The 113,711-nt window shown below is 63.7% G+C and carries 108 protein-coding genes, 1 tRNA gene and 2 pseudogenes (2 of these 111 running past the window's edge); 43 read left to right on the top strand and 68 right to left on the bottom strand.

The features are described 5' to 3' along the window. The 5 genes from M0R89_RS06305 to M0R89_RS06285 all read right to left on the bottom strand — a co-directional run. Positions 1-612 carry the beginning of a heterodisulfide reductase-related iron-sulfur binding cluster gene (locus tag M0R89_RS06305; protein WP_248651710.1) on the bottom strand. Its footprint begins 1,575 nt before the window's first position, so the window shows 612 of its 2,187 coding nt (coding positions 1-612); it begins with the start codon at positions 610-612; its stop codon lies off the left edge, out of view. 87 nt (positions 613-699) lie between these two features. Continuing rightward, positions 700-1,164, bottom strand: coding sequence for a hypothetical protein (locus M0R89_RS06300; protein WP_248651709.1), 465 nt, complete (start codon positions 1,162-1,164; stop codon positions 700-702). A 150-nt stretch (positions 1,165-1,314) separates the two neighbouring features. Then, complete coding sequence (locus M0R89_RS06295) at positions 1,315-2,022, bottom strand: energy-coupling factor transporter transmembrane component T family protein (protein ID WP_248651708.1); 708 nt, start codon at positions 2,020-2,022, stop codon at positions 1,315-1,317. Then, positions 2,019-2,837, bottom strand: a complete 819-nt coding sequence (locus M0R89_RS06290; RefSeq protein ID WP_368408857.1) for an energy-coupling factor ABC transporter ATP-binding protein — start codon at positions 2,835-2,837, stop codon at positions 2,019-2,021. Before M0R89_RS06290 ends, M0R89_RS06295 begins: the two co-directional genes overlap by 4 nt. Positions 2,838-2,865: 28 nt before the next feature. Beyond that, positions 2,866-3,450 (bottom strand): biotin transporter BioY, encoded by a 585-nt coding sequence (locus tag M0R89_RS06285; protein WP_248651707.1) that lies wholly within the window; start codon positions 3,448-3,450, stop codon positions 2,866-2,868. Between the two features lie 115 nt (positions 3,451-3,565). Between M0R89_RS06285 and M0R89_RS06280 the strand changes: the two genes are divergently transcribed. Both M0R89_RS06280 and M0R89_RS06275 read left to right on the top strand, forming a co-directional pair. Continuing rightward, positions 3,566-4,168 (top strand): conditioned medium-induced protein 4, encoded by a 603-nt coding sequence (locus M0R89_RS06280; protein ID WP_248651706.1) that lies wholly within the window; start codon positions 3,566-3,568, stop codon positions 4,166-4,168. A 369-nt stretch (positions 4,169-4,537) separates the two neighbouring features. Then, the gene (locus tag M0R89_RS06275) at positions 4,538-5,206 is read left to right on the top strand and encodes a CRISPR-associated protein Cas4 (protein ID WP_248651705.1); all 669 of its coding nucleotides are present in this window, start codon (positions 4,538-4,540) and stop codon (positions 5,204-5,206) included. On the opposite strand, the gene M0R89_RS06270 is transcribed toward M0R89_RS06275, so the two are convergent. The 3 genes from M0R89_RS06270 to M0R89_RS06260 all read right to left on the bottom strand — a co-directional run bounded on the left by M0R89_RS06270 (position 5,201) and on the right by M0R89_RS06260 (position 6,805). Continuing rightward, positions 5,201-5,797 carry an L-threonylcarbamoyladenylate synthase gene (locus M0R89_RS06270; protein ID WP_248651704.1) on the bottom strand — a complete coding sequence of 199 codons (597 nt, stop codon included), beginning with the start codon at positions 5,795-5,797 and terminating at the stop codon, positions 5,201-5,203. The two genes, M0R89_RS06275 and M0R89_RS06270, sit on opposite strands and share 6 nt — an antisense overlap. A 124-nt stretch (positions 5,798-5,921) precedes the next feature. Then, complete coding sequence (locus M0R89_RS06265) at positions 5,922-6,485, bottom strand: redoxin domain-containing protein (protein WP_368408856.1); 564 nt, start codon at positions 6,483-6,485, stop codon at positions 5,922-5,924. Further along, on the bottom strand, positions 6,485-6,805 hold the full coding sequence (locus M0R89_RS06260) for a glutathione S-transferase N-terminal domain-containing protein (RefSeq protein ID WP_248651703.1): 321 nt from the start codon (positions 6,803-6,805) through the stop codon (positions 6,485-6,487). Before M0R89_RS06260 ends, M0R89_RS06265 begins: the two co-directional genes overlap by 1 nt. A 161-nt stretch (positions 6,806-6,966) precedes the next feature. Here M0R89_RS06260 and M0R89_RS06255 point away from each other — a divergent pair, with 161 nt between their 5' ends. Then, complete coding sequence (locus tag M0R89_RS06255; protein WP_248651702.1) at positions 6,967-8,325, top strand: hemolysin family protein; 1,359 nt, start codon at positions 6,967-6,969, stop codon at positions 8,323-8,325. Positions 8,326-8,361: 36 nt separating this feature from the next. Here the strand turns inward: M0R89_RS06255 and M0R89_RS06250 are convergent, their stop codons facing one another. From M0R89_RS06250 to M0R89_RS06240, 3 genes are all read right to left on the bottom strand, one after another. After that, positions 8,362-9,552, bottom strand: a complete 1,191-nt coding sequence (locus tag M0R89_RS06250) for an inorganic phosphate transporter (RefSeq protein ID WP_248651701.1) — start codon at positions 9,550-9,552, stop codon at positions 8,362-8,364. Positions 9,553-9,687: 135 nt separating this feature from the next. Then, a complete protein-coding gene (locus M0R89_RS06245) occupies positions 9,688-10,374 on the bottom strand; it encodes a DUF5828 family protein (RefSeq protein WP_248651700.1) in 687 nt (228 codons plus the stop codon). Positions 10,375-10,455: 81 nt separating this feature from the next. After that, positions 10,456-10,698, bottom strand: coding sequence for a DUF8007 family protein (locus tag M0R89_RS06240; protein ID WP_248651699.1), 243 nt, complete (start codon positions 10,696-10,698; stop codon positions 10,456-10,458). Between the two features lie 106 nt (positions 10,699-10,804). Between M0R89_RS06240 and M0R89_RS06235 the strand changes: the two genes are divergently transcribed. Both M0R89_RS06235 and M0R89_RS06230 read left to right on the top strand, forming a co-directional pair. Beyond that, on the top strand, positions 10,805-11,179 hold the full coding sequence (locus tag M0R89_RS06235; protein WP_248651698.1) for a cupin domain-containing protein: 375 nt from the start codon (positions 10,805-10,807) through the stop codon (positions 11,177-11,179). Next, positions 11,176-11,838, top strand: a complete 663-nt coding sequence (locus M0R89_RS06230; RefSeq protein WP_248651697.1) for a DUF8052 family protein — start codon at positions 11,176-11,178, stop codon at positions 11,836-11,838. The genes M0R89_RS06235 and M0R89_RS06230 overlap by 4 nt, the downstream gene beginning before the upstream one ends. 76 nt (positions 11,839-11,914) lie before the next feature. Here the strand turns inward: M0R89_RS06230 and M0R89_RS06225 are convergent, their stop codons facing one another. The 5 genes from M0R89_RS06225 to M0R89_RS06205 all read right to left on the bottom strand — a co-directional run bounded on the left by M0R89_RS06225 (position 11,915) and on the right by M0R89_RS06205 (position 16,117). Further along, positions 11,915-13,738 (bottom strand): carbon starvation CstA family protein, encoded by a 1,824-nt coding sequence (locus M0R89_RS06225; protein ID WP_248651696.1) that lies wholly within the window; start codon positions 13,736-13,738, stop codon positions 11,915-11,917. 178 nt (positions 13,739-13,916) lie between these two features. Further along, a complete protein-coding gene (locus tag M0R89_RS06220) occupies positions 13,917-14,885 on the bottom strand; it encodes an ArsA family ATPase (protein WP_248651695.1) in 969 nt (322 codons plus the stop codon). A gap of 23 nt (positions 14,886-14,908) precedes the next feature. After that, the gene (locus M0R89_RS06215; protein WP_248651694.1) at positions 14,909-15,205 is read right to left on the bottom strand and encodes a DUF7990 family protein; all 297 of its coding nucleotides are present in this window, start codon (positions 15,203-15,205) and stop codon (positions 14,909-14,911) included. Between the two features lie 134 nt (positions 15,206-15,339). Further along, positions 15,340-15,747, bottom strand: a complete 408-nt coding sequence (locus M0R89_RS06210) for an SRPBCC family protein (RefSeq protein ID WP_248651693.1) — start codon at positions 15,745-15,747, stop codon at positions 15,340-15,342. A 55-nt stretch (positions 15,748-15,802) separates the two neighbouring features. Beyond that, complete coding sequence (locus M0R89_RS06205; protein ID WP_248651692.1) at positions 15,803-16,117, bottom strand: hypothetical protein; 315 nt, start codon at positions 16,115-16,117, stop codon at positions 15,803-15,805. 131 nt (positions 16,118-16,248) lie between these two features. On the opposite strand from M0R89_RS06205, the gene M0R89_RS06200 reads away from it, so the two are divergent. The 3 genes from M0R89_RS06200 (at position 16,249) to upp (ending at position 17,745) form a co-directional block, all read left to right on the top strand. Beyond that, entirely contained in the window at positions 16,249-16,428 is a 180-nt protein-coding gene (locus M0R89_RS06200) for a DUF8107 family protein (protein WP_248651691.1), read from the top strand. Positions 16,429-16,494: 66 nt separating this feature from the next. Beyond that, complete coding sequence (locus M0R89_RS06195; protein WP_248651690.1) at positions 16,495-17,037, top strand: hypothetical protein; 543 nt, start codon at positions 16,495-16,497, stop codon at positions 17,035-17,037. Between the two features lie 30 nt (positions 17,038-17,067). After that, the gene (gene upp, locus M0R89_RS06190) at positions 17,068-17,745 is read left to right on the top strand and encodes a uracil phosphoribosyltransferase (protein ID WP_248651689.1); all 678 of its coding nucleotides are present in this window, start codon (positions 17,068-17,070) and stop codon (positions 17,743-17,745) included. A 50-nt stretch (positions 17,746-17,795) separates the two neighbouring features. Here the strand turns inward: upp and M0R89_RS06185 are convergent, their stop codons facing one another. Beyond that, entirely contained in the window at positions 17,796-18,647 is an 852-nt protein-coding gene (locus tag M0R89_RS06185; RefSeq protein WP_248651688.1) for a universal stress protein, read from the bottom strand. A gap of 93 nt (positions 18,648-18,740) precedes the next feature. Between M0R89_RS06185 and M0R89_RS06180 the strand changes: the two genes are divergently transcribed. Both M0R89_RS06180 and M0R89_RS06175 read left to right on the top strand, forming a co-directional pair. Then, positions 18,741-18,959, top strand: a complete 219-nt coding sequence (locus M0R89_RS06180) for a DUF7569 family protein (RefSeq protein WP_248651687.1) — start codon at positions 18,741-18,743, stop codon at positions 18,957-18,959. Between the two features lie 367 nt (positions 18,960-19,326). Continuing rightward, positions 19,327-20,121: a hypothetical protein gene (locus tag M0R89_RS06175; RefSeq protein WP_248651686.1), complete on the top strand. Its 795-nt coding sequence runs from the start codon at positions 19,327-19,329 to the stop codon at positions 20,119-20,121. Between the two features lie 19 nt (positions 20,122-20,140). Here M0R89_RS06175 and M0R89_RS06170 read toward each other — a convergent pair whose 3' ends face one another. Continuing rightward, on the bottom strand, positions 20,141-22,273 hold the full coding sequence (locus M0R89_RS06170) for a S9 family peptidase (protein WP_248651685.1): 2,133 nt from the start codon (positions 22,271-22,273) through the stop codon (positions 20,141-20,143). A 180-nt stretch (positions 22,274-22,453) separates the two neighbouring features. On the opposite strand from M0R89_RS06170, the gene M0R89_RS06165 reads away from it, so the two are divergent. The 5 genes from M0R89_RS06165 (at position 22,454) to M0R89_RS06145 (ending at position 28,837) form a co-directional block, all read left to right on the top strand. Beyond that, positions 22,454-22,729 (top strand): DUF8103 family protein, encoded by a 276-nt coding sequence (locus M0R89_RS06165; protein WP_248651684.1) that lies wholly within the window; start codon positions 22,454-22,456, stop codon positions 22,727-22,729. 174 nt (positions 22,730-22,903) lie between these two features. Further along, positions 22,904-23,206 carry a helix-turn-helix domain-containing protein gene (locus M0R89_RS06160; protein WP_248651683.1) on the top strand — a complete coding sequence of 101 codons (303 nt, stop codon included), beginning with the start codon at positions 22,904-22,906 and terminating at the stop codon, positions 23,204-23,206. A 131-nt stretch (positions 23,207-23,337) separates the two neighbouring features. After that, positions 23,338-23,628, top strand: coding sequence for a winged helix-turn-helix transcriptional regulator (locus M0R89_RS06155; RefSeq protein WP_248651682.1), 291 nt, complete (start codon positions 23,338-23,340; stop codon positions 23,626-23,628). Positions 23,629-24,065: 437 nt separating this feature from the next. Next, positions 24,066-27,932 (top strand): surface glycoprotein, encoded by a 3,867-nt coding sequence (locus M0R89_RS06150; protein WP_248651681.1) that lies wholly within the window; start codon positions 24,066-24,068, stop codon positions 27,930-27,932. 44 nt (positions 27,933-27,976) lie between these two features. Beyond that, complete coding sequence (locus tag M0R89_RS06145) at positions 27,977-28,837, top strand: carboxypeptidase-like regulatory domain-containing protein (protein ID WP_248651680.1); 861 nt, start codon at positions 27,977-27,979, stop codon at positions 28,835-28,837. A 114-nt stretch (positions 28,838-28,951) separates the two neighbouring features. Here M0R89_RS06145 and M0R89_RS06140 read toward each other — a convergent pair whose 3' ends face one another. Next, positions 28,952-30,049 carry an ABC transporter ATP-binding protein gene (locus M0R89_RS06140; RefSeq protein ID WP_248651679.1) on the bottom strand — a complete coding sequence of 366 codons (1,098 nt, stop codon included), beginning with the start codon at positions 30,047-30,049 and terminating at the stop codon, positions 28,952-28,954. 198 nt (positions 30,050-30,247) lie between these two features. Between M0R89_RS06140 and M0R89_RS06135 the strand changes: the two genes are divergently transcribed. Genes M0R89_RS06135 through M0R89_RS06125 form a run of 3 tightly spaced genes read left to right on the top strand, consistent with a single transcriptional unit; the run spans position 30,248 to position 33,252 of the window. Continuing rightward, positions 30,248-31,396 (top strand): ABC transporter substrate-binding protein, encoded by a 1,149-nt coding sequence (locus M0R89_RS06135; RefSeq protein WP_248651678.1) that lies wholly within the window; start codon positions 30,248-30,250, stop codon positions 31,394-31,396. Position 31,397: 1 nt separating this feature from the next. Continuing rightward, positions 31,398-32,333 carry an ABC transporter permease gene (locus M0R89_RS06130; RefSeq protein ID WP_248651677.1) on the top strand — a complete coding sequence of 312 codons (936 nt, stop codon included), beginning with the start codon at positions 31,398-31,400 and terminating at the stop codon, positions 32,331-32,333. Between the two features lies 1 nt (position 32,334). Continuing rightward, on the top strand, positions 32,335-33,252 hold the full coding sequence (locus M0R89_RS06125) for an ABC transporter permease (RefSeq protein WP_248651676.1): 918 nt from the start codon (positions 32,335-32,337) through the stop codon (positions 33,250-33,252). Between the two features lie 20 nt (positions 33,253-33,272). Here the strand turns inward: M0R89_RS06125 and M0R89_RS06120 are convergent, their stop codons facing one another. Then, on the bottom strand, positions 33,273-34,274 hold the full coding sequence (locus M0R89_RS06120; RefSeq protein ID WP_248652327.1) for an A24 family peptidase: 1,002 nt from the start codon (positions 34,272-34,274) through the stop codon (positions 33,273-33,275). A 105-nt stretch (positions 34,275-34,379) separates the two neighbouring features. Continuing rightward, complete coding sequence (locus tag M0R89_RS06115; protein ID WP_248651675.1) at positions 34,380-34,607, bottom strand: hypothetical protein; 228 nt, start codon at positions 34,605-34,607, stop codon at positions 34,380-34,382. Between the two features lie 264 nt (positions 34,608-34,871). Here M0R89_RS06115 and M0R89_RS06110 point away from each other — a divergent pair, with 264 nt between their 5' ends. The 3 genes from M0R89_RS06110 (at position 34,872) to M0R89_RS06100 (ending at position 38,271) form a co-directional block, all read left to right on the top strand. After that, entirely contained in the window at positions 34,872-36,323 is a 1,452-nt protein-coding gene (locus M0R89_RS06110; protein WP_248651674.1) for a PAS domain S-box protein, read from the top strand. A gap of 192 nt (positions 36,324-36,515) precedes the next feature. Beyond that, the gene (locus M0R89_RS06105) at positions 36,516-37,223 is read left to right on the top strand and encodes a hypothetical protein (protein ID WP_248651673.1); all 708 of its coding nucleotides are present in this window, start codon (positions 36,516-36,518) and stop codon (positions 37,221-37,223) included. Next, entirely contained in the window at positions 37,141-38,271 is a 1,131-nt protein-coding gene (locus M0R89_RS06100) for a tyrosine-type recombinase/integrase (RefSeq protein WP_248651672.1), read from the top strand. Before M0R89_RS06105 ends, M0R89_RS06100 begins: the two co-directional genes overlap by 83 nt. 215 nt (positions 38,272-38,486) lie before the next feature. Here the strand turns inward: M0R89_RS06100 and M0R89_RS06095 are convergent, their stop codons facing one another. After that, positions 38,487-40,076, bottom strand: a complete 1,590-nt coding sequence (locus tag M0R89_RS06095) for a hypothetical protein (RefSeq protein WP_248651671.1) — start codon at positions 40,074-40,076, stop codon at positions 38,487-38,489. A gap of 169 nt (positions 40,077-40,245) precedes the next feature. Continuing rightward, complete coding sequence (locus M0R89_RS06090; RefSeq protein ID WP_248651670.1) at positions 40,246-40,416, bottom strand: hypothetical protein; 171 nt, start codon at positions 40,414-40,416, stop codon at positions 40,246-40,248. Positions 40,417-40,812: 396 nt separating this feature from the next. On the opposite strand from M0R89_RS06090, the gene M0R89_RS06085 reads away from it, so the two are divergent. The 8 genes from M0R89_RS06085 (at position 40,813) to M0R89_RS06050 (ending at position 50,792) form a co-directional block, all read left to right on the top strand. Then, the gene (locus M0R89_RS06085) at positions 40,813-41,943 is read left to right on the top strand and encodes a DUF4238 domain-containing protein (protein WP_248651669.1); all 1,131 of its coding nucleotides are present in this window, start codon (positions 40,813-40,815) and stop codon (positions 41,941-41,943) included. Positions 41,944-42,347: 404 nt separating this feature from the next. Further along, entirely contained in the window at positions 42,348-43,046 is a 699-nt protein-coding gene (locus M0R89_RS06080) for a tyrosine-type recombinase/integrase (RefSeq protein ID WP_248651668.1), read from the top strand. Next, positions 43,024-43,794 (top strand): site-specific integrase, encoded by a 771-nt coding sequence (locus M0R89_RS06075; RefSeq protein ID WP_248651667.1) that lies wholly within the window; start codon positions 43,024-43,026, stop codon positions 43,792-43,794. The genes M0R89_RS06080 and M0R89_RS06075 overlap by 23 nt, the downstream gene beginning before the upstream one ends. Positions 43,795-44,066: 272 nt before the next feature. Next, complete coding sequence (locus M0R89_RS06070; RefSeq protein WP_248651666.1) at positions 44,067-44,327, top strand: DUF8139 family protein; 261 nt, start codon at positions 44,067-44,069, stop codon at positions 44,325-44,327. A gap of 221 nt (positions 44,328-44,548) precedes the next feature. After that, entirely contained in the window at positions 44,549-45,199 is a 651-nt protein-coding gene (locus M0R89_RS06065) for a hypothetical protein (RefSeq protein ID WP_248651665.1), read from the top strand. A 326-nt stretch (positions 45,200-45,525) separates the two neighbouring features. Further along, the gene (locus M0R89_RS06060) at positions 45,526-45,855 is read left to right on the top strand and encodes a hypothetical protein (protein ID WP_248651664.1); all 330 of its coding nucleotides are present in this window, start codon (positions 45,526-45,528) and stop codon (positions 45,853-45,855) included. 169 nt (positions 45,856-46,024) lie between these two features. Continuing rightward, complete coding sequence (locus M0R89_RS06055; protein WP_248651663.1) at positions 46,025-47,650, top strand: LA2681 family HEPN domain-containing protein; 1,626 nt, start codon at positions 46,025-46,027, stop codon at positions 47,648-47,650. A gap of 1,024 nt (positions 47,651-48,674) precedes the next feature. Continuing rightward, complete coding sequence (locus M0R89_RS06050; protein WP_248651662.1) at positions 48,675-50,792, top strand: Eco57I restriction-modification methylase domain-containing protein; 2,118 nt, start codon at positions 48,675-48,677, stop codon at positions 50,790-50,792. Here M0R89_RS06050 and M0R89_RS06045 read toward each other — a convergent pair. The 8 genes from M0R89_RS06045 to M0R89_RS06010 form a co-directional block, all read right to left on the bottom strand. Then, positions 50,746-51,915: a 5-methylcytosine restriction system specificity protein McrC gene (locus tag M0R89_RS06045; RefSeq protein WP_248651661.1), complete on the bottom strand. Its 1,170-nt coding sequence runs from the start codon at positions 51,913-51,915 to the stop codon at positions 50,746-50,748. The two genes, M0R89_RS06050 and M0R89_RS06045, sit on opposite strands and share 47 nt — an antisense overlap. Positions 51,916-52,025: 110 nt before the next feature. Continuing rightward, the gene (locus tag M0R89_RS06040; protein ID WP_256468593.1) at positions 52,026-53,198 is read right to left on the bottom strand and encodes an AAA family ATPase; all 1,173 of its coding nucleotides are present in this window, start codon (positions 53,196-53,198) and stop codon (positions 52,026-52,028) included. Next, a complete protein-coding gene (locus tag M0R89_RS06035; protein ID WP_248651659.1) occupies positions 53,191-53,769 on the bottom strand; it encodes a hypothetical protein in 579 nt (192 codons plus the stop codon). Before M0R89_RS06035 ends, M0R89_RS06040 begins: the two co-directional genes overlap by 8 nt. A gap of 61 nt (positions 53,770-53,830) precedes the next feature. Beyond that, positions 53,831-54,901, bottom strand: coding sequence for a DNA adenine methylase (locus M0R89_RS06030; protein WP_248651658.1), 1,071 nt, complete (start codon positions 54,899-54,901; stop codon positions 53,831-53,833). Between the two features lie 388 nt (positions 54,902-55,289). Continuing rightward, positions 55,290-55,679, bottom strand: coding sequence for a ferredoxin Fer (gene fer, locus M0R89_RS06025; protein ID WP_248651657.1), 390 nt, complete (start codon positions 55,677-55,679; stop codon positions 55,290-55,292). Between the two features lie 63 nt (positions 55,680-55,742). Next, positions 55,743-56,948, bottom strand: a complete 1,206-nt coding sequence (locus M0R89_RS06020) for an inorganic phosphate transporter (RefSeq protein WP_248651656.1) — start codon at positions 56,946-56,948, stop codon at positions 55,743-55,745. 77 nt (positions 56,949-57,025) lie between these two features. Next, positions 57,026-58,273, bottom strand: a complete 1,248-nt coding sequence (locus tag M0R89_RS06015; RefSeq protein ID WP_248651655.1) for an inorganic phosphate transporter — start codon at positions 58,271-58,273, stop codon at positions 57,026-57,028. A 58-nt stretch (positions 58,274-58,331) separates the two neighbouring features. Continuing rightward, positions 58,332-59,549: an inorganic phosphate transporter gene (locus tag M0R89_RS06010; RefSeq protein ID WP_248651654.1), complete on the bottom strand. Its 1,218-nt coding sequence runs from the start codon at positions 59,547-59,549 to the stop codon at positions 58,332-58,334. A 133-nt stretch (positions 59,550-59,682) separates the two neighbouring features. Between M0R89_RS06010 and serA the strand changes: the two genes are divergently transcribed. After that, a complete protein-coding gene (serA, locus tag M0R89_RS06005; protein WP_248651653.1) occupies positions 59,683-61,269 on the top strand; it encodes a phosphoglycerate dehydrogenase in 1,587 nt (528 codons plus the stop codon). 181 nt (positions 61,270-61,450) lie between these two features. On the opposite strand, the gene M0R89_RS06000 is transcribed toward serA, so the two are convergent. Genes M0R89_RS06000 through M0R89_RS05985 form a run of 4 tightly spaced genes read right to left on the bottom strand, consistent with a single transcriptional unit; the run spans position 61,451 to position 64,636 of the window. Beyond that, entirely contained in the window at positions 61,451-62,155 is a 705-nt protein-coding gene (locus M0R89_RS06000; RefSeq protein WP_248651652.1) for a DUF7519 family protein, read from the bottom strand. Next, positions 62,152-63,426, bottom strand: a complete 1,275-nt coding sequence (locus M0R89_RS05995; protein ID WP_248651651.1) for a DUF58 domain-containing protein — start codon at positions 63,424-63,426, stop codon at positions 62,152-62,154. Before M0R89_RS05995 ends, M0R89_RS06000 begins: the two co-directional genes overlap by 4 nt. Further along, on the bottom strand, positions 63,423-63,986 hold the full coding sequence (locus M0R89_RS05990; RefSeq protein WP_248651650.1) for a DUF7269 family protein: 564 nt from the start codon (positions 63,984-63,986) through the stop codon (positions 63,423-63,425). Before M0R89_RS05990 ends, M0R89_RS05995 begins: the two co-directional genes overlap by 4 nt. Next, a complete protein-coding gene (locus tag M0R89_RS05985) occupies positions 63,983-64,636 on the bottom strand; it encodes a DUF4129 domain-containing protein (protein ID WP_248651649.1) in 654 nt (217 codons plus the stop codon). The genes M0R89_RS05990 and M0R89_RS05985 overlap by 4 nt, the downstream gene beginning before the upstream one ends. A gap of 150 nt (positions 64,637-64,786) precedes the next feature. On the opposite strand from M0R89_RS05985, the gene M0R89_RS05980 reads away from it, so the two are divergent. Next, entirely contained in the window at positions 64,787-66,013 is a 1,227-nt protein-coding gene (locus tag M0R89_RS05980; protein WP_248651648.1) for an MFS transporter, read from the top strand. Between the two features lie 46 nt (positions 66,014-66,059). Here M0R89_RS05980 and M0R89_RS05975 read toward each other — a convergent pair whose 3' ends face one another. Both M0R89_RS05975 and thrC read right to left on the bottom strand, forming a co-directional pair. Next, positions 66,060-66,485 carry a hypothetical protein gene (locus tag M0R89_RS05975; RefSeq protein WP_248651647.1) on the bottom strand — a complete coding sequence of 142 codons (426 nt, stop codon included), beginning with the start codon at positions 66,483-66,485 and terminating at the stop codon, positions 66,060-66,062. 94 nt (positions 66,486-66,579) lie between these two features. Next, positions 66,580-67,839: a threonine synthase gene (gene thrC, locus M0R89_RS05970; protein WP_248651646.1), complete on the bottom strand. Its 1,260-nt coding sequence runs from the start codon at positions 67,837-67,839 to the stop codon at positions 66,580-66,582. A gap of 471 nt (positions 67,840-68,310) precedes the next feature. On the opposite strand from thrC, the gene M0R89_RS05965 reads away from it, so the two are divergent. After that, a complete protein-coding gene (locus M0R89_RS05965) occupies positions 68,311-68,775 on the top strand; it encodes a hypothetical protein (protein WP_248651645.1) in 465 nt (154 codons plus the stop codon). 9 nt (positions 68,776-68,784) lie between these two features. Here the strand turns inward: M0R89_RS05965 and M0R89_RS05960 are convergent, their stop codons facing one another. Further along, a complete protein-coding gene (locus M0R89_RS05960; RefSeq protein WP_248651644.1) occupies positions 68,785-69,630 on the bottom strand; it encodes a manganese catalase family protein in 846 nt (281 codons plus the stop codon). Positions 69,631-69,798: 168 nt separating this feature from the next. Between M0R89_RS05960 and M0R89_RS05955 the strand changes: the two genes are divergently transcribed. Continuing rightward, the gene (locus M0R89_RS05955) at positions 69,799-70,305 is read left to right on the top strand and encodes a hypothetical protein (RefSeq protein WP_248651643.1); all 507 of its coding nucleotides are present in this window, start codon (positions 69,799-69,801) and stop codon (positions 70,303-70,305) included. A 7-nt stretch (positions 70,306-70,312) separates the two neighbouring features. On the opposite strand, the gene argF is transcribed toward M0R89_RS05955, so the two are convergent. The 10 genes from argF to M0R89_RS05905 all read right to left on the bottom strand — a co-directional run bounded on the left by argF (position 70,313) and on the right by M0R89_RS05905 (position 81,432). Beyond that, positions 70,313-71,281 carry an ornithine carbamoyltransferase gene (argF, locus tag M0R89_RS05950; protein ID WP_248651642.1) on the bottom strand — a complete coding sequence of 323 codons (969 nt, stop codon included), beginning with the start codon at positions 71,279-71,281 and terminating at the stop codon, positions 70,313-70,315. After that, positions 71,278-72,336 (bottom strand): [LysW]-lysine hydrolase, encoded by a 1,059-nt coding sequence (locus M0R89_RS05945; protein ID WP_248651641.1) that lies wholly within the window; start codon positions 72,334-72,336, stop codon positions 71,278-71,280. The genes argF and M0R89_RS05945 overlap by 4 nt, the downstream gene beginning before the upstream one ends. Continuing rightward, on the bottom strand, positions 72,333-73,469 hold the full coding sequence (locus M0R89_RS05940) for an aspartate aminotransferase family protein (protein ID WP_248652326.1): 1,137 nt from the start codon (positions 73,467-73,469) through the stop codon (positions 72,333-72,335). Before M0R89_RS05940 ends, M0R89_RS05945 begins: the two co-directional genes overlap by 4 nt. Beyond that, positions 73,469-74,461 carry an acetylglutamate/acetylaminoadipate kinase gene (locus M0R89_RS05935; protein WP_248651640.1) on the bottom strand — a complete coding sequence of 331 codons (993 nt, stop codon included), beginning with the start codon at positions 74,459-74,461 and terminating at the stop codon, positions 73,469-73,471. Before M0R89_RS05935 ends, M0R89_RS05940 begins: the two co-directional genes overlap by 1 nt. Further along, positions 74,458-75,546 (bottom strand): N-acetyl-gamma-glutamyl-phosphate reductase, encoded by a 1,089-nt coding sequence (gene argC, locus M0R89_RS05930; protein WP_248651639.1) that lies wholly within the window; start codon positions 75,544-75,546, stop codon positions 74,458-74,460. Before argC ends, M0R89_RS05935 begins: the two co-directional genes overlap by 4 nt. Beyond that, the gene (lysX, locus tag M0R89_RS05925) at positions 75,546-76,424 is read right to left on the bottom strand and encodes a lysine biosynthesis protein LysX (RefSeq protein ID WP_248651638.1); all 879 of its coding nucleotides are present in this window, start codon (positions 76,422-76,424) and stop codon (positions 75,546-75,548) included. The genes argC and lysX overlap by 1 nt, the downstream gene beginning before the upstream one ends. Position 76,425: 1 nt before the next feature. Continuing rightward, entirely contained in the window at positions 76,426-76,590 is a 165-nt protein-coding gene (gene lysW, locus M0R89_RS05920; protein WP_248651637.1) for a lysine biosynthesis protein LysW, read from the bottom strand. A 171-nt stretch (positions 76,591-76,761) separates the two neighbouring features. Next, a complete protein-coding gene (gene argH, locus M0R89_RS05915) occupies positions 76,762-78,294 on the bottom strand; it encodes an argininosuccinate lyase (RefSeq protein WP_248651636.1) in 1,533 nt (510 codons plus the stop codon). Position 78,295: 1 nt separating this feature from the next. Further along, positions 78,296-79,555 (bottom strand): argininosuccinate synthase, encoded by a 1,260-nt coding sequence (locus M0R89_RS05910; protein WP_248651635.1) that lies wholly within the window; start codon positions 79,553-79,555, stop codon positions 78,296-78,298. Positions 79,556-79,875: 320 nt separating this feature from the next. Next, positions 79,876-81,432 (bottom strand): ATP-binding response regulator, encoded by a 1,557-nt coding sequence (locus M0R89_RS05905; RefSeq protein ID WP_248651634.1) that lies wholly within the window; start codon positions 81,430-81,432, stop codon positions 79,876-79,878. A 101-nt stretch (positions 81,433-81,533) separates the two neighbouring features. On the opposite strand from M0R89_RS05905, the gene M0R89_RS05900 reads away from it, so the two are divergent. Beyond that, on the top strand, positions 81,534-82,049 hold the full coding sequence (locus M0R89_RS05900; RefSeq protein ID WP_248651633.1) for a 2'-5' RNA ligase family protein: 516 nt from the start codon (positions 81,534-81,536) through the stop codon (positions 82,047-82,049). Between the two features lie 93 nt (positions 82,050-82,142). Here M0R89_RS05900 and M0R89_RS05895 read toward each other — a convergent pair whose 3' ends face one another. Further along, positions 82,143-84,341 carry an ATP-dependent DNA helicase gene (locus M0R89_RS05895; RefSeq protein ID WP_368408855.1) on the bottom strand — a complete coding sequence of 733 codons (2,199 nt, stop codon included), beginning with the start codon at positions 84,339-84,341 and terminating at the stop codon, positions 82,143-82,145. 91 nt (positions 84,342-84,432) lie between these two features. Continuing rightward, positions 84,433-85,404 (bottom strand): cation diffusion facilitator family transporter, encoded by a 972-nt coding sequence (locus M0R89_RS05890; protein ID WP_248651632.1) that lies wholly within the window; start codon positions 85,402-85,404, stop codon positions 84,433-84,435. 86 nt (positions 85,405-85,490) lie between these two features. Here M0R89_RS05890 and M0R89_RS05885 point away from each other — a divergent pair, with 86 nt between their 5' ends. After that, complete coding sequence (locus M0R89_RS05885) at positions 85,491-86,048, top strand: metallophosphoesterase (RefSeq protein WP_248651631.1); 558 nt, start codon at positions 85,491-85,493, stop codon at positions 86,046-86,048. Positions 86,049-86,359: 311 nt separating this feature from the next. On the opposite strand, the gene M0R89_RS05880 is transcribed toward M0R89_RS05885, so the two are convergent. Continuing rightward, positions 86,360-87,016, bottom strand: a complete 657-nt coding sequence (locus M0R89_RS05880; RefSeq protein WP_248651630.1) for an ArsR/SmtB family transcription factor — start codon at positions 87,014-87,016, stop codon at positions 86,360-86,362. Positions 87,017-87,110: 94 nt separating this feature from the next. On the opposite strand from M0R89_RS05880, the gene M0R89_RS05875 reads away from it, so the two are divergent. Then, positions 87,111-87,251, top strand: coding sequence for a DUF7859 family protein (locus tag M0R89_RS05875; RefSeq protein ID WP_248651629.1), 141 nt, complete (start codon positions 87,111-87,113; stop codon positions 87,249-87,251). Positions 87,252-87,289: 38 nt separating this feature from the next. Here M0R89_RS05875 and M0R89_RS05870 read toward each other — a convergent pair whose 3' ends face one another. Next, on the bottom strand, positions 87,290-88,318 hold the full coding sequence (locus M0R89_RS05870; RefSeq protein WP_248651628.1) for a threonine aldolase family protein: 1,029 nt from the start codon (positions 88,316-88,318) through the stop codon (positions 87,290-87,292). A 138-nt stretch (positions 88,319-88,456) separates the two neighbouring features. Between M0R89_RS05870 and M0R89_RS05865 the strand changes: the two genes are divergently transcribed. Continuing rightward, on the top strand, positions 88,457-89,560 hold the full coding sequence (locus M0R89_RS05865; RefSeq protein ID WP_248651627.1) for an aminopeptidase: 1,104 nt from the start codon (positions 88,457-88,459) through the stop codon (positions 89,558-89,560). Positions 89,561-90,193: 633 nt separating this feature from the next. Here the strand turns inward: M0R89_RS05865 and M0R89_RS05860 are convergent. Then, complete coding sequence (locus M0R89_RS05860; protein WP_248651626.1) at positions 90,194-91,543, bottom strand: sodium/calcium exchanger protein; 1,350 nt, start codon at positions 91,541-91,543, stop codon at positions 90,194-90,196. A 988-nt stretch (positions 91,544-92,531) separates the two neighbouring features. Beyond that, positions 92,532-92,606 (bottom strand) — tRNA-Arg (locus M0R89_RS05855). A 133-nt stretch (positions 92,607-92,739) separates the two neighbouring features. On the opposite strand from M0R89_RS05855, the gene M0R89_RS05850 reads away from it, so the two are divergent. From M0R89_RS05850 to M0R89_RS05840, 3 genes are all read left to right on the top strand, one after another. Continuing rightward, on the top strand, positions 92,740-93,312 hold the full coding sequence (locus tag M0R89_RS05850) for an AAA family ATPase (protein WP_248651625.1): 573 nt from the start codon (positions 92,740-92,742) through the stop codon (positions 93,310-93,312). Between the two features lie 5 nt (positions 93,313-93,317). Next, complete coding sequence (locus tag M0R89_RS05845) at positions 93,318-93,737, top strand: RNA-binding domain-containing protein (protein WP_438267675.1); 420 nt, start codon at positions 93,318-93,320, stop codon at positions 93,735-93,737. Between the two features lie 385 nt (positions 93,738-94,122). After that, positions 94,123-100,761 (top strand): OmpL47-type beta-barrel domain-containing protein, encoded by a 6,639-nt coding sequence (locus tag M0R89_RS05840; protein ID WP_248651624.1) that lies wholly within the window; start codon positions 94,123-94,125, stop codon positions 100,759-100,761. A gap of 52 nt (positions 100,762-100,813) precedes the next feature. Here the strand turns inward: M0R89_RS05840 and lipP1 are convergent, their stop codons facing one another. Continuing rightward, positions 100,814-101,770, bottom strand: a complete 957-nt coding sequence (gene lipP1, locus M0R89_RS05835) for a LipP1 family hormone-sensitive lipase (RefSeq protein ID WP_248651623.1) — start codon at positions 101,768-101,770, stop codon at positions 100,814-100,816. Between the two features lie 119 nt (positions 101,771-101,889). On the opposite strand from lipP1, the gene M0R89_RS05830 reads away from it, so the two are divergent. Beyond that, positions 101,890-102,789 (top strand): DUF6920 family protein, encoded by a 900-nt coding sequence (locus M0R89_RS05830; RefSeq protein ID WP_248651622.1) that lies wholly within the window; start codon positions 101,890-101,892, stop codon positions 102,787-102,789. 61 nt (positions 102,790-102,850) lie between these two features. On the opposite strand, the gene M0R89_RS05825 is transcribed toward M0R89_RS05830, so the two are convergent. Next, a complete protein-coding gene (locus tag M0R89_RS05825) occupies positions 102,851-103,354 on the bottom strand; it encodes a hypothetical protein (RefSeq protein ID WP_248651621.1) in 504 nt (167 codons plus the stop codon). Positions 103,355-103,485: 131 nt separating this feature from the next. Between M0R89_RS05825 and kynU the strand changes: the two genes are divergently transcribed. Beyond that, positions 103,486-104,823 carry a kynureninase gene (gene kynU / locus M0R89_RS05820; RefSeq protein ID WP_248651620.1) on the top strand — a complete coding sequence of 446 codons (1,338 nt, stop codon included), beginning with the start codon at positions 103,486-103,488 and terminating at the stop codon, positions 104,821-104,823. A 3-nt stretch (positions 104,824-104,826) separates the two neighbouring features. Here kynU and M0R89_RS05815 read toward each other — a convergent pair whose 3' ends face one another. The 4 genes from M0R89_RS05815 to M0R89_RS05800 all read right to left on the bottom strand — a co-directional run bounded on the left by M0R89_RS05815 (position 104,827) and on the right by M0R89_RS05800 (position 107,810). Then, a complete protein-coding gene (locus M0R89_RS05815) occupies positions 104,827-105,003 on the bottom strand; it encodes a hypothetical protein (RefSeq protein ID WP_248651619.1) in 177 nt (58 codons plus the stop codon). 86 nt (positions 105,004-105,089) lie between these two features. Further along, positions 105,090-105,647, bottom strand: coding sequence for a magnesium transporter (locus M0R89_RS05810; protein ID WP_248651618.1), 558 nt, complete (start codon positions 105,645-105,647; stop codon positions 105,090-105,092). Continuing rightward, positions 105,648-106,223, bottom strand: a complete 576-nt coding sequence (locus M0R89_RS05805) for a magnesium transporter (RefSeq protein WP_248651617.1) — start codon at positions 106,221-106,223, stop codon at positions 105,648-105,650. It abuts the gene before it with no gap. Positions 106,224-106,409: 186 nt separating this feature from the next. After that, the gene (locus M0R89_RS05800; RefSeq protein WP_248651616.1) at positions 106,410-107,810 is read right to left on the bottom strand and encodes a signal recognition particle protein Srp54; all 1,401 of its coding nucleotides are present in this window, start codon (positions 107,808-107,810) and stop codon (positions 106,410-106,412) included. A 256-nt stretch (positions 107,811-108,066) separates the two neighbouring features. Between M0R89_RS05800 and M0R89_RS05795 the strand changes: the two genes are divergently transcribed. Beyond that, entirely contained in the window at positions 108,067-108,300 is a 234-nt protein-coding gene (locus tag M0R89_RS05795; RefSeq protein WP_248651615.1) for a hypothetical protein, read from the top strand. A 40-nt stretch (positions 108,301-108,340) separates the two neighbouring features. Here M0R89_RS05795 and ftsY read toward each other — a convergent pair whose 3' ends face one another. From ftsY to M0R89_RS23540, 8 genes and pseudogenes are all read right to left on the bottom strand, one after another. Further along, positions 108,341-109,456: a signal recognition particle-docking protein FtsY gene (gene ftsY / locus M0R89_RS05790; RefSeq protein WP_248651614.1), complete on the bottom strand. Its 1,116-nt coding sequence runs from the start codon at positions 109,454-109,456 to the stop codon at positions 108,341-108,343. 6 nt (positions 109,457-109,462) lie between these two features. Continuing rightward, complete coding sequence (pfdA, locus tag M0R89_RS05785; RefSeq protein WP_248652323.1) at positions 109,463-109,921, bottom strand: prefoldin subunit alpha; 459 nt, start codon at positions 109,919-109,921, stop codon at positions 109,463-109,465. After that, a complete protein-coding gene (rpl18a, locus tag M0R89_RS05780; RefSeq protein WP_248651613.1) occupies positions 109,921-110,097 on the bottom strand; it encodes a 50S ribosomal protein L18Ae in 177 nt (58 codons plus the stop codon). The genes pfdA and rpl18a overlap by 1 nt, the downstream gene beginning before the upstream one ends. A gap of 60 nt (positions 110,098-110,157) precedes the next feature. Further along, the gene (locus tag M0R89_RS05775) at positions 110,158-110,571 is read right to left on the bottom strand and encodes an arsenate-mycothiol transferase ArsC (protein ID WP_248651612.1); all 414 of its coding nucleotides are present in this window, start codon (positions 110,569-110,571) and stop codon (positions 110,158-110,160) included. A gap of 200 nt (positions 110,572-110,771) precedes the next feature. Then, positions 110,772-111,887 (bottom strand): anthranilate phosphoribosyltransferase, encoded by a 1,116-nt coding sequence (locus tag M0R89_RS05770; protein WP_248651611.1) that lies wholly within the window; start codon positions 111,885-111,887, stop codon positions 110,772-110,774. Then, complete coding sequence (cobA, locus tag M0R89_RS05765) at positions 111,884-112,738, bottom strand: uroporphyrinogen-III C-methyltransferase (RefSeq protein WP_248651610.1); 855 nt, start codon at positions 112,736-112,738, stop codon at positions 111,884-111,886. Before cobA ends, M0R89_RS05770 begins: the two co-directional genes overlap by 4 nt. Further along, a pseudogene (locus M0R89_RS23545) lies at positions 112,735-113,439 on the bottom strand (DR2241 family protein); the annotation flags it as partial. The gene cobA and the pseudogene M0R89_RS23545, both read right to left, overlap by 4 nt. Before the next feature lie 54 nt (positions 113,440-113,493). Then, positions 113,494-113,711, bottom strand: a pseudogene (locus M0R89_RS23540) (CbiX/SirB N-terminal domain-containing protein) (its annotated part continues 640 nt past the right edge of the window); the annotation flags it as partial.

Genomic DNA, 113,711 nt, shown 5'->3' with positions numbered 1-113,711 from the left:
GTCGCGGGTCGCGCTCGTCCCGAGGATGCGGACGCCCTCCGTGACGTAGCCGCCGACGCCCAACAGGAACAGCGTCCAGACGAACAGGTCGTCCTCGGCGGAGGTGTGGCGGCCCCACAGCCGATGGTTCTGGACCCAGTAGCGCCGGTAGATGGCCATGCCGACCCCGACCACGAACAGCAGGCCCATCGCGTCCATCACCAGCGAGTACGAGAGGTAGAACGCGTCGACGAAGAACGACTCCTGTCCGAGCGCCTTCGTCCAGATGTCCATGTCTATCATCAGAATCGTCGTCCCGATGAGCAGGGTCAGGAAGCCCCAGAAGATGAACGCGTGCATCAACCCCGCGTAGAGGTCGCGGTCGAACTGCTTCTGGTTCGAGAAGACGATTTTGGTCGCCGAGGCGATGCGGCCCGTCAGGTCGTCGAGGCGGTCGAACCACGACTCGGTTCCCCGCGCGTAGGTCGCGAACCGCTCGTAGACCCCGAACGCGAAGATGGCTATCGCCACCGCCGCGAGGTAGTAGAAGACGGCCTCGCCCAGATGACCGATCTTCCAGAAGGTCGGGCGGGTGGCCTCGCTCCCCGCCTGCGCCAGTACAAATCTTGCCATGTTGTACACGGGGGAGACGATTCGCTTAAGTTTTACCGACTCAGGCCACTTCCTCTACCGAAAACGGATTCGGAGTTTATCGTTTTCTCACAGCCGGACTACTTCGGCGACGACCGCGCCGACCCAAATTCCGAGCGCGAACGAGAACCCGGCCTTCCCGCCGAGATACGTCCGAACGAACGCCGCGAGTTCCGGCGTCCGGCGCGCGAACTCGGCGAAAATCGGGTCGGCGAACGACAGCGCGACGACGCCCGCGACGACCGCGCTCGTCCCTTTGCCGACGCCCAAGGTCGAACTCAGTTCGACGTTCCGGTTCGAGTTCCGCGCCCCCAGATAGCCGAAGAGGTCGGCGACGACGACGCCGACGAAGACGCCCACGCTCCAGTCGAGGACGACGGCGTACCGGCCGACGATTGACTCGATTACCGGCAGTTCGAGCGCGGCCCGGACTACCTCGTACTGTCGCAGTTGCGTGCCGATTCCGGCCCACCACGCGAGGGCCGCGCCGACTATTCCGGCGAGTGCCAGTTTGGTCCCCCGTAGCAACCCCATGAAGGATGGTAGCACACAACACGAAATAACTCGTACTGATGGTCTCGCTCGCCCCGAATTTAGTTAATTTTCCAAACTGTTCACATCGTTCGGTTCGGCTTCGAAACTACGACCCGACAGCGGGAGTGTTCGTTCTCTGTCGGCGACGATTCAGACCGCTGCCCACGCCAGCAACGCGACGCTCGCGGCCACCACCGGCAGGTCGGCCCGCGAGAAGGAGAGCGGCGGCAGCGTCGGGTTCCACGCGAAACACCGGGCGCGGAGCGCGAGCGCGAACCGGTCGGCCCGCGAGAGCGCCCGCGCCAGCCCCGAGACGCCGACGAGGCGCATCCGGGCGACTAACCCCCGCTGGTCGCCCAACCGCGCGGCCGAGGCGTCCCGAATCCGGCGGAGGTCGGCCTGCAGGACCGGCAGAAACCGGAAGACGAAGCCCACGCCCGTGCCGAGCAGTCGCCCGACCCGTCCGGGGACGAGGCGCTGAATCGCGGCGCGCGAGTCCCTGACCGGCGTCGTCCGGAGGTAGGCCGCGCTCACCAGCAGGACGAGGACGACGCGATAGCTGGCGAGCAGGGTATCGAACCCGGCCGACCAGCGAACCCACGGCGGGCCGAGCGTCGCCGCCGAGAAGAGGGGACTCGCGAGCAGGAACGGGAAGACGAATCGGTACTCGGCGAGCGCCTCGCGGGCCGATAGCCCTGACGCGCCGAGGACGCCGCCGACCACCGCGGTCAGCGCGAGCAGTCCCCGAGGAGTCGTGTGCGCGAACGCCGCGAGCGCGAACGCGACCTGAAAGCCGAGTTTGCTCCGGGGGTCGAGTCGGTGGGCCAGCGAGTCGCCCGGCCGGTAACTGAGCGTCACGGTCGCTCGGTCGCCTCCGGGTCGGCCGTTTCCGAGTCGGCCGCCTCGGAGTCGGCCACTTCCCCGTCGGTCGCCGCTCCGCCGAGTTCTCTCCCGCCGGTCGCCGTTCGCGGCGGCACGCGAATCCCGAGTTCGGGGAGCCGCTCGCGGGCGTCCGCGGGCGAGGCGTCCGCGGCCACTTTCCCGTCCGCGAGCGCGACGATTCGGTCCGCGAGGTCGAAGGCGTCCCGGAGGTCGTGGGTCACGAGGACGACGCCCGTGCCCGATTCCTTGAGGCTCCGCAACTGCTCGACCACCGACTCGCGCGCTGGCGCGTCGAGACCGGTGAACGGTTCGTCCAGCACGAGGTGGTCCGGGTCCATCGCCACGGCCCCCGCGATTGCGACCCGCTCGCGCTCGCCGCCCGAGAGTTCGTCGATGCGCTCGTCGCGGCGGCCCGCCATGTTCACCGCTGCGAGCGCATCTCCGACCCGGCGGTCGATTTCGTCGTGCGAGAGGCCCAGATTCTCGGGGCCGAACGCCACGTCCGCGCCGACCGTCGCCGCGACGAACCCGTCGCGGGGCTGTTGGAACACCATGCCGACCCGGGTCCGGGCCGCCACGAGGTCCTCGGAGACCGGAGTGCCGTCCACCAGCACCTCGCCCTCGTCGGGGTCGAGCAGGCCGTTGAAGTGCCGGACGAGCGTCGACTTGCCCGACCCGTTCGCCCCCGCCAGCAGGACGAACTCGCCGTCGGCGACGGAGAGCGAGACGCCGTCTACCGCCGGAGGTCCGTCGTCGCCGTACCGGTGGACCACGTTTCGTGTCTCTATCATCTGGTGAGTTGGCAGTGTCCGCGTCTCGCTACTCGGCGACTATCTGGTCGCTCCGGACGACGCCGACCGCCGCCGCGATTTTGAACGCTTCGGCGGGGATGAACGCGGCCGCTCCTGCGAGGAACGCCGCTCGGAGCGTCATGTCGAGGACGAACGCCATGACGACCACGCCGACGGCGTAGATTATCGCGGTTCCGACGACCATCGCGCCGACGAGTCGCGGGACCGATCGCGGAACCGACTCGCGCAGTCGGAGACCGCCGTGGGCTATCGCGCCGACGACGAACGCCGCGACGGGGTACGACCAGAGGTACCCGCTGGTCGGTTGTATCCACAGCACCGCCAACCCGGCAGACCCGCCCGCGAACACCGGCGCACCGACCGCCCCGGCGGCGAGGTACAGCGCCATCGAGACGCCGCCCCAGAGCGGGCCGAGCAGGAGTCCGGCGAGGAAGACGCCGAGGACTTGGAGGCTCACCGGCGCCGGCGAGAGGGGGTTCGGGAACGAGACGTAGGCGAACGCCCCCGTTAGCGCGGCCAACAGGGCCGCGCGAGCGACGTTCTCGGCGGTTTCTTCGCCGACTAACTCGACCGAGGCCGTGTCCGTACTCATACTCGCCAGTGGCCCGTCAACCGAAAAGAGGTCTTCGGTTGACGGCGCTCGCTCGACCGCGCCATCGCCGACAGATTTTTATATAGCCGACACGAGGGACCCACATCATAAGAGAATGGACGAGAAGACAGCGGAACTCCGGGACATCTTCATGGATGTCACCGACGAATCCACCGTCACCGAACGCCAAGAGGAGACCCACGGGTCGCTGAGTTCGGAGACGGCCATCGACGACCGCCTCGCGGACGTAGTCGGGCGCATGCGCGACCGCTACGACTTCGGGACGACGCTCTCCGACGAGGACCTCGTGACCGTGATTCGGCGCTTCTACGCGGGCGACTCCGACGCCGAAATCGCTCGCGAACTCGGCGACGCCTCGCTCGGGGAGACGGTCGCTCGCGCCCGCATCGACCTCCACCTCGTCCGGGACGCCGACGAGGACGCCCCGTTCGACTTGGACGACCTCCGGGAGTTGCTCGACGCCGACGCGTCCACCGGCGAGTGCGCCGACGAACTCGACGTGAGCGAATCGACCGTCCGACGCTACCGCCGCGTCGTCGAGACCCAGCAGGAACGGCGCACCGTCAACGACCGATTCCGGAACGAGTTCGAGAACGTCCTGCAGGACCGCGAACTCTCCGACCGCATGACCGAAGGCGTCGAGGAGGACGGTCTGGACGACGCGACCGAGGGGATGGAGACGAACGTTTCCTTCTGAAACTTTTGCTGCGGTCGAAACCGCGGCGAAGCCGCGATTTCTCCCTGGCAAAACTTTCATGAAAAACACGGCGGTCGTCCCGCCGCTCACTTCGTTCGCTCTCGTCCTCCCTTGGTCCGCTCGCTCGTCACTCCGTTCCTCGCTCGCGGTGAACCGCGCTCGCTGCACTCGCGCGGACGCTGATTCCGTATCGGTTGCTCAGTCGAGCGTTCCCTGTCGGTAGTCTGACTGGGCGTCTACTGTCGGCGGTTCGGCCGAGCGTTCGCTCAGTCGCTCGCTGGCCGTCCATCGCCAAAGAAACATTTCCATTTCTTTACCGTGACTAGAGTTGGCTAATCCTTATCCCTGAAGACGCGACGAACAACTCGCGTGTCGAAGGTTCCGTTCAGTGAACTCGAAACCGCGGCGTACTGCCCGCGGAAGTTGTACTATCGGCGGCGCGAGGACGACTTCGAGGTTCCCGACGATGTGGCCGAGCGGCGGGAACTCGCTTACCGGTACGGCGACCTGTTGGCGGCCGACCGCGACGCCCTCGCGGACCTGCCGCTGTCGGTCGCGCCCGACGAGTTCCGGTCGAATCTGGAGTACGCTCGCCGGCGATTCGACGCCGAGTGGTCCGAGATTCGGGACCCGAGCGACCGAGAGCGCGTGGCCGAGGGGAAGGACTGCCGGGGCGTCGTCCACAAGGTCCTCTCGCTCGACGCGCCCACGCCCGCGATGGTCTTCACCGGCGACCCGCCCGAACAGGGCGTCTGGGAACCCCAGTCGGTCCGGACCGTCGCCGCCGCGAAGGCGCTCTCGTGGGAGGCCGAGCGGTCGGTCGAGCGCGCGTTCGTGGAGTACCCGACCCACGGGGTGATTCGGGAGGTGCGTCTCGGCACCCGGCGGAAAGCCGCGTATCGGACGGCGGTAGAGGCCGCCCGGTCGCTCGACGGCCCGCCGCCGCGCCTGACGAACGACGCGAAGTGCCAAGCCTGCGACTATCGGACCGAGTGCGGCGTCAAAACGCGTTCGCTGAAGTCGTTACTGGGACTATGAGCCGTCTGCGTTCGCGTCGAGCCACGCCGCCACGTCGTCGGCGTTCGGCCCCTCGCGCACGATGTCGCCGGTCTCGACGTTCACGACGGTGCTTCCGGTCCCGCCGGTCTCGCCCCCGTCGAGGACCGCCGCGGCGGCGTCCCGAATCTCGTCGTCGATGTCGGCGACTCGGGTCGCGCTCGGTCGCCCGCTCACGTTCGCGCTCGTGGCCGTGACGGGCGCGACTTCGTTCAGGAGGTCGAGCGCGACCTCGTGGTCGGGCACGCGCACCCCCACGCGCTCGCGGCCGCCGGTCAGAACGTCCGGGACCGACTCGCGCTTCTCGCAGAGGACCGTCACCGGGCCGGGCAGGAACTCGCGCATGAACCGCTCCTCGCGGTCGGTCGGGCGGACGTACTCCAGCGCGGACGTCGCGTCGGGAACGGCGAGCGAAATCGGTTTCTCGTGCGACCGGTCTTTCGCCGCGAAGACGCGCTCGACCGCCGTTTCGTCCAGCGCGTCCGCGCCGAGACCGTACACCGTCTCGGTCGGGTAGACGACGAGTTCGCCCGCGCGAATCGCGTCTGCCGCCTCCTCGATTGCCTCGCTCATGCGTCTGTCTCGGGAGGCCGTGGAAAAAAGCGTAGCGTCTGTCACCGCTCGGGGGCGGCGTTCGCGCCGACCGCCCGACTTTCGGCGTCGGCGGGACCAGTAAACCCGAAATCGGCGTCGCTGCCTACAGTTCGCCGATGGCGTCTTCGACCTCGTCGTAGTCCGGGAAGTCTGGCCACTCCTCGGCGACCCACGCGTACTCGACGGTCCGGTCCTCGTCCAGCAGGAAGACCGCGGGCCTGGGTTCGCTCACGCCCGCCATCCCGTCGAGGTCGTTGACGATGCCGTACTCCTCGGCGACGCCGTTCTGCGGGTCCGAGAAGAGTCGGTAGTCTATCCCGCGTTCCTCGACGAGTTGCTTGTGGGCGTAGGGGTCCGAGATGGAGAGGCCGACGATGGTCAACTCTCGGCCGTCGTCGTTCGCGCTTTCACCGCTCGCTTCGTCCGAGGTGCGCTGTGCCTCGCTACCCCAGTTCCGGTCCCGAATCTCGTTCCACATGTACGTCGCGGGGAACGCGCCGTCCATCGTGAAGAACACCAGCAGGACCGGCCCCTCGTCGGTCAAGTCCGAGAGCGCGGCGTCCTCCCAGTACTCGTCGTTGACGAGCGGTCGGGTGAAGTCCGGCGCGGTGTCGCCCTCCGCGACGTGGTCGGTGTCGGGGAGCGAGACGACTTCGAAGTCCGGCATCAGGCGTCACCTCCGTCGGCGTCTGCGCGCGCCTCGCCGCCGTCCGCTCGGGCCTCGTCCCCGTAGGTGTTTTCGAGGTACTCCACGATGTTGGCGCTCTCGCTCATCGTGACGCCCGTGTTCTCGTCCACGATGGCCGGGACGGTCCGCTTGCCCGAGATGCGCTTGACGACGTTGCGGTCGCTGTGCATCGGTTCCACGAAGCGCGATTGGTAGTCGAGGTCGTACTCGTGTAGTTTCCGGACCACGCGCTCGCAGAACGGGCAGGCCTGCAAGCGGTACAGCGTAATCGCCGAACCACCGGTCGCTGACTGACTCATGTCCGTTCGTAGGGCCGAATCGGTGGTAAGGTCTTCGCTCGCGGCAGTCCCGCGTCGTCTCCGGGGAAAAGAATAAAGAGTTAATCGTTCCGACTCTGAAGATGAGTTGTTAAATGGTGTCACTTCCGATACTCACGGCCGCGTCTGTCGGTGTCGTTCCCATGGCAGAGGTGTTCGGTGTCACCCTCTCGGACTGGCAGGTCACCGGAGCCGGAGCCGTGGCCATCGCCGTCCTCATCGCGCTTTCCGGTTTCTTCTCCTCCTCGGAAATCGCGATGTTCTCGCTGGCCAAGCACCGCGTCGACGCGCTCATGGAGGACGGCGTTCCCGGAGCGGACGCGGTCGCAGAACTCAAGTCCGACCCTCACCGCCTGCTGGTGACGATTCTCGTCGGCAACAACCTCGTCAACATCGCGATGTCGTCGATTGCGACGGCGCTCGTCGGCATCCACGTCGAGAGCGCGGGGATGGCAGTCCTCATCTCCACTTTCGGAATTACCTCTCTCGTTCTGCTGTTCGGCGAGTCTGCGCCGAAGTCCTACGCGGTCGAGAACACCGAGTCGTGGGCGCTCCGCATCGCCCGCCCGCTGAAACTCTCGGAGTACGTCCTCCTCCCGCTGGTCGTCACCTTCGACTACCTCACCCGCCTCGTCAACAAGGTCACGGGCGGCCGCTCGGCCATCGAGACCTCCTACGTGACCCGCGACGAGATTCAGGACATGATAGAGACCGGCGAGCGCGAGGGCGTCATCGAGGAAGACGAGCGCGAGATGCTCCAGCGCATCTTCCGGTTCAACAACACCATCGCCAAGGAAGTGATGACACCGCGCCTCGACATGACCGCCGTCCCGAAGACCGCGAGCGTCGAGGAGGCCATCGAGACGCTGGTCCAGAGCGGCCACGAGCGAGTTCCCGTCTACGAGGGGAGCCTCGACAACGTCATCGGCGTCATCCACATCCGGGATTTGGTCCGGGAGCAGACCTACGGCGAACACGAGGAACTCGAACTCGAAGACGTGATTCAGCCGACCCTCCACGTCCCCGAGAGCAAGAACGTGGACGAACTCCTGACCGAGATGCGCGAGAACCGCATGCAGATGGTCATCGTCATCGACGAGTTCGGGACCACCGAGGGACTCGTCACCATGGAGGACATGGTCGAGGAAATCGTCGGCGACATCCTCGAAGGCGAGGAGGAGGAACCCATCGAGTTCGTGGACGACGAGACCATCATCGTGCAGGGCGAACTCAACATCGACGAGGTCAACGAGGCGCTGGAGATAGACCTCCCAGAGGGCGAGGAGTTCGAGACCATCGCCGGGTTCATCTTCAACCGCGCGGGCCGACTGGTCGAGGAGGGCGAGGACATCACCTACGACGGCGTGCGCCTCCACGTCGAACAGGTCGAGAACACCCGCATCATGAAGGCGCGCGTGACGAAACTCGACGTCTCCGAGCGCGCCGAGACCGAACCGGAAGAGGAGACCGAGTTCGAGGACGGCGTCGAAACCGAGGGTTGACGTCGTTCGATTCTCTTCTCCGCGGCGCCCGTTCGACTACCCGAGCATCTCGATGAGTGCGAACGCGCCGTAGCCGACGCCCGTCGCAAGCACGAGCGACGCCAGCCACGCCAGCACCGTGTAACCCATCTTCTCTCGACTCACGCCGCTTCCTCCCGCGGCGTAACCGCTTCCGACGATGGCGCTGACGATGATTTCGTTGAACGAGACCGGGATGCCGAAGAAGACCGCGATTTGGGCGATGGCGAACGAGGGGATGAGCGCCGCGATGGAGCGCCGGGGCCCGAGCGCCGAGTAGTCCTGCGCGAGCGCCTTTATCATGCGCGGCGCGCCGGTCCACGACCCCGCGAGCAGACCGATGCCGCCGCCGACCAGCACCGGCAGGAGCGGAATGTCGAAGGGGTCGAGCAGCGGCACCAGCGGGCCGATGGCGAGACCGACCTGCGACCCGCCGGCGGAGAAGGCGACGAGGCTCCCGAGCGCCAGCAGGAAGTGGCGCTGTCCGGCCTCCAGATTCCGATGCACGTCCCACGCGAGCAGTCCGGCGAGGACTCCCGCCACGGCGAGCGAGACGACGATTCGTCCGGTCTCGTCCCCCACGATGGGGGGAAGCGACAGCGCCTCGCCCGCGGTCTCGGCCACCGATTGGCTCACGTCGGGCGGGCCGAGAATGACGAACTTGACGTTGGCGATGATGAGACCGACCAGCGCGGCGAGCAGCGGGATGACGACCGCCTCGGAGGTGCGCTCCGAGCGCAGTAGCTTCGCGGTGGCGTACGCGATGGAGCTACCGACGAACGGGGTGAGAATCCAGAGCGCCGAAATCTGGCGGTACTTCGCCCACGCCGGGTCGCCGCCCATCGCGAGTCCGACGCCGACGATGGCCCCGGTCACGGTGAAGGCGGTGGCGATGGGGTAGCCCGTGAACACGCCGATGGCGACCAGCACGGCCGCGACGAGCAGACCGGTCGTCGCCGCGATGGCCGTCAACTGGACGCCCCCGATGAGTTCCGTGCCGACCGCTTCCGAGACGTTCGCGCCCTGCATCACGGCGCCGAGGAACCCGAGCAGACCCACGAAGAACCCGGCCCGCATCACGGAGATGGCGTTCGCACCCACTGCGGGGGCGAAGGGAGTCGAGCCAGACGACCCCGCGCCGATGGCCCACGCCATGAACAGACTGGCGATAGCTGCGATTACCAACGTCACGACGCCGGTTCCGACCATACGCGGAACTATCGCCCACGACAAAATAGTGTACCGGCTTTCGGTTTCGAGCCGTCCGGTACCGGCGTCGCCCGGTTTCCGGCCGCTCGCGCTCGGTTCGACTTCGAGTCCGACTCGGGACGCGCGGTCCTGCGGTCAGGTCGTTTTCGAGTGGGGTTCCTCGGGTTCCTCGGGGGCTTCGACGCCCTCGGCGGCCTCCGCGGTGTCGGTGCGCTTCTCGGTGGCGACGTGCCAGCGGTTGACCTCGTCCTCGTAGTCGGCCAGTCGGTCGCTGACCTCCTCCTTGAGACCGTCGTCGTTGATGTTGACCTCGAAGACGAACGTCTCCTCGCCGTCGCCGCGGCCGACCTGCTGGACGTTGGCGCTGATGAGGTCGTTGTCGAAGTAGTAGGGTGCGAGCCGAGTCATCACCTTCTGGTAGACGGTGTCCTCGACCTTCCGGAGCGCCTTCCGACTCGCGGAGTCGGCGGCGCGTGCGACGTAGCTGACCGAGTCCTGCCACTTGCTCACGGCCTCGTCGGTGTCCTCGTCTTCTAACTTCTCGTAGGATTCGCTTATCTTCTCGCCCGCGGTCTTGAGGTCGTCGTCGGGCGTCTTGCCCTTCTTCTCGCCCTCGCCCTCGCCGACCGACGCCTGCTCGGCGGTCTTCTCGGAGACGTCCTCGCCGAGGCGCTCGTGGTGTTTGGGTCGCCACTCTTCCCATTCGTCGTAGGCGTCGCCGGAGACGCCCGCTTCGCGGAGGGCTTCGGTGATTCGCTCGCCGTGTTCGACGATGTCGCCCCACGTCCCGCGGAGCTTGAAGCCCGAAACGCTCTCTTCCATTGATAGACTCCCTAGGGTGGCTCTGTTATACGCTTGTCGGGCGACGCTGACGTGCGTCTGACGCTGACACTCCCCGCATCGTCAGCGGCCGTACGTCAGTCGAGTCGCCGCCTCGTCCAGTCTGCGCTTGAGTCGTCCGAGCCAGACCACGTGGCGATTGGCGGTCTGCATCTCGGACTCGGCGACTTCGATGCGCTCGCCGTCGAATGGGTCGCGGCCCGGTCGGTCGCCCGACTCGCCGTCCTCGGACATCGAGACGACGGTGGTCATCGAACACCGGCCGCACGCTTCGGTTCGCTTGTCCTCCATGCTGGTCTCTCGCACGGCGGTTGGGCGTCCGGATTATTAAGGATTCGGCGGTCGGGACCCCGTGAACTGCGACGCTCGCCCGTCCGAGAGTATTATAACCCGCTGTGGTCTGTGGTCCCACATGGGATACCACGTCATCGACCCAGAGACGGTCGAACCGACGCCGGACCGGCCGTGCGTCCAGCGCGCGGTCGGCGACGCCGCCGGACTGGAGAACGTCGCGCTCAACTTCTACGAGGTCGAACCCGGCGAGCAGATTCCGCTGGCGTACCACTACCACGACGACCAAGAGGAGGTCTTCTACGTCGAGGCCGGGGACCTCCGCGTCGAGACGCCCGAGGGCCAGCGGGTCGTCCCCGAGGGGTCGATTCTCGTCGTGGAACCCGACAGCCCCCAGCGCGCGTTCGTCCCCGAGGACGCCGACGAATCGGTCCGGACGCTCGTCCTCGGCGCACCGCCGACCGACGACGTCCACGCCTACGAACCGGACGAATGACCGACACCACGACGGAGTCGTCTCCATCGGACGACTCGGACGACGAAGTGACCGTCGCTGGCGAGACGGTCCCCGAGGAGGCGATTCCAGACGACGTGCCCGAGTGGGACGACGAGTACGTCGATAGGGTCAGCGACCGCCTGATGTTCAACTACGACCTCGAAAAGGACCGAGCAGTCCGGGACCGCGAGTTCACGCTCTACGGGGAGTTGAAAATCGAGTCCCAGAAGGAGTTTTTCCACCCCGCGCTCAACTACGCCAATCACGAACAGCGCGAACACCTCTTCGTCCGGCGGGCCGACGCGGTGTCGGTGCCGGACCTCGAAGCCCTCGTGGACCTCGGTCACGACCTCGCCGACGAGTGGATAGACGCCGACGAGGAACACTTCGGGACCCAGTTCACCTTCGTCGTCGTCGCGCCCGAGGTGCCCGACGACGTGCGCGAGTTCGTCTCGGGATTCAAGGACCGCACGCTCCTGAAGTGGGGCTACTACGGCGACTACGAGGTCACGCTCGCGGTCGTCGCGCCAGAGCGCGAAGCGGCGGTCGGCGGCGAGAGCGCCGACGTGACCGCGGCGTTCCGGACGTGGGACTCCGTGCCCGACCCCGAGCGACCTCCGGGACTGCTCGGCCGCCTCGCTCGTCTCTTGGGTCGGTAGATTTCCCAGTCCGGTCGCTCGCGGAGTTCTCGGAGCGCGAAAGAAAAGTTCGCCCGCGGTCCGGTCTCCGGACCGGTCAGTCGTCGCTCGGTTTCCCGCCGTCCGTGGCGGCCACACCCGCGCCGCTGCGGGCCTCCTTGATATTGCCGTAGCCGATTCTGATGAGCGACACCGCGAGGTAGATGAGTACCAGCGCGAGTACCATCTGCGTGATAGCCGACAGCGTCTGAACCATCGTCATGTCGTTCACGCTTCCTTGGATGAACTTGACGTAGAGGTTGTCGTGGAACGCGAGCCAACCCAGTCCGAGGACGGTGATGGTGCCCATCACCGCCATCGGCACGCCTGTCGAGACGAGTTGCTTCGAGTCGTCCCAGTTAGCCAGCCAGACCGTCGCGGTCAGGAGCGCGAGCGCCGCGAGCAACTGGTTCGCGCCGCCGAACAACTGCCAGAGGGTGAGCCACGACCCGCTGGTGATGAGGATGTACGCCGGGACGCCCTGTATCGCGGCGTTGGCGTAGCGGTTCTTGGCGACTTCGCCCACGCCGGACGCGTCGGTGCCGACGATTTCCTCGACCATGTACCGTCCGAGGCGGACCGCGGTGTCGGTGGAGGTCAGCAGGAAGCTAACCAGCACCAGCGCCATGAACGGACCGCCGAACGAGGTCGGGATGCCGAACGACGTGAGGATGATGCCGCCGCCGCTGGCGAACGTCGGGAGCGCGAGACCGATGCCGCCGCCCACGTCGGGGGCGACGAGCGCGACCGTCGCGAGCGCGACCGTCGCCAGCAGGCCCTCGCCGAGCATGCCGCCGTAGCCGATGGTCCGGGCGTCGGTCTCCTTGTTCAACTGCTTGGCGGTCGTCCCCGACGAGACCAGCGAGTGGAACCCGCTGATGGTCCCGCACGCGATGGTGATGAACAGCAGCGGGAACAACGGCGTCCCGCTCGCGCCCATGAAGCCCTTGTACGCGGCGAGTTGGATTTCGAGGGGCTGGGACGCCGTGCCGAAGATGGTGCCCACGATGATGGCCAGCAGCGCGCCGCCGACTCCGCTGTAGAGCAGGAACGACGAGAGGTAGTCCCGCGGTTGGAGCAGCATCCACACCGGGAGCGCGCTCGCCAGACCGCCGTAGAGGATGATGATGGGCACCCACGCCGCGGTGTTGACCCCGAGGCTCGACGCGCCGGGAATCCATCCGCCGCCGCCCGAGAAGAGGACGATGGTCCCCGCCGGGTACGAGGCGTCGGCGGCGGCCGGGAACAGCGCGAGCGGGTACTCGATGCCCGCGAAGACGCCGCCGAACACGCCGGTGACGAACACGACCGTTCCGAGCAGGAACGGGAGGTTGAGTTGATAGAGGTAGACGCCGAACACGAACGCGAGCGCGATGTACACGAGGCTCGCGGTCGCCGCCTGCGGGAAGGCGTTGAACACGATGGCGACCACCAGCGCGAACACCGCCACGACGAGGATGATGGTCAGGAACGCGAACCACAGCAGCATGTTCTTGCCCCGCTCGCCGACGTACTCGCCGATGATGTAGCCGATGGACTTGCCCTCGTGTCGCAGACTGCTCGACAGCGACACGAAGTCGTGGACCGACCCCATCAGGGGGTTGCCGATGGCGATCCACAGCAGCGCGGGCACCCAACCCCACACCACTCCCGCCGTGATGGGGCCGACGATGGGCGCACCGCCAGCGATACTCGAATAGTGATGCCCCAGTAAGACCGGTTTCTTCGCCGGGACGTACTCCTGCCCGTCTTCGTACTTGTGTGCCGGCGTCGTTCGGTCTTCGTCGAGTTCGACGAAGTTCGCGAGATACCGGGAGTATCCCAGATACCCCGCGCTGAACAGTACGAGCACCGAAACTACCAACCAAATTACCTGTACCATGGTGTGTCGCCTCGTCCCAAGGGAACGGAGAACAGCGACTTAAAGATTGTTCAAATTTTTTCCTAGAGTTACCGACCGCAACGGACGCGATGGCGCTTCTCCGGGGCCGAGGCGAGCGTCGCGCCGAGAACTAGTAATAAATGCGAGCATTCATCTCGCTTGAATACTTTCCGGCCCCTCAGACGCTCACCTCGGGCGCGACTTCGATGTCGAGTTCGTCCGCCACGTCTGCCAGTAGGTCGCCTTTCACCTCCTCGACGCGCTGACCGATGCGGGCGACGACCGGTTGTGCGAACTCGGTCTCGATGCGCTCGATGCGCTCGCGCTCGGTCCGGTATCGCTCGCGGAGGTACGTCGCGCCGGTCCCCTCCTCGCCCTCGTCGGGTTCGGGTGCGATTTTGTTGATTACGAGACCCTCGACGCCGAGGTCGTACTCCGATAGGTCTTCGACGGCCCGGCGGGTCTCGTGGATGGAGAGTTCGTCGGGGTTCAACACGAGGAAGAAGGCGGCGTCCTCGCGCAGCGTCCGTCCGGCGAACTCGAACATCTCCTTGCGCTCGGTCAGGCGAGCGATGATGGGGTCGGTCGCCGTCTTTCGCCGGGCCTCCCGGTCGCCGATGGCGGCCTTCTCGTAGAGGTCGATGCTCTTCTCGCGCTTGCTCACGAGGCGGTCTATCCACCCTTCGAGGAAGTCGGGGAGCGCGAGCAGGCGGAGCGTTCCGCCGGTCGGCGAAGTGTCGAAGACCACCCGGTCGTACGCCTCGGAGTCGCGCATCACGTCGATGAACCGGTCGAACAGCGCGGCCTCGTACGCGCCGGGGGTCCGGTGGGCCAACTCGATTTGGCGGTCGATTTCGTTGACGATGGAGGGACTCACTTGGTCGCTCATCGTCCGCTTTATCTCTCGCATGTGGCGCTGGACCTCCTCGTCCGGGTCGAGTTCCATCGCCCAGAGGTCGTCGTACCCCTCGACGGGTTTCGGTTCGTCGCCGAACTGCTGGTCGAACACGTCGGAGGTGCTGTGCGCGGGGTCGGTCGAGACCACCAGCGTCTTCAGGCCCTCGCGGACGCACTTGAGGCCGTACGCGCACGAAACCGTGGTCTTGCCGACGCCGCCCTTGCCGCCGAAGAAGACGAACTTGTTCATGATTGAGAGAGTCGTGTAATCGTTCAGAAGTGGTACTGCTGGCCCTTGCGCTCGATGAGCGATTCGCGGTCCCACATCCGTCGCTCCCACTGCTGGAACTCCTCGCCGAGATACGGCAACAGTTCCGCGGTGTAGTACGAGACCGGACTCGGGATGCCGAACGCGTCGGCGAAGCACGCGAACATGAAGGTGTCTTCGGTGTCTTCGGCCTCCTTCTCGATGAGTTCGAAGGCCGGATGCTCTATCATCCCGTGATAGAGACCGTGAAGCCACTCCTCGATTCGTTCGCGGTACACCTCTATCCGGTCGGCAAGTGTCATCGTTTATCACGCAGTCGCTCCGCCGATAAAAGGTTGCCGACGAACGCACTCCGAACGACCATTCTCCGTCAGATACTGGCCTCAGGAAAAATTCTGAACCGCCCGCTTCGCCCTCCGGCGACCCTCTCGGAGAGTCACACGTCCGCGGCCAGTCGGTCGAGCGCCCGCCGGAGTTCGCCCTTCCGCTTCCACGCCGCCACGCGGTCCGAAACGCTCGCCAGCGGTAGCCCGAGTCCGACCGACGACCGCATCGTGACTCTGCTCCCCTCGTTCTCGTTCGCGACCGAAATCTCGGTCTCCATCGACTCGAAGGGTCCGGCCTCGCCGCGCTGGCGGTAGGCGAGACCGTCCGGGCGCTCCTCGAAGTCGAGTCGGAGCGACAGACCGCTCGCGCCGGCGGTCACGGTCCACCCGTCGTCGGTCTGCTCGACGTTCCGTACCTCGAAACTCCCCTCGTACTCGACCACGGCCTCGGGCGTGAGCGCGCGCTCGACCGCCGCGGGCGGCGCGGGCACGAACGCCGAGACTTCGACTTCGCGCATCGTCGGCCCTACGCAGGTCGGAAAGAAAGGGTTACGGTCGCGCTCGCGCCGAAGGCTACAGCAGCGGGAGCGAGAGGAGCGCGAGGACGGCCGCGACCGCCGCCCCGGCCAGCACGAGTTTGCGCAGGCGGAGGTGCGCGGGGACCTCGCCCCGGAGGCCGGGCCGGGCGCTCCAGACGAACCGGTGGTAGGCGAACCCGGTGAGACCGAGAAAGACCATCGTGGAGTAGCCCAGTCCGCCCGCCAACTCCGCGCCGAACGCCATCAAGTAGGCGGGACCGAAACTGTAGCAGAACAGGAACCCGAACGCTGCGACGACCAGAAACGGCACCGGGTCCACCGGGGTTCCGACTCCGTTCTCCGGTCGCATGGCGTTTGCTACGCACCGCGCGGTTTTCTGTCTGCTGGCCTCTGTTCGCTCCCGCCGACTCCCGACCGGCGGCCGACCCACCGCCCGGTGTCGGGAAAGAGATAAGTCGGCGGAGGGTGGAACCGCAACCGATGGCCAACTCGAAGGGCGACCCCCGCGTGCTGTTCCTCATGAACCTCGTGCTGTCGGCCGCGTTCGCGACTCTCGTGGTCTGGGGCCTGTCGCGGGTCGGCCTGCTGGCGTTCGCGTGGCAGACCGTCGCCTTCGCCGCGGGCGTTCTGATGGTCCTGACCTATCTGGTCGTCCAGTAGCGCCGCCGATTTCGTCGGCCGCGCGTCTGCCGAAAGTTTATAACGCCTGCTCGAAAGGGCCAATCGATGGCGAAATCGCCGGACAGCACTGCGAACTGCCCGCACTGCGACGCCCCGCTCGACCACCTCCGACGCGGATGCGACGCCTGCGAACGCCGCGTTTCGTGGGACTGGACCGAACCCTGCCCGACCTGCGAAACCGAGACCGACGCGACTCGGTCGCGGTGTCGAGACTGCGGCGCGGCCCTCTCGCCGTGGGACGCCGTGGTCGCGCGCGTCCTCCGAGAGCGCCACCATATCGATTTGCACGTCGCCAAGGACGCGCTCCCGTCTCCCGCCAGCGCCGGATTTGTCCTCCACACCGGCGACCCCCGCGGTCAGCGCGCCGACTACCGACGACCGCTCCCCGACGGGAAGGGCATACACGTCAAGGAGTTCGCCGACCACTACGCGGTCCACTGGGACAAGGTGGACCCGACCGAGGACTTCCTCGGACACGTCCTCGCGGACGCACCTCACTGGCTCCTGTTCGGGGGCGTCCTCGGTGTCAAACTGGCACGCTGGCCCGTGGGACTCACACGCGGACTCGCCGCCCATATTAAGAGCTAAAGCCCCGCGTCTCCCGCATACGGACAAGACATGACCATCGAAGACCGCGGGGACGCCAAGCTAGTCACCCACGCCTTGGCACAGGACACGCTCTCGAAGCTCCGGGACGTAGAGACCGAGCAGGTCGGCTTCCGGAAGGGCCTCGTCAAACTCGGCCGCATCTGCGGCTACGAAATCATCGACGGCGCGATGGAGACCGAGTACGTCTCCATCGAGACGCCCCTGACCGAGACGACCGGCCAGCGCGTCAAGGGACTCGACGACGTGGTCATCATCAACGTCCTCCGGGCCGCGACGCCCTTCGTGGAGGGCCTGCTGAAGGCGTTCCCGCGCGCCAAACAGGGCGTCATCAGCGCGGGCCGCAACGAAGAGGCGGGCCGCGACGAGGACGGCACCTTCCCCATCACCATCGACTACGTGAAACTCCCCGAGATTCAGGAGAAAGACACCGTCATCGTCGCCGACCCGATGCTCGCCACCGGGTCGACGATGTGCGCGGTGCTGGACGAGGTACTGAACGAGCAACCGAACCCCGAAGACCTGTTCGTCCTCTCGGCGGTCAGCGCGCCCGAGGGCCTGCTCCGCGTGGGCGACGAGTTCGACGAGGCCGACCTGCTGACGGTCGCCATCGACGACGAACTCAACGACGAGGGATTCATCGTGCCCGGACTGGGCGACGCCGGGGACCGAGCGTTCCGGACGAAGTAGTCGGTCCGGTTCCGTCTCGCTCGCTCCGTCTCGACTTCCGTTCTCCCGACCTACAACCGGAACACCCGCGACGCCAGCGACTCGCTGCCGCGCTTGGCGAGAATAATCGTCCCCTTCGCGCGCCGTCCGACCGCTCGGGGCGTCGAACCCACGACTCGCCGCCGAATCGCGCCCCTCCGGGTCGCGCCGAGGACCGTCACGTCGTGGCGCTCGGACTCCGCGACGATGACCGCCGAGACGTCGCCCTCCCGGACCGCGGTCTCGACTTCGACGCCCGACAGCGAGTCGGCCTTCGCCGCGAGCAACTCGCGGGCCTCGGACTCCTCGCTCGGCGACTCGACGACTCGGAGCAGCGTCACGTGGGCGCCGTTGTTGGCCGCGATGGCCCGCGCCACCGACACCGCGAGGTCGGCGTGTCGGCTCTCGGCCACCGGCAGGAGAACCGCTTCGACCGTTCCGGCGAGCGCGCCGATTTTCTCGACCAGCACGTCGCAGTCCGCCCGGCGCACGATGCGGTCGACGTTGGTCCCGAGGACCGCGTTCTGTCGGGTCCGCTCCTGCCAACCGAGCAGTAGCGCGTCGCAGTCGCGCTCTCGGATGCCGTGGAGGACCCCGCGGGCCACCGACGAGGCGACGAACAGTTTGCCGCTGACCGGCACACCGGTCCCGGAGGCGACCGACACCGCCCGGTCGAGGACGCCCCGTCGCTCGCCGCCGAATTCGCGGGCGATAACCTCGTCGGTGAACAGCGCGAACGGCGACTCTTGGGGCGTGACGACGACGCCGACCACGAACACTTCGCCGTCGCGTTCGCGGGCAACGTCCCTCGCGGTCCGGACCAACTGCTCGGCGTTGTCGGGGTTGCCCACCGCGACGGCGATGCAGTAGTCGTCGTCGCTCATCGGCGAACGCACGCCGTCTGCGTGCAAAAGTGTTCGCGTCCGACCGGTCGCTACTCACCAAAATTCATAAGCCGTCCCGACACACCACGAGGCATGACAGACGACGAGGCCGACCCTTGCGACGACTGCCGGGACCCCGTCTCGGACGCGCTGGCGCGCACCGTCCGACTCACCGTGGACCGCTCGCAAATCGACAGCCAGCGACTCTGTCCCGAGTGCTTCGCCGACTGGATAGACCGCTACGAGTCCGAGATGCAACCCGACGAGCGTCCGGTCATCGAGGATGGCGACACCGACATCATCGTGGACTGACGAACCCCTCCGTATCGACTGGAGAACCCCGAGCCTGTAGGCGATTATCTGGCAGGATTTGCTGACGAAAGCCACCCTCTACCGCGGACGGTACTCCTTCGAAGTCGTCCACGTCGACGTGTGTCTCCTCGACCGCAACCCCCTCGTTTCGGGTACAAGAACGCAAGAGGGCTCTGGGTTGTCTGCCCTAATCGTCGCTACCGAAGCCGACCCCCCGTGTGCGAAAAGTGACCAATGAATGCCCTCTGTGTTGTCAGTCCTCTCCTCTTCTGAGTAGGTCCAAAAGCCGACTCTACACCGGACGTAGCGGACAGTTTCTGCCGTCCAGCCGAACGCTTTTTTATCAGACCTCGGAATGGAGTCGATAATGTACTCTGGACCGGTCGGCGTCGTCGTTCACCTTGTCGCGGGACTGTTCGGAGTCGGATTCCTCTGGCACGCCGCCTCCGTAGCACGTCAACGGCGCGCGATGACCGACCCGGACGCCGAGCGAATCGGCGACGTCACCGACGGCGACGCCGTGGCTCTCGACGGCACCGTCCAAGCCAAAGCGAACGAGTCGGGCGGCGCCGAGACGGTCACGGCACCGCTCGGCGGCGGGGAGTGCGTGTTCGCGGCGTGGCGCGTCGAGGAGTTCATCGGGCACGAACTCGGCGAACACAGCGGCTGGACCGAGCAGGCAAGCGGGTACGTCACGACCCCGTTCGAACTCACCGACGCGAGCGGCGAAATCACCGTCGAGGTCGTCGGCGAGCGGGAAGTCCTCGGGACGGAGTTCGACCTCGCGGACCTCGACTCGCCGCGGAAGTCGGTTCCAGTCGAGGCCGACCTCCCGCCGGAGATTCAGCAGTTCGAGACCGCCCACGACGTTCCCGAGCGAACGCCCGCTGACCCCGCCCCGCCGAGCAGCGAGTCCGGCCCGACGCAGGGCGACCGGCGGTACTACGTCGGGACAATCGAGACCGGCGACTCGCTGTTCGTCGCCGGAACCGCGACGCGTTCCGACAGAGGGTCGTGCGCGGTGAGCGACGAGACCGGAGAGTCGCTGCTCCTCTCCGACAGCGGACGCGAGGGTGCGACCGGCGAGCGCGCCGGACGGGCCGCCGTGACAGGTCTCGTGGGAGTCGTGCTGCTCTGGTACACCCTACAGCCGGCCCTCTGACCGGCACTGCTCCGCCTATCTACTCTCCGCCCGTCTCTCCGTCGGCTTGTCGGTCGCCTGTCTCCTCGTCATCGTCTTCGTCACCGCCTTCGTCCTCTTCGCCCGCGGAGAGACCCTCGTCGCCGCGCTCCAGCGCCTTCGGCGCGTCGTGGTGGTCCGAGTAGCCGTCGAACCAGCGCACGATGCGCTCGAGTCGGTCCACGACGTGGGCCGGTTCGCCGCTCCGGGAGAGTTCGTGGCCCTCGCGCGGGTAGCGGACCAGTCGGGTCTCCACGCCGTTCTTCTTGTACGTGAGATAGAGCATCTCGGCGTTGTTCACCGGGACCCGGTAGTCGTCGTCGCTGTGAATCAGCAGCGTCGGGGTGTCCACCTCGTCGGCGTAGGCCGTGGGCGACCGCTCCCAGAGGAACTCGTGGTCGTCCCACGGCGTCGCGTCGAAGTCCCACTCGATGAGTTTGAAGGCGTCGGTCGACCCGTAGAAACTGTTGAGTTCGTAGACGCCGCGTTGGCTGACCGCGCCCGAGAACCGGTCGGTGTGGCCGACTATCCACGTCGTCATGTAACCGCCGTAGCTCCCGCCGGTGACGTACACGTCGTCCTCGTCCACGTAGTCGCGACTCGCCACTTCGTCCACCCCGGCCATCACGTCCTCGTAGGCGGGCGGTCCCCACTGGCCGCCTCCGAGCGCGGCCATGAACTCCTCGCCGTACCCCGTCGAACCGCGGGGGTTCGACCAGAAGACGACGTACCCCCGCGCCGCGAGTAGTTGGAACTCGTGCCACATCGTCCCGCTGGTGGACCACATCGCGTGGGGGCCGCCGTGGATTTCGACCGCGAGGGGGTAGGTTTCGTCGGGGTCGAAGTCCGGTGGCGTGAGCACCCAGCCCTGAATCTCGTCGCCGGAGCCGTTCTCGAACCGGATTTCCTCGGGTTGGGAGACCGCCCGGTCGTCGAGGTAGTCGCTGTTGACCCGGGTGAGCCGTCGGGACTCGGCACCGCCGAGCGTCGAGACGAACACGTCGCCGGGGTGGTCCCACTCCGACCGGACGAAGGCCACCTTGTCCGGCCCGACCGTGGCGTCCTCGATTTCGCCGTCGCCGACGACGCGCCGAGGGTCGGCCTCGGCGTCGCCCGGCGCGCGCCAGACGGCGTAGTCGCCCTCGTCGGGCGTCAGGAAGTAGAGATTCTCCTCGTCGGGTCCCCACTGGGGCGCCATCGCCGTCGAAAGCGTCCGGTCGAGGCCCTCGGTCGGCGTCGTCACCTCACCGGTCTCTCGATCCAGCACCTCGATTTCGGTCTGTCTCAGCGTCGCGTTCTCCTCCGGCGTGTGGGCGTAGGCGAGTCGGCCGTCGCTCGCGGCCGCGAGCATCGGCGTCCACCCCGTCGTCTGCATGACGGTCTCCGTCTCCTCGCCCGCGTCGAGGTCGTACTCCACCACGTCGATGACGATGTTGTCGTCGGGGTCCCCGGTCCGGCGCGCGCCGTAGAGCAGCGTCGTCGCGTCGGCCCACTCGGGGTTCAGGTGGTCGTGGTCGCCGTCTGTGAGTCGCCTCACTTCGCCTCGCGAGTCCCCCGCTCGACCTCCCGAGGCGCGTTGCGCCTCGCCATCGAGGTCCACGACGTAGACGTGCGAGCGTTTCCCGTCGAAGTAGCGCTGGTCCGCCCGGTAGACCTTCCGGTCGATGACCCGCGGGTCTGGGTCTTCCGGTTCGAAGTCCTCGCCGTCGAGACCGGTGTCGCGGTCCTCCTCGCGGTCGTCCGCCGTGACCTGCTGGGTGAACGCGATTCTGCGTTCGTCGGGCGACCACGCGATTTCGGCGACGCCGCCGACCACGTCGGTCACTTGCCGGGCCTCGCCCCCGTCGGTGGGCACAATCCAGAGTTGCGGCCGGTCGTCGTCCGCGCCCCGCGTGCTGACGAACGCGATGCGGTCGCCGCTCGGACTCCACCGCGGCTGGCTGTCTACGCCCTCCGAGACGGTGAACTGACGCGGCTGGTCGCCGCCGACCGGGACCACGTGTACCGTCGCCTCGTACTCGTCGTCGTCCGCGGGCACTTTCCGGACGAAGGCGACTCGCTCGCCGTCGGGCGAGACGCGCGGCTCCTCGACCTGTACGATGTCGTGATAATCGGTCGCACGAACCGTTTCCATACGTTCGACTACCGGTATACCGACAACAGGATTTCGGTTCGAATGAGTCGTTCCGAGGCGTCGTGCCGGCTTTCTTGCTTTTCGTAACAGATAGTGTTAATAAAAATATCGTATCTGTAGCACATACTTTTCATAGGGGAAACATTTTAAGTTGGTGTGGTATGATGGAACAGTTGAGAGATGGCCACAAAGGATATAACGGATTCGTCCACAGGGGAGGATTTCGAAGACGCGGAGGAACTTCAATGGGTACTGGCGAAAACGCTCTTGGACGCCAACGCACACTCGACGCAAGCGCTCGAAAACTACCTCCTGTTGACCCACCGAGGCGACGGTTCGGCGAACCTCGATTCGGTTCAGGAGTCGATTCGACGCGCCATCGACGAACACGAGACGATTATCGAGGAACTCGAACTGGCCAGCGAAGCGGTCGCCGAATGGCAGAACGGCGAGTAGTCTCTTGACTCAGCACCGACGCGGCCGACTCTCGCTCCGGTAGAGTCCGCCCTCCGTGGCCTAAAATTTCTGCATCAATATGGACGTTCCACACATACTAATAGTAAATACTACCAGGGTATTACCCGTCCTTTTCACGTATGTTTATAAACCACTCCGAGGTAAGACGAGACAATGAAGCTCACTACCCCGACGGACTTCGATATTCTGAAGGCCCTCTCTGACGGAAAACGGAACAACGCGGTCAACCTCGCTCACGAACTCGACAAGAACCGTGCGTACGTGAACACGCGACTGCCGATTCTGGCGGACTACGGGCTCGTCGAACGTGTGGGCCCCGCCCCGAACAGCGGTCTCTACGCCATCACCGAGAAGGGCAGGGCCGTTCTCGAAAACCGCTCGAAGTACCGAGAGGAGGACGTGGATTTCGACGCCGCCGTCGAAGAAACGCTCGAGTCGCGGTCCGACGCCGAGTAACCCGTCCGTACTCCGTTGTTTCTCCCCGTTCTCGTCGCTTCAAAATACTTTTGTGTCCAAACTACAAATACCGTCGGTAAGTAGGAACAGTATATGTTAACAGTACAACTCAGTCTGGAGGGTCCGAGCTGATGAAACTCGCCGAACCGACGGACTTCGAGATACTCGAAGCGCTCGAAGAGCACGGCCGGAACACGGCCCAGAACATTTCACTCCTGTTGGACAAGGACCGAAGTTACGTGAACACTCGTCTGCCTCATCTAGCCGAACTCGAACTCGTCAAACGCGTCGGCCCGGCCGAGAACAGCGGCCTTTACGAGATTACCGACCGCGGGCGTGCGGTGCTCGACCACCGGGATTCGTACGGTGATTCGGACGTGGACTTCGACGCGGTCGTCGAGCGGAGCATTCGGACCGAGTGAGTCTCCTCGATGCGGTCGTTAGTGACTCGCAGGTGACTGTTAGACATCTAAATATTGTTATACCGTCTCTAGAAGCGGCTTATGACCATTTCTGAACCGCTATCAGAAACTTCTCGGTGGTCCTCAGCGGTCTAAAAACTCGCGTAGTAGTGGACTCGCGCGGGCACGTTCACGACACGCGGTGCGAGGCAGTATCGCCTCTCGGAGCGTCGGCCGATAGACACGAACCGCGGGTGATATGCCCCGATTATACCACTCCTTCCGGCGATTACCTGTATCTTAACTGGTCCATGTCAAGGAATTTCTGTTTGCATAAACATTTTATATGTCCACGATATATACCGACAGTAGATGCGGGAGGTAGGTACCACGCCGACCTTAACGCGGCCGATGGTCGGGTGGGTGGCTACCCCCGCATTGGAAGAATCAAATCAACCATGAATCGGAACGAAGCACGCGACAAGGCGCGCGCGGTATTCCTCGCTGCGCTGATGGTCCTCTCCGTCTTCGGAGGGTCCATCGCGTTCACCGGGAGTGCCGTCGCGGCCAACACAGACACGGTTACCATCCACGACAGCGTGGGTGGGAACCAGATTTCGGTAGCACAGGACGGCGAAACAGTCTACATCAAAGCCACAGACGGTGCAACGACTGGTGGCACTCAGAAAGTTACCGTCTCGAATGGTAACGGTGGTTCCATCACCGTTACTCTCGCTGACGACGGAAGTGGCGCTGATGGCTCGTCCACCGGTGGAGCGGGCGACGGCAACTACTGGGGTTCGTTCACTCTCGTGAGTGGCTCCAGTGACGATACCAAGGACAAGCTCAGCGTCGCTGACGGCAACTCGGCGAGCGTGACCGTCGACCTCGACGGTATGGGCGCAGAAGATAGCGCCACCGTCACGGCCGACTACACCGCTCCCGACGACCCCGTCTCGATTGTTGGTGGGCCTATCGTGTCGAGTAACGAGACCGGTTACTCGGTCACGGTCAACCTGACCGACGACCCCGAGGACGGCACCCTGACCGTTCAGCTAAAGAACGGTTCGACGACCGAAACGGCGTCGAAGGATATCTCGGGCCTGTCGGACGATGACTCTCAAGAGCAAGAGGTGTCGGTGTCCGGTATTGCCGCCTCGAGCTTCGACGATGGCACGGTGGAAATCTCGGCGAAGATGACCGATGCCGCCGGGAACGGGAACGCCGACGGTCTCACCGCCAACACCACGGTCACGAAGGACGCGACGGCACCGTCCATTAACAAGTTCACCGTCACTCACGAGGACGGAATGGCCAAGATTACCATCAACGCCTCGGAGCAGCTAGGTTCCTCTGACGGTGCCATCGCCGTGGAGTACAACAACGAGACGGCCAAGAACCAGAGTCTGACTCGTTCGGACTTCGCCCAGAGTGCTTCGAACGGCGGTTCGTACGTCTACACGTACACGCAGAAGGCCTTCGAAGGGACTCACACGGCCACGGTGACCAGCGCCACTGATACCTTCGGGAACAGTTGGGCTGGCCCCAAGTCCGACTCGGTCAGTGTCGGCAGCAGTCCGGCATACAGCAACTGGAACTTGGCTTCCGGCGAGAAGATCGCGGACGACGAACACAAGATCGCAGTCGACATCGACGACTCGCAGGGCATCAACCCGGACAGCATCGAGGTCGGAATCTACAACGCAAGCGGCGGTCTGGTCTCGGCCAACACGCCCAACGACGCCGGCGTGTACTTCAACGGCCAGACGCTGTCCGTCTACCCCGGTAGCGACGGTGTGTCCGCGCTTCCGGACGGAGAGGTCACCGTGAAGGTGTTCGCGTCCGACTCGAACGGTAACTACAGCCAGACGAGTCGGACGTTCAAGGTCGACGCGTCTGGCCCGAAGGTGAGTCCCGGTACGGCTAACAACTCGTACCTCACCACCGACGAGCCGACGCTGACCTTCGACATCACGGACACGTACTCGGCGGTCAACCCGAACACCGTCGAAGTCACCGTCAAGGACGCTGACGGCAACGTCCTGCTCGACAGCGCGACCGACAGCACCACGGGCGTCGAGTTCGACGGCCGCACGCTGACCGTCGACTCGTCGCAGAAGGGCGTTCCGGCGCTTCCGCAGGGCGACGTTACGTACGTCGTGACCTCCGCGGACTCCGTGGACAACCTCAACTCGTCGGCGTTCACCTACACCGTCGACTCGATGCAGCCGCGGGTCACGAGCGTGACCGTCGACGACACGCCGGTGAACGCCAGCAACGTTGGCGTCGAGCGCAACGTTACGGTCAAGTTCAGCGAACCGATGGACCAGACCGTTAATCCGTCGGTTACGGTCGACGTCAACGGTGACGGTGTGACCGACGCCACCGTCAACAATAATGGAACCTTCGGGACGAACGGCTTCGGCCCGGCCAACACAACGTGGAAGGGTAAGATTACCCTCCCGACGAAGTCGGCCGACGCTACTGCGGAAGTCGAAGTCAGCAACGCCAAGGACAAGGCTGGAAAGTCGATTAACACGAGCGTGAACAACGGGACGTTCCTGTACGACACGCAGGTCCCGAGCGCGAAGGCGAACTTCAGTGAGAGTACGCTCAACGAAACGCTCGACCTCACCGAGCAGTTCGACATCAGCGGTGAGAACCAGACCGTCACCTACGAGTACAACACGAACGCGAGCGGCGGCTTCCCGGCCGAGGACTACCAGACCGTCTCCTCGCCGGAGAGCTTCGACACGACGCAGTTCGAGGACGGCAACATCAAGCTGAAGGTCACCGTCACTGACGACGCCGACAACAGCGACACCGCCAGCGGTACCGTCCTCCTCGACAACTACGACCCGTCGGTCTCGAGCACCCTCTCGGAAGGTGAACTCGTCTACGGCGACGTGAACGTCTCCGAGGCGTTCACTGTCTCGCACACTGACGGGAACGCAGTCACCTACGAGTACAACGGTTCGAACAACGATTCGTTCACGACCATCGACCTCAGTACGAGTACGAATGTCTTCGACGCGGAGACGGACGAACTCGACACGACCCAGCTCGAAGACGGGACGCTCACGTTCCGCGTGAACGTCACCGACGACGCTAACAACAAGGTCTCGAAGACGGTCAACGTTACCGTCAACAACCTCGACGTGCGCACGTTCGAGGCCGAAGGCCTGAACGGTAGCGACGCCGGAACGGCGCAGGTTACGTTCGAGACCAACTCGAACCTGAGTAGTCTCACCGTCGGCGTCAACAGCACCGACAGCTACTTCGGTAGCTCCGTGACGAAGACGCTCACGCTGGACGACTTCAGCCGTGACTACAACGCCACGACCGGCGTCGTCACCTACACGGCGACCGTCGACGACCGCGACGGTGCTTACAAGGCCACGCTGATCTCCGCCGTTGGGGAGAACGACCAGAAACTCCTCAATAGCGACGAGACCAGCACGTTCAGCACCGACGGCGAAGACCCGCACGTCACCGACGCGCAAATCATCGATGCGGGCGATTCGAGCACGACGGTCCGCGTCGAGTTCAACGAGCCCGTCGTCGACGACCTCGGTAGTTCGGAGCTCATCAACGTCGGCGACGCTCGCGTGCAGGCCAGTAGCGTCACCGCAGACAGCGCTGCTACCAAGGGCTTCGTCAAGGTCACCTTCGGCGACAACTTCCAGACGGGCGACTCGCCCGCACTGAACGTCTCCGACGGTGCCTTCGTCGAGGATAACTACGTTGGTGACTCCGCGAATGCCACCAACGCCTCGGACACCACCACGGTTCACACCATCGAACTGAACCTGAAAGAGGGCCACAACGTGGTCTCCCTACCCGCGGCGAGCGGTGCGGTCGACCTATCCGAGATCGATGCGCTGACGGAGAACGACACCGTCTGGGCGTACGACGAGGACGGATGGAGCCACTACACGCCCGGTGACAACACGAGCACGCTGGAAACGCTGGAAGGCGGCCAAGGGTATATCTTCGTGATGAACCACAGCGCCACCCTCGACATGAACGTCTACAACCAGCCCGGTAGCTCCGGAAGCCTGGAGTCCGCGACGCCCGGGTCGGAAGACGTCCACGAGGGCTGGAACCTGGTCGGTCACTGGCAGGAAGGCTCTCAGAACCGCGACGTCGCCTTCTCGGCCATCGAAGCCGGCGACTTCACCACCGTCTACCAGCAGACGGAGAACGGTCGCCTGAGCTTCTCCGACGTCTCCAGTAGCGAGAACCTCGAACCCGGCGAAGGGTACTGGGTCCTCGTGACCGAAGACGACGGCGACGTCTACGGCGAGACCGCCTACGCGACCTGAAGCCGCAGCATCCACTTTCCAATTTATAGGTGATCACTCATACAATGACAGAAAATGCACTACTCAAGAAGCGGTTCGTGCAGCTAGCTGCGGCGGTGTTCGCGGCGATGCTGGTTGCGAGCGTCGCAGGCGTTGCTGCGGGACAACCTGCTCCGCCCCACCACTTCCGCGGGACCGTGAGCGACCAGAACGGCGACCCGGTCGAGGGCGTCACGGTCGAAGTCGTCTACAACGGCGAAGTCATCAACCAGACGACGACGGATTCCAACGGGGAGTACGGCGTCGACGTGGCGGACCCGGACGACGGTGAATCGGACGAGCAGTTGACCATCCGCGTCGCGAACGGCAACGCGAGCGCCCAAGAGACGTGGGAGTCCGGCGAAAACACGAAGAACGACTTCACAGTCGGCGAACTGTCCACGACGACAACGACCACGCCGACGTCGACTACCACCAGCACGTCGACTCCGTCCGGTACCACCACGACCACGGCGACCACGGCCACGACGACGTCGTCGACCGGCGGTGGCGGCGGTAACACCGGCGGCGGCGGTGGTGGCGGTGGCGGCGGTGGTGGCGGTGGTGGCGGCGGTAGCGCCGGTGGCGGCAACACCGGCGGCAGCGCCGACACCACGACGACCACGACCGAGACGACCGCTTCCGACGACCAGAGTTCGAACGACGGAAGCGACTCGGCCGACGACACGGTGACGGAGAAAGCGATCAGCAACGACACCGAGACGGCCACGAAGGACGGTTCCGGTGATGATACGACGCAGTCGTCGAACTCCGACGACGAGACGACCACCGGCGGTAGCGGAACCGGTGCCCCCGGTTTCGGAACCACTGCGGCTCTCGTCGCGCTCGTCGCGGCCGCGCTGCTCGCGATCCGCCGCAGCAACTAGCATCGCGCGCTAACTACCGGACCTCCGGTTCGAAGACGTTTTTTGCGGTCGATACACGTAGACCTGCGACCCGTATCCGAATCGCTCCGGAACCCCGTCGTCAGCGCCGACGGTTCAGTCGAACACCACGGGCGCGTCGTCGCCGAACCAGAAGGACGCGCGCTCGCCGCGCTCGACCGGCGTACTCCGGCCCTGCATGACGACCGACAGTTCGAGGTCGCTGCCGACGTCCACGACGTAGTTGGTCTGGTCGCCCTGGAAGTACCGCTCGACGATTTCGCCCTCGAAGGTGCTTCCCTCGGCCCGGCCGCCGTCGGACTTCGCGCCCCGAGCGCCCGTCTCGGCCAGCGAGATGTCCTCCGGTCGAATCGAGACGCTGACCGCGCCCTCGCCGACCGACTCGTCGGGCGCGAACCGGATGCCGTCCGCGCCGCCGACCTCTACGACGGTCCGGCCATTCACGGCGCGGGCCTCCCCGTCGAGCAGGTTCGTGTCGCCGATGAAGTCGGCGACGAATGGACTCGCGGGGTTCCGGTAGATTTCCTCGGGCGGGCCGACCTGCTCGATTCGGCCCTCGTTCATCACCGCGAGGCGGTCCGAGAGCGTCATCGCGACCTCTTGGTCGTGGGTCACGTAGAAGAACGCGCCTTGGGTCTTCTCGTGAATCCTGCGTAGTTCCACCTGCATCTGCTTGCGGAGCTTTCGGTCGAGACTCGACAGCGGTTCGTCCAACAGGAGGACGCTGGGTTCGTTGACGAGGGCGCGGGCGAGGGCGACGCGTTGCTGCTGGCCGCCCGAGAGGTCGCCCGGATTCCGGTCCTCGTAGCCGCCGAGGTCCACGAGTTCGAGGTACTGGGAGGCTCGCTCTCCGCGTTCGGCCGCCCCGACGCCGGACTTCTTCAGACCGTAGGCGACGTTCTCCTCCACGCTCATGTGGGGAAACAGCGAGAGGTGCTGAAACACGAGGTTGGTGTCTCGCGCGTCCGGCGGCACCCCCTGCATGTTCCGGCCGTCGATGACGACCTCCCCGTCTGTCGGCGTCTCGAACCCGCTAATCATGCGGAGCGTGGTCGTCTTCCCGCACCCCGACGGCCCGACCAGCGAGAAGAACTCGCCGCGCTCGATGCTGAAGTCGATGCCGTCCACGGCGGTTACGTCGCCGAACTCCTTCCGCACGTCTTCCAAACGTATTAGCTCCCCTTCCACTCCCATACGCATGGTACCGCGTCACAATACAAAACGCTCGGGGTCGTTCGACTCGCTCACCTCGGCGCACGTTCACCTCGATTGAAATATTTGAGGTGTAGGCGTCTGCGGTCGCAGTCCTCGAAATTAATCGGGTAAGCCACACAAAAAGCATAAACTTTTATGACTGTTTCCCCCGACCTTCGACGTGGTGGGGGATACCAAATGACACGAGACGGTGACGGCAGTCGCACCGAAACGAGCGATAACTCTCGGCGGACGTTCCTGAAAGCGAGCGGGACGGCCGGGGCGGCCGGACTGGTCGGACTACCGGGATACGTCGGAAACGTCACGGCCCAGCGGCCGACGCTCAACGTCCTGACGTGGGAGGAGTACGGCGACCAGCAACTGCTCGGTCCGATTCAAGAGCAGGTCGGGGTGGACATCCAGATTACCAAGTCCACGTCGTCGGCCAAGATGTTCTCGTCGTGGAACGCCGGGCAGTACCGCCAGTACGACATCGCCATCCCGAACAACAACTACGTCCCGAAGATGATGAACGCGGACCTGCTGGCTCCGGTCCCCGAGGACGTAGTCACGAACCAGAGCAGCATCTACGACACGTTCCAGACCTTCGCCGACAACCAGTTCACCAGCGAGGGGGACGCCTACGGGGTCCCGATTCGGTTCGGGTGGTACGGCTACTCCTACGACTCCCGGAAGATTCCGGATCACGACCCGACCTACGAGATTCTGTTCAGCGACCAGTTCGAGGGCGTCGACCTGCAGAACAAGATCGTCATGTACGACAACCACTTCAAGGCGATGAGCGCAGCGGCGCTCTACCTCGGGATGCAGGACGCCTTCAAAGGGAAGCAGGTCAGCCTCTCTCAACAGCAGTTAGACGAGGTCAAGCAGACGATGATAGACCAGAAGCCGCTGTTGCAGGGCTACATTGCTGCGGACCCGACCTACATCAAGTCGTTCCGGCAGGGCAACTTCCTCGTCGGCCAATCCGGGCGGAACGAAATCGTCGAGATGAAAGTCAACGGCGACAACTGGCCGAAGATGGCCACGCCGAAGGAGGGGTCGCTCGCGTGGTTCGAGTCGGCGGTCGTCTCGAAGGCGTCGAACAACAAGCAGAAAGCGTGGGAAGTCGTCAACGAGTACATCTCGCCGAAACTCGGCGCGACGCTGGCGAAAGTGGGCTACTCGCCGAGCGTCAACCCGGCGACCCAGCAGTACCTGACCGAGCGCCAGAACAACCTGTACGGGGCGATAGCCCCCGAGCGCTTGCAGAACTTCATCCCGTTCAAGGCCGTCGAGAACGAGCGCGCGTGGATTCAGGCGTGGGAGGAAATCAAGGTCGCGTAACGTGGCTACCGAAACCTCCGAGCGCGGCCGGTCCGCGCGCGAACGGTTCGTCGGCGCGTTCGCCTCTCGGGCGAACAGGCTCGGGATAACCGCCGGACCGGCGCTGGTCTGGTTGTTCCTCCTGTTGCTGACGCCGCTGACGTTCATGGTGGCGGTCAGTTTCACGAGCGTCGACACGTTCACGTACCAGATAATCTGGGAACCGACGCTGGCGAACTACGACCAGTTGTTCGCCGGAGAGGGTCCGTTCTGGCAGACCGCGTTCTTCCAGTCGCTCGCGCTCTCGTACTTCATCGCGGCGGTGACGACCGTGCTGTGTCTGGTGCTGGCGTTTCCGCTGGCGTACCTGCTCGCGCGCCGGGGCGGCACCACGTTCAAGGTCGTCATCTTCCTCGTGCTGTTGCCGTTCTTCACGATGTACCTCGTGCGGGCCTACTCGTGGTACCTCATGTTCGGCCCGAGCGGGGTCCTCAACAGCACGCTGATGCGAATCGGAATCACCGACGGGCCCCTCGGCATCTTCAACTACGGCGTGCCGGCGATAATCGTGGGGCTGACCCACGCGTACTTCCCGTACATGCTGCTGTCGCTGTACGCCAGCCTCGACGGTCTCGACTTCTCGCTGACCGAGGCGGCCCGGGACCTCGGGGCCAGCAGGGCCGAGACGCTGCGGGACGTGATTCTCCCGCTCGTGCTGCCGGGAATCATCAGCGGGAGTCTGTTCGTGTTCGTGCCCGCGCTGGGGGCGTTCATCACGCCGCGGTTCCTCGGGCAGGGGAAGGTGCTGATGATAGGCCAACTCATCGAGAGTCGAATCAACTCGCTGTACGCCATCGGGTACGGGAGCGCGGCGTCGATGTTCATCGTCGCCTCCATCGTGGTGGCGTTCGCGCTGGCGTTCCGGTACGTCAGTATCGAGGACTTGGGAGGTGTCTGAGATGGCGACGGAGACCGACTCCGGCACGGAGACCGAGCGCGGAACTCCGACCGAGCGGGGGACCGGGACCCGGATTCTCGACCACGAGCGCAAGGAGTGGCTCCTCGGACGGGGCCTCTACGTCGTCGCGGGGGCGCTGCTCGTGTTCCTCTGGATTCCGCTCGCGGTGATGATAGTCCTCTCGTTCACGGTCAACGCCAGCACGTTCTTCCCCTTCCGTGGAGTGACGCTGGCCCACTACGGCGCGACGTTCGCCGACGAGGCGCTGATGCGGTCGTTGTGGCACAGCGTGCAGGTCGCCACGATTGCGGCGTCCATCGCCACGCTGTTGGGCGTCCTCGCCAGTTTCGCGCTGGCGAGGTTCGCCTTCCCGCTGAAGGAGGCCTACCGGACGTTCGGCATCCTGCCGATGGTGATTCCGGGCGTGGTGTTGGGCATCGCGCTGCTCATCTACTTCCGGACGCTCCTGCCCCAACTGTTCGGCATCACCATCGTGCCGGGGTTCTGGACGGTCGTGCTGACCCACAGCGTGTACGGCCTTCCGTTCGTGCTACTCATCGTGACTTCGCGGCTCTACACGTTCGACGAGTCGCTGGAGGAGGCCGCCCGCGACCTCGGGGCCGACCCGCTGACGGTGTTCCGCGACGTGACGCTTCCCATCGTCGCGCCGGCCATCGGCGCGGGGTTCCTGTTCGCGTGGATTCGGTCGTTCGAGGACTTCATCCGGGCGTTCTTCGTGCGCGGGACGATGGACGTGCTGACCACGTCGATGTTCTCGATGATAAAGTACGGGACCGCGCCGAAGATGAACGCCATCTCGTCGTTCATCGTCCTCGTCATCGCGGTGGTGCTGGCGGTGGCGATGAACGTCGGCAACGTGTCCGGGATGGTCGCCGGGACCGAGGGCGAAGAGGAGTAGACCTCTGTTTTTCGCGTCTTTCACGCCAGACCGAAGACCGCCATCGCGCCGAACAGCATGTCGCCGTAGGTCAGCGCCACGACGGTCCCGACGAACAGCGGAACGACGAACGGGATGCCCGGCGAGACCCAGACCTCCTCGGCGCTGACCAGCACGTCGAGTCCGTCGCGCAGGCCCTCGGGGGTCGTGCCGTAGGCGCCGTGGTCGATGTCGTCGAGGAACGCCGCCGCGCCCCACGGGTCGTCGGCGGGCGCGTCCTCCTCGGCGACGGTCTCCGCCGGTGCTTCGAGTTCGCCGCCGTCGGCCCGGAGGTCTTCGACGCCGACCGACCCGTCGCCGGGCGGATTCGGTTCCGCCGGCAGGGTGGCGGGGTCCCGGAAACGGTCGGGGCGCTCGCGCAACTCCGCCAGCGTCAGGCCGCGCCACCGGAGGTACATCCGCACCGCGTCCAAGTCCACGCCGTTGCGGGTCACGCCCTCGGGCGTCTCCAGCAGGCGGCCGTGTTCCTCGGCCGCGGCGCGCCACGACACCGGCTTGCCGACGACCATCACCGACGAGAACCGCCCGGCGACCGCGTTCCGGCCGAGGACGGCCAGCGGATAGAGCGCGCCGAGCAACACGGTGTTGGTCAGAATCGTCAGCGAGAACACGCCGACCGCGGTCCGCTGGTGGGGGAGGACCCACCCGAACGCCTCGTAGGTCGGGAACGTGGGGAACAGCGCGGCGACGACGAGAAACGCCTTCGCGTCCGCGCCGCCGAACGCCCGGAACCACCAGAAGGCGACGACGAGCGGCGCGACGAAGCCGAGGCTGATGGCGGTCCGGAGCGCGAACGCTCGGGTCTCGTAGGCGGTGCCGGTCCACGCTTGCCAGCCCTCGACCGCCAACAGGACGACCGCCAGCGCGGCGAGGGGGTACCACGTCCGGTTCGGTACGCGGCGGGTCTTCACGTCGCGTAGCGCGGCCCAACCGAAGACGGGGACGACGAGCAGTCGCAGGAGGTCGGGTATCGAGGCGTCGATGGGGGAAGCCACGGCGTAGTATCTCTCCGTGACCGAGGTTTGTTTCGCCTTCCTATATAAATGTACGAGGGAGTGTCGTCCGGCCGACGCGGGGCGACCGGCCGCCTACGAACCCTCGTCGACGGCGTGAATCTCGTCCACCCGCCACGAGGAGCCGTCTCCCCCGCGCTCCACCAGCGTCGCCTCCACAGTCCCCGACGACGTGGCCAGTCGCTCGAACAAGTCCTCGTCCCCGTCCGGGAGCGGCACGGCGACGTACTGGTCGTCGGAACTGCGGAGGACGACCTCGCGCTCGGTCGCGTCGAAGTTCCAGACGCGGAAGGCGTCTCTCATCGTTCGAGTCGAATCGTCGGGTCCACCCGTCATAGGCTAGCCCGTGACGCGGAGGACGACGGTAAAGGTGGTGTCCGTAGCGCCGCCGCTGTTCGACCGGAGAGACGTAAAAAATCGAATTCGATTTTAATATAGTCGGAGCGGGTTCTTCTCACTCGGGCGTAATTTAGCTGTGGCCTCCCCGTAACGTGGAGACGTAACTGAATCGAGGTCGCAGGAAGGAAATCACAACCATCATGACCCCTTAGTAGCTTGGAGACAGCAATGGGGTACTTGGCACGGGGTATCGAGCAGGTCGGTGGACGCCGCGTCGTCCTCGCCCTCGGGGGACTCTACGTCGCCATTGCCGTCGCGTTCCCAGTCACGCCAGCCGTCGGCGACAGAAGAGTCAACGACGTGTTGATGATTTCGTTGCTCGTCGGCGCAAGCGGTCTCGCGCTCTCCTACGGTGGCTATCGGCTCTCACAGAGCGACGTCCGTCCTGACCTCTACCACGTCGTCGCCGGGTGGTGCGTTCGCGCCATCGAAGTCATGGTCGGTATCCTCCTGTTCATCTCGGTCATCACCGAACTAAACGACCCCCTCGCGAACTTCCTCATCCTCCCTGCACTCGCGAGCGTGGCCGGCCTCGGGATGGGGTATCACGATGGACAGGCCCAGACCAGAGCCGTGGACGCCGAAGAGTACAGCCAAGAACTCGAACGCTACGAAACCATCGTCCAAACCGTCAACGATGGCATCTTCGTTACCAACGAAGACAACCGCTTCATACTGGTGAACGACGCCTACACCGAACTCGTCGGGTACGACCGCGAGGAAATTATCGGCTCGCCCGCCTCGTTCGTCATGGCCGAGAAGGAGAACGCAGCGGCACTACGCGAGGAGGTGGAGCGCGACCTCGAACGAGAGACTTTCGGCTCGAAAATGTACGAGACGAGGCTGCAAACTGCGTCCGGGGAGATAATCGAGGTCGAATGGACTGTCGCACCCCTTCCAGAGCCGGAGGACACCACGCCCGACACGGTCGGTGTCGTGCGCGACGTGACCGAGCGAAACGAGCGTGAACGCCGACTCGAACGTCAGAACGAGCAGCTGGATAATTTCGCGAGTCTCCTCGCGCACGAACTTCGGAACCCGGTCAACATCGGCCAAATTTACAGCCAACAGCTCTCACCTGAGGAGCATCCACAGGCGGTGGAGTACGTCACGGAAGCGTTCGACCGCATCGAAGACATGATCGAGGTCCTGCTACTCGTGGCACGGGGCCGAGAGGCAGTCTCCGAGTGTTCGCCGGTGCGGCTTGCAGATGCAGCGCGGCAAGCGTGGGACGAGTCGGACACGTCCGAGGCGACGCTGGACGTGACGACCGACCTGACGATAGACGTGGACGAGACGTACATCCGCCATCTGTTTCGGAATCTCTTCGAGAACGCGGTCGAACATGGCGGGGCCAGCGTCACCGTCACGGTCGGCGACCTTCCGACCGGCTTCTACGTGGCCGACGACGGTCGCGGTATCGAACCAGACGAACAGAAGACTGTGTTCGAGACGGGATACACGTCCTCGGAAAATGAGGGAGGGATGGGGTTAGGACTGACGTTCGTCCAAGAGATGGCGGACGTGTACGGGTGGGAGTGTTCGGTGGCGGAGAGCGCCGCTGGTGGGGCGCGGTTCGAGTTCGAGAACGTAACCAAGACGCGGCGGGTGACTGAATAGCTCGCACCACGTATCGAGCAAACTACCGAATAGACGTACTTTACCGTCCGGTATCGGGCTACCCGGAGAAAAATGTCCAGTTTGGTGGCTGTCGTGGACCGAACGCGTCCACAGCGCAGTTTAAATGACGCGGTTCTCCCTTTTGACGTAATACGAGCGTTTAACAAACTCCTGTTCATAATCCAGAGTACGATGACAGAACGAAGCGAGATAGTCGGTATCCGTCTCACCCCAGAGGAGAGAGAGGAATTTGAGGAGTTCCTACGAGAAGAGAATGAATTCGACAGCCTGAGCCGCCTTTTCCGGGTTACAGCGTATCGATATATGACCAGCGGAGATGAAGAGGCAACAGTCAATCAGGACGAAATTATTCGTGCTGTGGATACGTCAGTAACACCACTGGCAGAACGACTTGATCGGATTGAAGAGCACGTCCTATCCATTGATTCAAGCGTCACAAATGACGATAAAATTGACCGGTTAGCACGTGACCTCTATTCTTCACTGCCGGTTCATTCCACAGGAAATGATCTGCCGGATTTTGATGAGGTCGGTCAATTCGACACGCCAAGTGATCTAGCCTTAGCCCAAGCCATTTCAACACCGGAGGTGTGGGCACAGTATTTCGACGAAGATCTCGCCGATGTCAGGCGGGCCTGTGCACGAATGTTGGAGTACTATCCTGACGTGGGATTCGTTGAAGATACAACCGAAGAGGCAGAGGCAGATATCCCAAGACACGACAATTTGTCGATTGGGGGGTCATCAAGTCATACAGATTCCACATCTGATTCCTCACCCAGAGTCTCTGTCGGGGATGAATCACTATCGGCAGGATCAAACGAAGAAGATCCAGATAAAAGTACAGTCCGTCGATACTATAAAGAATCGGGTGCCTAAGTTGCCTCCAAGATATAAGGACGTAGAAGACTGCCGGGACCTAATCGAACAGTACATCGGACAGTTAGTTACGGGGACAGACAACGATAATCCGGACCTCCGTGACGAGGGCAGCACCAGACGTTACAAACAAGATCTCAGGTGGTACGATCACTGGCTGGATGAGATCGAAGTGGAATCGCCAGTTGACGTGAAACCCGCACAAGCCAACGCAACTGGTCAAGCGCTGGCTGCGAAATTTAATGGCACAACAGATCTATATCGATGGGATCGGATCTACGCATTTCACGACTGGTTGGTGAGGATGGATTCTGCGGAATCAAATCCTTTCGAGAGATGGAATGACAGAAAGGATGAGATATTCGGATTCTCGAAGAGCTCGGAGCAATCCAGTCAATTAGGAGAAGAGGAAACATACGCACTCTCACAAGATGAGATCAGACAGATGGAGGAGAATGTTAAGAGACACCGAATTCGAGATCAGCTCATCATTAGACTCCTCTGGCAAACGGGAATGCGGAGGGGGGAGGCTTCGGGTTTATTAATCAGTGACATTGACCAAGATGAAAGGGAGATCACAGTACGTGAGTCCGTCGCTAAGAACGATAAGAAGCGAGTGGTAGCTTACCAACGATCGCTTGACGGCTTACTGGTTGAATGGTTAGAAAACGGCTACAGAGACGAGAAATCAGCCACAACAGACCACGATCGACTCTTGGTTGGTGAGAAGGGTGCACCACTATCAGGGGACCGAATTAACAAGATTGCTATCCAAGCGGCTGACGAAGCTGGGTTTAATCGGCAAATCTACGCAGACGCCAATGCACCAATTGATAGTGAGGGTAATAAGAAACCAAACCGATGGCTGGTCACCGCTCACAGCATCAGACACGGATTTGGAACCTACATGGTCAATGACACTGATGCTGGGCTTTGGGAAGTTTCGAAGTTGATGGGCCACTCTTCGGTGAAAGTGACAGAGAATACTTATGTTGAAGACGATCCGCGATCTGGGTTAGATCACCTCCATCAGTATGGCCCAGATTGATTTGATGATTTCAGACACCGAAAGGTTCCCAGTCATCTAAGGCATGATGGACTAATTATAGATTCAATTAGTATTGCGACAACCTCCAATCCAAACTCCCGAAAGACAACTGACCGTAATACCATTTAGGTTATCGCACCATCAGGACGGGTCTTCAACCCTCAATTCTCCGGTTCATACTATTCAGGATAGTGATGCCTCTCTCCGAGGGAGAATCAATAGAGTTGAATCACCGCTGGAGAACGGTTCTGTCCAGCACGAACCCATCTCAAGTGATCCTCTCCATTAGTTCGCCGGCTCCACTCTTTGACCGCTGTACGTAGGCCAGAGACGTGAGGTGCTTTCGCACACCACTCGCTATCGTCAAGCAGTTCCGCGGCCTCCCGTATGGGTACCAATTCACCCTCACACTGTACTCTTCGATCCACAAAAGGAGACTCTGGTGTGGAGTCACTAGCACCCTTCCCACCATCTGGAGTAGATTCGGTGGGGGTCTGTTGGGGAGTGGACCCTGACGTCTCTGTGGATGAAGTCTGGGTGTCTCTGTCCGGTATAGAAGTCAGGTCTGTTTCACTTGATTCCGAGGAGTTAACACTACTATCAGTGGATGATATCTCACTTTCTTCATCACATTTATCGTCTTTCACCGATCTTTCAGATTCTTCGACACCCCCACTCTTCTGTGCAGACGGAGATTCAGAACTGGTTTCGTCAGACTCATCTTCACTTTTGACTGGGCGCTGATTCCTATTGGTATGACCGCCCGCAATTTCTGCATCACAGGTAGCCTCGTCAAGATCAGCGAACTGTGTCCCAAGTAGGTTCGGTGCAGCCTCGCAGAAGTGAGACAGACACTCAGCGTGTATTTCGTCAGAGACACTCATATTATGCAACTTGCCTTTCATGACGCTTGTGAGCTCAGCACGATCAGCGGACCACTCGTTAACACCAGCGTGTGAGAAGGCATAGGTCACCTGGTGAACAAGATCTTCCAAATTCTCCACTGAGATATTGCTGTCGTTCCCTTGGGTAATTCGATGGAAGACCCAACCAGACTGGTTAGCAACAGCTTCAGCAACCAAATAGTCAAACGACTTTCGGACTGCAGGGAAGAAGAGGTGAAAATGCGGAGAGTACTTCACATACTCCAGGGGATCTTCACTTGATAAGACATCAGACCAGGTCATATCCCCATTACCTTCTGCGCCATCGTGTTCGTACTGGTCCTTTCTATATTCCTTCTTAATCCGATATGGGTGATAGATTGCCCCGAAACCTTCGATCTGCCAATTCTCTTCGAGGAGTGTTTTCAGTACTAGGTAAGCCCGTTCCATTGGGTTTTGAGAGTCAACGAGGAAATCAGGCAGCGACGCCACAACATGGTTAAAATCGACATTCTTCTGTCCATCATAACTAGCGTAGACTTTACGCCGCAATGCATCAAGTTTCCCGGATAAGCGGATTGCTTTCTTTTTCACCGCAGCAGGCCAGTCCCGTTCACAAACTGGTGAAGCACAACACCGACCGAGATATTTTGGCTTTCCACATTGATTACATGCGAAGACAGGAATCTCTTCTCCACAATCATCCTCTTTGAGACCGCGGCTACCAGGTAGTTCAAGTTCCGGTAAACGTTCGGTGGGGTTTGATCGGGTGGATTCCCGTTCAAGAACATCTCCTGGTGATGGGCCAGCTTCACCATATCCTGAACGGGAGAGTTCACGGATTTCGTCGCCACCATCAAAGGCATAGATAATTGATGGTTGACTTCCTGTTCCGTCACTATCGAAATTATCGACACTCACCGCTCATCACCTTCCAAGATACCACTACGGGTCTTCAGGTCACGTCGGACGAAAGTCCTATTGCGCCTGTTGACGAAGAACCAACCGAGGACCACTCTGTGGTGCAGGTGAGTCCGCGTTCTGGGGGCGTTGGCCCGCCCCCGATCCCTCGCCGAATCCAGCAACAGGTTCAGCTGTCACCCCCCTCACCGACTCTCTTTAGAGTTAAATCTGCCTGAAGAATTGACTGTTGTCCTTCCACTCCAAGTGCTTTCCGTGCTTGTTTGTCGATAGTCGCCTGATACTTTGGGGGGCCGATCTCTATGGTAATGCTCGTTGAGGTCACTGACTCATCACTCATATCTTGATATAATAAACCTCATACGTAAATACACTTGGTAAGACTCAGTCGTAGTGCGGAATACAGCTTGGTAATCAAACTTATATGGGTATTTCAAAACCAAGTCGTCATTCTATCCCTGTATCACCTGGCGATTACCAAAATTCCATTGTTGATGTTCTTTTATAAGTGCGTGATCCAGACCAACACCAACTAGCTAAAGCCGAGGTGCATCAAGACCCTCTATTCATCTTCGTACTGTGAAGAGCCAGAGCGTCATAGAAGGCTTGTCACAGTATTTATTTCACCACCCCACAGCTGAATAGGTCGTGAAAATCCGCCTGCATACTGACCGATACGAGATCTATTGATTGAGCCAGTAAGGCTTATTCTGTTGGTTTCCGGTTGGTTAATCAGATGGCCAACGAGCATATCGTTCCTCAAGCGTACCTCCAAAATTTTGCTCCGGATGGGGAGGGACTCATTTCTCGATATTCACTTCTTGACGAACATGAGGGGGGTGACTATCATCCGCCACGAGACCGATATCCAATCAGGAAGGCGGCTTCCTACGAAAATTTCGCAGACGGCCTCTTGGAGAGCGGTGAAACGAACATCGCCGAACGAGAGATGATCAGCACTATCCGGAATATTCTGGACGGTGAAGTCCTATCAGCAAAGGATGTTCCCGGGGTCTCCTCGTTTATATCGTTTCAAACGACACGGAGTATCAATTCACGGCTCTACTACACCGCCAAAGAGAGATTGCCACTTGATGAGTTCAATGAGGGCGTACAAGACTGGTTCTCAGCAATCTCCTACAATACGTCGGAGGGGCACACACTTCTCCAGTACATGGGGTGGGTACTAATAGAAAATAAGACCGACCTTCCCTTCTTTACCTCTGACGAGCCGGTAGTCGAGGCGCAAGGAAAGCAGTTTGACAACCTAGATACAACGGCAAAAGAGCTGATCGGGAGACAGATTTTTTGTCCGATTGGCCCGGATCACCTCTTGCTGTTACTGGATCCAAGTCTCTATGACGTAGATGGATTATTATGGGAGCTTGAACCAGAAGAGGATATCCAGCAGCTTCCTGACGAGATGTTTACGAGAGTTGAGGTGGCAGACCGTGAGGAGGTTTGGAAGTTCAATTTGCTTCAACCTCTCAATGCGTACCGGGAGGTATTCGCTCCTGTTGGGAACGGTGAACGGTTGGAGCGGACAGTGGAGCGGCTTTGCTCTGCCTTTCCTGATGACGATTTCGTACGGGGGAATACACCGGACTTCGAGGAAATGCTTCGAGCCTACACAATCGCAGCTTCAGGTCCGAAGTCACCGGAGCAAAGAGAGTGGTATCTGAGAGAAGGATCGGATATTATTTCGTCTCGTGGGAAGAAAGTCAGAGCACTCGAACAGTTCTCCCACTCTATTTCGGTAATCAGTGATTTGGAGATGAAGAGCCCAAATGCCGAATACTGGGCTGAAATTTTAGAGGAGATTGGTCAAGTCTCGTCTGAACAGTATTTGGACGCGGAATCGCTGTAACGAGCAGTACCGGTGAAACTGCGGAAATGCTCTAGATCACTCCCAGTGTTCAAAAGCGAGATTCTGACCGGTACTGAGGAGGTCGTTGGTCAACTCGATACATTCTTCTTCTGTACTGAGCGATTCCTATTTGGTATGGGAAGTCTTCAATGATACCCCCTGAAGAGCATCAAGTGAGCCATTAGAGATCCTACTTAATGCGCACGAATGATCTCTCATTCCCGACCCCGATATGGTCGTGCTGTGAATCAGTGTTGCAGACTGTGAATATGATAAATGGACATTTTCACTGGAGTCACGTGTTTACTGCATAGTAACTACCGCTAAGAGTTTGAGAATATCCGGTTAGCGGGATAACTTTGCAATCATTTATGGCATTGACCCTGTGAAGTAACTTTACCAACATGCCAGGAATGACATACAATCCGTTAGGACTCTCAGGCGATCGTGATAAGACCGGGACGTTCAGACCGGCCCCAAAGTCACAGTATATCCGGTTTCGAGAGGCTGCTAAGGACGGCGACGTCCTCGATGAGCTCATTGGTCTAACACTTACCTCAACTGGAATCCGTGCCGCCGCAATGGCACATATGACGCCATCATGGTGGTGTAACGGGCCGAACGAGCGTCCTCACGTCGAAATTCCCTATGGGGAGGTGTGCACACTCGGATCCGGAAACGGAAGCGGGGGTGACACGAATCCGACTGGTGTTCCGTGCTTCCACTGCCGAAACCGGGCAGAGAAGTACTGGGCACCGGCAGGTGCGGACTTTACGCCAAAGTCCGAGGCAGGTGTCCGACCGATCCCCGTCCGCGATGATGACACCATTCATATCCTGAACAGCTACTTCGACCTCTACGAAAATGTCGCGGCACAGGGGACGATCACTAACCGCGTAAAGAGTATCGCCGAACGGGCGGGGTTCGAACGGCGGGTGGTCGCCCACGATCTCCGTGATACGTACGGCACGCTTCTGGCGAAAAAAGACTTCGGCCCTCACAAAATCAAGGCGCTCATGGGACATGCGAACCTCGAAGAAGCGATTAAGTACATCAAGTTCGCTGGGGAGGACGTCCAGGATGAGTATGATGATAAGTGGTGACCCTCCTGAGAACCTCAGTGACCGTCAGCTGAAGGTTTACCCAGGCAGACAGTCGCTCCCGCTCACAGACGACGGCGTCAATGCGTTCAGGAAAGCTAGCCGAGACGGAGACCACAAAGACCGTCTTCTAGGCGAAGGGCTCCTCTTGACCGGTTTGAAGCCTGGGACATTCGCTCACATGACTTCGGAGTGGCTGGAGTGGGACGGCAGTCGTCTCTTCGTCCGTGTCCCGGGTGATCGTACCGAGTGTACCGTGAGTCCCGGACGGAAAGGACGAACGACCAGCGGCGGCGGCCACCCATGTAGAGACTGCAAGCACCTGAGAGACGGATATTGGTCGCTGAACGGCACACTCCAACCACGACGAGTGCCAGTACCTGAACCGGAGTTCGCTGACTTCATAGAGACATACTTCGCCACACACGATCGAGTCTGTACGCCCGCAACGGTGAACCATCGGTTGGAGAATATTGGGAAGCGCGCCGGTAGCGACAAGACCATCTCGGGGGCAAATCTGCGGATGACGTTCGGAAAGATACTAGCCGAGAAGGGATTCAAGGGAAACATTATCCGCCAAGTTATGGGCTTCCCAGACACACACCAAGGACGCTCCCTGACTCAGCGGTATTTCATCCTTTCAGAACAGCATGAAAACCCGACGTATCATTGCGGTGAAGAAGCTACAGCGAGCGATCTCTGCCGTCGCACAGTGTTCTTTCCGGATAGTGTATGCTACTATCACGAGTGACAACAAGATTCAGAAACGGGTCTCGCCCGTAGAATGTAGCAGTTGTATGTATTCTAGCGTTATCTCATCTGAGGAGAACCGTGTCCGAGTCCGAAGAGTGATAGGATAAGGGGAGTCTCGTGGAGTACGGAATTCGGTGTTCGAAAAGCCGCTCTAAACGGTTTCGGCTACTCAGCCATCGTATTACCTCATCGTTGATCAGCTGGGGAGGTTCTCAACTTCACGGACATTTCACAAAGGACTGATGCAGCTTGGCTGGTCAACACGAACCAATGGAAGATATTCCCCAGCCTGCAAGTGAGCCATACTCTGTTGGAGAAAAAGTACAGATATACATCGAGTCTGCCGATCCAGACTCCAAGTATAATAACATGATTTGTGAGGTCCTTGAAGTCTTCACAGATGACCTTGGTACAGAAACCAAACGGAACACAGATTCATACTCATATATTCTTCTGAACATAGAGTCAGACGAAGATCTCCCAATATCGTTTCGCCATCGGGACTTAGTACCGTTTGATGACAGCCAGTAGAAGACATTACTTTCACCTTCTGTAATCCAACTCCTAAACGTTCGACCAAATCACTCGGAAATGCTGTTATTGGCGGTATGATTAGTGAGCTTCCCAGAATTCGGAATAGAAGTCAGACTTATCCAAGCCCGGATGAATTTGAATGTTCGGGTAGAACGTCTTAGAACCACTTTCACTCGGGTTTGCAGACAATTATGTTAGTGGATGGTGTATAGATCGGTATGGGAGATCTCGCACCAGTCGCCTTCGATATTGAGACGTCAGGACTTCAAGAGGGATCTGTAGTGACTGTTGCAGGATTCTCACACCAACTTCGGAATTGGTTGGTTCTCAACACTCAAAGTCGCCCTGCTGATCGTGGTCTCCTTAGAGATGAGCTGGGTCAGTATACAAACAAATCGACTGAACTCAGAGTCGTTGATAACGAAGAGGTGCTACTACAGACCCTTGCACAATTCGTTGATGAAGCTATTGATGGCGACATGCACTATTTGACGGCCTACAATGGAGAAGTTTGGAAGGGTGGATTTGACCTTCCATTTCTTAGATCTGCATGTCTCCGGAACGATATTCCATGGCCATTCCGCGAAATTCCCTACGCCGACATGATGGATGCGATCAGTCGTTTCGACACAAACGATGTGCGCGACTTGGTAGGAGTTTACGACATGCTCATTGGTGATGTAAGCTATGATCCATTCGACGATAGTAAAGCCGCTGTTACAGCATTTGAGCAGGCAGAATGGGCACCACTGCTCAGGCACAACTTGGCCGATATCGAGCGTACAAGGGAACTCGCCGAGCTCGCCGGAAGATATGTTCCGAGATCCGACTTTTCGATGAAAAACCTTGCACCACCGGATATCCAGTAATCCAACTCATGTTCATAGCGATACACACACCAAGCGAGCAGTTGGTTGATGGCTCCGAGGTAATGGATCCAGAGTCACGTTACACAGATGATGACACTTATCATTGCCTACTCTGTGCTGAGGAGGTAGTATTCGACAGACATGCTGACACCCACCGACAATTCCTTCACACCGATGGGGACCAAGACGACTGCTTCAGCCGAGCACAGACTTCAGTCGTCCATCAAATGGGATGTGAACTCGCAATCAAAACGGCCTGTAATCAGCTGGGGTACAATCGAGATTCCGTTCAAATCGAATCGCAAATCACCAAAGGCAATGGCTCGATGACCGCTGATGTATATATCGAGGAACCGGAACCAGTCGTTTTCGAGATCTACTACCGAAGCAGATTGGCAGCATTATACCGAAAGCTCGATGTTATTCTTGGGACAGGAAAATTCTGTCACGTAGTTTGTGTTGTCCCTGGAAAATACACCCCTGCTCATTCACCAGATGCATTTGACGATGCCCTACAGAAGTATGGTCCTGTAGAGGTTGGCAGATTTGTCCCTGAATTCAACCAGTTGACTGTGGGTACCAGAATAACAAAAGACAAAGTTGAATTGAAACTTCCAAGCAGCGTGCCTGGATCTGCCTATATCCTTGGGGGTTGATTGGATTCTCAAACCAGTTTATCGCCCATGTACGTGTCGCTTCAGAAGGAGAACATCCTCTGATACAGTTCGCAGTCTCTATCGACAGACTGTTTCATCCAAAGTTGTATCTAAAAATAGCGCTTCAATATGCCGAAAGCTCACGTTCACTGCACCGTGAGACTACACCATGCCTGACGTCCCAGATAATCTTCAGGACCTTTCCGAACACATCCACGTGAACCGTGGTATCGAGAATCCAGACGCCGCGTACACTACCCTCGTCAACGCAGACGATGCAGACTGGGCGGAGCTCCACGATGAAACGCGACTACACCTCACCGGCGTGCTGTACAACCTGTCGGAAGACCTGCAACGGCAAGACGGGTTAGATCGCATCATCGAATTGCACACCGAAACGTTCCCCGACACTGACGCCTTGTCACCGGCACACGAAGCGATTCGACACTACCAATTAGCGAACGCGTACTCGCTCCGACACACCGTCACCGGCGACGATACGCAACACACGTTCTTCGAATCTACCGACCTGTTAAACGCGATCGGGCATGCCAGAGCTAGCGTCAGCGACGAATACGACACCGACGTCACACCCACACAACAACTCCAACGGTACACGAATTTCGCCGGGTACCTCGCCAGAACCGGAAGGGTATGCGAAGCACTGCACTGGCATCACAAAGCCGTTGAAATCAATCCGGAACACGGCATGGCGCTCGGCAAACGCGCAATCACGAAACAGTACTACGCTAGCCTGGTACCGTCACAATCGTACGCCGCCCGGATCCTCCACTCAGCGTACACCGATTACGAAGCCGCGTTGCAGAACGCTGACGACGTGTACCCGCAAGCCAAGACACGATTCCGAGCCGGGATGGAGTCTATCGAACAGTTCGCCGACGACCAGTTAACGATCGAAACTGAAGACGAGTACGAGCTCGGTGACGGGAAATTCGACGTCAAGTACCACGAGTGGGTGCTCAACAACCGGTTGTACCTGAACCCGTTGAACGATATCTCAATGCACTCATTCGTCGCGCACGACCCTGTCACACTCCCGGGAATGATCATGCCCGATGGAGAGGAATTTCCGTATCCCGGTGTATTCAACCAGATCAAACAGGAGTTCGTGTCCGCGCGGTACATGTATTATGAAGGGTGGATGAGATCAGTCGGGCATTCCTCTGATAGGAATGTCACGCTGCAAGATACGCTCGATTACTCCGTGTACGGGTACCGAACCGAGCAAATCAAATCCGCGTTCCGAACGGCGTACTCCGTATTCGATAAAATCGCCGTCATCATCAACGAGTACTACGATCTCGGACACGACGACCCGTCATTCCGGTCAGTATGGCACAACCGTGGGCACTACAGTAAGGGGTTAGAAGAACAGTTCGTGGACTCGGATAACTGGGCGTTGAACGCGTTGTTCTGGCTCAGGAAAGATTTCCATGAAGACTCCGGGCAGAACGACGACGAGTCGCCGGTTGTGGTCGCGCATGAACTCCGAGACCTCCGGAATGCGATCGAGCACGACTATCTTAAAGTGTACCGTGATGGGATCGTGTCCGAACCCCCGGACAGAAGTTGGTTGCAAGACACGCAGTACTACCCGGTCGGTGAGAAAGAGTTGCGAGAGGTGACGGTGGAAATGCTGCGATTAGCTCGCGCAGCGCTGCTGTACACGACGTTCGCGTTAGCAGAAGAGGAACGGATGAAGCGAGAAGAAATTGACGGGACTGTCCTGCCGATGGGCGGGAACGCCACGATACCCGATGATGAGAAACGGTGAGTTCGGTGTTACGATCGGGAGAGCGGGCGGGAACGGGCGACAGTGATTCCAGAGTGTTTCGGTGTTACGCGCGTAACACGAATCCTCGAAAAACATGGTGAAAAAGGCAGAATCGCGCTCGCTCCGCTCACGCGAATGCTCGCGGTCAGTTCGTAATATTCAGCGACAAGTCGTTTCAGATGAGAAGATAACTAAAGAATGGGATTTCAACAGATCAAATCTACATCAAGAGATTTGCATGCATTGAAGTATGTAGGGAGACGTCGACGCATGCTGGTCGATCAGCCATGTGAACCAGTTCCCAAAAGAGAGAGTGAATCCCTCGGTGTGGTGGCCGAGGGACGCCTGATCGGACCCGGCGTGGTGGCCGGGTATTCGGGTTAGTGGTATGAGACCTCACCACTGCTTTCCAATAATCCATACCTTTTAGCCGAATCTACGTCTAAGATATTCCAGAGCAGACCCCACGTCACATATGGTAGAAAGCAAAAATCTCCCTCCTGCGGTTGATGCACTCTCCACGTATGTAGCGTCCGCCATCGATCAGGTTGGCGATGGTGAACAGAGTTTCGAGTCGATCGAGCAAGACTGTAAACGAGTTACGCTTCAATCAATAGTTAGCGTTACACACGCTACACAGCAGGGTGTAGATCCCTATACAACATGGATTGACCTCAGAGACGCTGCGCTGTCGAATAAGAAACATGCTCTAAATCCACTCTTCCGTACGGGTTCGATTGACGCTACTAGTTTACCTGTTGAGCAGGTACTTTCTGCTCATACCAACAATTGGGAATCCAAAGAGCCAAACGCATTTGATCCAATCAGCAATGCTCTGGAATCGTTCACTGAGTACCAACCTAATCCCGACGTAGACGAACTGCACTATGAATCAGCTAATGACGATCGAAGAGTCTCTGGGACATATCTCACACCGATTGAGTTAGCAAAACGAGCTGTTAGGCCAGCTACCGAACGGAAGGTCCGAGAACGATGCCAAGAACATAATTGCTGGCCGGGCGGTATGGATGATTTCGAACGTGTTGATGCTGAGGACATAGGAAACGTAGTTTCGTCATTAAGTATTGTGGATCCAGCCTGTGGATCCGGCAGTATGCTACTTGGTGTTCTTGAGGTGCTAGCACCTGTTATTGCAACATCAATCGCGGGGTCTAGTGACCCCGATTCGGATGATCTAACCGAGGCCAACCAGCTCATCGTAGAAAATGCATTTTATGGGGCAGATGCTAACCGGCTCTCCCGAGAAGCTTGTTTGGCGGTTCTCTGGGCTGAAGGCGGTTTTGCCGCCTCGGAACTGGGTCCTAGCCCGGATCGATTCGTCGTCGGAGACTCTCTCCAAGGTTCGGTCAGACAACAACGTCTTTCAAGTATAGAATCTGCCGAAAACGGAACCACCTATCGTGAGCAACTACGTCCTATTAACTGGGGGCAGGAGTTTGATCAGGTCTTCAGTTCGAACGATGGGTTTGATATCGTAGTGACGAATCCACCTTGGGAGCGGGTTAAAGTGCAGACTAGAGAGTTCCTTGCGGCGAGACAGCCAAAGCTTGCAGAGGTTGGCACATCTGCAGAGCGAGGGGATCAAATCGCCGGAGAGCGGTATGAGAGCGTGCAAACCGACCTACAACAGGCACGAGACCAAGCAAAAAAATACGCCGACGAGATCCGGGATTCTGTTGATTACGAATGGACCAACGTGGGAATGCTAAACTTGTATAGTTTGTTCGTCGAACGTTCGTTGCAGATAATTTCAGAGAGCGGCTACTGTGCGTTTATTGTCCCCACAGGGATTGCGACGGACTACTACACCAGTGACTTCTTCGAGCATCTTACGACACAAGGTAAATTGGTCTCCCTGTACGACTTTGAAAACCGAGAGAAACTCTTTGAGGATGTTGACGGACGGACAAGGTTCTCGCTGCTTACGCTCTCAAACGAACCATCGTCAAAAGAGGCTGATTACGTCTTCTTTGCCCATGAGCCATCCGATATCGATGATGAATCTAGACACGTCAAGTTAAGTCCGAATGAGATCGGTCAGTTGAATCCAATAACAAAGACTGCACCTCTTGTTCGTGGACGAAAAGCGCTCGAAATCCTTCAGAAGCAGCACGATATTTCACCGATATTTGTAGGTGAGGAAGGAGACGAAGAAGCGGAGAACACCAATCCGTGGGGCGTCACGTATAAGAGGATGTTCGATATGTCTACAGACTCAGATCAGTTCATCTCAATCAATGAACTTTCAGACGGAACACGAGAGAGAAATGGCGACATCAACATGGGCGATGAGACGTACAAGCGGTTGTATGAGGGTCGTATGGTGGGACAGTACAATCATCGGAAATCTCACGCGAAGGACGCTGACGGCAACCTGTTCCGATCTGGGACGAAAGAGCCCACCAAAGAGACGAACTTATCCAACCCCGATTTCACCGTGAATGCTCGGTATTATCTCCCGTCCGAGTCCGTTGATGCTGCAACTCCAGGTGATTACCCACATGAGTGGTTTATCGGGTTCAAGGATATTACCAGCGCGACGAACTCTCGGACTATGATTGCTTCTGTTCTCCCCCATACAGCGGTGGGCAACAAATTCCCCCTGTTGCTTACTTCTCGTCCCGCCAGAGAGGTGGCATGTTTGCTGACGAATCTCAATTCAATGGCGTACGACTTTGCGTGCCGTCAGAAGATTGGGAATGTCACCCTCAACTGGTATATTGTGAGGCAGACGCCAGTTCTCTCTCCAGAAGTGTATCGAGGGCAAACGATTCGAGGTGAGCCAATGGTAGACTGGATAAGCGAGCGAGTGGCAGAGCTGACATACACCGCCCATGACCTGGATTCGTGGGGTGATGATCTTGGCTTCCAATCAACGCCCTATGATTGGGATTCCGAACGAAGAACGGAACTCCGGGCAGAGCTTGATGGGCTCTTCTTTCACCTCTATGAGCTCACAGAGACTGACGTGAATCATATTATCAATAGTTTCGGAGCACTTCGCCGTCGCGGAGATGGAGAGTTCGAGTACAAGTCACAAGTGCTGGACGTCTATCGATCGCTCTCTGACGAGTTTAGCCGTGAACAATCGAATGAATCTCTGTCTGTATCGACTCGGTGAACCTTTCGATATTCCTGAATTTGAATGAGGAAGGGTCAATTTCGACCAGATGTATCCTAAGAGGATTTCCAGCACCCTGAATGGACCATGGCCCAGTGTATTGGTCTGACACCGAAGGATATACGAGACCGACGTCCTCAATCTCTCGCGCTCTTCCGGCTGCCATTACTTGGTAGACTTCGCTGAGGTCGGGTCGCTTCTCACCCCGGTTGTCTGGTTGGTCCCAGTCGGCTGAAACCACGTATTTCGAATCAAGTAGGAGATCTCCCTGAGAAGTCTGCAAGACGTGGTCGGGATACGCAGTCAGATTTGATGGTGTTGTGGAGACATGAGTCGGAGGTTCAGACGTGAATTTCCAATCTTCGTCACGGGAGATGTAACTTAGACAAGCATCAACAAAATCCTGATACAGATCATGTGTGCTTATCAATACTCCCTGAAGATCCAGCTCGTCACTTCGGAGTGAGGGTCCTTCGTTCCGCCTTAGCCAAATGGCGAGCTCAACTGCCCGTTCAAAACGGCGATATTGGGGTGGGATAAATAATCGATCCAATTGGGCCAAGCTTGGTGGTTGCTTACTAGCTTCTGACAGTCTAGTCTCTAACTCCAGCAATCTGCTTCGTACAGACGGATCAGTCGTGAGATGTGCGTATTCATTGGCGGCCCACCGAAGTACCCTCCCGAGTATTGTATCTACAGATAGTTCATCAGACTCGGAAACCACTTTAGTTGGGTCTTTCAGCACCTGAGGGTACAAGTCTTCGATAACGAGACGTCCTCTTACGGCACCTGCAGTCTCCTTTCTACGGACATATTCTGTCGGAAGGCCATGGCGAAGACCATCTCGTAACTGGTCAGCAAATGCCCCTGCCAGCAGATCGACGAAAGTAGAGACATCTCTTTCACCCGTGGCTGAACTTACTAAGTCAAAGCTCTCTGTCTGAGAGAACGCTAGAATGTCAGCAACACTTCCATGCCAATTGTCCACCTCTTCTGGGAACAAATATTTCGGGACAATCTCTATACTATCACCAGCTACGGTGACCTGTCCCGTGACTCCAAGTGGTCTGATTTCAACACCATTTGGGATTACCGTCACGTCAAAGACGTCGCTTGTTCCCAATCGAGCAGCCCAGTGCTCCTCCGCATAGTCAAATGCTTCAGCTAACTGACTTGGATTACCTCTAATCTGGACTGGGTCGCCGTACTCTTAGACAAGGACCATTGTTCGTCTCAGTCAGATCGCGCAAGGCCATGAAGGACTGTTCGCTGATCAGCGGTGTCCAAATTACGAAGATCCGGTAGTTGAAGTGGACCATCAGCTCCGACCTTGCCCCATTCGGCGGGAATTTCGTCACGATGATATGGGTTATTCATGCCATTAAGAGACTCATCTGCCTTCAGTAGTGTCGCTAGTTGATCCTCACGGGACCGGAAGACTTCACGAAGCTTGGGCAGAATTCGGCTATCCCAAGCCACAGCAAGTTCTTCTATGGCCTCTGTGTCAGAATCTGCCTCTCCGACAGACCACACGTATCCGGGTCCAAGCTGAAAGTCGTCGCCGTATACGCTCCGCAAGAACTGGTTTGTTCGCCAAAGAAGAGCAATAGCGATCTTTTCAGGCGATACAGACTGTGGATCTGGCGATAATTCCACCCCAGTAACAGCGTCAGTTCCGAGATGGTCCGCAAGCGCTGTATAGTCTGGTTCAACGCTCACCTGATCGAAGCGGCGAGCGAGAGCTGAATCTAGAGGTGCCGTTGATCGGTCAAGAGAGTTCATTGATGCAACTAAATACAGGTTCTGAGGGAGATGGAACGGAAATTCGATTGTAAAATCGTCTCCCCACGGATTCTTCACCTCGTCTCCATCGTCAAGCTGTTGGAAAGTAATCCCGACAGTGGATTGTTGTTGATCACCGTCCGTATCAAGACGCTTGTCAGGTTCCATCAGCGTGATGAATTGACCAAATACTTTCGAGACGTTAGCCCGGTTAATTTCGTCAATAAAGATCACGCTGGTATTCCCATTCCGAGCATGTTCTGCCAACGAGAGCAGGATACCAGCACGGGGCTCTAAGCTAACTCCACCATCAGTAGGTTGTGGCCGTAACCCTACGATAAATTCTTCGTGTGTCGTACTTTCGTGAAAGGTAAGCCAAGCTGTTTTCACCTCCCCTGGAAAGTCACGATCATCACCAGAGGGTTCACCAGTCTCAAATGGTGCTTCGATTGAAGAAGAATCGAACACCTTACTGGGTTCTTGTTCTGCCTCTGACCCAGACTCCAGCTCATTCTGGAGCTTGAGCATGAGATCTGTCTTTCCTGTTCCTGGTGGACCATATAACAAGACGTTGTGATTGGATGCTAACCGATCTCGAAGGGTGGTCACACTAATCCTACTCATTGATATTTGATGCATCCTCCAAAGTCACGTCCGTGAATCTAACAATTCCGAAGTTATTACGCTTTCCAGCCGAATCCCACTGATGTGCCAGCTCAGGTGGGAAACGCCTCAATGTTTCTGGCGAGGTATCAGTCGCTGCCCGGGCATGGAAGTTACCAGATGTGTCTTTGACAAAATAGATAATTGGTGGATCAATATCGTAATAATCATCATCGTCCCACGGAATCTCATCTGGGCTCGGAAAACCGTAGTCTGATGACCAGAGTACGTATCGATTTTGGTCCTGATCTGCAATTCGCCATTCGCCACCCCGTCTGTCCAATTTACAGGTGATCTTGATCGGTCCTTCAGACCCGGGGACATCGTCCACGGGTTCAACCCTTAGATTTTTGTCAATTACTTTCTGTCCGCTAGGGGGGAACGGGGATACGTCGAAGAAGTCCGCAATCTCCTCTTTTTTCGAAGGAGGGAGTGTGATGTGCTTGGCAGACCCTCCTCCCTGACCTGCGTACAGCCCGTTCATTGCTGAGTAGTCGGTCCTCGTTAGAAATTTCCAGAGAACCTGATCCACGTGACGTGTGTCCATAAGATGTCAACAATAAGCCTACCAATATAAATTTGGCCGGAGTCGGCTAAGCCAACTCCACCACATACAACGCTTCAGTTAGATCGCCCGATTTCGCTTCTGTGTTGCTTTTGTACCGTTGATGATCAAATGTATGGAGTTCTACAGACCCATGGTTAGTGAGAATATTGTTAAGTTCGTCAGGAGTTATGTGTCCTTCATCGCTGTAACTGAGGAACACGTACTCTGTATCAAGGTTAGATAAGAGACCATCCAACTTCCCACCAGCTCTGCGCTTATGGCAGTAGTCAGAGCTCTTTGGCTTCCAATCCGGTAAGCCGGTTTTCCCAGACACAGATGGGTTCGTTTTCTGTGAGATTGTCTCAGGAAGATGGTAGTACGAGGCATATTGTCGCTTCGTGTACGGTGGGTCAAGATAAACAGCTGGAACTGAAAGATCGGTAGCTAATTTATTCGCGTCCTGTTGGAAGATCTTGTGATCAAGTGGTCCATCAGGAATCTCCGAGGGCGTCAATTCCAACGATTCTTTTGCGCGCTCATACCATGATTTCAGGAACGCACCATAGGTTCCGGCCGTATTAGCAACCTCATTTGTGGCCTGAATAAGATCGTAGATCAAGAGCGCGTGCTCATCATCGCTGATTATCCCGTCGTTGTGCCACTGATGTACCCTCTGCCGAATTGCATCAATCTGCTTCGCGTTTTCGTTCGTGAAATACTGTCTTGGCTCCTCTCGGTCGGCAGTTCCTCCCGGAGAATAGGTAGAGTACACGAAACCAGGAATGCCCTCAACCTGATTCAAGTATGACAACGTCTGTGTATATCCCGAACGCTGTATGAATTGGTTGCTAACTTCACTGACCTCAGGTGCTTCCTCAAGCAGCATCTCAAATGCTGGTTGGGGTGGATTGCAGAGTTGGGCGCGTGCAGAGAGGCAACAGTGGGTGAGTAGGTCATTAGCAACAACGGAATGTCCTGATTGCTTCAAACCTGCTGCAACACTGCCTGTACCGGTAAAAAGATCGCCGATACGAGTAGACTGCCCCACAGTAGAATCGATAACAGAGACGATCTCAGAGACCAGTTTTTGTTTGTGGCCAATGAACCGGATACCCATATTGTTTCGAATACAGCGTAACCATAGTTATCAGTTCTTCGTCCCGCGTCGGTTCCCTCCCACCAGTGCGACCCAGAAGCACACTTCCCCGGAATGGCGGATTGCAGGATAAGAATTACTTCTCCCGTCAGTATTAACTACTATTGCGACAACCCCCTATTCGAAACTACCTGTGTTCTCAATGCGCCCCAGTGCCATCGATGATGTGTTGAATACCCGTGGCTACTAATGCTTCAAACAGTAGTGTGGATATTGGTTCTGCTGAGGCAGTTGCTACTCAGAGAAGTTTGTACGATGCAGAGGCTATCTGGCGGTAAAAACACAGAATCGGGGGTGATTCGATTCTGCTGAACACCGTGTCTGTTTAACGAACGTTTTACGCTGTTGATTAGATGACGCGGTTCTGGAGGTAGTCGAGGTGCTTGGCGTTGTAGACGATCTTGACCTCGTCGGCCGCCGCGCTACCGATGCAGGTCAGGCGGACGTTCTTGTCCTCGACCTCCTCGTCGGAGAGAATCTGCTGCATGTCCATGTCGATTTCGCCCTCTTTGACGATGGCGGCGCAGTTCGCGCAGGCACCGGCGCGGCACGAGAAGGGCCAGTCGTAGCCCTGCGCCTCGGCGGCTTCGAGGATGTACTCGCCTTCCGCGACGTCGAGCGTGCCGTAGTCCTCGTCGCCGAGGTCAGCATCGGCGGCCTGCTCGAAGAGGTCGTCGTCGTCCATGTCCCAGCCCTGGTCGTCCAGCACTTCGTAGTTGAGGTATTCTACGGTTGGCATCAGCACGATGGTTCGGCCGCGACATGGTTAGTAGTTATTGTTTCCCGCCGAGGCACCCCGACGCTACTGATAAATCGGGAAGAACTCGAACAGCAGGAACGACGCCAGCGCCGAGACGCTGGGCGTCAGAATCCAGAGCATGATGACGCGGCCGGTCGAGGCCGGGTCGAACAGGTCCTTCGTCTGGAGTTCGTCGGGGTCCTCCTCGCCGATTTTCTGGACCTCCTCCTCGGGTTCGGCCGTCAGCGCGTCGACCGACATCTTCGAATCGCCGTCGGGGGACTCGTCTCCCTGCTCGCCGTCGCCCCGGACCGCGGCGGCCGCGGCGTCGCGGACGCGGACCGCTCGCGTCGCCCGGCCCCACCCGAGACCGATGATGCACATCGTCGCGCTGACCGCGAGACTGGCCGGAATGCCCAGATACGACAGGAAGGTGATGAGCGACGCCGAGACGACTTCCACGATGAGCGCGGCCAACAGCGGGAGGTCGGTGAGGTCGTTGCCGACGGTGTCGAGAGTCCGGCGCGCGATGGTGAACGCGCCGACCGCGATGGCACCCGCGGCCAGTAGGATGCCCTGGTTGATTCCGATGGCGTCGCTCCCTACGAGGGGCGCGACGGCGTTGGCCACGTTGCTCGCGCCCGCCGAGAACGCCATGTAACAGCCGATGACGACCACGAGGACGCTACTGAATAGTTCGCGGCGATTGGTGTTCGCGCTCGGGACGGGGTAGGGGACCGACCCCACGCGGTTGTACTCCAACATCGGCCCCTCCGACCTGTCGATGCGGAACCACACGTCGAGATACGGGTAGAGGTAGCGCCCGATGACCGCGCAGACCCAGAATGCGACGATGGGCGCGACCAGCCACCACGAGACGATGCCGCCCATGACGCCCCAGTTGATGTCACCGGCCGCGACGCCCAGTCCGGCGATGGCGCCGACGGCGGTCATCGAGGTGGAGGCGGGAACGCCGAACAAGTTCGAGACGAGCAGGGCGAGGCCGACGAAGAACAGCACGCCGACGCTCGCGGGGAGCGTGAACAGGGCCGAAGGCACGATTTCTCCGCCCATCGTCTTCACGACGTTTCGACCGACCGTCCAGCCACCGAGCAGTGCGAAACTCGCCATCAACCCGGCGGCCCCGAGTTTCGAGAGGACCCCGCTTCCGACCGCAGGTCCGAACGCGACGCCGGTCGAGGAACCGCCGATGTTGAAGCCGACGAAGACGGCCACGGCGAGACCGACGAGTAGGAGTGCGCTGATCACACGTGTACGAACACACGACGCCGGTTAAATCGTGTCGGTTCCGTCGATTCTGCGGCGTCGGAGCGTGAGAACGACTCTCACGGCGCGTAGACCGGGAAGGCAGTGAACAGCAGGTAGGAGGCCGTTCCGGAGAGCGACGGCGTGAGAATCCAGAGGAAGACGACGCGGGCGGTCGCCGCCGGGTCGAACAGGTCGCTGGTCGATTCGTCGCTGTCCTCGCCGATGGGGGCCACCTCCTCGATTCCGCCTCCCCCTCCGGACGAACGAGCGGTCTCGCCTACGTCCTCGTCCGACCTCCGCCGACCGGACCCGTTCGCTACCGGTTCGGGAGTCTTCCGGTCGGCGCTCTCGCCGGCGATGGCCGCCTGCGCGACTTCCGTGACGGTCGTGGACCGCGACGCTCGACCCCATCCGAGACCCACGATGCTCATCGTCGCGCTCACGGCGAGACTGGCCGGGATGTCGATGTGCGAGAGGAAGCCGACGAGGCTGGCGCTCACGACTTCCACGACGAGCGCGGCCAACAGCGGGAGGTCGGTGAGGTCGTTGCCGACGGTGTCGAGGGTCCGGCGCGCGATGGTGAACGAACCGACGGCGAGGGCGCCGGCACCGATGGCGACGTACGGGAGCAGTTCGCCGCCGAGCGCGCCCGCGCCGTACAGAGGCGCGACGGCGTTGGCCACGTTGCTCGCGCCCGCCGAGAACGCCATGTAACAGCCGATAGCGACCACGAGACCGTTCCAGAACAGTTCGCTGCGGGTGGTTCCGTCTGCCGGACCGACGGGGACCGACCCGACTGGCGCGTCACGCCAGTCGAGGACCGGCCCCGACGACCGCTCGATTCGGAATCTGGCCGCCAGATGCGGGTAGAGATACCGACCGACGACCGCACACGTCCAGAACGCCAGAATCGGGGACACGAGCCACCACGACACGATTTCGCCTATCTTCTCCCACTTGAGGAAGCCGCCGGCAGCGCCCATTCCCGCGATAGCCCCCACGGCGGTCATCGAGGTGGAGGCGGGGACACCGAACAGGTTCGAGACGAGCAGCGCGAGGCCGACGAAGAACAGCACGACCACGCCCGCGACGAGGTTGAAGTGGCTCGCCGCGACGACTCGACCGCCCAGCGTTCGGATGACCCCTCGACCGAGAGTGGCCCCGCCGAGGAGGGCGAATCCGGACATCAGGGCGGCGGCCGAGACCTTCGATAGTACGTCGCTCCCGACCGCGGGACCGAACGCGACGCCGGTCGAGGAACCGCCGATGTTGAACCCGACGAAGACCGCGACCGCGACGCCGAGGTAGAGGAGTACGCTGGCCATGGGGAAACAGAGAACGAGATGACAGTTAAATCGTGTAGATATATCTTCATGAATGCTCTCACAGAATCGGCACGTACCGAAACACCACGTACGCGACGACGGTCGCGATTCCGGGGACGAGATTCTGGAGGAGGATGACCCGTGCGGTCGTCGCTGGTTGGTAGAGTTCGCCCGCGGACGGGTCGTCGCCAGCGGTCTCGTCCGCGTCCTCGGAGTCGAGGTCGGTGCGCTCGCCGGGCGGGTCGCTCCCTTTACCGGGCACGCCGACGCGCTTTCCGGGAACGCTGGCGCTCTCGCCGGGGACGCCGACGCTCGCGCCCGGAACCTGCGGGGAGTCGGGCACCGGGTCGGCGACCGTGGCGCGACCCCACCCGAGACCGACGACGCTCATCGTGGCGATGACGACGAAACTCGCGGGGATAGAGAGCGCCGACAGCACCGTCACGATGGAGGAACTCACGACCGCGACGACGACCGCCGCCACGAGCGGGAGGTCGGTGAGGTCGTTGCCGACGGTGTCGAGGGTCCGGCGCGCGATGGTGAGCGCGCCGACCGCGGTCGCCCCGGCCGCGAGCAGGACGCCCTGAGTCATCGTAATCGCGCCGTTGCCGACCAGCGGCGCGACGGCGTTGGCCACGTTGCTCGTGCCCGCCGAGAACGCCATGTAACAGCCGATGCCGACCACGAGGAGCGTGCCGCCGAACTCCCGGCGCGTGGTCTCCGGCCCGAGTTCCGGCGTCGGAAGCCCGTCGGACCTGTCGAACGTCACCAGCGGTCCCTCGCTCCGGTCGACGTCGATGTATTCGTCCAAGTCGTCGTACCAGTAGCGACCGACCATCGCGCTGACCCAGAAGCCGACGATGGGCGCAACCAGCCACCAGCCGACGATTTCGAGGACGGCGTCGGTCTTCAGACGCCCGATAGCGAGACCGAGGCCGACTATCGCGCCGACGGCGGTCATCGAGGTGGAGGCGGGGACCCCGAGGACGTTCCCGGCGAACAGCGCGAGACCGATGAAGAGCAGGACGACGACGGCGACGCGCATGGTGAACGGGTCGCCCGCGACGAGTTCCTTGCCGAGGGTGTCCACGACGCGGCGGCCGAGCGTCCATCCACCGAGCAGGAAGAAGAAACTCATCAGCGCGCCCGCGCCGAGTTTCGAGACGGTGCCGCTGCCGACCGCCGGGCCGAACGCGACGCCCGTGTTCGACCCGCCGATGTTGAACCCGACGAAGACCGCGACCGCGACGCCGAGATAGAGGAGTAGACTGGTCACAGCGGGTACGTCGGGGGAAGGCCGGTTAAAACCTCGTCGTCCGGTCTCGACCGCGAGACGGGATTCGAGACGAGTTCTGGCAAAAGACACGGGCGGAGAAAGGGTTATCCCGGCGGCACGAGTGGAGGTAGGCATGAAGGTCCTCGTAACGGACCCCATCGCCGACGCGGGCTTAGAGCGACTTCGCGACGCGGGTCACGAAGTCGAAACCGCCTACGACGTGGAAGGAGACGCGCTTCTGTCTGCTGTCTCGGACGCCAACGGTCTCATCGTTCGCTCGGGAACCGAAGTGACCGAGGAGGTCTTCGAGGCCGCAACCGACCTCGTCATCGTCGGCCGTGCGGGTATCGGCGTAGACAACATCGACATCGAATCGGCGACCGAACACGGCGTCATCGTGGCCAACGCGCCGGAGGGCAACGTCCGGGCCGCGGCCGAACACACCGTCGCGATGATGTTCGCCACCGCGCGGTCCATTCCGCAGGCCCACGTCCGACTCAAGGGCGGCGAGTGGGCCAAGGGCGACTACCTCGGCACCGAACTCAACGGCAAGACCCTCGGCGTCGTGGGTCTGGGCCGAGTCGGGCAAGAGGTCGCCAAGAAACTCGACTCGCTCGGGATGGACCTCGTGGCCTACGACCCCTACATCAGCGAGGACCGCGCCGCCCAACTCGGCGCGGAACTCGTGGACTTGGACGGGTGTCTCGAACGCGCGGACTTCCTCACGGTCCACACGCCGCTGACGCCCGAGACGGAGAACCTCATCTCCGACGAGGAACTCGCTCAACTCGAAGGCGGCTATCTTGTCAACTGCGCTCGCGGCGGCGTCGTGGACGAGGACGCCCTCGCGGCGGCCGTCGAGGAGGGCGTCCTCGCCGGGGCCGCGGTGGACGTGTTCGCCGACGAACCCGTCTCGCCGGACAACCCCCTGCTCGAAGTCGAGGACGCCGTCGTCACGCCCCACCTCGGCGCGAGTACCGAGGCCGCACAGGAGAACGTCGCCACCAGCACCGCCGACCAAGTCGTGGCGGCCTTCGCCGAGGAACCGGTCGTGAACGCGCTCAACGCGCCGTCCATCGACGAGAGCGCGTTCCCCCGCGTCGAACCGTACATCGGTCTCGCCGAGACCGCGGGCAAAATCGCCACCCAACTGCTCGACCAGCGCATCGACTCCATCGAGGTCCACTACGAGGGCGACATCGCTGAAGAGGACGTGGAACTCGTGACCGCCAGCGCCCAGAAGGGCGTGTTCCAACCGCTCGAATGGCAGGTCAACGCGGTCAACGCGCCCCAAATCGCCGAGGAGCGCGGCGTCGAGGTCACCGAGTCCAAGACCCGCCAGACCGAGGACTTCCAGAGCCTCGTGCGCGTGACCGTCTCGGGCGACGACGAGTCCATCAGCGTCGAAGGCACGCTGTTCGCGGGCGACGACCCCCGAATCGTCCGCGTGGACGACTACCGCATCGACGCCATCCCGCACGGCCACATGCTCGTCGCCCGCAACGAGGACGCGCCGGGCGTCATCGGGTTCATCGGCACCGTGTTGGGCGACCACGGGGTCAACATCGCGGGGATGTTCAACGCCCGCGAGACCATCGGCGGCGAGGCGCTGACGGTGTACACGCTGGACGAGCAGGTGCCCGACGACGCGAAGGAGGCGCTGGAGGCCGACGAGCGCATCATCGAGGCGCGCTACATCGAACTGAACGGCGCGGAGTAGGCGCACGCGGACGGAATTCGCTCTTGTCCAGTTTCGGAAACACCACGACCCGCGGTTCTGCTCGAACTCTCGACCGAACTGCGGTGTAATCGTCGAGTGCGAAAGCACGTACCGCTGGTTTCGTCGGGGGCGCTGTTGATGTCCACTACTGACATACCGTGTGAGCGACGGCGTGATTCAGCTACGACAACGAGAGCAACGACGTGAGAAGCGCGATGACCGTCGCGAGGAACAACGTGAGTGCCAGCGTCGGTACCTGTATCGGAGCGACGGCGTTACCGACGGCGACCGACGCGACGAGTATCGCACCGACGGACGCGTTCGCGAGCGTCCGAACCGCTTCGACTCGCTTCGTCCCGGCCGCTCGCCCGACTCGCCTTCCGAGAGTGACAGCTTGTTGTCCGACGTTCCAACCGACCAGCGTGGCGGCCGACGCCACGGTGAGTCGCAGGACGGACGCTTCTCGAAGTACTCCGGCCACGAGTATCGAGACCAGACAGGCTCCGACGCCGGCGTTCACGAACTGTCGCGACTGACTCCGCCGGAGCGGATACAGCCCGAGGAGACAGAGCGCGACGCCGAACAGGCCGACGACGAGAACGACCTGCTCGTCCAGTCGCTCGGGCATCGAGGCGGCCGCGCCGACCGCGAGAAACTGCGCGAGGCTCCCGACGAAGACCGCCGCTCGCCCGGTCCTCGAACGCCCGCGTCCCTGCAGGACTCGACCCCCACCGACACAGAGGAGACACGCGGCTTCGATTGCCACGGGGACGAGTTCCGTCGCGTCGTCGGTCAACGCGGCGACGCCCGCGAGGACGAACGCCAGCGCGACTGCGCTTCCGACCGCTGTCGGGCGGCGGTCGGGCGTGACGAACTCGTCGTTCATCGCTCGTGCCTCCCGATGGTCCGCCGGAACGCGTCGTTCAGTGACCCGTCCGGGGACCAATCGACGACGCGCACGTTCGACCGTTCGAGGGCGGCGATTCGATTCGCGCGCCGGAGCCGACCGACCGCCGCGCCGGTCGTGGCGTCCGACGTCACGTCGGGACTCACGACGAACGCGGCCTTACACCGGCGTCGAAGCCGCTGAATCGCGTCCGCCATCTCCTCGTCCACGAGAGGGGAGACGACCACCAGTTGGTCGCGACGAGTCAGTTTCGCCGCGAGCTTCGTCGCCTGCTCGTCGCCGTTTCCGGCGGGGTCGTCGTCGGTTTCGTCCGGCGGGTCCGGCGACAGCAGCGGACCCCCGTCCGCCGTCTCGCCGAGTACGGTACGGAGACCTCCTCGGGCGCTCGGCGCTACCCAGCGGAACGCTGGCCCGAACACGGCGAGACCGACCCGGTGGTCCTGTCGCCGGAAGGCGGTCGCTATCGCCTTCGCCGCCGCGACGCCGTAGGAGACCGCGTGCGGTTCGCCGTCGCCGCTCCGACAGTAGGCGACGCGACGAGCGTCGAGACAGACGACGACGGACGCGACGCGGTCCTCTCGATACTCGACGGTCGAGAGGTCGCCGGTTCTGGCGAACCGCCGCCAGTCGATTCGACTCGGCGGGTCGCCGTGGCGGTACGTTCGCGTGCGGTGGAACTCGACGCCGTCCCCTGCGGCCGCCGCGCTCGCTCGTCCGGCGCCGACCAGTCGGTCGGGAAGCGGAACCTCGCTCACGCGCGGCAGACAGGCGATTTTGGCGTCGCTGGTCGCCCGTAGTTCGATTTCCTTGCCACCGCTCACGTCGCCGGTTACTACCGTGACGGGCCGGAACCGGTGTTCGCCGTGCTTGGCGCGGAGTTCGTACGAGAACTGCGCCGACTCGCCGCTTTCGAGCGCCGTCGCGTGTCGCGCTGTCCCCGACGCGACGGTCAGGAGTTCCGGAACGCCGTCCACGACCTGCACGTTCGGCGCGTACCGGTCGCTCTCGTTGGTGATGCCGACCGTCACGGTTACGCGACTTCCGTGTTCGGGAGTCGTCGCGTCGAGACGCCGCTCGACGCCGAACTCGGTCGGCGGCTCTCGGGTCACGTACGGATACGCGGCGAACCCGACGCCGACGATGGAGACGAGCAACAGCGCCGGTCGGTCGAAGTAGACGCCGACTGCGGTCGCGCAGAACACGAACGCGACTGCGCCGTTCCACCGTCCGGTTCGCCAACTCTCGTTCATTCGTTCTCGCTCTCGATTGACTGTAGCGCCCGCACCGTTCGCTCGACTCGATGCTCGAACCGAATCCGCCCGACTATCGCTCTCGTTCGACTCCGAAACCCACTCCCGGTCGGTGTGAAGAACGACGCCGCGACTCGGTCGTCCGTCCACGCCCCGGTTTCGAGCTTCTCCCGCGTCCTCTCGCGGGAACACCCCGTCGAGCGGACGAGTGTCTCCAGCGCCGTCTCTCGAAGCTCCTCCCGGATGGTCCGTCGCTCGCGTTCTGGCACGACCAACAGCCACCCCGATAGGCGGCGGTCGAAGCGCGCTCCGAACGTCCGACCTCGGGCGACCGCTTCGACTTCCAGCGGTGCCGTCTCCGCCTTCGGTACCTCGGACAGGACGAGGACCAGCGCGGTTCCCACGACTGCGACGGTGAAGAACGCCGGCGGAATCAGGTCGCCCGCGAGGACGACCGGTATCGAGTCCTCCCCGAGGAGAGCGCTCCCACCGAGTACCGCGACGCTGACACCGAACAGGACGTAGCCGACGACCGTCGCCCCGGTTCGAAGCCTGTTCATCGCTCGGTGTCGCCCTCCGCGCCTTCCGAGTCGCGTCGGTTCCACCGACGCTGTTCCGGGCCGACCGGTTCGTCACCGTACCTGACCGCCCGGAAGGAGTCGGTTATCTCGTCGACGAACTCGGCGTCGAACCCCGCCTCGCGTGCGACCCCGGCCCACTCGGCCGGGGTCCGGGCGCGGGCGTTCTCTGCGTCGAGCTTTCGGACCATCTCGCCCCAGGCTCGATACACCTCGTTCGAGAGTTCCTCGGGGCGGAACTGAACTCCGTCTCGCTCGGTCGCCTCGTCGTCCGTCGCCGTCGTGCCGGACGTGCCGCTGGCGATTCGGCGCGTCGCGAGTCCCAGCGCCGTCACGACGACTGCGCCGACGGCTATCGGCAAGAGGTACGACTCGACCGTCCGAAACAGGGCGAGCAGGAGGCGGAGGACGCCCCCGCCCGCCGAGGGCATGCGGAACTCGGACATCGACATCCCGAGGACCGAAAAGAGCCACCGGAGGAAGACGAACAGTAGCGATTCCCCGCTGGTCTGGCTCAGTTCCGTCGGAGGACTCAGTTCGCCCGCGAGGTCCGTCGAGCGAAGTGCTGCGGCAGAGACACCTGCCGAGACGGCGTAGAGGAGGGCGACGAGCGCCGCTCGGTCGCGTTCCATCAGAGTGTTAGATAGTTAACTCCTACTTGCTTATATATCTCGGTTTTACCGGTGAACGTTACGGAGACGGTCACTGGCCTTCGCCGTCGTTCCACGTTCGCCCCTGCCGCAAAACCCGAACTCAAATACCTCCGTCTCCTTGCTCCGACAGTGTCACACGGCCGCGCCGACGAGACGGACGCCCGCGAGGAGCGCCTCCTGACCGGTTACTCCGGCCGTCTCCTGCTGGCGGTCTCGCTCGGATGGGCCGCCATCCAGACCGGCCGACTCGTCCTCTCGCCGATGCTTCCGGCCGTAATGGGCGACCTCGCCATCACCGAGTTCCAGTCCGGCCTCGCCTTCACGACCCTCTGGGGTCTCTACGCGCTCTGTCAGTACCCCAGCGGCCGCCTCTCGGACGAACTGACCCGAAAGACCCTGCTCGTCGCGGGTCTCGCGCTGGTCGTCGCGGGGTTCGCGGTCCTCGCCAGCGCGCCGAACTACCCCGTGTTCCTGCTCGGTGCGGTCGTCGTCGGCACCGGTGCCGGTCTCTACCCGACCCCGGCCCGGGCGCTGGTCTCGGACCTGTTCGTCGCCCGCCGCGGGCAGGCGTTCGGCCTGCACACCGCCTCGGGCGACGTGGGCGGCGCGGCCGCGGCCGGACTCGCCGTCGCGGCGCTCGCGCTCGCCGGTTGGCGCTCGGCCTACGCGCCGGTCGTCGTCGTCCTCGCGGGCGTGGCGCTCGCGCTCCACCTCTGGGGTCGCGAGGAGTACGTCCGCCCGACGGTGGACCGCGAGTCGGTCGCTGCGGGCCTCTCTGACGCCGCGGAGACCGCGAGGCGACTCCGGAGCAACCCCCGGATGCGGTGGCTCCTGCTGGCCTACGCGCTCTACGCGTTCACGTGGCAGAGCGCGGCCGGGTTCCTGCCGACGTTCCTCCGGGCGTCGAAGGGGTTCCCGGCCGGACTCGCCAGCGGCGGGTTCGCCGCGCTGTTTCTGGTCGGCGCGGCGGTCAAGCCCCTCTCCGGGTCGCTGGGCGACCGGTTCCCCCGGGCGGGTGTCGCGGCCGGGGCCTTGGTCGTCGCGGCCTGCGCGCTGGCCGGGTTACTCGTCGCGGACAGCACGCTCACAGCGGGTGGCGCAGTCGTCGTCTTCGCCGGGGGCCTGATGGCCTACCCGCCGGTGATGCAGGCGCTCCTGATGGACACGTTTCCCGACGGGAGCATGGGCGGCGACCTCGGCGCGACCCGGACGGTCTACATCGGTCTCGGGAGTCTCGGCCCGAGTTACGTCGGATTCGTCGCGGGGAGAATCTCGTACACCGCGGCGTTCGCCGGGTTGCTGGCCTGCTTGCTCGTGAGCGCGACGGTCGTCGTGGCGTTGGCGCGAAGCGGGTAAGTCGCCGGACCGGCGCGTTTCCACAGCGACGAGAGCGCGGCGCGGGCTACCGAATCCACGCTTTCAGTCGCGCCAGCAGACCGGACTCCTGTCTCCGGCCGGTCCACTCGAAGTCGTCGCCGTCGCCGGCGATTCGCTCGCGGTAGGACTCGGTCCGCGCTTCCAGCACTCGCTCGTTGCGCGTGACCACGGCGTCGAGTTGGGACTTCTTGCTCTCCAATCGTCGTTCGAGGCGATTCACCTCGTCGGCCAGTCGCGCGCGTTCGGTCAGCAGTTCCTCGTACTCGCGTTCGTAGTCGCCGCATCGGCGCTCGTGTCGCTCGTCGAGTTCCGGTCGTAACTGTTCGTAGACACGTTGCGGACAGACCACCACCCTCAAATCGTCGTCGGGTCGCGGGTTCGACCCGTCTGCTCGCTCTCCTTCGGGTAGTCTCTCGGGGTCGTGAGCGCGTTCGGGGGTCTCGGTGCTCACGCGAAGACACACGGCGTCTACCCCCAAAAAGTCGCGTCAGACGGGAGCATGACGGCGTCAGACGGACGAACGACGCCGTTTCGACTGGAGATTCCTACTCGCCGAGGTGGTCCAACACGCCGTCGGTGTCGGCCGGAACCGGTTCGGGGTTCGCTCCGGCGGCCGCGGCGGCGTCGGGGTCCTTCAGCAGGTGGCCCGTCGTCAGGCAGACGACCTGCTCGTCGGCCGCGACGTCGCCGGATTCGCGGAGTTTCCGGAGTCCCGCCACGGAGGCCGCGCTCGCGGGTTCGACTCCCACGCCGTCGCGGGCGAGCGAGCGCTGGGCGTCGGTTATCTCCTCGTCCGAAACCGCGACCGCCGTGCCGCCGGTCTCGCGGATGCCGGGCAGGGCCTTCGGTGCGTTGACCGGGTTGCCGATGCGGATGGCGGTCGCGCGGGTCTCGACCTCCTCCCAGCGCCGGACCTCGTCGTTGCCCTCCTCGATGGCCTCGACCATCGGGGCCGCGCCCTCGGCCTGCACGCCGGTCAGCGCCGGCACTTCCTCGGGAGCGAGCGCCCCCGACGCGACCAGTTCGCGGAACGCCTTGTAGAGGGCGGCGGTGTTGCCCGCGTTCCCGACCGGCAGGACGATGCGGTCCGGGAACTCGCCCGTCTGGTCGCGGAACTGCTCCAGAATCTCGAGGCCGATGGTCTTCTGGCCCTCAAGTCGGAAGGGGTTGAGCGAGTTGAGCAGGTACGCCTCGCCGCGGGCGGCGAGGTCCGAGACGATGTCGAGGCAGGCGTCGAAGTTGCCGTCGACCTCCAGAATCCGCGCGCCGTGGAGGCTGGCCTGCGCGACCTTCCCCGCGGCGACCTTTCCGGCGGGGAGCAGAACCAGAACCTCCGTTCCTGCGCGCGCCCCGTAGCACGCCAGCGCAGCGCTCGTGTTGCCCGTAGACGCGCACGCGAGGCGGTCCACGCCCAGTCGCTCGGCGACGCGGACGCCGACGGTCATGCCGCGGTCCTTGAAACTCCCCGTCGGGTTCATCCCCTCGTGTTTGACTCGGAGGTCCGCGACCCCCGTCTCGTCCTCGATGGTCGGCACCTCGTAGAGCGGGGTGTCGCCCTCTTCGATGGCCACGCCCTCCTCGAAGGGGAGCGCGTCGGCGTACCGCCAGACGCCGCGTCCCTCGAAGTCCTCGAAGGTCGGAAGGTCGGCGTATCGTACCTCCAGCAGACCGTCGCACGAGTCGCAGGTGTACCGAACCGCCTCGAACGGGGCGAAGGTCGTTCCGCACTCGATGCAGGCCAACCAGACGCCCTCGTCCGCCGTCTCCGGCGGGTCGGGTCGCTCCCCGGACAGACTCAGAGTCATCGTTCTGTGGGAGGGAACCGACGGATAAAAACGGTCGGTTCGAGGTAGTTCTACGCTCGCGGAACGCGGCGGGAGGATATCTCCCGTCGCTGGCGCTCGTCGTTTTGCCGACCGAGCGTCACGCTCACCGCGAAACCGAGTCGTGGCACTCGTTTCCACCCCTTCATTTCGATTGGAGACCGACCGGAGATGTCCTCGGTACTCAGTTCTCTATCCGCAACAACTCGTTGACTACGGTACAAGTTACCGCCTCGAACCTGCAGAGCAGTCCGAGGTGGGACCGGTAAAACAGCGGGTGTCGTCGTACTCCCGTTCGGGGTTACGCTGGCGCTTTCCGGCCTTCTGGCGGAGTCACGCGCCAGACACAATCTCCTCTTTCGTGCCGAAATGCCTCGTGACTCCGGTGTCGAACCGTGAACGGTCCGAACGAACGCACCGATTTTTCAGACGTGCTATCATAGTTCACACGTTATGACCGAGACGGAGACCGCGGTTCGACGCGACCGGCGCGGCCGAAGTCGGTGGGTCGGCGGCGCTATCGCCGGACTCGTCGCCGGCCTCGTCTTCGGACTCTACCTCCAGTTCGCGGTCGGCGTCCTGCCCCCGCGCGAGACGGTCGTCAGCGTGGAGGCGCTGGCGTACAGTTGGGTCGTCCACCTGTCCCACAGCCTCGTGTTCGCACTCGTCTACGTCGGCGTCGTGAGTCTCCCCCGACTCGACCGCTTCGCCGACCGCGCCGCAACTGGGGTCGCGCTGGGCGTCGGCTACGGGGTCGCGCTCTGGGTAGTCGCCACCGGCGTCGCCGTGACGTTCTGGGCGCTGGCCAACACCGTCTGGGTGCTGCCGATTCCCGACCCGAGCGTCGCGAGCCTCGTCGGACACGTCCTCTACGGCGGGGTCCTCGGCGTCACCTTCGCGGTCGCTCGCCGGACGTGAGTCGGGTCGCTACTCGTCTTCGATGGTCCTGTCGCCGGACCCGCCGCTGGCCTCGTTGTACATCTCCTCGATGGCCTTTTCGAGTTGCGGGTTGCCGCCGCCGGGCTGGTTGCCGAACGAGAACTCGCCCTTTCCGTCGATGGACACTCCTTCGGTCCAACGCTCGTGGGGGTCCTCCCGGTCCTCGCGGAACGTGGACATGAACTCGTAGTTGTACTCCTGATTCTCCTTCTCTTGGTCGAAGCTCGCGGGCACCGGCACGGTCTCGCCCATCTCCTCCAGCGCGGCGTGCCACTGGTTCTGGTGCATCGTGTCGCGGGCGATGAGGTACGCGAGCATGTCCTTCATCCCCGGGTCGTCGGTCATCTCGTAGAGTCGGGTCGCGAGCAGTCGCCCGGTGGACTCGGCCATGATGTTGGCGTACATGTCGGCCGCGAGGTTCCCGCTGGCGACGATGAAGTTCCCGCTGAAGGCGTTACCGTTGGCGTCGACCGGCATCGCGTGGAGGCCGGCAGAGAGCGCCTGTCGCGGCTGGCCGCCCTGCATCATCGCGTCGATGACGGCGTCGTTCTCGCGCGCCTCCCGGCGCAGTTCCTCGGGTGCGCCCTCGAGGTTCTTCGTGACGGCCGTAGCTAGCATCTCGATGTGGCCTAACTCCTCGGCCGCGGTCTCCATCAGCAGGTTGCGGTACTCCTGTTTCTCCTTCGGTTGCCCGAACGCCTGGAACATGTACTGGAGCGCGACGCGCATCTCGCCTTCGACTCCGCCGATGGCTTGCTGCAACATCTTCGCGAAGTACGGGTCCGGGTCTTCGACTTCGACTTCGTACTGTAGTTCGTTGTCGTGGTAGAACACGGGTTTTCCCCCGCTGAAGCCACGACGGGTCGACCGTAATCACTTTTGGCGGTTGACATTTATAACGAGCTAGTTGAATACGTGTTTAGCATTCGGCGCGGGCACGGACCTCGACCGGAGAGCCCCGGAAGGTGAAAGTTGATAACAGGGGGCTGGATAGCCGCCGCCATGTACGAGTGGCAAGCGACGTGGACGCCGGACACCGACTCTTCGGAGGAGCGCCGCGTCCGGTTCGAGGCCGACTACGACCGACTCGAGGATGCCGACGTCCTCACGAACGCGTACCGAGTGACGCGCCGGGACAACGTCGTGGACGAGTACGCGCTTACGAAGTATTGGCGACTCGCGGACCTCACCGGCACGTACGCGAAAATCGCGGACACGCTCGGCGAGGCGACCTACCCCGACCTGACGGCGTGGCTGGGAGACCGTCCCGAGGTCCTCGCGGTGCGCCCGCGAACTCCGGCCGTGGACGTATTGCTCGACTCGAAGGAGTCGGGTCGGCGACTGCGCTCGGCGCTCCGGGACTGGCTCGACGCCGACGTTTCGGCGACCGTAGAGCGCACGACGACGCGAAAGCCCGGCACGAACGGTGCCGTCGGGCAGGTGCCCCGGCTTCAACTCCGGACGCAGTTCCACCTCGACGAGACCGTCGAGCGCCACGCGGCCGACTAGCCGGGGCTCAGTCCTCGCCGAGCAGATGCACCAGAAGCGCCTTCTGGGTGTGCATCCGGTTCTCGGCCTGCTCCCAGACGACCGCCCGGTCGCTCTCCAGCACGTCGCCCGTGATTTCTTCGCCGCGGTGAGCGGGCAGGCAGTGCATCACGTCGGCCTTCGGGGCGGCCGCGAGCAGGTCGTCGTTCACCTGAAAGCCCTCGAAGTCGCCGAGTTTCTCCTCGCGAACGTCGTCCTCGCCCATGCTGACCCACACGTCGGTGTACACCACGTCCGCGCCCTCGACCGCTTTCTCGGGGTCGTGGACGACGTCGGGGGCCCGCCCGCACGCGTCGGCCCGCGCCAGCACGCCGTCGTTGGGTCCGTACCCTTCGGGCGTCGCCATCGTGAGGTCGATGCCGGCCATCGCGGCCCCGACCGCGAACGACTGGCCGACGTTGTTCCCGTCGCCGACCCACGCGACTTCCACGTCCTCGAACCCGCCGAACCGCTCGTAGACGGTGAACAGGTCCGCGAGCGTCTGGCAGGGGTGGGCCGCGTCCGAGAGGCCGTTGACCACGGGCACCGTGGCGTGGGCCGCCATCGATTCGAGGGCGTCGTGGTCGAACACGCGGGCCATCACCGCGTCCACGTACCGCGAGAGGGCGCGGGCGGTGTCGGCGACCGGTTCGCCGTGGTCGAGGTGGGTCGTGTCGGGGCCGAGGTAGACCGCGTGGCCGCCCAACTGGGTCATCCCCGCCTCGAAGGAGACCCGGGTGCGGGTACTCGGCTTCTCGAACAGCATGGCGAGGCTACGGTTCGGCAGGACCGCGTGGTCCTTCCCGGCGCGGTGGGCGACTTTCAACTCGGCGGCGGTCGAGAACAACTCGGCGAGTTCGTCGCCCGAGAGGTCGTCGATTTGCAGGAAGTGCTTCGGTGGCGATGCTGCGGTCGGGTCGGTCGGGTCTGTCGTGGAGTGGGTCGCGTGGTCGTTCATGATTGCAGGGTCTCGGAGACGCGTTCGAGGACCGCGACGGCGCGGTCGAACTCCCCGAGGTCGAGGCGTTCGTTCGGCGCGTGGTCCAACTCGGAGTCGCCGGGTCCGTAGGTCGCCATCGGGCAGCCCCACGCTCCGGCGTAGAGGTTCATGTCGCTGGTTCCGGTCTTGCGGAGGAGTCGAGGGTCGCCCCCGACTCGTCGAATCGCGGTCCGGAACGCTCGCGCCACCTCGCTCCGGGGCGTCTCCATCACGGGCGGAATCGGTTCCGCCCACTCGACCGACCCCGCCGCCAACTCGTCCTCGACGGTCTCTCGGATATCGGCCGCGGTCTCGTCGGGCGGAATCCGGAACTGCGCGTCCACGCTCGCCTCCACCGACAGGCCGTCGGCCGCGGTGCCGCCCGAGAACTCGACCGGTTTGGCCGTCACCCGCTCGAACACCGACGGTTCGTCCGTCTGCTCGGGGGCGCTCTCGAACGCCTCCTCCACCCGCGACCACCACGCCATCGCCGCTTGAATCGCGTTCGGGTCGGGACGGGAGGTGTGGGCCGAGTCGGTCTCGACCGCGTACTCCCCGGCCAGAAAGCCCCGATAGCCGAGGGTCACGCCGTCCCATCCGGAGGGTTCGCCGTTGACCACGGCGTCGGGTTCCTCGCGGTCGGCCACGAGGTGACGCGCGCCCCGGGAGTCGGTCTCCTCGCCGACGACGCCGACGAAGCTAACTCCCGTTTCGACCGCGGCGGCGGCCATCGCCGCGAGCGGTCCCTTGGCGTCCACGCTCCCGCGGCCCCAGAGTTTCCCGTCCGTCACCTCCACCGGGATGTCTCCCGGCACGGTGTCGATGTGCGACGTGAGGAGTACCGAGTCGTCGGCGGGCGCGCGGACGTTGCCCGCCTCGTCGAGCCACGCCTCCCGGCCGCGCTCCTCGAAGAAGGCCGCGAGGCGCTCGGCGCACTCGCGCTCGTCGCCGGTCGGGGAGGGAATCGCCACGAGGTCGGCGAGGAGTTCGCGGGCCGCCTCGTCGGTCACGCCCGCGTCGGCGCTCTGGCTCACGTCTCGGCCCCCGCGAGGACGCTTTCGAGCGCCGCGACCACTTCGTCGGCGTGGGCCTCCGAGACGGTCAGCGGCGGGAGCAGGCGCACCACGGTCCGGCCCGCGGGGAGCGCCAGAATCCCGTGGTTCATCGCCAGTTCCTTCAGGATGCGGTTCGCGCCGCGTTTCACCTCCGCGCCGAGGAGCAGGCCCTCGCCGCGGACCGCGCGAATCGGCGCGTCGGACCCCCTCAGTTTCGACTGGAGGCGGTCGCCGACCTCGGCGGCGTTCTCCGGCAGATTCTCCTCGGCGATGACCGAGAGCGTGGCCTCCGCGGCCGCGCTCACCACCGGCCCGCCCGAGAACGTCGACCCGTGCGGTCCCGCGTTCTCGGCTACCCAGTCGGCACAGAGGGTCGCGCCGACCGGGAGGCCGCCGCCGAGTCCCTTCGCCGACGTGAGCACGTCGGGGACGACGCCGCGCTTCTCGCAGGCCCACAGCGCGCCCGTCCGGCCGAGTCCGGTCTGAATCTCGTCCAGAATCAGCGCCGACCCGGTCTCCTCCGTCACCTCGCGGGCCGCGTTCAGGTAGCCCTCGGGCGCGGGGTTCACGCCGCCCTCGCCCTGAATCGGTTCGAGCAGGACCGCGGCCGTCTCGTCGTCCACGGCCGCTTCGAGGGCTTGCCGGTCGCCGTAGGGGACGAACTCGAAGTCGCTCGCGAGCGGTTCGAATGGCTTCTTGTACTTGGGTTTCCACGTCGCCGCGAGCGACCCCATCGTCCGGCCGTGAAAGCCGCGTTGCGCCGCGACGATTTTGGAGTCGCCCGTGGCGCTCCGCGCGAACTTGATGGCCGCCTCGTTGGCCTCGGTGCCGGAGTTGCAGAGCCAGACGTTCTCCAAGTCACCGGGCGCGACCGCCGCCAGTTTGTCGTAGAGACCGTCGCGGGCCGAGTTGGGATAGCTGGCCTGCACGAAAGTCAGCTTCTCGACCTGCGACCGGACGGCCTCGACGACCTCGGGGTGGCAGTGACCGACCGCGGCGACGCCGTAACTCGCGCCGAAGTCGAGGTACTCGTCGCCCGAATCGTCGTAGAGGTACGCGTCCTCGCCCGATTCGATTCGAATCGGCTTCTCGGAGTAGACGAATCCGGACATCATCTCACCGCCCCGGGTTCGAAGGTCGTTCCGTGGCCGGTCCGGGCCGCGGTGATGGGGTCGCGGTTGTTCGCGTCCGCGACCGTCACCGAGGCCGCACCGCCGTCGAGGGCTTCGACCGCCGCCATGACTTTCTTCGTCATGAACCCCTCCGCGGCCGCCTCGGCGGCGTCCAACTCCGCGGGGGTCCCGACGCGCTCGATGACCGACTCGGGGTCGTCGGGGTCCTCGTAGACGCCCGCCACGTCGGTCAGCACGACTAACTCGCCGCCCAGCGCGCCCGCAATCGCGGCGGCCGCGCGGTCGGCGTCGGCGTTGACGGGCGTGTACTCCGTCGCGCCCGCGCCGCCTCCGCCGCCCGTCTTCGACGCGCCGCGCGACTCCTCGGCGAGCATCGGCACCGTGACGACCGGGACGTAGCTTCCGGCGAGCAGGGTCGAGAGCAGGTCGTCGTTGACCGCCTCGATTTTGCCCGAGTGGTCGCCCCTGCGGATTTTCTTCCGGCCGTCCTCGACCACCTTGACCGCCGACTTGCGCGGGCCGGTCAGGAGCTTTCCGTCCGCGCCAGAGAGACCGACCGCGTTCACGCCCTCGTTCTGGAGCGCGGCCACGAGGTCGGTGTTGAGTTTGCCGGGCAGGACCATCTCGAAGACCTCCATCGTCGTCTCGTCGGTGAAGCGTCCGACGACGCCGCCGGGCGTCTCGACGTACTCGGCCTCTTCGCCGAGGCGCTCCAAGGTGTCGTCCACCGCGGTCGAACCGCCGTGGACGACCACCACGTCCTCGCCGTTGGCGACGAGGTGCGCGATGTCCGCTAGCGCGCCTTCGGGGTCCACGGCACGCGCGCCGCCGATTTTGACGACGACGGGCGGGTTCTGTTCGTCTCCGCCGACCGCTCCTCCATCAGTCCGGAGTCCGTCGTCGCCGAGGTCGTTGTCGATAAGTTGCTCGTGTGCCGCTTCGAGGTCCGCTTTCGTGTACTCGTCCGTCATGGGCTTCCCACCGGGTGGAGTCCCTGAAAGTCGAGTCCCGCGGTCTCTTCGAGGCCGAGCGCGAGGTTGGCGGCGTGGACCGCCTGCCCGGCCGTGCCTTTCACCAGATTGTCGATGGCGCTGAACACCACGACGCGCTCGTTTCCGGGGTCCAACTCGAAGCCGACTTCGGCGTAGTTGGTGCCCGCGACTGCCTTCGGTTCGGGGTAGCGATAGACGCCCGACCCGCCGGACTGTAGGCGGACGAACGGTTCCTCGTCGTAGGCCCCGCGGAAGGCCGACCAGAGGTCGCCCTTCGAGACGGGCGAACTCGGGAAGACGTGGCAGGTCGCGGCCGCGCCGCGGACCATGTCCACGGCGTGGGCCGAGAAGGACACCTCGGCGCCCAGTTCCTGCTCGATTTCGGCCTCGTGGCGGTGGCCGGTCGGCGCGTAGGGCCGGACGACGCCCGAGCGCTCGGCGTGACTTCCGGCCTCGCTCGACGTCGCGCCGCCCTCCGAGGACCCGACCTTCACGTCTGCGACTATCTGCTCGCTCCCGTCGCCGTCGAGAATCCCGGCCTCGAACAGCGGATGGAGGCCGAGAATCGTCGCGGTGGCGTTGCACCCGCCCGCGGCGACGAGGTCCGCGCCGGGCAACTCCTCGCGGTGGAGTTCCGGCAGGGCGTACACCGCCTCGTCCAGATACTCGGGCGCGTCGTGGCCGTCGTACCACTCCTCGTACTGCTCGGCGGTGTTCAACCGGAAGTCGGCGCTCAGGTCCACCACGGTGTCGGCCGCCTCGTAGAAGGCGTCTATCTGCGCCATCGAGACGCCGTGGGGCGTCGCGGCGAACAGCACGTCCACGGAGTCGAGGTCCGCGGGGTCCGAGAACCGGAGGTCGGTCCCCCGGAGGTTCGGGTGGACCGACCCGACCGACTTGCCCGCGTACTCGCGGCTGGTCGCGCCCGCGAGGTCGAAGTTCGGGTGGCCCGAGAGGATGCGGAGGAGTTCGCCGCCCGCGAACCCGCTCGCGCCGACGACGGTGGCCGAGAGCGTCTCGTCCGCGCTCGCTCCCTCCGCTCCGGTCGAATCGACGATGGGCATCAGGCGACCACCTCCTGTTTCGCGGCGGCCTTCGTTTCGAGCCAATCGACCACTTCGGCCGGCACGTCCGCGTCGGCGGCGTCGTTCAGCGCCTTGAACTCGACCGTGTGGTTGACCTCGTGGACGGTGTAGTTGGGTTCGTCCCCTCCACCGACCTCCATTAGGTCCACGCCCAGCAGGCCGCCGCCGACCGCGTCGCTGGCCTGTTGGACCAGCTTCTTCGCCTCGGCGTCGAGTTCGAACGCCTCGGTCTCGGCACCCTTCGCGGCGTTCGTGAGCCAGTGGTCCGACGAGCGAACCATCGCGGCGACGGGGTCGCCGTCGGTCGCGAGGACGCGAATATCGCGGCCGGGCTTGTCCACGAACTCTTGGACGTAGAACACCTTGTGTTCGTAGTGGCCGAGCGTGGCCTTGTGTTCGAGAATCGCCTCGGCGGCGCTCCGCGAGTCGATTTTGGCCATCAGGCGACCCCACGACCCGACCACGGGCTTGAGGACGCAGGGGTAGCCGAACGACTCGATGCTCTCCATCGCCGACTCCTTGGTGAACGCCACGTCGGTCGCGGGCGTGGGGACGCCAGCGCCGGCGAGCGCGAGGCTGTTCTGAACCTTGTCGGCGCACGTCTGGGCGGTCTCCGCGGAGTTGACCACGGGCACGCCGTACGCCTCGCAGAACTTGGTGGCGTAGAGGCTCCGACTCGTGGCGAGACACCGGTCCACCACGACGTCGAGGTCCGCGAAGATTTCGGGGGCCTCGTCCAGTCCGAACTGGAGGTCGCGCACGTCTATCTTCACCACGTCGTGGCCGCGCTCGCGGAGTTCGGAGAGCAGGAGCTTCTCGTCCTTCCGAATCCGGGAGTAGAGTATTCCGACCTGCAACTTACTCCCCCCAGTCCTCTTCGAGCTCCGGGGCTCGGTCGAGGACTGGCGGGTTTCGTTCGACGAGTTCCAGTTCCGCGCCGCAGGTCGTGCAGTCGAGTATCTCTCCCACTTCGGCGTTGTCGTGCAGGGTCACGTCCGCCCCGCATTCGACGCATTCGGTCATAGCACTCCAATGTATCCCGCAGTACCACTTAAAACCATCGAACGTGACAAAATATTTTCATAGCACAGAGTCGTCTCTAAGGGCGTGAGAGGGCGAATATCGCGTCAAACGAAATCCAATTTCGGACTTCGGTAGTTTATAAATGTGGTTCCGGACGGGACCGGCCGTGGCTCAGGCATATCGGCTCACCTCCGTGCGGAGTCTCTCGTCGGCGGCCGTCAGCGACTCGCGGGCGTCGGCCAGCGCCGCCTCGTCGGCCGCGACGGTCTCCTCGGCCGCTGTCAGGCCCGCGGCGACCGACTCGGGCGCGGGACCGCCGGTCGAGTCGCGCGACGCGACGCTCTCGGCGGGGTCGAGCGCGGCCTCGACCGCCTCGCGTTCGACGTAGGCCGCCAGCGAGTCGTCCAGAATCTCCTCGGCCGCGGCGTCGAGCGCGTCCAAATAAGACGCCTTGACGTTGCTTTCAGCAACATTTTCGTTTCTCTTGGACACCTTTTCACTGCTCTCGGCGACCATCTCGTGGGCCTTCCGGAAGGGGACTCCGGCCATCGCCAGGAGGTCGGCGACGCCGGTGGCCGTCGAGAAGCCCTCACCGGCCGCCTCGGCCAGCGCCGCCTCGTCCCACTCCGCGGTCGCCGCGGCCCCGGCGGCGACCGCGACCGCCTCCGAAACGGCGTCGACGGTCTCCCACGCGTGGGGCGTGGCGTTCTGGAGGTCGCGGTTGTACGCGCGGGGCAGGCCCTTCAGCGTCGTGAGCAGGCCGTTCAGCCCCGCCGCGGCGTCCCCCGCGGTCGCCCGCACGAGTTCGAGCGTGTCGGGGTTCTTCTTCTGGGGCATGATGGAGGAGGTCGAGGAGTAGTCGTCGGACAGTTCTACGAGGCCCTTGTTCGAGAACACCACGAGGTCCTCGGCGAGGCCCGACACCGTGGTCGCCAGATTCGCGAGCGCGGCGACGACCTCCACGAGGAAGTCGCGGGTCGAGACCGCGTCCATCGAGTTGGCGACCAGTTCGTCGAAGCCGAGCAACTCGGCGGTGCGCTCGCGGTCCACGTCGAAGGGCGTGCCCGCGAACGCGGCGGAACCGAGCGGCGAGCGGTTCACGCGAGCGTAGGCGTCGAACAGGCGCGCCGTGTCGCGCGCGACCGCCTGCTCGTAGGAGAGCAGGTAGTGGCCGACGGTGGTCGGCTGTGCGGGCTGGAGGTGGGTGTAGCCGGGCATCACGGTCTCGGCGTGCCCCTCGGCGACTTCCGCCAGCGACTTCCGGAGGCCGAGCGTCGCCTCGACGGCGTCCAGCACGTCCTCGCGCAGGCGGTAGCGGATACAGGTCGCCACCTCGTCGTTGCGCGACCGGGCGGTGTGCATCTTCCCGCCGACGTCGCCCGCGCGGCCGACGACGGCCGTTTCGATGGCGGCGTGAACGTCCTCGCCGTCGGGGAGCGCGTCGAATCCCGCCGACTCGACCTCGTCGAGCGCCGAGAGGATTGCGGTGGCCTCGTCCTCGCTCACCACGCCTTGCTCGGCCAGCATCACGACGTGGGCGCGGTCCACCGCGAGGTCGGCCGCGAAGATGCGCTCGTCGTCGGCCATCGAGGAGAGGAACCCGCGGGCGGGGCCGCCGCTGAAGCGGTCGCGGCGCACCACGTCGGACGCGTCGTTGGAGGAACGACGTTCCTCGCTACCCGCGGAGCCGCTCTCCTCGGTCATTCTACTGCTCCTCCGTCTCCTCGGTCCCATCGCCGGAACCGTCGGTCAGCAGTTCGGCCTTCTTGGCCTCGGCGTTCGCGGCGACCTCGTTTGCGAGTCTGGACTGGAAGCCGTGGTACTTCGCCACGCCGGTCGCGTCGCTCTGGGCGATGCCGTCCACCGACTCGGTGTTGAACGAGGCGGCCGACTCGGAGTAGACCGCGTAGTCGCTCTCGCGGCCGACCGGGCGGGCCTGTCCGCCCTCGAACTTCACGGTGACGGTGCCCGTGACCTTCTCCTGGGTGGTGTCCACGAATCCGTCGAGGGCGTCCACGAGCGGCGCGGACAGCAGGCCCTCGTAGGCTTTCTCTGCCCACTGCTGGTCGACCTGCTTCTTGAAGGCGCGCTCCTCCTCGGTGAGGACGAGTCCTTCGAGCGCCTCGTGGGCGTTGAGCAGGGTCGTCGCGGCGGGATGCTCGTAGTTCTCGCGGACCTTCAGGCCGAGCATGCGGTCTTCCATCATGTCGGTGCGGCCGACGCCGTGGCTCCCGGCGAGGTCGTTGAGGTACTCGATGAGTTGAACTGCGGGCATCTCCTCGCCGTCGACGGCGACCGGCTTGCCCTCTTCGAAGGTGATTTCGACGGTCTCGACGTTCTTCTGACCGGGCGTGTCGGTCCACTCGTAGATGTCCTCCGGCGGAACGTAGCCGGGGTCTTCGAGGTCCGCGCCCTCGGCCGAGCGACTCCAGAGGTTGGTGTCGATGCTCCAGTCGCCCTCGTTGCCGCCCTCGACGGGCAGGTCCTTCTCGTCGGCGTACTCCATCTCCCACTCGCGGGTCAGGCCGAGTTCGCGGACGGGCGCGATGACCTCCAAATCCGACTCGCGCCAGACCGCCTCGAAGCGAAGTTGGTCGTTGCCCTTGCCGGTACAGCCGTGAGCGATGGCGTCGCAGTCGTTCTCCTCGGCGACTTCGAGGATGGCCTCGGCGATGACGGGGCGCGCGAGCGCGGTGCCCAGCGGGTAGCCCTGATACGTCGCGTTGGCCTTCACGGCGTCGAGACACTGGTCGGCGAACGCGTCCTTCGCGTCCACGACGTAGTGTTCGAGGTCGAGCGCTTCCGCGGTCTCTTCGGCCTCGTCGAACTCCTCGGCGGGTTGGCCGACGTCTACCGTGACGCCGATTACTTCGTCGTGTTCGTACTCCTCTTCGAGCAGCGGGACGCAGACGGTGGTGTCGAGTCCGCCCGAGAAGGCGAGCGCGACTTTCGATTGTTCTGTCATGTTGGGTGTGGTGTGTTGTCGGGTGTCGTGTCAGTGGATAGTTCGCGGACGATACGGGTGACGTCGAACGGGACGAAACCAGCGGAGTCAGGGGATGAGGATAAGGTGGGGTCTAAAAGGACCCCGGTCGTCGTCGCGCGAGAACGAGGGCGGACTCACGGCTCTCGGGGGTACCTGCGAGCGACCCCGGGCCGCGAGTCCCTGTCATCGTCACATCCATTGAGAGCGAGGGGCTTAAACTCTATCGGGTCGGCAAAGATTGCAGTCAATGATACGACACGTGCCCGCCAGGAGAGGGAATCGCGCGACCCGACGCCCGGTCAGAATCTAACCTCGAAGCGCGCGCCGCCCGTCTCGCTCTCGGCGACCGAGACGGTCCAGTCGTGGGCCTCCGCGATGCGCCGAACGATTGCGAGTCCCAGTCCGGTCCCGCCGTCGTCCGTCGAGTAGCCGTGTTCGAACACCGATTCACGCCGGTTCTCGGGGACGCCCGGGCCGTCGTCGGCGACGTAGAACCCGTCGCCGCCGTCGAGCGCACCGACCCGAACCGTCACCGCTTGGCCGCCGTGTTCTATCGCGTTGCGAAAGAGGTTCTCCAGCAGTTGCTGGAGACGCTCGCGGTCGGCCTCGACGGTCACGTCGTCCTCCGCTCGACAGACGGCGGCGTCGGCCTCGACGCTCTGCCACGCCTCGGCCGTAACTGCCGACAGGTCGTGGTCGGTCACGTCGTGTAGCGCGTCGCCCTGTCGGGCCAGCGTGAGCAGGTTCTGAATCAACTGCTCCATCCGGTCGTGGGCGTCCTCGACCTGCTCGAAGTCCTCCTCGCAACCGCTCTCTCGGGCCATCTCGAGGTAGATTCTGGCGACGTTCAGCGGATTGCGCAAGTCGTGGCTGACCACGCTGGCGAACTCGTCGAGGCGGCGGTTCTGCTCGCGGAGCGCGTTCTCGTCGGCCATCTGCTCGTACTCGTAGCCCAACCACTGGGAGATGAGTTCGACGTATATCTTCTCGTTCTCGGAGAACGCCCTGTCGCGGGGGTCCCGGTCGGCGAAACAGAGCGTGCCGTAGAGGTCGCCGTTTACGAATATCTTCGCACCGACGTAACAGCCGAGACCGTACGTCTCGTAGGCGGGGTCGTCGGACCAGCCTTCCGACTCGGCGTCCTCGACGCTCAGCAGTCCCTCGCCCTCGACCGTCTTCCGGCAGTAGGTCTCGCCCAGCGGCGCGGTCTCGCCGGGTTGGAGCAGTTCGTGGGACCCGACCGCGTCCACGATTTCGAACGTGTCGCCTTCCACCTGCGAGACGAACCCCACGTCCACGTCGAGGCGCTCTCGGCCGAGTTCGAGGAGTCGGCGACGCTTCTGTTCGTATGAGAGTTCGGTGTTCGACGCCGTCCGGTAGAGTTTCCGCAGGTAGGTCTCGTTCTCGCGGAGTTCGGTCGCGATGCGGGCGTAGTCGTCGGCCGTCTCTCGGGTGACGAGCGACCCGTCCGGACCGCTGGCGGCCCGGCGCACCACGGCGTTTTCGACCCGGACGACCAGCAGGGCCGACTGGTCGCGGTCGGCCCGTCGTTCGAGGTAGTCGGTCGCGCCGCGCGCGAGCGCCTCGCTGGCGTCGTCGTCCCCTTCGCCCGCGACGAACACGTACGGGATGTCGGGCCACCGCTCTCGCACGGCGTCGAGCAGGTCGAGTCCGCCGTTCGCGTCGCCGACGACACAGCCGAACGTCTCCGATTCCAAGCGGTCGAGGCCGGCCGCCGCGTCGTCCGCGCGCGCCACGGTGACGGCGTCCTCTCTTCCGAGGTACTCGGCGAAGTCACCGGTCCGCTGTCTGTCGGCGACGTAGAGTACGCGCACGGCCTCCCCGGGTATCTCCATTCCTCCCACTTAAGGTGGCGAAATACAATAAATCTGGTCTCCGAACCGCCGTCGGTCCGACGACCGCCATTCTCTTGTGCGCGCTCCTCCACGTTCCGGGCGTGTACAGCCTCAACGTCCCGGTTCCCGGCGAAGTCGAGCGGCTCGCCGAGGACCTCCGGCCCGCCCTGCTCGACTTCGACACCATCCGGGAGCGCCACACCCTCCTCTGCAAGCGTCTCGGCGACGCGCCGCCGGGTGGAGTCGCGCGCCTGCGCGAGCAGGTCCGGACGGCGCTGGCGGGCGCACCGGCATTCGAGGCCCGCGTCACCGGCATCGACTGCTTCGAGCACCCGCCGCTCGGCGAGGGACCGGTGGTCTACCTCGCCGTCGAGAGTCCGGGCCTCCGTCGGGTCCACGACCGTCTGCTCGACGAGTTCTCGGCCGTCGAGGAGTTCGAGGGCGACGATTACGTTCCGCACGTCACGCTCGCGCGGGGCGGCGGTGTGGCGTCCGAGCAGGCGGCCCGCCGACTCGCCGAACGCGACGTCGAATCGGTGACGTGGACCGTGAACCGACTCGCGCTCTGGGACGCGACCTACGAGGAGGAAGTCGCCGCGTTCTCGCTGCCTGCCTGAATCAGCGGTCGCCGCCCCTTCGTCGCCGTCGTCGCTCTCGTCGCCTTCCGCACCGCCGTCGTCGTGGGGTTCTCGCGTCGTGAATACCGCGTTTCACGGCGTCGGCGGGTCGCCGGTCCACGCCTGCTTGTCGCTGTAGAAGTTCAGCATCGCGAACTTCAACTTCTCGGCCTGCACGTCCAGCATCTCGGCGCGCTCCTCGGGCGGGAACGTCTCGCGGACGCTGTACTTGCCCATCTCCCGGCGACCGGCCTCGGTGTAGCGCTTGTCCACCAGCACGCGGACGCCGAAGTCGTCGGGCGACCGAATCACCCGGCCGAGCGCCTGCCGAGTCTTCCGAATCGTCGGAATCTCGACGGCGTACTCCCACCCCGAGTCCCGGCCCGAGCGGTCGGCGAACGTCCGGTCGTACGCTTCTTGGACCGCCTCCATCCGGTCGTTCAGGTGCGGGTAGGGAACGCCGACCACGACCACCGTCCGGGCCTCGTCGCCGTCGAAACTGACACCCTCGGCGAGCGTCCCCCACAGCGAGGTGAACAGCGCGGCGTCGTCGTCGGCGACGAACCGCTGGCGGAGGTCCTCGACCGAAGTGCCGGGTTCGTCCATGTAGAGCGTCGTCTCCGAGGTTTCGCCACCGCCGAACTCCCGCGAGAGGCGGTCGTAGTAGCGTTCGGCCTCGGCGTAACTCGGGAAGAAGAGCAGAGTGTTGCCCGCGGTGAACTCCACCGAATCGCGGAGGACGCCCGCGATGGCCTCCTGCGTGTCGGGGTCGTCGCGCTCGCTGGAGAAGAGCGCGGGCGTCTCCACCGCGAACGTCCGGCGGTTCTCCTCGGGGAACTGCAACCCGTAGGCGATTTCCACGGGGTCGTCCAGTCCAAGCACGGCCGCGCTCACGTCGAACGGCCGGAGGGTCGCGCTCATCAGCACCGTGGCGTACACCTCGCCGAACAGGTCTTCCGTGACCTCCCGCGGGATGCAGGTGTAGAGTTCCGCCCGGCCGTACACCTCCTCGGTCGCCTCGTCGCGCCGGACCGAGACCACGGGGTACTGGCCCAACTCCGCGCTCTCGTCCATGAACGACTGGATGAACGTCGCGGCTTGGAGCGTCTGACACTCCTGTCGCGTCGTGGACTCGCCGTTCTTGTAGGCCTCCTCGTACTCCTCGTCGAGTTCCCGGCCGAGGTGGACCGCGAGTTGGAGTTCCGTATCGATTCCCTTCCCGGTGTACTGCTGGAGGAAGTTGAGCGTCAGGTCGTCGCGCTTGCTCTCGTTGGTGATGGACACGTCCTCCCAGTCGTCGCCGACCTGCTCGCGGTCCCCGAACCCGAACGCGTCCTCGTAGGTCTCTTCGAGCGCCGCCCGGAACGCCGAGACGACGTTGTAGGCTGGTTCGCTCCGGGCGTCGTCGGAGTCCTGCAACTCGTCGAGCGCCGAGTCGAGGGTGTTCTCGGTCAGCGTCCGGGTCGCGTGTTCGCGAGCGGTGTCCTCGACGTTGTGGGCCTCGTCGAAGATGGTGATGACGTCCTCGGGGTCTCTGTCTAGCCACCGGAAGAACTGCTCGCGTATCATCGGGTCGAGCAGGTGGTGGTAGTTACAGACCACCAAGTCCACGCCCTCCATCCCGTCCTTCAGGAGTTCGTAGCCACAGAGCGTCTGCTCCTCGGCGAACTCGTAGATGTCGTCGGGCGTCCGCACGTCGTCGTAGAGCCACGAGTAGAACTCGTCGTTGTCGCCCACGAGGTTGTTGTAGTAGTACTCGCAGGTGTTCTGCTCCTCCAAGCCCTCGACGCGCTCTTGGACCTGCTCTAACTCGTCCATGACCGCGCTCCGGGCCTCGGCGGCGCGCTCGTCGCCGTCTTGGCTCGCTTCGAGCAGTTCCTCCTGTCGCTGCTCTAACTCAGCGAGGTCGCTCTCGGCGTCTACGACCTCGTAGGTGTTGTCCCGGAGGACCTGACACTCCTCGAAGCCCACGTCGATGTGACACATCGACCCCTTCCCCCGGAAGACGACGGCGCGAATCGGCTCCTCGGCCGTAATCGCCCGCGCGTCCGCCACGAACTGGCGCATTTGCTGGTGGACGTTGGTCGTGATGACCACCGTCTTGTCCTCTTCGCGGGCGTACTCCAGTGCGGGCACGAGCGACGACAGCGTCTTGCCGGTCCCGCAGGCCCCCTCGAACAGCACGTCCTGCCCGCGGGAGAAGGCGTTGTAGATTCGGTCCATCGCCTCCCGCTGGTTGTCGTACGGCTCTTCGTAGGGGAAAAAGCGCATGTACCCGTTCGTCTCTGCCACGAGAGTGGGTTTGCTCGGCTTGACGTTTAAACTCTCGCTTGCGAGTGGAAGTGCCGAGCAGTGCAGGGACCTTGACTCGGACGACGCGTAACTATCCCGCCGTCTCCTTCCTGCTCCGCCATCGCGTCTCAGGTTCGATGTACACCTTCGACACGCTCCCGTTCTGCTCCATCAGCGCGTCCTCCAAGTCGGTAATCTTCTGGTCCATCTCGGCCGTGGCGATGCCCTTCTCGAAGGCGATGTCGGCGGTGAGAATCGCGTCCTCCGGCCCGAAGACCACGGTCCGGAAGTCCACGATGTTCACCACGCCGTCCCATCCCTCGATGACGCTCCGGAGTTGCTCCTCCTCGGACTCCGGCAGACTCTCGCCGAGCAGGAGTCGCTTGTTCTCCCACGCGAGCGCCACCGCGAACCCCATCAGCATGATACCGATGAGCAGCGCCGACACCGCGTCGTAAATCGGGTTCCCGGTGATTCTGGAGAGGTAGATTCCAATCAGCGCGATGCCCGCGCCGGCCAGCGCGATGGTGTCCTCGGTGAACGCGGTCAGCGTCGTCACGTTGGTGGTCTTCTTGAACGCTTCCGCCAGTCCGCTCCAGTTGTGCTGCTCAATGTCCTTCTTCATGCCGGCGTACGCCTTCTTCAGCGCCCACCCCTCGAACAGAATCGCCGCGATGAGCACGCCGTAGTTGACCCAGACGCCGGGGAACGTGTAACCGAGTAGCGTGGCCGCTCCCTGTTCGGGGACGTGGGGGTGCATGATGGCGTCGTAACCGTGCTTTGCCGACTCCCACCCGGCGATGCCGAACAGGAGGACGCTCACCAGAAAGCTGTAGAAGAACTGGGCCTTCCCGTACCCGAACGGGTGTTCGCGACTCGCCTTCTTGTTGCTGTACCGGATACCGATGAGCAGGAACACCTGATTGCCGGTGTCAGAGATGGAGTGGTACGTCTCCGAGAGCATCGCGGCGCTTCCGGTCAGCAGGAAGCCGAGGAACTTCAGCACTGCTATCGCCCCGTTGGCGATGAGCGCGGCGATAACGACGGATTTGCTTTCGGCCATTGGCGTAGCCTTCTCTCTCGCCGGACAAGAAAGTGATTGCAACCCAGACGGAAACGCTCAGGAACCCGCCGCTCTTACGCCGAGTCATGATTACCGTCCTCTCGGACACCCACAGTCGGTCGGGCCACGAACTCGAAGGCCGCGCGAAGCGGGCAGTCGAGGAGAGCGACGCGGTCGTTCACGCCGGGGACTTCGTGAACGCGGCCGCGCTGGACGCCTTCGAGTCGGTCGCAGACCGTCTCTACGCCGTCTACGGCAACAACGCCACGCCCGAAGTCCGCGACCGACTCCCGCCCGAGCGCACCTTCGAAGTCGAAGGCGTGAGGTTCGTCCTGACCCACGGTGACGACCGGAGCGCGACCGGTCTCTCGCTTCTGGGCCGCCAGCAGGCCGCCGACGCGGTGGTGTTCGGCCACTCCCACCGCCACGCGGCCACCGACGCCGACGACGTCCTCCTGCTGAATCCCGGCAGTCACGCCGACCCCCGCGGCGGCGTCCCGACGCACGCGGAACTCCGGCGACCGACGGAGAGCGGCGTCGAGAAGGGAGAAACGCGCGGTGGCGACGGGGGGACCGACGCCCGACTCGTCGGCGAGATTCGCCACCGGGACGGGTCGGTCGTGGAGCGGTTCGAAATAGAGTGACTCGCCGCTCTAAGTCGCTCAGGGTCTGGCGCTCGTCGCTGGCGTCGGTCCGGTCGCGCTGCTAAGCGCAACTGGCGCTCGGCGAGTTCGGTATCGGACGACCGCCCCGCCGAAGAGGGCACAGGTAGAGGGCAGTGGAGGCGCGGGAACGCGGTGGCGGGGTGACGTGCGGAGCGGGGGTCCGCAGTGGCGGAGGGCCGAAGCGGGGCGGTACACTACTCCCTACGTTTCGGCCCATCAAATAGCTCCCGTAAACTCAAAAACCCCTTTTAGTTATCGGCTCTGCGGTCTAATTTCCGGCGGAGAACGCCTCACTCGCCGCTGTTCGCGTAGTACCACCACGCGAACCCGAGCGCGAGGACCAGCGCGCCCCCCGCGAAGAAGACAAGACCCGGCGGGAGCGTGCCGGCCGCGGCGTCGGCGGCCTGTCCGGCGGCGTCGGTGGACTGGACCGACATCCCGCCACCGCCGCCCGTCTCGGACATCGCGTCGCCGCCGCTGGTGGAGAACCCGAACAGGCCGCCCACGCCGTCGCCGTATACCTGCTGAACCGCGACGCTCAGGAGGCCGAGCGCACCGACCGCGCCGAGCAACCGCGAGAGCGCGGACTTTAGCCCGGTCGTCTTCTCCTCGTTGCCCGCGAAGACGACGAGCGGTTGGTCGGCGGGCGCGTACACCTTCATCTCGCGGCCCTTCTCGGAGTAGACGGTGTCGACGACCTGAATCACGTCCGCGCCCTCCAGTTTGCCGAGGTGGTACTGGGCGTTCTGGAGCGAGGTGTCGATGGTCTCGGCGAGGTCGGAGGGCGTCGCGGGGTCCTCGTGGAGCGCCGCCAGCAGTTCGCGGGCCGTGTCCGACGAGAGCGCCCCGAGCAGGTCGTCGGCGTCGTCGCTGTCGACGCCGATGACCCGCGGTTCGGCGGACTGGGGGGCCGTCGCGTCGGACGTGGAGGGGAGGAGGTCAGCCATGTATCGCCGTTGTCACCCCCGTATCATGAACTTTGTTCCCTGCGAGCGGCGGGAACGTCGAAACGAATTTGAAGCGGCGACCGAATGGTCACGTATGGACCTCAGTTTCATCTTTAATAATCCACTCGTCGTCGGCTTCCTGGCGATCCTGCTCGGGTTCGTCCTCTTCATGTACCTGTTCGTTCGACGAACCATCACGGGATTCCGCGAGGGCGTCCAGAACGGCCGCCGATAGCCGACGCCGCCACCGAGGTGTTCCGGCGACCGCCCCGCTCAGTCGAGTCGCTCGACCGCCTCGCTCGCGTACTCGGCCGCCTGCTCGACGTCCTCGCGGTTCACGTCCCAGTGCGTGCAGAAGCGCGCGACGTGCGTGTCGAACTGGGTGCCCTGCACGCCCGCCTCCGCGCAGGCGTCGAGGAACTCGTCGGCCTCGCGGCCCGTTCCCTCGGTGTTCACGAGGACGATGTTCGTCTCGGGGTCCTGCACCGACAGGCCCTCGACGCCCGCTAACTCCTCGGCCAGTACTCGGGCGTTCTCGTGGTCGTCGGCGAGTCGCTCGACGTTGTCGAGCGCGAGTCGGCCCGGCCCCGCGATAATCCCGGCCTGCCGCATCCCGCCGCCGAACAGTTTCCGGTTGCGACGCGCGCGGGCGACGAACTCCTCGCTCCCGGCCAGTATCGACCCGACCGGCGCGCCGAGTCCCTTCGAGAGACAGAACATCACCGAATCGACCCGCTCGGTCATCCGCTCGACGGGCACGTCGTGGGCCACGGCGGCGTTACAGACCCGCGCGCCGTCGAGGTGGACCGGAATCCCGAGGTCGTGGGCGGCCTCTGCCGCGGCGTCGATTCGCTCGGGGGCGATGGCGACCCCGCCCTTGCTGTTGTGCGTGTTTTCGAGCGTCAGCAGGCCGGTTCCGGGCCGGTGGAGGTCCTCCTCGACGTGGCCCTCGCGGACCTGCTCGGGGGTCGGGACTCCGCGTTCGCCGCCGTCGAGGGTCCGGACCTGCAGGGTCGAGAGCTGAGCCATCCCGCCGAGTTCCCACTTGACGACGTGGCTCTCGCGCTCGGTCAGCACCTCTTGGCCGCGCTCGGTGTGGGTTCGGACCGCGACCTGATTGCCCATCGTCCCGCTCGGGACGTAGAGGGCGTCCTCCATGCCGACGAGGTCGGCGGCCTCGTCCTCCAAGCGGTTGACCGTCGGGTCCTCGCCGTACACGTCGTCGCCCACCTCGGCGTCGCGCGACGCCTCGCGCATCGCGTCGTCGGGTTTCGTCACGGTGTCGCTCCGCAGGTCTAACATACGCGTTCGTTTGCCCCCGGCGAGTCAAATACCCCGCGATGGCGGCGATTCACCTCACGCCGCGTCGCGGCGACGCCGACGGCCGCCTCGTTGTCCGGGACCGAAAGCGGTTTGCGGCTTTCCCCGCCAGATTTCGGTATGGACCCCCGAGTCAGAGAGCACGCCGAAATCGTCGTCGACCACTCCACCGAAATCGAGGCCGGTGACAACGTCGTCGTCAGCGCCGCCTCGGCGGCCGAGGACCTGACGCTCGCGCTCTGCGAGACCATCGGCGAACGGGGCGCGTTCCCGTTCCACGTCTCGTTCCGCAACGACCGGACGCGCGCGGCGTTCCTCGACGCCGCCGCGCCCGAGGACATCGACACGCCGGACCACGAACTCGCGCTGGCCGAGGCCGCCGACGTGTGGATTCACGTCCGCGCCCACGACAACGTCGCCGACATGAGCGCGGTCGACAGCGAGACCATGGCGGCGTTCCGGACGGCCCAGCTGCCCGTCCGCGAGGAGATTCTCGACACGACGTGGGTGCTGACCCAGTACCCCGCCCCGGCCGACGCCCAGAACGCCGAGATGAGCACCGGGGAGTACGAGGAGTTCGTCTGGTCGGCCATCGGCAAGGACTGGGACGAGCAGAAGCGACACCAGCGCCAGATGGTCGACATCCTCGACGCGGGCGAGGAGGTTCACATCGTCTCGGGCGACACGACCGACCTCCGCATGAGCATCGAGGGGATGACCACCATCAACGACCACGCGAAGAACAACCTGCCGGGCGGCGAGGTGTTCACCGCGCCCGTCGCCGACTCGGTAGAGGGCGAGGTCCTGTTCGACAAACCGCTCATTCACGAGGGCCACGAGGTCGACGACGGCTACCTCCGGTTCGAGGACGGCGAGGTCGTCGAGTACAGCGCCAGCAAGAACGAGGACGTGCTGGGCCAGATTCTCGACACCGACGAGGGCGCGCGCCGCCTCGGCGAACTCGGTATCGGAATGAACCGCGACATCGACCGGTTCACCTACAACATGCTCTTCGACGAGAAGATGGGCGATACCATCCACCTCGCGGTCGGCCGCGCCTACGACGAGTGCCTGCCCGAGGGCGAGACCGGCAACGAGAGCGCGGTCCACGTGGACATGATAGTGGACATGGCCGAGGACTCCTACATCGAGGTGGACGGCGAAATCGTCCAGCGGAACGGCACCTTCCGGTTCGAAGACGGCTTCGAGGAGAGCGAGGCCTGAGCGGAGCGAAGGCCTCGAACCGAAGCGGGGAGCGAAGCGACCCGCAGAGGACTGCTTCGGGGAGTAGGTCGGTTTTCATCGCCTTTTTCTGACTTCGAATCTGAATCTAATTCGCGAAACACAGACGGGACTCGGATTCGAAGGTGCGCTCGGAACTCGGGCATTTATTTCAATCTCCTCTGCGCGCGCCCCAAGTCGTTCGCGTATTTCCGTACCCCTCGGCCGTAAGATTTCTCTACTGACCTTACAGTACAATTTAAGTGTTTGGGCTATAGACTCATGCGCCGTGACGAAGGTAGCGTGTCCCGACTGTGGTCGCAGTATCGCAATGCACGAACTCGAAACTCGAACCGTTGCCCAACGCAACGACTTCCAGACCAACTATCGGTGTCCGTTCTGTCGGTCGGACATCAACGACGTTGGTGACCTGTTCTGAACGCGGGTCTGGTTTACCCTTCTCGCGAATCGACGGCGGTCCGTCGTCGGAGTCGACGCACCTTCGCCGAGAGCGTAGAGTTCGGCTACTGCCCTCCGTCACGCAATCCTTCCGAGAGCGAAGCGCCGCAATGAGCAGGCCGTTCGTTCGCCGACTGGTCGTACGAACGACGTCGTCGCTCCGTCGATGAAGCGGTGTCAGTCCGCGCGTTCCGTCTGGTCCGCTCCCATTCCTATCGCAGTCCGAGCGTTCGAGACGCTTCGCTGGAGGAGTTCGCGGACGCTATCGCGACGTTTGAAGAACAGTCCGCCACCGAGAACGACGTAGACGGCGGTGTAGGCGTAGAGGATGGAAATACTGAGCGTCGTCGCGGCCGCTTCGGCGTACGTCTGAATCACGTAGAACTCCGCGAGAACCTGCGTCGCGAACAGGACGAGCAGTACGACGGCTTCACGGATGCTAATGTCGAGGTTCGTCAGGATAGCGATGGCGAAGAGGCTCTGGGCGGCGGTGATCCAGATTTCAGCGGCCTGCTTCGAATCGAACGAGAGCGTTCCGATAGCGCCGGCCGAGATGGAGTAGACGACGGCGAGCGTTCCGATGAGCAGCGTCCACTGGTTGAGCTTCGAGGAGATGAGCGCGTTGAAGCCGGCGGTCGAACGCCCCTTGTTCACCAGATAGGCGACGACGATGAGTTCGGGGCTCTCCGAGGCCAGCGGTGCGAGCCACTGGATCATGAAGAACTCGGGGATGCCGTACTGGAGTCCCAACTGTTCCAGTCCCTCGGCGAACGGGTGGACGGCGGTGAAGATTATCGCCCCCGAAAACGCGAACCCGAAGAGGACGAGCGCAATGCGCGGTACTTTCGGATACTGCTGGAAGTAGGCGGGGACGCCGACGTGTTCCTCGGACGTCTCGACGTCACCGCGGATTACGACGAGGAGATAAAGCAGGAACAGTCCCACCAGAAAGAGCGAATCGAGCGGGCCGATACCGCCACTGAGCGGGACGAAAAACGCGTACGCCGTCGCGACGAGTAAGAACGTAATCTCGGTCGCGATTCCCGGGTCGAGCGTGACCGCGTCTGCGAGGAACCCCGAGCGGCTCTCGACCGCTGCGTCGGCGGTGCGCTTCGCGCGGTAGATGGTGAACAGCGCGATGCCCGACCATCCGAGGCCGATGAGAATTCGGTTCGCACCGGTCATGTTGGCCACTGCGAGGTTGGCGGCCTCGCTGGAACCAGCACCGGCCTCCCACGCGTAGAGCGCGTCGACGGCGTACTCGGGAGCCACGGCCAGCACCGCCAGCACCGCGATGGCGAACGCCTGTGGGACGTCCTTCTCAGCGGTCTCGGACGCCCACGCGAGCAGGAACGCAGCACCCACTATCGCGAGGCCCGCCACGAGGACGGCCATGCCCGGCGTAATGTTCTCGCCCGGGTGTACGGTTCCGTACCCACCGTACGAGACGAACGTCCCGATCCACGGTACGGTCAACGCTAAGGCGACGGCGACTGCGACGAGTGGGTGTCGAAACCGATCGAGCACAGTTCGTTAATCGTGGTTCACGCCCCTACTTCTTGTGCCCGCCATCTCTCCCAGGGCCGAGTCTTCCGTGGGCACTACTCGGACCCGTACGTGGCCTCCGCTACTCGGCGGTGTCTCGGCCGTCCGTGAAGGATTCGGACCACAGATTACGCAGTCCAGCGCGTGTACCGGACGAAAACGTTCCGAGGAGAACAGCCACCTGCTATTTGATTCTCGACAGCAATTATCGTGCTATGGGGTTGGGAACGGATAACGCAGTTTCATCGAGGAAGAGTCCTCCTTCAGGCGCTTGCCGCCACCAGTCTCCTAATCGTGCTTGTTCTCTACGTTGGCGTGAATCAGGATTGGCTCGGGTATACGAACGCAGTAAGTTTTACCTTCAGTATTCTCGTCGTGATTGGTTCTACTGCTCTCTTGCTCTCGAGTCGAGAAGGGTAGACGTTAGATACGCACCACATATTGACCGTTTGGTGTCGGATACTCTCCCGAAGACGACACGGTCAATACAGATCACAGACTCACCGGTCAGTAGTCGCCACGTAGATTGCACCGGCGATCAGCATACTTCCAGCGATGAAACCCGCCAAGGTAATTGGGGTACCGTATCCCCGTGCAGCGGTCGCAACCTCGGCAAGGAGGACCATACAGAAGCCGAGCTGTACCACGATTATGAGTAGTAGATTTCGAATCGAAGCGGTATGCGTGGCGGAGGGCATCGGTGCCAGTTCAGGTACGGTGCTTGAGGTTCTTGCGATTTCCCGAGAGAGCGGTTCGTCCAGTAATCGCGGCCGTCACTCTCGTTCGGTTCGCACTACGTATCGAGCGAATCCCGAAGCCTCAGCCGGTACCAGAGAAATCGCCAGCGCCGTCCGATTAGTGTCCCGAAGGGTGGCTCGAATCACGTGCGGCCTCTGTGCAGTTCCACGGAACCCCGTTTTCGACGAATACCGACCAGAACGCGATGAGAGTCGACTACCCGGATAAAAGACGGGCACGATGGGATTTGAACCCACGACCGTCGGATTAGAAGTCCGACGCTCTTTCCAGACTGAGCTACGTGCCCTTGCCGATTCCTTGGAGTGGCCTTCGCAAAAGGTCTTAGGATTCACCGCGGTTACGCACGGCTCAAACATCGTTCTCCGTGCGTTCCTGATGGAACACAGCGCTTAAGCACCGTTCACCACTATCAGAATCCAATGAGAGTTATCGGAACCGTGGGTCTGCCGGGGAGCGGCAAGGGCGAGGCCGCCTCGGTCGCCGAGGAACTCGGGATTCCCGTCGTGACGATGGGCGACGTGATTCGCGCGGAGTGTCGCGACCGGGGCCTCGACCCGGCCGAACACCACGGCGAAGTCGCAGGGGCGCTCCGCGAGGAGAACGGCCCGGACGCCGTCGCCCAGCGCTCGCTGCCCGTCGTCGAGGAGGCGCTCGAAGCGAACGAGACCGTCCTCGTGGACGGCATCCGAGCGGGCGTCGAAGTCGAGCGATTCGAGGCGGCGTTCGGCGACGACTTCACGCTGGTCAGCATCGAAGCGCCGTTCGAGGTCCGGGTCGAACGCGTCGAGGCGCGGGGTCGGGACGCCACCGACGCCGAGACCCTGCGCGAACGCGACGAGCGCGAGCGCGGGTTCGGCATGGACGAGGCCATCGCCCGCGCCGACGCCTCGATAGACAACACCGCGACGCTGGAGGCGTTCCACGAGAAGATTCGCGCCCTGCTGACCGACGGCGTCGAGGGACTCGAAGGCGAACGCGCACAGGAGGCCTGATTACCATGATTTACAGCATCGACGTCCAGGTTACGGCACCCGTCACGGACACCGAAATCGCGGACCGCGTCGCGACCGCCATCGCCAACATCTTCCCCGGCGCGGAACCCGAACAACAGCACGGCGAGGTCGTCGCCGAGGCCCACTCGCTCGACCACTTCTCGGAACTGCTCCACCGCCAAGAGATACTCGACACCGCCCGCGGGGAGTTCTTCGGCAACCGTCGCGGCGACACCTTCTCGTTCGACCTGAAGAAGCAGGCCGCCTTCGAGGGCGTCGTCAACTTCGCGGTCGGCAATCCCGACGAACTCGGCGACATCCACGTTCGGGTCCGCGTCGAGCAACCGTCCGTCGAGGAGTTCGTCGACCACATCGCCCCGCCAACCGAGGAGGGCAAACCGGTCACGCAGGACGACTTCGAGTAAAATAGTAGAAGTAACTACACTTTTTGGTCGGTCGGTCGAGTGCCCTCGGTGGTGTGGCTTTCCTGTTCTGAAACGACTCGGGCCGATTCCGTCGTCCGGTTTTGTACATATTCTGCTCGACTGTCGTTCTGCCCGTCGTTCATATCGTCTCTATTGACTACTTGTGTCGATTACAAAATTTTATCACCCATTACCATAACTGGACGACAATGACCGATACAATACATGTTAGAAATAAAACGTATGTTGGGGCAACGGTACGCTCGCGGTGCGGCGCGACGCTTACTGTCACGACGGCCGCCTCTCACAGTCTCGGGCGCTTCGGTGGTGGCTCTTCGCGGCCGACTACCACCGCGCGAACGACCGCCGTGACTGGAGGGTCGGCATGAGAAGAAGCCGCACCTCAGCGGTCGCGCTCTCGGTCCTGCTGGTCGTCTCGGCCGTGACCGCGGCGGTTCCGGCCTCGGTCGTCGCATCTATCGGTCCGCTCGCGGTCGGGACCGCCAGTGGAAACACGTCGGGCAACACCACTACGGTCGCAACGACGACGCTCGCCACGACCACGGCGACCGACACGACGAGGTCGGAGACGACAACGACAGCGACGACGACTACCGATAACCAGACCGCGAACGGGACCACGGGGCGGTCCGCGCCGCCCGCGGCGGCGGCCAACCCCAAGGTCTCGTCGGCGCTCCTCGACGAAGTCGAGTCGGCGGAGGGCGGGCCCTCGGCCGACAGCACGGGCGGCACCGAGTTCGTGCAAGTCGTGGTCCGCGCCTCGCCCGGCCGGAGCGACGACGCCGCCGGACTGGTCGGCGCGAACGGCGGCGACGTGCAGGCGAAACACGAGCGTCTCGTGCAGGCGCGTGTGCCCGCGGCGGCCGTGCAGGCGCTCGCGGACTCGGCGGCGGTCGAGTTCGTTCGCCGACCCCGCAAGCCCGACACGAACGAAATCGTCGGCGAGGGTCTCTCGAACATGGACGTCGGGAACGTTCACGACGCGGCCGTCACCGGCGAGAACGTGACGGTGGCAGTCGTCGACACGGGATTCAACGTGACCAACCCCGAAATCTCCGACCAACTCGTGAACTGGCGGAACTTCAGTTCGGCCGACCCGCGCTCGATGAGCAACCAGTCGGGCGAACACGGCACCGCGACCGCCGAACTCGTCGCCGACACCGCGCCCAACGCCTCCATCGTTGCGGTGAAGGTCGGCACCCTCACCGAGTTCTACGAGGCGGTCACGTGGATAGACCAGAACACGTCGACCGACGTAGTGACGATGTCGCTGAGTTGGTACAACGTCGGACCGCTCGACGGAACCGACTCGATGAACCGAGAAATCAACGAGTCGGTTCGGAACGGGACGACGTGGCTGACCTCCTCCGGAAACGACGGCTACCAGAGCCACTGGAACGACCAGTGGTCGGACCCCGACGGTAACGGCTGGATGAACTTCAGCGGGAGCGACGAGACGATGAACGTCACGCCGGCCGGCGGTTCGGGGTACGTGAACATCGACGTCAGTTGGAACGACTGGGACGCCCGAAACGAGAACTACGACTTCTACCTCTACAACGCCAGCGGCACCATCGTCGCCGGGTCCCAGACAGTCCAGAACGGCTCACAGCCACCGGTCGAGGAGGTCAGCTACTACGCTACTGAACCGGTCTTCCTCGGGGTGTACAACCGCAGTGCCAACGGTTCTGCGAAGTTCGACGCATTCTTCCGCGGCGACTCCGACCCCGAGTACTGGACCAGCGGCCGGAGCGTCACGATTCCCGGCACGGGCCGGAACATCGTCACGGTCGGCGCGGTCAACTACGAGGACAACCGACTGGAGGGCTTCTCCTCGCGCGGGCCGACCATCGACGGCCGAATCAAGCCCGACGTGGTCGCGCCCGACGGCGTGACGACTTCCGTGTACGACAGTTTCTACGGGACCTCCGCGTCGACGCCCTACACGGCTGGCGTCGCGGCGCTGATGCTCGCGGCGAACGGGAGTCTCACGCCCGAGCAGGTCCAGTCACGGCTCGAATCCTCGGCGGTCCCGCTGCGGGGCAGTGAACCGAACAACCGGACGGGATACGGACTCGTGGACGCCGACGGCGCGATTCCGTCTGTCGAGGAGACCGTGGAGGACCGAGTGAGCTACTCGGGCACCGTCGAAGAAGCCGACGGAACGGTCGCCGAAGACGACGAAATCATCGCCTACCGGCTCAACGTCACGAACAACGTCCGCGGTCGGACCGACGGAACCGGAGCGTACTCGCTGTCGACGACCGGCGTCGAGGGCAAGTACGCAATCGGCTACTATCAGGACAACTTCAGCCGACCCGACTCGACGTATCTGCCCCTCGACGGGTCCCCGGACCTCTACAACCTCGACATCGTGAACGGCCGGAACTCCTCGGACCTCGGGACCCGGACGCTTCCTAAGGCTCACGTCCTGAACGTGACTGTCGTGGACCAGAGCGGCGACCCCGTTCCGAACGCCAACGTCGAGGTCATGCACTTCCGCAAGGAGAACGGGACGTGGTCGCACGTGGACTTCCCCGGCGAGACGCGCAGCGACGGTACGTTCACCGCCGGCGGCACGCCCGGCATCGAAGTCGTCGGCGATGTGCGCGTGATGGCGTCTCCGCCGGACGGCAGTTCCCAATTCGAGGGACCGGTGTACACTGACATCATCGACGTGCAGAACGACACCAACGTCACCGTCACGCTACAGGAGACTGTCAACGTCTCCGGTCGAATCACCGGCCCGGACGGGAATCCCGTGGACGATGGTTTCGTCTACTTCACCAACGAGTCGGCCGACCAGTGGCCGTACGACTACACGAACGCCACGGGGAACTTCACCGTCGAGGGCGTCCACGCCGGTCGGTCCTACGACGCCGAGTTCTTCCAAGACGGCGCCGACAGTCCGTATCCCCACGACGACGTGCCCGACGTGTACGCACTGGGTCGCGTGAACGCGACGACGGACGCGGACCTCGGCCGATTCGACCTCCCGAACGCGTCGCTGTTGAACGTCCGGGTCGTCGACGAGGTCGGCAACCCGGTAGAGAACGCGACCGTCAACTTCACCCACTCCCACGCGAACGCAACGGCCCGCTTCGTCTTCGAGACGACCGACGCCGAGGGATACTTGGTCCCGAGAGCGACCGGTCGCCGGGGGATGGAGTTCGCGGGCGACGTCTCGTTGACGGTCACGCCGCCCGAGAACAGCACGCGATTCCCGCCCCAGATTCACACCAGGTCGCTCACGATGTCCGGCGACCAGAACGTCACCGTCGCGCTCACCACCTCCGCCCCGATAATCTCGGCGTTCGACGTGACGGCGACCGGGCAGGACGTGAACGTGTCCTTCGAGTCCACCGAGCAGTTGTCGAACATCACGGTCGGACTCGACGGTGACGCGTCGGGGACACTGACCCGCGCCAACTTCACCGAGACGAACGACTCGGGCACCTACGTCTACACCGCGAACGTCTCGCAGGGCCGAGACGGCACCTTCGAGGCGACGCTCCAGAACGCCACCGACGGGAACGGCAACGACGGTGCGACCGGCCAGACCGACTCGGTTATCGTGGACACGAAACCGCCGGAAATCTCCGCGAACCTCACCGACGCCACCGACGACGACGGCGTCGTGAACGACGGCGACGCGGTCAGAATCGAGGCGACGGTGGTCGAGAACGGGAGCGGCGTCGCCTCGGTGACCGCCAACGCGACTAGTCTGGGTGCCGGACAGGTCGACCTCCGCCACACGACCGGCGACACCTTCGCGGCGAACGTTACGGTCGCCGACGCGGGCACCGGTACTCGGAACGTCACGGTGAGGGCGACCGACAATAGTACAAATACGAACAGTGATAGCGGTTCCATCGATGTGGATAACGAGGCAGCACACGTTCAGAAGCTAAGCATCTCTTCGTACGGGGCGGAACAAGACCTCGAGATTCTATTGACTACAGATGAAGAACTCGATACTCTTCGCATTACTCTCACCAATAGTACAGGAGATACACTCAAAACTATCCGAGAGGGGGACATGAGTGTTCAGAACGATTCGACTTCCTACGAGTATCGGGCGTTCTACACTGTAGATAGCGACGATGAGTATCAGATTACGTTGGAAAAAGCCACCGACACGGTCGGAAACGAGAACTTCACCGGAACTACGTCGGACACCACCGTCGTCGACACGACCGCACCGACCGTCTCGGTTCACAACGTAACCAGCGCCGACGGCAACGCGGTCGTCTCGGACGGCGAGCGCGTTTCGGTCGCGTTCAACGTTTCCGACGCCCTCACCGGCGTCGAGAGCGTCACCGCGAACGCCTCCGAACTCGGCGCGGGAACCGTCGCGCTCACCCAAGGCGACGACGGTATCTACCGCGGTAACTTCACGGTGGACGCCGCCGGACTGTCCGACGGTACCGTCGACCTCTTCTCGAACGCGACCGACACGCACGGCAACTCGGAACGACTACTCGCCCAACAGTTACTGCTCGACACGCACGCCCCGAACGCGACCGCCACGCTCGACGCCGACAGCACGAAGCGCGGCGGGTGGTACAACTCGTCGGTCGCGGTGAACCTCTCGGCGTCCGACGGCACGTCTCGGCTCACCAGCGTCGAATACCGCGTGGACGGCGGCGACTGGCAGTCCTACGAGGGCAACGTCACGGTCTCGACCGACGGCAACCACTCCGTCAGCTACCGTGCGACCGACGCGGCCGGGAACGTCGAAAACAGGTCCGTCTCCTTCAAAATCGACGCGACCGACCCGGCGACCGACCTCGTGACGAACGCGTCGGCGAACGATAACGGCTGGTACGACTCGGACGTGAACGTCACGTTCGACGCGTCGGACGAGACGAGTGGCGTGGCAGTCACGAACTATAGTCTAGACGGCGGTCAGTGGCAGACCTACGATGGCGGCAACGTCACGCTCGACTCCGAGGGCAACCACACCGTCGAGTTCTATAGCGTGGACGAGGCGAACAACACCGAGACTCACCACAACGAGACGATTCGCATCGACACGGAGAAACCGTCGCTGACGACGCCGCCGGGACTGAATCGGACCGACGAGGTCCTCCCCCAGCACGCAATTCAGGTCGTCGTGAACGCGACCGACGACCAGAGCAGAGTCCACGCAATTCTGGTGGACGGCGAGTCCATCGGTTCCGACGGACATGGTCCGGTCCTGCCCGCGCCCGCGCTGGGCAACCACGAGTTCGAGGTCGTCGTCCGCGACGCGGCGGGCAACGAGTTGACCGTCCGCAACGCCTCGACCGCCTACAACGTCGGGCAGACGGTCGCGATGAACAGGACGAAAAACGGCACGCTCGAAGCCGAGACGAGCGACACGAACGTGAACGAGGTGTCCATCCGGACGGACAACGGGACCACCGAGGCCAACGTGACGGTCGGGACCGCGACGACGAACCCGGACTCGAACCGGACCAACCCGAACGGAACTTCGCTCTACTTCCCGCAGATAGACACCTCGGTCTCGAACGCCAACATCACGGACGCGACCGTCAACGTGACCGTCGAGCAGTCCCGCGTCCACCAGAAGTACATCCGGCCCGGCACGGTGAAGTTCTGGGTCGAAGAGGAGAACCGCTCGACCGGATGGGAGAAGGTTGACGCGAAGCGCGTCGACGCCAGCGACGACGACGGGACCTACACCTACAAAATCGAGGCCCCGCACTTCTCGACCTACGCCATCACCGGCCGGAAGGAGTCGACGCCGCCGACGGCCTCGCTCGCCGTGGCGACCGAGACGCCGACGCCCGGCGAGGTGACTCTCACGGGGTCGTACGACGACGATTACTCCGGCGTGGACCCGGCGAACGTCACGCTCACGTTCGAGGGCGAGGACGGCGTCGAAGTCGCGACCGGCGCGTCGATAGCGTCCGACGGCCAGATCACCTTCACCCGGAACCTCTCGGCGGGGACCTACAACGCCACGCTGAACGCGACCGACAATGCGGGCAACTCGCTGGCCGAACCCGAGACGGTCTCGTTCGCGGTCGTCAACGAGTCCTCGGGGAACAGCGGCGGTGGCGGTAGCGCCGGCGGCGGGGGCGGCGCGGTGGACATCCCGGTCCCGGACGTGCGCGACGAAGTGACGGCAGTGACCCCGAACAGTTTCCGGGGCAAAATCCTCAGCGCGCGGTCGGACGCGCCCGGTCGGCTTTCGCCGGAGGGCGGCATCGCGGCGGGCGACCTCACGGTGCGTCAGGTGTCGGTCCGGCCGTCCAGCGACGAACCCTCCTCCGAGTTCTACGTCGATGCCAGCGTCGCCGCGAGTCCGCCGGACGGCGCGACCGCACCCGACGTGCCCGCGCTCGGTTACGTCGAGGTAGGGACCACCGAAATCACCGCCTCCGAACTCTCGGAGGTCGGCGTCAAATTTGCGGTGCCAGCCAGCGCCGCCGCCGCTCCCGAGAACGTCGCGCTCTACCGACTCGACGGCGGGTCGTGGCGAGCGGTCGAGACCGAAGTGGTCGAGACCGGCGGCGGGAAGTACGTCCTCCGCGGCGCGGCCGCGGACACCGGCACCTTCGCGGTCGGCGTCCGGAGCGGCGCGCTCTCGGTGACTGACGCGTCGGTCGGCGCGACCACCGTCGAACCGGGTGAGAGCGTGACGGTCACGGCGACCGTCGAGAACGACGGTTCGGGCACCGCCAGCGGGACCGCGAGGCTCTCGGTGGACGGCGACGTCGTCGCCGAGAAGAGCGTCGAACTCGCGGGCGGCGAGTCCGAGCGCCTCACCTTCGAGGTGACGCTCGACTCGCCGGGCGAACACGAACTCGCAGTCAACGGCGCTTCCGCCGGGTCGGTCTCGGTCGCTGGCGACGGCGACGGTGGCGACTCCGGCACCACGACCGCCGCGACCACCGACGACGGCGGCAGTAGCGGCGTCCCCGGGTTCGGCGTTTCGACCGCGCTGGTCGCGTTGCTGGCCGGTCTGGCGGTCGCTCGCCGGCGACTCGCGTAGCTCCCCGAATCGGATTTTCGGACGACTTCTGACTGCACCGCGACGCGACCCGCTACAGCGACCGCAACTCCGCGCCGATGTCGTCCAGCGCCTCGTCCGCCGCGGAAACCGACTCGGACGTGCTGAGGAACCCGTGAGGCTGGTCGGGGTGGTGGTCGTGGCGGACCTCGACGCCCGCCTCCGCGAGTCGCTCCGCGTAGGCCACGCCCTCGTCGCGGAGCGGGTCGAATCCGCAGGTCACGACCGTCGCGGGCGGGAGTCCCGAGAGGTCGGGCGCGCGGAGCGGCGCGGCGTAGGGGTTCGCGCCGTCCACCTCGCTCCGGAGGTAGCGGTCCCAGAACCACCGCATGTCCGCCTCTGTCAGGAGCGGTCCGTCGCCGTTCTCGGCGTAGGAATCGGTGTCGAAGGCGTAGTCGGTGATGGGGTAGAAGAGGAACTGGCGGGACAGTCGCGGCCCGCCGGTCTCCCTCGACCGCAGGGCGGTCACGGCGGCCAGATTCCCGCCCGCGCTGGTCCCGCCGACCGCGAGGCGCTCGGGGTCGCCGCCGAACGACTCGGCGCGGTCGGCGACCCACCGGAGCGCGGCGTCGGCGTCCTCGACCGCGGCGGGGAACGGGTGTTCGGGCGCAAGTCGGTAATCGACCGAGACGACGACGCACTCCCCGCGGCGGGCGAGGCGGCGACAGACGCCGTCGATGGAGTCGAGCGTGCCGAGAACCCACCCGCCGCCGTGGTAGTAGACGAGAACGGGCGCGCGGTCCGAGTTCGCGATCTCCTCGTGGCGGTAGACCCGAATCGGAATCTCTCCCGCCGACGCGTCCTGCCCCGGAATCGCCAACTCGCGCACGAACCCGACCTCCGGCGGGTCGCCGCCGGAGAAGACCTCGTCCTCGACTCGCCGGGCGGACTCGACCGACATGGCCGACCACTCGGGGACGCCCGCGGACTCGATGTCCGCGACGACTTCGGCTACCTCCGGGTCCAGTTCGGTGCGCAGGGGTTCGGTCATGCCCGGGCGTAGGCGGGCGAGCGGGAAAGTAGGCGGCGGTCGGGGACTCGTCCGTCACTCGTCGGGGACTCGTTCGGTCACGCCACGACGCTCTTGACGACCGAGAGCGAACGGGACGTATGCGAGTCACGACCGCCCTGAAGGGACTCGGCGCGGCCGCGGTCGGTGTCGGCGCGGCCGCCGCGGTCGGCCGCGCCCGCTTCGACCGGGAGACCGCCGCTCTCACGGACGAACTGCTCGCGGACGCCGAGGGCCGCCCCGAGCGAGCGGTCGCTGGCGAGCGCCGAATCGTCACGGACACCGACCGCACGGTCACGAACGACGACTTGGCGGGTCTGCCCGACCCGGTCGGCGACTACCTCGACCACGCGATTCGGGACGGGCGGTCGTACGTCCGGACGGTCCGACTGGAACAGCGCGGCGAGTTCCGACTCGGCGGGGCCGACGCGCCGTGGAAACCGCTCGAAGCCACCCAGCGGTTCACCGTCCGGCCGCCGGGGTTCGTCTGGGACGCGACCGTCGAACTGGCCCCGTTCGTTCCGATTCGGGCCGTGGACGCCTACGTCGGCGGCTCGGGGTCGCTCCGCGCCGCGGTTTTCGGGTCGCTCCCGGTCGCGAACGCCGACCCCGGCCCGGCGCTCGACGAGGGCGAACTCCTCCGGTATCTCGCCGAGACGGTCTGGTTCCCGACCGCGCTCGTCCCCGGCGAGGGCGTCGAGTGGGAGGCGAGAGACGACGACTCGGCGCTGGCGACCGTCGAACACGGCGACGCGACGGCGAGCGCGGTGTTCCACTTCGGCGACGACCACCGAGTCGAGCGCATCGCGGCCGAACGCCCGCGAGCGACCGACGACGGAGGTTACGAGCGGAGGGCGTGGACGGTCCGTCTCCGGAACTACCGGGAGCGAAACGGCCTGCTCGTCCCGACCGAAGGCGAAGTCGAGTGGAACCTGCCCGACGGCGACCTGCCCTACTGGCGGGCCGAAATAACCGAAATCGAGTACCTGCCCGCGGAGTAGTCGAACTGCGGCGAAGCGCCCGGAGCGTGCCCGAGGCCTCTGGTCGGCGGAACCGTAGCGGCTACTCTCCCTGTTGCCCGTCCAGCGGTCGAGTGTAGTCGTCGGGGTAGAGGTGGGGTCTGTAACTCGGCAGGTACTGCGCGGTCAGTCGGTCCGACATCCAGTACGCCGTCGGAACGACTCCGAGGTAGAAGAGCGTCGCAAACGACGATTCGGCGGTCTCGCCCATCCACCGGAGTTCCCCGAAGAAGACGGGGGCAGAGAGCGCGGCCACCAGCGCTATGGTCGACATCGAACGGACGAAGTTGCGGGCCTCCCACTTGCCGTAGTTCCCGACCCCGCTCTCTCTCCCGTAGTCGATTCCGCTCGGCGGACTCGGACTTCGACTCGCCAGCATCGCCTTCGCGGAGACGGTGTAGCAGGCGACGGCGAAGGCGAGGAGCGCGACCCAACTCACGGGAAGTAGCGCGGCGGCGACGAGCGAGAAGCAGAGGCTTCCGACGACGTAACAGACGAACGCGCCGACCGGTTCGGCGAGGAGGGTTCTGAACTCCGAAACTGTCATTCACCGGCGAGAGACGCTTCCGTGACATAAATCTCCGGGATGGTCGGCGCCAGTCCGGTTCGGACTGGCGTTTCGGCCGACCGACATCCGCAGACCAAACTACTAACCCGATTCCGCCGGTCGCTTCGCGCATGGACGCCGACGACTTCGAACTCGGGGCCGACTTCGCCGCCGAACGCGACGCGGCCGACCCGCTGGCCCACCTCGCCGACCGGTTCTACGACCCCGACGACGAGTGGTACGTGGACGGCAACTCGCTGGGCCTGCTGTCGGCCGACGCCGAGGACGCGCTCGACCGAGCGGTCTCCGAGTGGAAGGACCTCGCCATCCGCGGGTGGACCGACGCCGACCCGCCGTGGTTCCACTACGGCGAGCGGTTGGGCGACAGGCTCGCACCGCTCGTCGGTGCGAGCGAGGACGAGGTGGTCGTCGCCAACTCCACGACGGTCAACATCCACACGCTGGTCGGGACCTTCTACGACCGCGCCGAGGGGACCAAAATCGTCGTGGACGACCTCGACTTCCCGACCGACCACTACGCCGTCCGCGCCCAGTTGCGCCAGCGCGGCGCGGACCCCGACGAGGCGCTGACCGTGGTCGAGAGCAGGGACGGCCGGACCATCGAGGAGGACGACGTCATCGACGCGCTGGACGACGACACCGCGCTGGTGTTTCTCCCGTCGGTTCTCTACCGGAGCGGCCAGTTGCTGGACGTGGAGCGCATCACCGAGGCGGCCCACGACCGCGGGATTCTGGCCGGCTTCGACCTCGCCCACTCGGTCGGTGCGGTGCCCCACGACCTCTCGCGAACCGGCGTCGATTTCGCGGTCTGGTGCAGCTACAAGTACCTCAACGCCGGGCCGGGAGCCATCGCGGGCCTCTACGTCAACGAGGACCACTTCGGCCTGCGACCCGCGCTCGCCGGGTGGTGGGGCCACGAGAAGGAGACCCAGTTCGAGATGAACCCGACCTACACGCCCGCCGAGACCGCCGGAGCCTACCAAATCGGGACGATTCCGATTCTCTCGTCCGCGCCGCTCGCGGGGTCGCTGGAGATTTTCGAGGCGGCGGGTGAGGCGACCGATTCCGGGGCGACCGACGCCGCCGACGCGAGCGCCGCCGCTGCCGCCGGCATCGAGGCGGTCCGCGAGAAGTCGCTCCGACTCACCGCGTACCTGATGTTCCTCGTGGACGAGCGCCTGCCCGAGTGCGAGGTCGGCACGCCCCGCGACCCCGAACGCCGGGGCGGCCACGTCGCCGTCGAGCATCCCGAGGCTTACCGGGTCGGCGAGGCGCTGAAAGAGCGGGGCGTCGTCGCGGACTTCCGCCCGCCGAACGTGGTCCGCATCTGCCCGTCGCCGCTCTACACCGGCTACGAGGACGTGTGGGAGGTCGTCGAGCAGTTGAAGCAGGTCGTGGAGAATCGGGAGTACGAGGAGTACGAGACGCGGGGCGGCGGGGTGACGTGAACGCTATCCGGTGACCTCGAACTCGCCGCCGCAGGTCGTGGCGGGGGCGTCCTTCGGCGGACAGTCGGTCGTGGTCGTGAGCGTCCGGTCGGGGCTTCCCTGCTCGCCGCCGAGACATCCGGCCGTCGAGAGACCGACGGAGGCGCTGGCGGCGACTCGGAGGGCGGTTCGGCGGCGCATGGTCGGGACTGTTCCCCGGTGAGATAAACCTCTCGTGTCGGTGACGCGACCGCGGCCGCTCGCGACGGGTTCGGTCCACGCCAGCGTCACACCAACACCTGCACCACCGCGAACAGCACCACGACGCCGAGTACGTCGCAGACGTTCGTGACGACGGGAATCACCACGTCGTCGGGGTCCAACTCGAAGCGGTACGCCGCGTAGGTCGCCACCAGCGTCACGGCGACGGCGATGAGCGAGAGCGCCGCGCCGCTGGCCAGTGCCACCGCCACAACCGTACTCAGCGCCAATTGCGCGTTCCCGAGCGCGAGCGATAGCGCCCACGCGCCCGCGCCCACGACCGGGAAGATGGTCAGCGCGAGCGCCACCGTCGCCACCGCGTTGCCCGCGAGTTGGTCGTCCGCGGGGTCGAACGAGAGCGTCCCGAGGTGGAACGCCGTCGAGAGTCGCGCCGCGAGGATGCTCCCGAGGTTCCCGGCCGTCCCGATGGTCACGGGAACGAGCGTTAGGAGAGAGGGGTAGGTCAACAGCGTCGTCTCGAACGACCCCAACACGAGTCCGCTCCCGATTTCGACCACCGTGAGTCCGAGCAAAACCGGGAGCGTCGCCCGCGTAATCGCCCGGACGCTCCACTCCGTCTGCATCTACGCCCCTCCCAGCGCGAGGACGAACCGGACGGCCAACAGGAGGAAGGCGATACCGAACACGTCGCCGGTCGTCGTCACCAGCGGGCCGACCAGCGTGTCGGGGTTGTACCCCCGCCGGAAGCCGACGAAGACGACCGAGACCACCGCGACCGTCAGCGCGAGGCCCGAGAGCAGGCCCGCGACGAACGCGATGGCCAACAGCGTCGCCACGGACGCGACCGGTTCGGCGAGCAGGGTGAGCACCAGAACCGCCACGACCGCCGCGAAGAGACTGGCCAGGATTCCGTTGGCCAGCGCCGCGGCCACGGCCGCGGCCAGTCGGTCGTCGTAGCCGAACGCGGGTTCGACCAACCCCTGATGGAGACCGGTCGAGAGTCGCGCGCCGAGCGACCCGTAGACGTTCCCGCGGGTGGCCAGCAGCGCCGGCACGAGGACGAGCAGGCCCGGGACGGCCCGCAACTCCGCGCGCATCCCGCCGAGGACGACCCCGGCGAACAGGCCGCCGACCACGCTCGCGGCCAGCGCGGGGAGGGCCTCTCGATACGCCTGCGCGGCGACGTCGCGGACGGACATCTGTCGTGACAAGACGGTCCCCCGGCAAAAAAGCGGTGTATCGTCGGCGGCAGTCGAGTCCGACGCGTCGCTCCGGCAGGCGCGCGATGGATTGAGAGTTACCGAAGTCGCTCGTGGCGGCATCGACCGCGAGAACGTCGAAGGAGAAGACCGAACTCGGCGTCGGCCGCGACTGCGCCGCCGGCGTCAGTCGCCGAACGGCCCCATGCCGCCCATGCCGCCGCCACCGCCACCGCCGCCGCCCTGCATCTTCTTCATCATGCGCTCCATGTTGCCCTGACCCATGCCCTGGAACTGCTTGAGCGTCTGGGACATCATCTTGTGCTGTTCGAGGAGTTCGCGCACGCGCTCCTCGTCCTTCCCGCTCCCGCGAGCGATGCGCTCGACCTGACTCGCGCCGATGGCGCGGGGGTTCTCGAGTTCCAACTCGGTCATCGAGTCCATGATGACCTCGAAGCTTCGCATGCGGTCCTGGGTCACGTCCATGGCGTCGTCGGGGAGTTCGTCCATCAGGCCGCCACCGCCGCCCATGCCGGGAATCATGTCCATGACCTGGTCGAGCGGTCCCATGTTGTTCATCGCCTGCATCTGTCGGCGCATGTCCTTCAGGGTGAACTCGCCCTTCAGCATGTCCTCGGGGTCCCAGTCCTCCTCTTCCTGCTGGGTCTCCTCCATCGCGCGCTCGACGCGCTCGGTCAACTGCTTGAGGTCGCCCATGCCGAGCAGGCGCGAGATGAATCCCGACGGCTCGAACCGCTCGATGTCCCGGACCTCCTCGCCGGTCCCGAGGAAGGCGATGGAGGAGTCGGTCTCGTTGACCGCGGTCAGCGCCCCGCCACCCTTCGCGGTCCCGTCGAGTTTCGTGATGGCGACGCCGTCGATGCCGATGGAGTCGTCGAACTGGCGGGCCTGGTCCTTCGCTCCCTGCCCGATGGCGGCGTCGAGGACAAGCAGGTTCCGGTCGGGTTCGGCCACGCGCTCTATCTCCTCGATTTCGTCGATGAGGTCGTCTTCGAGCGCGTGCCGACCCGCGGTGTCCACGATGTGAACGTCGGCCTCGCTGGTCGCTTCGAGGCCCTTCCGGGCGATTTCCACGGGGTCCTCCTCGTCGGGGTCGCCGTAGAAGTCCACCTCGGCGCGACTCGCCATCTCCTTGGCCTGGTCGTACGCGCCGGGCCGGAAGGTGTCGGTCTGGACGATTGCGGGCCGGAGTCCTTTCTTGGCGAACCACCACGCCATCTTCGCGGACGTGGTCGTCTTCCCCGACCCCTGCAGACCGGCCAGCAGGATGGTCTGGTTCTCCAGCGGAATCTCGGTGCTGTCGCCGACGAGGTCCACCATCTCCTCGTAGACGATGCTCAGGACGTGGTCCCGAGCGGAGGTGCCCGCCGGGGACTCCTCCTCCAGCGCGCGCTCCTTGATGGAGTCCGAGAGGTCCATCACGAGGCTGACTTCCACGTCGGCCTGCAGGAGCGACCGCTGAATCTCCTTGACGATGTCCTCCACGTCCTCCTCGGTCACGCGGGACTGCCCGCTGAGTTGGCCGAGGGAGTCGCGGAGGGAACTTCCCAAGTCGTCGAGTACCATTGTTACCGTAGGATAGACCGCGCGGCCGTTAAAGCCTTTTTCTACCTCCACAGGTGAGCCGCCGAGCCATCCCGTCGCGCCCAAGCGACGACGCTTGAGCGAAGTTTGGAACCGCTCTCCGGACCCGATTCGTCGGCGCTCGGTTCGACCGTCCCGGGGGAAATCGGCCGATACGCTTATTATATCCCGTCAGAAACTCTCGGCCGCATAAGTTCAATGCATGGCACGCGATTTAAACAAGGCACGCGATAACTCGGTGGGAACGAACGGCGAACGCACCGACGTGGTAGGCGACCCGAGCGGCGCGACCGGCGGACTGGCGGGCGAACTCGCGGCCGACGCGTACAACATCGTCGCCGCGCTCGGGTTTCTGTTGACGGCCTACTGGCTCGTCTTCCGGAACCTCCCGGTCGAACTGTTCACGCTCGGCCTCGTGACGACCGCACTCATCGCGGTGAACGTGGTAGTCGCGCTGCGATACCGCGACTGAGCCGGTTCGACCGACTCGGCAAAAAAAGCGACCGACCGGACTACTCCTCGTCGCCGAGCAGTCGGTCGACGAGGTCTTCGGGGTCGAACTTCTCGACGTCGTCGTAGCCCTGCCCGACGCCGAGGAAGAGGATGGGCTTGCCCGTGACGTGCGCGATGGAGATGGCCGCACCGCCCTGCGAGTCGGCGTCGGCCTTCGTCAGCACCGCGCCGTCGATTTCGGCGGCCTCGTTGAACTGCTTGGCGCGCTGGACCGCGTCCTGTCCGGCCACGGCCTCGTCCACGAAGAGGGTCATGTCGGGGTCCACGACGCGACCGATCTTCTCCAACTGGTCCATCAGGCCCTCGTCGGTGTGGAGTCGCCCCGCGGTGTCGCCCAGCACCACGTCGATGCCGTTCGAGTCGGCGTACTCCACGGCGTCGTAGATGACCGCCGCGGGGTCGCCGCCCTGTTCGTGGGAGATGAGCTTCTTGCCGAGGTTGTCGGCGTGCTCCTGAATCTGCTCGTTGGCCCCGGCGCGGTAGGTGTCGCCGTTGGCCAGCACCGTCGAGAGTCCCTGCTCCTCGAAGTACTTCGAGAGTTTGGCGATGGTCGTCGTCTTGCCAACGCCGTTGACGCCCGTGAAGATGATGGTGACGGGCTTGTCGGCCTCGGCGATTCGCTGGTCGAAGTCGAACTGGCCGACCGAGATGACCTTCAGCAGCGAGTCGTGGAGCGCCTGCTCGACCACGTCGGCGGTCTCGCTGTTGAACGACCGGGTCGCGCCCACGAGGTCCTCGCGGATGTTCTCCAGAATCTCCTTGGCGACGTTCATCTCCACGTCGCTCTCCAGCAGAGCCATCTCCAACTCCCAGAGCGGGTCCTCGACGTCCTGCTCCTCGATGACGATTTCGCCCTTGGCGAACGACTTGGCCTTCTGCGCGAAGCCGCGGCCGGACGAGGCGGAACTCTCCTCCTCGTCGTCGGACTCCGCAGTTTCAGGTTCGGCCGCCGCCTGCGTCTCGGCGTCGGCTGACGCCTCGGACTCGGCGGACGCTTCGGCGTCTGCTTCCGCTTCCGCCTCGGCTTCAGCTTCGGCTTCCTCGGCCTTCTCCTCGGTCGTCTCCTCTACGTCCTTGCGGAAACTCCCGAGTTTGTCCTTCAGGCTGTCGAACATCGCCGGTTACTCGTCCTCGCCGTTCTGCTCGCCCTGCATCTGCTGCATCTGCTGTTGCATCTGCTGTTGCTGGAGTTGCTGGGCCTTCTGCTCCAGTTCGGAGCTCTGCTCTTCGACCTCGCTGACCTCGTCTTCGAGGTCCGAGATGCGCTCGTCGAGGGTGTCCTGCTTGTTTTCGAGGGTCTCGACCGCGCTCTCCTCGTCGCGCTCGGCCGCGTAGCCGCCGCCCAGTTCCACGACGACCTCGTCGAGGTCCTGGACTTCCGCTCGGACGTGTGCGCCGCCGCCGAGGGGCACCTGCACGATGGAACCGGTTTCCAGCGCGCCGAGGGTGTCGATGGCTTCGCTGATGTCGTCCTTCTCGTCTTTCAGGTCCTCGATTTCGCCTTCGAGTTCCTCCTGCTGCTCTTCGAGTTCCTGAAGCTGCTGGGACAGTTCCTGCAGTTCGGGGTTCCCGCCGCCCATCATTGTGCCTCGACCTCCTCGATTTCGAGCTGCGTGCGCTTCACGCCGTGCTGACTGCCGAAGTTGGTGTAGGTTCGCTCCTCGGCGACGTTCTCGTTCTCGGCGTCGATGCTAGTCTCGAACTTCTGCCAGCCGTCTCTGGCTTGGAACTTGCCGCGTACAGTAAACTCACTCATGGGGGAATCTGGGACACGCGGAGGGAAGAATCTTCCTACTCGGGGACGGACGTTTCGAACTCAGTCGGCGAGTTCGTCGAACAGGTCGGCGACGCGGCCCTCGATTTCGTCTCGAATCGCCCGCACGGCGTCGAGGTCCCGGCCGTCGGGGTCGTCGAGCCCCCAGTCGCGGTTCTCTCCCGCCCACGTCGCGGGACACACGTCCTCGGCGGAACAGCCCATCGTGATGACGTAATCGCAGTCCTGCAACTCCTCGTGAGTCACTTCGCGGGGCGTCCGGTCCGAGAGGTCGAAGTCGCGCTCGGCCATCACTTCGACCACCTCCTCGTGGACGTGGTCGGCGGGGTCGGTGCCTCCGGTGACGATTTCGACCGACTCGGAGACCCCTCGTCGCTCGCGCTCCCGCTCGGCGAAAGCGGTCGCCATCTGGCTTCGACCCGCATTTTGGACGCAGACGAAGGCGACGGCGGTCATCGCTCGCTCCGCGCTCGGCGCTCGCTGTCGGTTCTCCCGTCGAGCAGTCGCCGGAGACGGTGGTCGGCTTCGGTCATCGAGAGCCAGTTGAGCGAGCATTCAGATAAGCGTTTACGTCGGCGCTCGCGCCCGTCGGGTGACGATACATTGCTTTAAAACAGGTTCGCCTACCCCAAGCACAGGAAAATCTATCTACCGAGTCACTGTTCGAACGCGCGGAGCGCATCGAGTCGCTCCGCGGCGCTCCCGTCGGTGAGGGCGTCTCGCGCCCGCTCGACGCCCTCGCCGACCGACTCGGCGTCGCCGCCCGCGTAGATTCGGAACCCGGCGTTGAGCGCCACCGCGTCGGCGAACGCGCCGTCGCGTTCGCCCGTCAGCACCTCCTCGGTGACGCGGGCGGAGTCGGCCGGCAAGTCGTCGACGCGCAACTCCTCGCGTTCGAAGTCCGCGCCGAAGTCGGCGGTTTCCACCTCGCCGTCCTCGATTCGGCCGCCCTCGGTCCCGGAACTCGCCTCCCACTCGGCGACCCGCGTGGTGCCGGGGCGCACGTCGTCGTACCCCTCGATGCCCTGCGCCATCACGACCCGCTCGGCGGGGAGTTCTCGGCTCTCGCGGACGGTGCCCGCGATGCGTTCGGCGTACGACAGGTGGTAGAAGCTCCCGAAGTGGACGCTCGCGTCCGCCGGGTTCGCCAGCGTCTCGACGGTGTTGACCGAGGTCCGGACGCCGACCGACTCGCGAGTCTCCCGCAGGTCGTGGACCAGCGGGTTGAACCGCGACTGGGCGTAGAAGCCGAAGCCGACCTCGTCGGTCATCGCCGCGCTCGCCGCGGGGTCGAGGTCGGTCGGGACGCCTAACTCGCCTAACACGTCGCCGTAGGTCGCGCCGTGCTTGGCGGGGAGCGACGGTCCGCTGTGGGCGACTACCGGCGTCCCCGCGGCCGCCGCGACCAGTCCCGAGGCGACCCCCAGCACGGCCGTCTTCCGCTTGCCGTCGTAGTTGCCGCCGCAGTCCACCGGGTCGGCGTCGGGGGCCGCCGAGACGACCGATCGCTCGCGCATCGCGTCCACGAACCCGGCCAGTTCCTCGGGCGTGCTCTCCTTCCAGCGGTTCGCCAGCAGGAACGCGCCGAGCGTGGCATCGTCGGGGTCCCCGACCAGCACGCGGTCGAACGCCTCGCGGGCCTGTTCGTAGCTCATGTCGTCGGCCGTCTTCGGCCCGGAGCCGACGACTTCGGTCAGGAGGCGACGGAGCGGCCACTCGCCGTCGATTTCGGTCGCCTCGCTCGCGTCGTTCCGGATCTGCTCGCCGCTCACTGGTGGTTCACCCCGATTTCCTCGTCGGCCCGACTGCCGACGCCGACCGCCGGCCCCAACTCGCCCGCGGCCCCGCCGAGGCAGTCGGCGACCGTCTCGCGGACGTTCACCACGTCGCCGACGACGGTGACGGCCGGCGGTTCCACGTCGACCGCTCGGGCGCGCTCGACGATGGTGTCGAGGGTCCCGGTCACGGTGCGCTCGGTGGGGAGCGTCGCGCGCTCGACCATGGCGACCGGCGTCTCGGTGTCGACGCCGTGGGATTCGAGCGCCGCGACGTTGTCCGGGAGTCGGCCCACGCCCATCAGGACGACGAGCGTACCGCCCGCCGAGACGATGTCGGCGAGCGCCTCCCAGTCGATGGCGCTGTCGGCCTTGGTCGGGTCCTCGTGGCCCGTGACGACCGCGAGCGCCGAGGCGTGGTCGCGGTGGGTCGCCGGGATGCCCGCGGCGCTCGGCCCCGCGATTGCGCTGGACACGCCGGGCACGAACTCGAAGGCGACGCCGTGGCGCGCGAGGTACTCGGCCTCCTCGCCGCCCCGGCCGAAGGTGGTCGGGTCGCCTCCCTTGAGGCGGACCACGTCGCGGCCCGCCCGCGCTTCCCGGACGAGCATCTCGTTGATTTCGGCTTGCGGCGTCCGCTCGCCGCCGGGTCGCTTGCCGACGTTCCGTAGGGTCGTGCAGTCTGGAATCGTTTCCACGAGGTCGTCGCCCACGAGGTTGTCGTGGAGGACGACGTCGGCCTCGTCGAGCAGTCGCCGGGCCTTCACGGTCAGCAGTTCGGGGTCGCCCGGTCCCGCGCCGACGAGGTAGGCGGTTCCGGTGGTCGCGTTCTGGTTCGGGTGACTCATGGTTTCGGTCGGTGCTGTGGTCCGTCTCGCGCCCGGCGGTACCGGACCCGGTAGACGTTCGCGGGGTCGGTCAGGTCGCCGCGCGGGACGGACGGGTCGCTCTCTGTCGGTCGGTCGTCGGTCGATGCGTCTCCGCTCGCCGCGGGTCCGTCGCTCGCGGCGTCTCCCTCGTGCTGATGGAACTCGCGGGCCGCCGCGACGAGGAACGAACACGGCTCTCGGCACGGGACCGCGTCGCCCTCGGCCTCTCCCGCCGCCGCTCCGTCGGCGGGCGCGCCCTCGGCGTCCCACGCTCGCCGCTTCGCGCAGTTACCGCAGGTCGCTTCGATGGTTCCGGACACCTCGCTCCGCGAGCAGTCGCTCACGCACTCGTAGATGCCGGTCTGGCGGTCGGCGACCGCCCGGAACGGAACCGGGTCGAGGTCGCCCGCGCGCTCGGCGGCCCAGTGTTCGACCCCGGCGGGGTAGACCGCCGAGACGGCCCGGAGGAACTCTCCGCGGTCGAGTCCCGAGCAGACCCACCCGGTCGGCAGGGTCGCCTCGCCCGCGAACGGCCGGTATCGGCCGTCGTCGGCGTATCGGACCGACTCGCGCAGGTCGCCGACCGACCGCGATTCGAGGTCCAAGTCGGGTACCCCGCGGTCGCTCCGGTGGCGCAGGTCGTAGCCCTCGCCGGTCGCACTGACCGCGAGTTCGCCCCAGACGCGGGCGTCGCTCGAATCGCTCCCGGCCTCCTCGACCCACGAGACGAAGGCGTCGCCCGCCGCCTCGCGGACGAATCGCGACTCGCCGTTCGCCGAGTCGCCGTCGAGATTCGCACCCGCCTCCGCGGCGCGTTCGAGTACCACGTCCACGACCAGCGGGTCCGTGCCGACCGCCGAGGAGTACCAGATTCGCCGGTCCTCGACGGTGCCGGGGACGGGGTAGCCCGTCGCGGGGTCGTCGGTCAGGCCGAGCAGTTCGGGAATCTCGT

It is taken from the genome of Halorussus limi (genome assembly GCF_023238205.1).
GTDB lineage: Archaea > Halobacteriota > Halobacteria > Halobacteriales > Haladaptataceae > Halorussus > Halorussus limi.
Note: the sequence above shows the minus strand (reverse complement) of the source record. Positions and strands in the feature narration are given on the sequence as shown.

What these genes read in the sequence shown, in the direction of transcription:
- M0R89_RS05825 (WP_248651621.1), bottom strand. Translation starts at nt 103,354, where the DNA reads ATGACAGTTTCGGAGTTCAGAACCCTCCTCGCCGAACCGGTCGGCGCG.
- M0R89_RS06220 (WP_248651695.1), bottom strand. Translation starts at nt 14,885, where the DNA reads ATGAACAAGTTCGTCTTCTTCGGCGGCAAGGGCGGCGTCGGCAAGACC.
- pfdA (WP_248652323.1), bottom strand. Translation starts at nt 109,921, where the DNA reads ATGGGCGGCGGGAACCCCGAACTGCAGGAACTGTCCCAGCAGCTTCAG.
- M0R89_RS06075 (WP_248651667.1), top strand. Translation starts at nt 43,024, where the DNA reads ATGAGTATGATGATAAGTGGTGACCCTCCTGAGAACCTCAGTGACCGT.
- M0R89_RS06170 (WP_248651685.1), bottom strand. Translation starts at nt 22,273, where the DNA reads ATGGAAACGGTTCGTGCGACCGATTATCACGACATCGTACAGGTCGAG.
- M0R89_RS05870 (WP_248651628.1), bottom strand. Translation starts at nt 88,318, where the DNA reads ATGTTAGACCTGCGGAGCGACACCGTGACGAAACCCGACGACGCGATG.
- M0R89_RS06270 (WP_248651704.1), bottom strand. Translation starts at nt 5,797, where the DNA reads ATGAGCGAGGCAATCGAGGAGGCGGCAGACGCGATTCGCGCGGGCGAA.
- M0R89_RS06140 (WP_248651679.1), bottom strand. Translation starts at nt 30,049, where the DNA reads ATGGGAGTGGAAGGGGAGCTAATACGTTTGGAAGACGTGCGGAAGGAG.
- M0R89_RS06255 (WP_248651702.1), top strand. Translation starts at nt 6,967, where the DNA reads ATGGCAGAGGTGTTCGGTGTCACCCTCTCGGACTGGCAGGTCACCGGA.
- rpl18a (WP_248651613.1), bottom strand. Translation starts at nt 110,097, where the DNA reads ATGAGTGAGTTTACTGTACGCGGCAAGTTCCAAGCCAGAGACGGCTGG.
- M0R89_RS06175 (WP_248651686.1), top strand. Translation starts at nt 19,327, where the DNA reads ATGTACTCTGGACCGGTCGGCGTCGTCGTTCACCTTGTCGCGGGACTG.
- M0R89_RS06160 (WP_248651683.1), top strand. Translation starts at nt 22,904, where the DNA reads ATGAAGCTCACTACCCCGACGGACTTCGATATTCTGAAGGCCCTCTCT.
- M0R89_RS06050 (WP_248651662.1), top strand. Translation starts at nt 48,675, where the DNA reads ATGGATGATTTCGAACGTGTTGATGCTGAGGACATAGGAAACGTAGTT.
- M0R89_RS06135 (WP_248651678.1), top strand. Translation starts at nt 30,248, where the DNA reads ATGACACGAGACGGTGACGGCAGTCGCACCGAAACGAGCGATAACTCT.
- M0R89_RS06215 (WP_248651694.1), bottom strand. Translation starts at nt 15,205, where the DNA reads ATGACACTTGCCGACCGGATAGAGGTGTACCGCGAACGAATCGAGGAG.
- M0R89_RS06000 (WP_248651652.1), bottom strand. Translation starts at nt 62,155, where the DNA reads ATGAACGACGAGTTCGTCACGCCCGACCGCCGCCCGACAGCGGTCGGA.
- M0R89_RS06285 (WP_248651707.1), bottom strand. Translation starts at nt 3,450, where the DNA reads ATGAGTACGGACACGGCCTCGGTCGAGTTAGTCGGCGAAGAAACCGCC.
- M0R89_RS05800 (WP_248651616.1), bottom strand. Translation starts at nt 107,810, where the DNA reads ATGGTACTCGACGACTTGGGAAGTTCCCTCCGCGACTCCCTCGGCCAA.
- lysW (WP_248651637.1), bottom strand. Translation starts at nt 76,590, where the DNA reads ATGACCGAATGCGTCGAATGCGGGGCGGACGTGACCCTGCACGACAAC.
- M0R89_RS06015 (WP_248651655.1), bottom strand. Translation starts at nt 58,273, where the DNA reads ATGGCCAGCGTACTCCTCTACCTCGGCGTCGCGGTCGCGGTCTTCGTC.
- M0R89_RS06165 (WP_248651684.1), top strand. Translation starts at nt 22,454, where the DNA reads ATGGCCACAAAGGATATAACGGATTCGTCCACAGGGGAGGATTTCGAA.
- argF (WP_248651642.1), bottom strand. Translation starts at nt 71,281, where the DNA reads ATGAACGACCACGCGACCCACTCCACGACAGACCCGACCGACCCGACC.
- cobA (WP_248651610.1), bottom strand. Translation starts at nt 112,738, where the DNA reads ATGAGTCACCCGAACCAGAACGCGACCACCGGAACCGCCTACCTCGTC.
- M0R89_RS06145 (WP_248651680.1), top strand. Translation starts at nt 27,977, where the DNA reads ATGACAGAAAATGCACTACTCAAGAAGCGGTTCGTGCAGCTAGCTGCG.
- M0R89_RS05995 (WP_248651651.1), bottom strand. Translation starts at nt 63,426, where the DNA reads ATGAACGAGAGTTGGCGAACCGGACGGTGGAACGGCGCAGTCGCGTTC.
- M0R89_RS06125 (WP_248651676.1), top strand. Translation starts at nt 32,335, where the DNA reads ATGGCGACGGAGACCGACTCCGGCACGGAGACCGAGCGCGGAACTCCG.
- M0R89_RS06180 (WP_248651687.1), top strand. Translation starts at nt 18,741, where the DNA reads ATGACAGACGACGAGGCCGACCCTTGCGACGACTGCCGGGACCCCGTC.
- argC (WP_248651639.1), bottom strand. Translation starts at nt 75,546, where the DNA reads ATGCCCATCGTCGATTCGACCGGAGCGGAGGGAGCGAGCGCGGACGAG.
- M0R89_RS06290 (WP_368408857.1), bottom strand. Translation starts at nt 2,837, where the DNA reads ATGATAGAGACACGAAACGTGGTCCACCGGTACGGCGACGACGGACCT.
- M0R89_RS06105 (WP_248651673.1), top strand. Translation starts at nt 36,516, where the DNA reads ATGACAGAACGAAGCGAGATAGTCGGTATCCGTCTCACCCCAGAGGAG.
- fer (WP_248651657.1), bottom strand. Translation starts at nt 55,679, where the DNA reads ATGCCAACCGTAGAATACCTCAACTACGAAGTGCTGGACGACCAGGGC.
- M0R89_RS06150 (WP_248651681.1), top strand. Translation starts at nt 24,066, where the DNA reads ATGAATCGGAACGAAGCACGCGACAAGGCGCGCGCGGTATTCCTCGCT.
- M0R89_RS06280 (WP_248651706.1), top strand. Translation starts at nt 3,566, where the DNA reads ATGGACGAGAAGACAGCGGAACTCCGGGACATCTTCATGGATGTCACC.
- M0R89_RS05805 (WP_248651617.1), bottom strand. Translation starts at nt 106,223, where the DNA reads ATGTCCGTCCGCGACGTCGCCGCGCAGGCGTATCGAGAGGCCCTCCCC.
- M0R89_RS05910 (WP_248651635.1), bottom strand. Translation starts at nt 79,555, where the DNA reads ATGACAGAACAATCGAAAGTCGCGCTCGCCTTCTCGGGCGGACTCGAC.
- M0R89_RS05880 (WP_248651630.1), bottom strand. Translation starts at nt 87,016, where the DNA reads ATGGCTGACCTCCTCCCCTCCACGTCCGACGCGACGGCCCCCCAGTCC.
- M0R89_RS06210 (WP_248651693.1), bottom strand. Translation starts at nt 15,747, where the DNA reads ATGCGCGAAGTCGAAGTCTCGGCGTTCGTGCCCGCGCCGCCCGCGGCG.
- M0R89_RS06265 (WP_368408856.1), bottom strand. Translation starts at nt 6,485, where the DNA reads ATGCCGGACTTCGAAGTCGTCTCGCTCCCCGACACCGACCACGTCGCG.
- M0R89_RS06115 (WP_248651675.1), bottom strand. Translation starts at nt 34,607, where the DNA reads ATGAGAGACGCCTTCCGCGTCTGGAACTTCGACGCGACCGAGCGCGAG.
- M0R89_RS06155 (WP_248651682.1), top strand. Translation starts at nt 23,338, where the DNA reads ATGAAACTCGCCGAACCGACGGACTTCGAGATACTCGAAGCGCTCGAA.
- M0R89_RS06085 (WP_248651669.1), top strand. Translation starts at nt 40,813, where the DNA reads ATGGCCAACGAGCATATCGTTCCTCAAGCGTACCTCCAAAATTTTGCT.
- M0R89_RS05935 (WP_248651640.1), bottom strand. Translation starts at nt 74,461, where the DNA reads ATGACGGACGAGTACACGAAAGCGGACCTCGAAGCGGCACACGAGCAA.
- M0R89_RS05885 (WP_248651631.1), top strand. Translation starts at nt 85,491, where the DNA reads ATGATTACCGTCCTCTCGGACACCCACAGTCGGTCGGGCCACGAACTC.
- M0R89_RS05865 (WP_248651627.1), top strand. Translation starts at nt 88,457, where the DNA reads ATGGACCCCCGAGTCAGAGAGCACGCCGAAATCGTCGTCGACCACTCC.
- thrC (WP_248651646.1), bottom strand. Translation starts at nt 67,839, where the DNA reads ATGACTCTGAGTCTGTCCGGGGAGCGACCCGACCCGCCGGAGACGGCG.
- M0R89_RS05905 (WP_248651634.1), bottom strand. Translation starts at nt 81,432, where the DNA reads ATGGAGATACCCGGGGAGGCCGTGCGCGTACTCTACGTCGCCGACAGA.
- M0R89_RS05845 (WP_438267675.1), top strand. Translation starts at nt 93,318, where the DNA reads ATGATTTACAGCATCGACGTCCAGGTTACGGCACCCGTCACGGACACC.
- M0R89_RS06205 (WP_248651692.1), bottom strand. Translation starts at nt 16,117, where the DNA reads ATGCGACCGGAGAACGGAGTCGGAACCCCGGTGGACCCGGTGCCGTTT.
- M0R89_RS06065 (WP_248651665.1), top strand. Translation starts at nt 44,549, where the DNA reads ATGGGAGATCTCGCACCAGTCGCCTTCGATATTGAGACGTCAGGACTT.
- M0R89_RS06040 (WP_256468593.1), bottom strand. Translation starts at nt 53,198, where the DNA reads ATGAGTAGGATTAGTGTGACCACCCTTCGAGATCGGTTAGCATCCAAT.
- M0R89_RS05830 (WP_248651622.1), top strand. Translation starts at nt 101,890, where the DNA reads ATGCGAGTCACGACCGCCCTGAAGGGACTCGGCGCGGCCGCGGTCGGT.
- ftsY (WP_248651614.1), bottom strand. Translation starts at nt 109,456, where the DNA reads ATGTTCGACAGCCTGAAGGACAAACTCGGGAGTTTCCGCAAGGACGTA.
- M0R89_RS06090 (WP_248651670.1), bottom strand. Translation starts at nt 40,416, where the DNA reads ATGAGTGATGAGTCAGTGACCTCAACGAGCATTACCATAGAGATCGGC.
- M0R89_RS06200 (WP_248651691.1), top strand. Translation starts at nt 16,249, where the DNA reads ATGGCCAACTCGAAGGGCGACCCCCGCGTGCTGTTCCTCATGAACCTC.
- M0R89_RS05990 (WP_248651650.1), bottom strand. Translation starts at nt 63,986, where the DNA reads ATGAACAGGCTTCGAACCGGGGCGACGGTCGTCGGCTACGTCCTGTTC.
- lipP1 (WP_248651623.1), bottom strand. Translation starts at nt 101,770, where the DNA reads ATGACCGAACCCCTGCGCACCGAACTGGACCCGGAGGTAGCCGAAGTC.
- M0R89_RS05965 (WP_248651645.1), top strand. Translation starts at nt 68,311, where the DNA reads ATGACCGAGACGGAGACCGCGGTTCGACGCGACCGGCGCGGCCGAAGT.
- kynU (WP_248651620.1), top strand. Translation starts at nt 103,486, where the DNA reads ATGGACGCCGACGACTTCGAACTCGGGGCCGACTTCGCCGCCGAACGC.
- M0R89_RS06070 (WP_248651666.1), top strand. Translation starts at nt 44,067, where the DNA reads ATGGAAGATATTCCCCAGCCTGCAAGTGAGCCATACTCTGTTGGAGAA.
- M0R89_RS05775 (WP_248651612.1), bottom strand. Translation starts at nt 110,571, where the DNA reads ATGACCGCCGTCGCCTTCGTCTGCGTCCAAAATGCGGGTCGAAGCCAG.
- M0R89_RS05815 (WP_248651619.1), bottom strand. Translation starts at nt 105,003, where the DNA reads ATGCGCCGCCGAACCGCCCTCCGAGTCGCCGCCAGCGCCTCCGTCGGT.
- M0R89_RS06250 (WP_248651701.1), bottom strand. Translation starts at nt 9,552, where the DNA reads ATGGTCGGAACCGGCGTCGTGACGTTGGTAATCGCAGCTATCGCCAGT.
- M0R89_RS06185 (WP_248651688.1), bottom strand. Translation starts at nt 18,647, where the DNA reads ATGAGCGACGACGACTACTGCATCGCCGTCGCGGTGGGCAACCCCGAC.
- upp (WP_248651689.1), top strand. Translation starts at nt 17,068, where the DNA reads ATGACCATCGAAGACCGCGGGGACGCCAAGCTAGTCACCCACGCCTTG.
- M0R89_RS05940 (WP_248652326.1), bottom strand. Translation starts at nt 73,469, where the DNA reads ATGTCCGGATTCGTCTACTCCGAGAAGCCGATTCGAATCGAATCGGGC.
- M0R89_RS06060 (WP_248651664.1), top strand. Translation starts at nt 45,526, where the DNA reads ATGACCGCTGATGTATATATCGAGGAACCGGAACCAGTCGTTTTCGAG.
- M0R89_RS05890 (WP_248651632.1), bottom strand. Translation starts at nt 85,404, where the DNA reads ATGGCCGAAAGCAAATCCGTCGTTATCGCCGCGCTCATCGCCAACGGG.
- M0R89_RS06055 (WP_248651663.1), top strand. Translation starts at nt 46,025, where the DNA reads ATGCCTGACGTCCCAGATAATCTTCAGGACCTTTCCGAACACATCCAC.
- M0R89_RS06030 (WP_248651658.1), bottom strand. Translation starts at nt 54,901, where the DNA reads ATGGGTATCCGGTTCATTGGCCACAAACAAAAACTGGTCTCTGAGATC.
- M0R89_RS05875 (WP_248651629.1), top strand. Translation starts at nt 87,111, where the DNA reads ATGGACCTCAGTTTCATCTTTAATAATCCACTCGTCGTCGGCTTCCTG.
- M0R89_RS05850 (WP_248651625.1), top strand. Translation starts at nt 92,740, where the DNA reads ATGAGAGTTATCGGAACCGTGGGTCTGCCGGGGAGCGGCAAGGGCGAG.
- M0R89_RS06235 (WP_248651698.1), top strand. Translation starts at nt 10,805, where the DNA reads ATGGGATACCACGTCATCGACCCAGAGACGGTCGAACCGACGCCGGAC.
- M0R89_RS06260 (WP_248651703.1), bottom strand. Translation starts at nt 6,805, where the DNA reads ATGAGTCAGTCAGCGACCGGTGGTTCGGCGATTACGCTGTACCGCTTG.
- M0R89_RS05840 (WP_248651624.1), top strand. Translation starts at nt 94,123, where the DNA reads ATGAGAAGAAGCCGCACCTCAGCGGTCGCGCTCTCGGTCCTGCTGGTC.
- M0R89_RS06110 (WP_248651674.1), top strand. Translation starts at nt 34,872, where the DNA reads ATGGGGTACTTGGCACGGGGTATCGAGCAGGTCGGTGGACGCCGCGTC.
- M0R89_RS05985 (WP_248651649.1), bottom strand. Translation starts at nt 64,636, where the DNA reads ATGGAACGCGACCGAGCGGCGCTCGTCGCCCTCCTCTACGCCGTCTCG.
- argH (WP_248651636.1), bottom strand. Translation starts at nt 78,294, where the DNA reads ATGACCGAGGAGAGCGGCTCCGCGGGTAGCGAGGAACGTCGTTCCTCC.
- M0R89_RS06195 (WP_248651690.1), top strand. Translation starts at nt 16,495, where the DNA reads ATGGCGAAATCGCCGGACAGCACTGCGAACTGCCCGCACTGCGACGCC.
- M0R89_RS06225 (WP_248651696.1), bottom strand. Translation starts at nt 13,738, where the DNA reads ATGGTACAGGTAATTTGGTTGGTAGTTTCGGTGCTCGTACTGTTCAGC.
- M0R89_RS06230 (WP_248651697.1), top strand. Translation starts at nt 11,176, where the DNA reads ATGACCGACACCACGACGGAGTCGTCTCCATCGGACGACTCGGACGAC.
- M0R89_RS06300 (WP_248651709.1), bottom strand. Translation starts at nt 1,164, where the DNA reads ATGGGGTTGCTACGGGGGACCAAACTGGCACTCGCCGGAATAGTCGGC.
- M0R89_RS06100 (WP_248651672.1), top strand. Translation starts at nt 37,141, where the DNA reads ATGAATCACTATCGGCAGGATCAAACGAAGAAGATCCAGATAAAAGTA.
- M0R89_RS05955 (WP_248651643.1), top strand. Translation starts at nt 69,799, where the DNA reads ATGTACGAGTGGCAAGCGACGTGGACGCCGGACACCGACTCTTCGGAG.
- M0R89_RS05810 (WP_248651618.1), bottom strand. Translation starts at nt 105,647, where the DNA reads ATGCAGACGGAGTGGAGCGTCCGGGCGATTACGCGGGCGACGCTCCCG.
- M0R89_RS06080 (WP_248651668.1), top strand. Translation starts at nt 42,348, where the DNA reads ATGCCAGGAATGACATACAATCCGTTAGGACTCTCAGGCGATCGTGAT.
- M0R89_RS06245 (WP_248651700.1), bottom strand. Translation starts at nt 10,374, where the DNA reads ATGGAAGAGAGCGTTTCGGGCTTCAAGCTCCGCGGGACGTGGGGCGAC.
- serA (WP_248651653.1), top strand. Translation starts at nt 59,683, where the DNA reads ATGAAGGTCCTCGTAACGGACCCCATCGCCGACGCGGGCTTAGAGCGA.